Consider the following 115343-nt stretch of genomic DNA (forward strand, 5'->3'; position numbering starts at 1 on the left):
ACATGTCCATGTTCTGACCAAAGATCTAGAAACGATTGATACTGACTTCAAAGTGAGAGTAGGCAGTCAATAAAATAAAGAAGAATACAGAGGAGAAAAGAAGATGGAAAAAAACCTGTTCATAGATTGAACAGGTTTTTTCATGTCTATTCAACATTAAGTACAAATGGAACAGTCAATATATGTCCATTGACATTAAATTGGCCCCAGACTTTGTAAACGCCCTTGGTGGGGAAATAGGTCATAAAAACAACCTTGGGACCTGTTCCTTTCGGATACAATGGGTGAATATGCATGAACTGATTAACATTCTTATCAATTGCGACTGCATGACCAACTGTACCTAGGTAGGGCTGTAAGTTCTTAATAGGTTTATTCGTAGCAGCATCAGCTAAAGTGAAGTTCATATCGATATTTTTCTTTGCTGCTAGTTTCTCATCAAAAGTAAGGGTTACTTTTGTTCCATCAATCACTTTTGTTCGTTCTTTTTGAGGTTCAATCGGTTTTGGTAGTGGTTTAGTTCCTTGTACCGTTAACCACTGATTTTCAATACTGTAATCACTGGCCCCAACAGGTGTCATTTCTGCAATGAGTTTATAGTCGCCGCTTGCAGGAAATTTAGTTGTAATCTCGAAACGGCCATTGCCCTTAAATGTGGGGTGAATGTGGGCAAAGTAAGAAAGGTCTTTGCTGACCACTACTAGGTGCATTTTTTTAGTGCTAACAGTTTCAAATTCTTTTATCGGCTTATTGTGTTTATCCTTGATAAGGATAGAGATAGTCACGGGCTTATTAGCGCTAATACCATCGGGTAGAGACCACTCTGAGCGTGTTTCTTCACCGTTAACTGGCTTCATATTCATCATTTGTTTTTGATTTGTGTGCATAGGGACCCTGGCTGCACCACAAGCAGTTAATAATAAAAAAATAAACAAGATCGGTACAATAACTATCTTCTTCAATGTTAGCCCCCTTTTTACTGTAAAAATTGTTTTAAAATAAACGTATAGATATAACATAACAGATTAGTTTATATTTTTCTTCCTAATAAAACACCTTGCTTATAAAAAAAGAGCCCGAAGGCTCCTTGAATCCATGTTAAAACCATTAGCTTTAATAGAAACGGCTTTTTCTATCAAACTCAAATTGTTTCTGTACAAATTAATAACCTCTCATAAAAGAAGATCCAACAATGATAAGGAGAATAAACAATACGACGATTAAAGCAAAACTATTTCTTAATCCATCCATGTAAAACACCTCCATTCCTTGCTAAAATAGGAAATGATTCAGACCAAAACAAACGGTGGTTATATTAAACCCAAGCGCTCAGAACGATGATTAACAGAATGAACAAAACAACGATTAATACAAAGCTGCTGCCGCCATAGCCGCCACCATAGCCGCCACCGTAGCCATAAGATCCCCACATATTACTTCACCACCTAGTTGATTTTTTTGAAGTATTATCTTCTATATATATATATTTCTTAAAATAAAGGATGATTGGACAAGCGTCATAATGTTAATTAGAAATCAACGATTTTCTTATACCATTTTTAAAAAAATAAAAAAAGCGTCTGCAATCAATGCAAACGCCTCATTTGGAGGTATTTAATGCTTGGTGGTATTGATAATATATGCATTTAGAAACAAATGGAATGGACAAGTGCTATCTAAAAGTAAATTAGCAAAGGGATATTTTTAACAATTCTGCACATGTGAACAAGTTTTTAACAAATTAAATAATCAATTTGATATAATGAATTTTTAATGATTATGATAAGAATAATAGAAAGCAGAGAAACCTGTCTAAAAATGTTTCTTTGCAAGCATATTACTGATTTATCGTCAAACGGAGGGGAAATTATGAGCAAAATAGAGGAATTAAAACAGGAATTACAGGTCTTGACCAGTCGGCGGGATCGGATGCAGAAGAACCTTTATGAAGTAGAAAAACGCATTAATGAGATTACAATTGAATTGAAAAAAAACAATAAAAAGTAGCTTTTCATTGTCCAGGGTTTTAATGAATCACGAATTAAAAATAAATAAGCCTTTAAAACAAAAAATTTTACTTTTTCGTTTATAAAGGCTTAATTTTATCTATTGTTAAACCATTCGAGTTCAAACAGTATTTCGATTCCATCTACTTTAATAAGTCAAACCTTTGTTTTCCCTTTTGTCTTTCTCTTTTATTAAAAACTTTCTAAAGTCTTCTTTTTTTATGCCTGATTTCATAGCTTCTTTTACCAGTTCAACCCATTCTTTGGGAAAATCAAGCTCGTTTGTTTGCATGGGAAACCTCCTTCTAATTTATTTACCACAGAAATGATTCAGTGAGGGTAACCTTTTATAAAATTCGAAACAATTGGAATGTTTATGAGGGCAGAATTATGAATTGCTGGAAGTGCCCCATTCACTTAAGGTCTAAATAAGCTTTTTAATAACAGAGTCAAATGATGACTTAAACTAGATAGGTAACTCGACCAAATGATAAGGAGGCGATAATATGAGTAAAGCTAAAGGAAAAGGTGGAACGGGAAGAGGAACAGGCAAGAAGGGTTGGAATCGTTGGCAAGCTAGCGCAAACAAAGCAAAGAGTGCAAAACCTTATACCAGTAAAGGTACCAAAAAAGCGGTTGATGACTAGGAGCCAACGATTGGAGGACGAAAGATTGATTAATTATAATCGACGAAAATTTGTTTCAGTTGAAAACACTGCAAACGGAGAAGTTTCTTCAAACACGATTTTTGAATACAACCAAGAAGAGAACATCCTGACAGCCACCTATAGTGGAGGAGAAATTGTAAAAGGGACACTAATTGGTATAGTAAAGGAGGATGGAAGTTTACAGTTTAGGTATAACCATGTGAACGTCAGAAATGAAATAAGAGGCGGTCAATGTTACTCTACTCCAGAAACACTGCCAGATGGAAGAATTAGATTACATGAGAAGTGGAAATGGACAGATACTGACCAAAGTGAGGGAGAATCCATAATTGAAGAAGTTATATAGTTTATCTCTCTACCCTCGTTAAGGACAAAAATGATCAAAATAAAACAGACCATCACTGTCCGTGAAACTCTGTTTTATTTTGGCTACCTATTCTCAATTTTTCTCAGTTTATAAAAACGAATGACATTTTTAAGGGTTACTTTAACTACAGAATAGAGTGGGATGGCAATAATAATTCCTACAAATCCATAAATAGCCCCTGAAATTAACAAAATGAAAATGACTGTTAACGGGTGAAGGTTCAGCTTTTTTCCCATAACTCTTGGTGTAACAAAATTTCCATCTATTTGCTGCGCAACAATTACAACAAATACGACTTTCAAGACCATAAACGGACCTTGTAAAAGTGCGACAATGATGGCCGGGACCATTCCAATCACAGGCCCAATAAAGGGTACAATCGTCATACACATGGCGAAAATGGCAAGCACTAGACTATTGTTCAGACCAATCATGCAAAAACCAATATACATCATGATTCCATCCGATAACGCGATGATGCATTGGCCGATGATATACGCGGATAAAGTCTTATCGATATCAACCAGAATCAAATTTCCTTCTTCCACGTGTTCAACGGGAAGATTTTTTAAGAGAGCGGGCCTCAATTTCTCGCCATCCCGTAAAAAATAAAAAACGATAAAGGGAACCACTGCAAGCACAGTTGCAATACTAGTGACAATGGATAGGATACTCGTGATATTTTGTTCGGCATGCAGTAAAAAGGAGTTTGAGAGGGAACTTGCTTTTTTTTCAAGCATTCTTAACGAACTGTTTCCCAAGCTATTATGCTTAACCATATTATGGGAGACATTCGAGATCTTATCAAACTTATTTGGAAATTGCTCCGAAAGCTGCTGGACTTGTTGTGCAATAGGAGTACCAGTAAAATGAATAAAAAGATATCCCGCCCCGCTGAATAGGAGATAAACAATCAATATACTTATATTTTTGCTGAGATATTTGGAAAAAAAGGTTACAAATGGCCTCATGATATAATAAATGATTCCGGAAATGAGGATCGGAAAAAATATCGTCGCAATTAATTTTTGAAAAGGCCATACAAAGTAATCAATTTTGCCAAATAAGAAAATGATTAATAAAATTAACAGGGTTCCTGTTGCATATTTAAAAAAAGGTCTCTTAATCCACATACCAACCCCCCTAGAATTTTTAATTAGGTCTCTATTTAACTAGCCTCTTTTTGTCCATCATAAACCTCTTAAGAAAAATCTCCTCACGAATGAATGTCAGGTCCATTTCTGAAGTTGTTAACTGGGAAGGGGCACAAGCAGCAGCAGAATTTAAAAAGAGGGTGCTAACATCCCTTTTTTTCTGATTTCTTTTTGTGGCATATCAACGAAGAATAGATGGCGGATTGAATTATTCTTATGGGAAATCTATAATTAAAGGAAATTGAACTTGGATTGCCCACTAATGATCCTATTAAAGGGCAGAAGACAAACGAGGATCTGATTAACTAGTTAAAGGAGACGAATACAATGGGAAAGGTTACACCATTTCTAATGTTTCAAGAGGGAAATGCAGAAGAAGCAATGAATTTTTATACGTCAATAATCGAAGATTCGCATATTACAAGCATCGTTCGATATGGAGCCAATGAGAGTGGGGATGAAGGAACTGTGATGAAGGCAGCTTTTTCCTTAAAAGGGCAGGAATTTATGTGCATTGACAGTAATGTTAAACATCAATTTTCCTTTACTCCTTCCTTCTCTATCTATATCACTTGCGATTCGGAAGAGGAAATTAATAACCTTTATCAAACACTTATAGATGGTGGACAAGCTCTTATGCCAATTGGGGCTTATGGTTTTAGCAAGAGGTTTGGCTGGTTAAATGATCGGTTCGGAATATCGTGGCAATTAAATCTGTCCTAGTGAAGTTAAACCAAATTTCTTAGTGAAACAGCAGGTAAAACATGAAGGTATATAAACTAAAGAAAAATTTTAATGGTCTGAAAAAAGGAACACAATTTTATCTGATTGCAGAATCTGAATTTATCGGTGTAAAAGAGTTTGTTTTACGAACAATGGATTTATCGGTAAGGATTTCAATAAATGAAAGTGAGTTCCATAAAAATTTTAGCTTGGTGAATTTTAAAAGCAGCATGATTCAGTAGAAAGAGGACCGTTGCCACGATCCTTTTTCTACTATTGTACGATTTTATTTAATTCTGTAATTTTCGGTTTTCATCTATCAATATGTCTTTTCAGGAGTAAAATGGCCAATGCCCTTTAATTCATAGTCAAAAAATTTAAGGATTAGTTTATTTTCAGTTTCAATACAGTAATATGGATCAATGTCGGCTTTTCCGCCTTGCAGTTGATCGGCAAGTAATGGAGAGAATAGTGGTAAATCGGTCAAGCTTAAATGTTTTGCCCCTTTAAAATGACTAGTATATGCTTCTTTAAATTGTTCATTATTGGCTTTGTTCGCTGCATAAATGGGCGTGCTGTCGAGCTGTCCCCAAACATCGTCAGAATAAAGATTAAGAAGCGGGGTGGTGTAGGCTTCACTGCTTGCAACAAAAGCATCATTGCCTTTCTTATAAACCAGCTCACTAAAGAACGGGGCATCAATATTTACAACTGCACCAATATCATCACGTTGTCTGCCAAGCCAAACACTTGCTGCGCCGCCCATTGAGTGCCCGAAGACACCAATTTTCTCTGTATTGATCTTTTGATAAATCGGATCAGGGTCATTTTTGGCTTTCTTAAGGATCGTATCAATGACAAAATTCATATCATCTGTTCGTAGCTTCATCCATTTTTGTATGAGTCCATAGAGTTCTTCATTTGTGTAAATACCATCTTTATTGAGATTGCTGACCTCCCGGTTATACTCTGCATTAATGGTTGCAACCGTTCCATCCTTTGAACGAGTAAAAAAAGAATGATATGGATGGTCGATTGAAACGACTACATAACCGTGGCTTGCAAGCTCAGTATAGGTAGAGGTATTGCTTGCCTTAATTCCGTATGCACCATGTGAGAATACCAATAGCGGGTATGTTCCATCTCCATTCTCGGGATACCAAAATTCCACATTAACCAATCGATTGTCTCCCTTGTCGGTAAATTCCTCGATACGATTTTGATCCACATAGGTGTAAGTGGCGGTTGCGACTGCATACTTACCTGTCACTTTTGGTGATTTATGCTGTGGAAAAACAATGGCTGGTGCAAGGGCAAATAAGAATGCTACGATCATCATCATGGATTTCCACACAATAGAAGAAGTTTTGTATTTTTTTGTATTCCTTTTGTTACGGACAAGTGAAACGGTTCCTTTTACCGCTAAGATGAAAAGTAGGATAGCAAGCAGGATCCAGCGGAAGCTCCACACAATTACCGAAGAAAGTGTGAGAATCACAAAGGTGAAAAATAGGGCAATTCGAATCCAATTTATTATTTTTTTATGGTTTTGTTTCGTTACCACACAGTAGATTGCAAAGGCAATCTCGAATATCAAAGCAATCAATAAAATTAAAGTTCCCATAACAGATACTCCTTTTCATTCAAATGATTTTTTATGTGTTCATCATAATAAATGGCGAAAAGGAAGTATATAGAAAAACAGTAAGTTGCTCCCACGGGCAAATAAGATGCAAAAAAAGCGGTAAGCTCTAAAGCTTACCGCTTAATTAATGGTGTCAGGCACCTGCTGATGGTAGATTTTATGGACTACTCCTAAACGTCTTGTTTTAAGGCTTTTAGTTTTTCGTTAATTTTTTCGGCGTCTTTTTTGTCATTTTTCCATGAAAGCAAACGAACAAGGAAATAAATGACAGCAATTTGCAGGGCTAAAATGATTCCATCTAATGCATTATTCACAATTGTAAATACGCTGGCCAGGGCAATCAATAGAATCTCCAACGTGATAAAATGAATGATAATTCTTAACCGCATTTTCTGCTCACTTAAATCCTTAGGTGAATATAAGATAAATCCAATTAATGCACTAATAAATGAAAATGCCATTATAATGTAAATGGACTTCAACTCAAAGGACATATGGGGATAATAAATTTGCCGCAAAATCGTAATAATAATGATGATGGATGCGAAGATGATCAGGAAATCCTTGATAATCTTTTGTAAAAATATAGTAAGCGTCATATGTATCCCTCCCATTACAATCCAAGCCTATCTTTAAGAACAGGTACATACTGCCTTGATACGACAGCACGTTCCCCGTTATCAAGCACCGCTTCAAATCGGCCGCTTATGGATGGATAAATCGAGGAAATTTTACCGATGTTCAAAATAGTTGATTTCGATGCACGAAAACAGTTCTTTTCTTTGCATAATTCCTCTAACTCATAAAGCTTTTGTTTCACCTCAAAAACGCTGTCCTTGCAGTAACTGAAAACCTTTCCGTCCACTGCCTCAAAATAATAGACATCACTAAGCTTAATACGGTGAACTCGATCATGTTGATATCCTAGTAAAATGAGGTCCTTCGTTTTCAGCTTGTTTACGATTTCGTATATTTCATCATCTACCTCATGACATCTAATAAGGATTTCTTCCCCCAGTTCTTTACTTATTTCTTCTATTGATATTTTCATATGATCACCCACGAACATGTTATTTATTTCAGGTCAACAGGGATTCTGTATGTCGCTGTTTTCAAATGGTTCCATTTTATAAAAATTATAACACATCTATATCGAATCCTTTTTTAGATTTTTCGATGTATAGTTAATAAAGGTATAATAAACTATAGCTTTATTGATCAGGTGCTGGTTTTGGGTTATTTAAAGGGAATGGTGTTTCGGCAGCCCTTTCTAGTGTCCCTTACTCTTACAAAACCTGGAATATATTAACATAAGGAGATGTTGTAATGGCACGTGTTTTATTTATAAATGGTGGATCAGAAGGGCATATCAATCCAACCATTGGCGTGGTGGAAGAACTTATTTCGCGTGGAGAAGAGGTAGTTTACTTTGCAATCGAAGATTTTCGAGAGCGTCTAGAGAAAACAGGGGCGACTGTACGAACATTTGATGGACAAAAATTTATAAAAGCCTTTATTTCAGGTGGAAGAAATTACTTACTCGAAAGAATCAACGGTCTTTTACGGACGGCAGATATCGTGATACCTAGTGTTCTAGAGCAAATCGAAGGAGAACATTTTGATTATATCATTCACGATTCCATGTTTGGATGTGGTTATTTACTTGCCAAAATCCTTAAACTTCCAGCCATTAATTCTTGTACTTCATTTGCCCAGTCAGAGGCTTCATTCGATAAAATGATGGAACAACATTTTAAAACCATTCCTACTGAAATCGTTCATGAATTTCAAGGCTTGACGGAAAAAATAAAGGAAAAATATGATGTGGAAATCGATTCTCCTTACGAAGTTTTTTGTAATCCTGCTCCATTGACAATCGTTTATACAACGAGGGAGTTTCAACCTTTTAGTGAGGCATTTGACCAAACATACAAATTTGTCGGTCCATCCATCTCCTCCCGATTAACGATAGAAGACTTCGATCTTTCTGAAATTAAGGGAACAAGCCTGCTATACATTTCACTAGGTACCGTCTTTAACCAAGCCATTAATTTCTATAAGCTTTGTTTTCAGGCATTCGGAAACACGGATCATACCATTGTCATGTCTATTGGCGAAAAAATTCAACTAGCTGATTTGGGGGAGATCCCTGCAAACTTCATTGTAAAACATTATGTTCCACAAACGGAAGTACTGAAATACACAAAATTATTTATCACACATGGTGGAATGAACAGTACCCACGAAGGCTTCTATTTCGGGGTTCCACTAATTGTCATACCGCAAAGTGCGGATCAGCCGATCATTGCTGAACAAGTAGCCCAGATTGGAGCTGGTATCAGATTAAAAATGGAAGGCTTGTCTGCAAATCAACTAAGTGAAGCTGTGGATTATGTGTTAAGTCATAATTCTGTTCATAAAGCTGTTGCATCTATTAGGGAATCTTTTCAAAAATCAGGTGGGTATCACCAGGCTGTTGATGAGATTTTTGAATTTAAACGTCAATATAATCTCTAACTATCACAACTGAGATCTAAAGCAAAGCAGTACACCTTTTATCACAAAAAAGTACCCAACAGGGTACGAGGGTGTTTCAATGAACTTTTATCATATAAGATTTTCGTATTTGTTAACAAATTTTTAATATTGAATGTTCTGGAAAATTAGAATCCAAATGGTCCCGGTGGACAGCAAGGATTGACTGGTACGCCGCACATAGTATGTGTCTCACAGCATTCATTTACACAAGATTCTGTGTGTGGGAAATAGTGTTGGTGGTTAACGTGTAATTTGTTAACTGTTGTGGTATGCGAAGGATGAATGTGTTGTACAACCTTGTTAAATAAGTTTGTTTTCACATATTGTTGTCCGGGTGAAACAAGTGGCGGATCATACTGAGCTGGGAACACTTGAGGTGGACAGTACTGTGGGCATGGTTGTGGCGGGCAATATTGGGCTGGTAATGATTGAATCGGTGCTACTTGATTTGGCATTGCATTTGGCAACATATTTGGCATCGCGTTTGGCATCAAATTTGGCATATTTGGCGGGAAACCACCAAATCCACTTTGTCTTTTCATCATTAAATGACCTCCATCTACATTTGTCTTGTTATATCATTAGTCTATGTGAGAATTTGTTAGTTCGGACTAGTTCGAATACCTAATTATGAAGGTATTTTACAGACCTTTCAGAATGAAAATAGGTATCAACCTACTTAAAATTAACTTGTGGAGCTCTATTTTCTGGACCCTTTAAGGAAGAAAAATCAATTCGTGAATAAGTTACCCCTTTTCTTATCAACTTAAAGAATATACAAACTAGAAGAAGGTGTATCATGGCGAAAAATCGTTATCGGTCATTCACCATTATTTCTTTAAGTATGGCCTTATTACTCCTATCATCATGTAGTCACTCACAATCACAAAAAAAAGAGGAATACAAGAAGCCTAAAACTCCTCGTGAAGTTTTAGGTTTCTACACAGAAAGGGAAGGGACGTATCCAGGGTCTCAACCTACTGTAGATTCGCATTTCAACAGCTTAAGCATTATTGCACCTTTTTGGTATAAGCTGGATGATAAACGTCCAGGCAGTCTTATCGATTCCGTTACAGCAGATCATAAGAAAAAGGTTATTCAGAGTGCTCATAATAAAAACCTAAAGGTATTCATGGTTGTACATAATCTCTTATATGAAACTTTGGAGAAAGGCAAGCAGGCTGCAAGTCATGTACTTGATAACGCTAAAAACCGTAATCTTTTCATTCAAAACTTATGCAATGAAATGAATCAGTTTCATTATGACGGTATTAATATTGACATGGAAAATTTGTATTTGACTGATCGAGATTCCTTTAGTCTGCTGATAAAGGAATTGTCTAATGCTCTGCATCGCGATGGGAAAGTAGTTACGGTTTCAGTCCCGGCAAACACGGGTGATTCCCGAGCTAATCCCTGGTCACCATGGTTTGATTACGAAAAGCTTGGTCAATACTCAGATGGGTTAATGATAATGACTTACGATGAGCACAACCCAAGAACAACACCCGGGGCGTCAGCATCAGTTAATTGGACAGAAGCCACGATTCGCTATGCTTTGAAACATCGAGTAGCATCATCAAAAATAATACTTGGTATCGCTGGTTATGGATGGGACTGGGATACAACAGCAGACAAAGCCTTGTATAGCTCTTATGCACTGTTAATGGATCAGAAAACAAAATATAAAGCCAAAGTCCAATGGGACTCTCGTTCACAAACACCTCATTTCCGTTATGTAGATAAAAACCATCATAGCCACCAAGTGTGGTTTGAGAATAGCAATAGTCTGAGGTTTAAGCTAAACCTTGTAGAAAAATATAACTTACGAGGAATTGGAATTTGGCGGCTCGGCTTAGAAGACCCAAAGTACTGGACGACGATCCCCGAGAAAATAAAAATAAAAAGGTGAATTTTAAAACTTGCTGCCTACTTCGGCGGCTTTTCTTATTGAACAAGTAGTTTCGTGGAAGAAGGATTAATTTTGACTAGTAGAGAATAAACGTTTATTAGGAATCATTTGGGGGTGGATTTGTGAGAAAAGCAGACGAACAAGATAAAAAACAAATAGAAGAGAATAAAATAAATCCAACGGGTAACTTAGGGGAATCGATAAACCGTTCAATAGTTGGTGACTTGGGAGCTTTATCACAAGGCGGCTGTCTTACCAAGATATCACCGTGGTAATTATTATTGGAGGAATACTCATCCTTTCGAGATGTACTAAATAAGATAGTCTTCAAAATGTATTCTAATCTGGGTATCAATTTATTGTTACTATTGTTTAAAAGTCTTGCTAACTGGGAATACAATATTGATTAATTCATCAAGGTGAGGTTGATTTTTAAATGGAATCAAGACAACAAGTTAGAAGAAGAAAGAGGTACCATGTAACAATGAAAGGGAATAATCAGGAAGAACAGGTTGTCATAATCGCTTATTCTCCTGAAGAGATGAAAAGTTTAATTCGAAAACTGTATAAGCATATTATTTTTGATGATAGAGGTTTACCATCAGGGGAAATATCATTTAAGGCAACAGATCTATTATAAATGGGACTGTGGCTTTTTTTTTGCCCTTAATTCATAATCCTATTTGGTTGAGGATTGATATAGTAATAATGAACAGTTACTGAAGTGTTCTCTTTTTTAAGGTATAATCTTACTATATGGAAAAGGAGGGTTATTCATATAAATGAAACTAGAAAATAAAATAGCTGCCTATTTCACAAAAAATGCATCCTCACTAGCAGTGCAAATTGTTGAAGGTGTTCTTCAAAGAATGAATTTAATCATTTCCAAAGAAGAAAAGCAGCATGCCATCGAAATGTATATAAAATTTTTTGAGTTTTTAGGACAGTCGATTTTGGAGGAAACAGAGGATATAGCTGAGGACATTTTATCATGGAGTAAAAAGAACGCCGAGCAACAAGTCACTTCTGGAGGAAAAATATCTGAGATTACAGTTAGGTATCCACCCACAAGAGAAGTATTTACTGACCTTATAACCAAACTCAGCGACGACTTTGGGATTTCATTACGTGAAAGTAAATCGATTATTAAAAAGGTTAACTCTATGCTCGACGTCAGCTTAAACGAGACCATTTTAGCATTTGAAATGCTAACGGAAAGATACGAGGAAAAGACAAGGAGAGAATTGGCGGAACTATCAGCACCCGTCGTTTTGATTCAGGAGGGTGTTGCGGTTCTTCCGTTAGTGGGTAAAATAGATTCTTATCGAGTTAGTTATATTTTAGATAGGGGTGTTCCTAAAATTGCAGAGTTGCAATTGCAATTTCTGATCATCGACTATTCAGGTATCATAGATCTCAATCAAGAACTGGTAAGCAGCTTGAAATCGGTCGGAGATATACTCGGCTTGTTAGGTATAGATGTGATTGTTACGGGGATGCGACCTGAGCTAGCCCTGACAGTTGTAAGAAGTGGAATGGACATGTTGTCCTTTAAAACATTTGCCCATGTCAAGCATGCGTTAGAATGGATCAATCAAAAAGTTGACATGACATAATGAACGTGTTTTTTTCTGTACCATCGAGCTGCCACTATAGGCGGCCTTTTTTATTAAATCATATTTGATTGGAGTTAAATCTTATTATTCGGCCGAATTGCGGATTGTAATGGGACACTGAATTGTTGAGGAGCTGATAGTCCAACTAATGTAGTTCCTACTGTAGTGTAACCAGCCGGAGGAGCTTGGTGAACTATACCACCACCACAACCAATTTGCAAAACTCCGCCATTGACCATCGAACCAATTTTTAAATAACGGACATCAAATATTTGTTCTAGATGTCTATCCATTCCTATCACCTCAGATTAATATATGATCAAGAGTTAGGTTTCATTCTGAAAATCAAAATAACGTTAAAGTAAACAAGAAATGACATTCCTGCTATCAAATAACCTATCTAATATTATTCGACTACTTAATTACTTTTTTGTTGCAAATACAACAAATTTACGTTAAATTCAATATATAGCATTTTTTATTGCGTTTGCAACAAAATCAAGAACTAAGGAGCTTTATTATGAAGGAAATTCTTCGAGAAATTGGAATGATTGCCAGGGCCTTAGATTCGATAAGCAATATAGAATTTAAAGAATATGACCTGACAAAGGGACAGTATTTGTACCTTGTGCGAATATGTGAAAACCCTGGTATCATTCAAGAAAAGGTAGCTGAGATGATTAAAGTTGATCGGACAACAGCAGCTCGTGCGATAAAAAAACTTGAAATGAATGGCTTTATTGAAAAGAAAGATGATGCTAATAACAAAAAAATAAAAAAACTCTTTCCAACAGAGAAAGGGAAAAATGTTTATCCTTTTATAAGACGAGAAAATGATTACTCAAATCACGTTGCATTAGCTGGATTATCCGAAACGGAAGTAGAAACCATTTTCAATCTTCTTCAAAGAGTTAGAGAAAATATTGAAATAGACTGGGAATGGGTGAAAAAAGGAAACAAGCGAAATTATTAAGGATACAAAAGGAGCAATTACAAAATGACTTTAACGATAAAAAAATGTAACCATGATGATTTACGTATGCTACAAGAAATTAGTTATGAAACATTTGATGAAACATTTAAGGAACAAAATTCACCCGAAAATATGAATGCCTATTTGGAAAAGGCATTTAACTTAAACCAATTGGAAAAGGAATTAGCGATTAGTTCGTCACAATTCTATTTTGTTTATGTTAATAGTGAAGTCGCTGGGTATCTAAAAGTCAATACCAATGAAGCTCAGTCTGAAGAGATGGGGGATGAATCACTTGAGATTGAGAGAATTTATATAAGGGACAAATTTCAAAAACATGGCCTTGGTAAATTTCTCTTTAATAAGGCGATGGAAATTGCGATGGAAAGCAATAAAAAGAAAATTTGGCTTGGCGTATGGGAAAAAAATGAAAATGCTATTGCTTTTTATAAGAAAATGGGGTTTGTTCAATCGGGTGCCCACTCTTTTTATATGGGGGATGAAGAACAAATTGACTTTATCATGATCAAGACTATCTTGTAACTTTTTTGAAAGGTGGGATTATTATGTATATTCCAAACTATTTTAAGGTCACGAATAGGGATGAAATTTGGGATTTTGTTCAAAAAAATGCCTTTGGCACGATTGTCACAACTGAACAAGGGAGGCCAATTGCCACCCATGTGCCTTTAGGGTTAAATAAACAAGGTGATGATTACTATATTACAGGGCATATGGCTTATGGAAATCCTCAGTGGCGAACATTTGAAACTTGTGAAGATGTGCTTGTAATGTTTCAGGGGCCGCATGCTTATATTTCTTCTTCGTGGTATTCACACGAAAATGTGCCGACTTGGAATTATCAGGCTATCCATCTTTACGGAAAAGCAACTATTTTAACGAGAGATGAGTTAATAGAAGAATTAACAGGAATGTTAGAGAAATATGAACATAATCGTGAAAATCCAGTTCTATGGGATAAACTTTCTTCAGAACTAGTAGAAAATCAGCTACAAGGTATTGTTGGTTTTAAGATTAAAGTGGAAGAGGTCCAGGCTGCTTATAAATTAAGTCAGAACCGAAATGAAACGGATTATACCACCATCATTGAAAGTTTACAAAACGAAGGAAATCCAAATTCGAAACAAATTGCCGAGCAGATGGAAAAGAGAGTAAAAAATCACCAATAACACCAATAAAGAACGGAAAAGGGGTTGTCCTATTGATGCTTCTCTTCTAATTGTAAAAGATGTAATGATCATAAAGAGTCTTTAGTGGACATTTGGGTTGCTGCGCAGCCCATTTTTTTATTGAACTAACAAGCTAGTTGAAGGATAAACGGCTTAGAACAGTATATGGTTTGTTGTTTTTTTATTTTCAGAGGGCATAATACCTTTGATAAGGTGGTGCAGTTAATTTTTATGTGGTTCTTAATCATTTCCGCTATTATATTTAGTATTTATTCTATTTTTATGCCAAAGAAATTAACCCCTATTGAAATCTTTTCCACGATCTTCTTTGCGATGACCTTACAAGATAATGTAGATATTTATCTTGATGGTAAATATAATCTGTATGGATATTTTACTAAAGGTATTCAATGGAGGACATTAATCGCAATCATTGGAATATACCCAGCAATAACCATCATTTTTCTAAATTATTATCCATTTCAAAGAAAATGGCGAAATAAAGTAGTGTACATTCTTGTTTGGAGTGGATTTGCTGTTTTGTACGAGTACATAGCGGTCAAATCTGGTTATTTTTATCATAATGGTTGGACTTATCTGTACTCCGCCTTTTCATATCCAGTTCTGTTCTGTATCCTTGTGATTGTTTTAAAAATTGTTCAAAAGCTAGTTAGAGAATCCCTTTAAAAATTGGCACTTAAAATAAGGGTGAAGAGATTTTGTCATCTTAAATAGTCAACCTGTAGAAATATTAGAATATAAGAGAGACTTAGACATTCAAGTATAAAAAAATTGGGTTAGGAAAATCTAGGGGAATAAGGGAGGTTGAATGAATATGTCTTTGAAAAATCAGCGGCTCATAAATATTACAATGATTTTACTTTCATGCCTACCCATCCCGTTTATTGGAAGAAGAAGTTTAAAAAGATTCCTTCCTGCAGCCATATTTATCATTATTTTTGAAGTATTGAACGTTCATATTGCAAGAAAACGAAAATGGTGGGTTACTTATAAGAAGTCAAACTCATTTCTACGTTTTGAATTTCCTATGATTGTTGGACCTTTTTTTGTAAGTACATTGTGGATATTAAAGTCAACTTATGGAAACTTTAAAAAGTTTATTTTGCTCAATGCAAGTATTAATACTTTTTTCGCTTTTGTTATAACAAAGGTAACCGAAAAGTTAAAATTAGCTAAATTAATTAGATTAAATCAATTTCAATTTTTCCTTTATTTATTTTATAAAGCTTTTATCTTATATGGATTCCAATACCTTATTGATAGGAAAAGGAGATATAAGTGGTAAATTATGGTGGGAAAAGTCCCCTATTAAAAGTCAATCTAATTAGATAAACGACCTAATCAACTTTTAATCGAATAATTTTTGTGTATTGTAACTTGGCGTGTGGTTTGAGTCCAATAAAATTCTGCAATAAAACTCTACTTACCTCATATATATGGGCTAAGGGGGGTTACAATGAAATCCATCAAATTCATCACACTAAATGTTACGTTCCGGTCGATTCTAATGGTCATATTTACGTTTTTAATGATTTCTCTGATTGTCATTTCCAACTTGAATATCTCCTCCCTAAAAATGAATAATTCCATTGGAATAGTAAATGGGGAAAAACTTTTTTTGCAATTTTTCAAATCTGAGAATCATACCTTTTTCCCTAATATGGCTAATCCTGATTTCACTATTTCCAAATTGACAAATTTAGCTTTTCAAATAGGAACCACGATTAAACCTACAGATACACGAACGTTTTTAGGCAATGAGATTCCTGGATTAAGAATGTATGACACTGAGATTGTCGTAGCTGGTGAAGGAACCAACATTACTAATCTACCATATGAATCTGCACCTCCAACTGAGGTTTTATTAAATGAGAGAAAAGCTTCAGAGGAATTAATCAATCAAACCACAGACGACAATAAACCTATAACGAATCCTGAACATAAAACAGTAATGATTTATCATACTCATAGCTGGGAGTCCTATCTGCCAGTTTTGAAGGATGCTAAGAACCCTGACGACGCAATAAGTTCTGACGAACGAGCAAATGTAATTGGGTTAGGAGACCGTTTAGCCAGGAATTTAATGAGAAAAGGCATTGGCGTTGACCATGATAAAACAAATATGACGCAGGAGTTACTAAAGAAACAATGGAAGCCAACACAAGCCTATACAGAATCGCGGGAAATCGTTGAAGCAGCAGCAGCCAAAAATAATGAACTACAATATTTTATTGATATTCACCGGGACTCGTCACGAAAACAAATTACGACAAAAACCATTAATGGTGTTTCCTACGCAAAGCTCTTATTTATAATAGGGAGAGAGAATAAGAATTATCTAGAAAACTTGGAATTCGCGAAAGCACTGAACGCAGAGCTGGAAAAAAAGTATCCTGGGCTTAGTCGAGGGGTTTTTCTTAAATCTTATAAGGATGGAAACGGAGTCTATAATCAAGATATATCCAATAAAGCCATGTTGTTAGAAATTGGTGGTGTAGATAATAATATGGACGAGCTCCATCATACCGTCGATGTATTTTCAGATATACTGGCCAATTATTATTGGAAATCAAATAAAGCAAAAGCGGTAAATGGAAATGGGTAATAAGCGCGATCCTTCAATAGCGAAGGATCTCTTTTTCATAAGCAGGTATGCAGGGGACGTTAAAAGCAGAAAAAGCCAATTTTTCATTTGAAAGACTGGCTTTTCTCTGATTGCTCCCTCAGGCGATTTAGATCTTCTCTTGGTGAATAACCAAACATACGGGAATATTCTCGACTGAATTGTGATTGACTTTCGTAGCCGACCCGAAAGGCAACATCAGCGATATCTGTTGAATCATTTAATAACATGCGTCTTGCTTCCTGGAGTCTCAATTGTTTCTGGAACTGGATGGGGCTCATAGCTGTAACCTCTTTAAAGTGCCGATGTAGAGAAGCAACACTCATATTCGCTATTTCTGCAAGCTGCTCAATTTTGAAAGAGCGGTCATAACTATTGATGATCTGTTCAATAACATCTCTGATTCGATCCCCGTTGCTGCCCTTTATTGCCATTTGTTTCAGAGATTCACCATGTGGACCTTGTAGAATCCAATAGAGAATTTCTTTTGTGAATAATGGAGCCAGCACCGGAATATGTTTTGAATTTTCCACCAACCGAGCTAACCTAATTACTGCATCCAACAGAGATGGTCCTGCTTTACTGACAAACATAGCGCGCTTGGCATTTTTTTTCTGTCCCAATCGAATGTCTGAATCAGTTAAAACTTCTAAAATTTGATTCGGTGTAAATTCAAGCTTGAGAGCTAAATACGGAGTGTCAGAAGAGGCGTTTACTACTTGCCCGGTAACCGGCAAGTCAACGGAAGCAACAATGTAATCACCAGGACCGTACCTAAAGCGCTCCTCCGCTAATAATACTTCCTTTTCTCCTTGGACGATTATGCAAAAGGATGTTTCGTTTATTCTAGCAATTGGTTCGGTAACGATAGATTCATGAATTAAAAATAAAGATGGAATAGCAGTCGGATGAACCCCGTCCTGGTTTGAATAACGTTTAATGAGTTTGGCAAGTTCCTGCTGCTGTTTGTATATTTCTTCAGACATATAGTTTCTCCCGCATCAATGATAGTCACATTCTATCTCATAGTTGTCGATTATGTAAATGCGTTTGATAGGATTAGGCAAAAACTTGATAGGAATGGGATAACGATTGTCCTTTATATTGTTGCATAATATAAATAGTCATAAGTAAATTTTCACCAATATGAGATTAATATTTCTAGAAAAATGAGGGTGATATAATATGGAATATGTAAAACTAGGGAACACAGGCTTAGATGTATCTCGATTATGCCTTGGCTGTATGAGTTTTGGGAAAGCAGAAAAGTGGATTCATCAATGGGTACTTAATGAAGAGCAAAGCCGCTCTATTATCAAAAAAGCATTGGATCTTGGAATAAACTTTTTTGATACGGCTAATGTTTATTCGATGGGAACAAGTGAGGAATTTCTTGGACGAGCTATAAAGGATTATGCGAATCGTGATGAAGTTGTAATCGCAACTAAAGTACACGGGCAAATGCATGAGGGTCCTAACGGATCTGGTCTTTCCCGAAAAGCAATTATGAGTGAAATCGATAAAAGTCTCAAGAGATTGGAAACGGATTATGTAGACCTTTATATCATCCACCGCTGGGATTACCATACTCCTATTGAGGAAACAATGGAAGCCTTGCATGATGTTGTCAAGGCAGGAAAGGCAAGATACATTGGTGCTTCTGCCATGTATGCTTGGCAATTCCAAAAGGCATTACACGTTGCTGAAAAAAACGGATGGACTAAGTTTGTATCCATGCAAAATCATTTAAATCTCATTTACCGTGAAGAGGAGCGGGAAATGCTGCCACTTTGTAGGGAGGAAGGAATTGGTGTAACACCGTATAGCCCGCTAGCATCGGGTAGATTGACGCGTGATTGGTCGGAAACAACGTATCGTTCAGAAACGGATCAGATACAAAAATCTAAATATGATGCGACCGCTGATGCTGATCGATTGGTTGTAGAACGAGTTGCCGCCATCGCAGAAAAATATGGTGTTCCACGTATCTATATCGCACTTGCCTGGTTGTTACAGAAAGAAGCAGTATCAGCTCCTATTATCGGAGCGACAAAAATATCTCATCTCGAAGATGCCGTAGGTGCTTTAAGCATTAAGTTAACAAATGAGGAAGTTGTATATTTAGAAGAGCCATATGTACCACACGCAATCGTTGGACATAATTAATTTCTTCTTTCAACCGAAATTGCCGTGAAACAGGATGACTTGGGCTTATATGTTGCAAAAACTTACCGTATCCCTACGAATCTTTTATGTTCCTTAATAACAAGCTGAATAAATTTTTCACGTTCGTCTGCACTACTTTTGAGGACTTTAATATTTTCAGTCTTTCGTAAGTAGTGCTTAACCCTTTTGTTATGCCAAATGATGTAAGAATATCGAACATCTTGATACAGGTTGGAGAACCATTCCTCTTTCTTTAATTCATCTATGTTTTTTTCTAGTTTTGACTTCGAAGTAGGGAAAATTGCCTCCACTAGACCACCAAACAAATCACCGATCAAATCAGCTAAAAAATCACTAATGATTATCATAACTTTACCTTCCACTTAAAAGAGATTTTACCTATCAATTTTAATAGAAAATGGTTGAATCTATTTTCCATCAAGTGTAATTATATAATAATTTAAAATGTCCAGCCTCATGAGGATGGACATTTTAGTTTTTATTCTTCTTTTGCTAGTTCATTTCTATTAGGAGCAAGTGGTGGCTGTTCTAACCACTTATTTTCCACCATCATATCGAACCAGTTTTTTGTCATTGCTAATGTTTTTAAGATTGTCTTTTCGTAAACTACTGCTAGGTCTGTTCGCATGGCTCCTGCTAGTCCTGTACCGTAATAAACTTGTGCAGTTTGAGCCAGGAAACCCATATGATACAACATTAATTTATCTGAAAAAGGAGAGTCCGTTGACGTTGTAACCTCTGATTCCCACGACATTGGAACTGGTAAATTATCCTTGTGCAAAACACTTGAAAGGGCTAGTATGTTTTCATCTGCCTTGTTTCCAATTTTCCCAAAAAACGATCTTATTTCTTTCGATTTAGCGACTTGACTGAACCCGATTGAAAGCGTTTTTGCCATAATGCTCTTTTTAATGTTTAGAGAAATACTGATTATTTCTGTAGCAGATAAGAGTCTCCCTTTTCCGAAGAATCCATCAGTAAAATCTTGGGTAGAAATTAATTCAGGTCTCTCTGTAGGATAGAAATAGGGGTCTTTTTGGAATTTTCCTTTTTCTAGCAATAACTCTATGGTTAAATCGTACATTTTTTTTGCATCATTATCACATAAATTGTAAAATTCACGTAAGTCCTTTCTGACAGAAACACTTAAAGAAGTTGTATGGCCCAGCAGACCATGTATAGTCATAATATGTAAATAATTTAAGCAGAATGTATCAGAAAACAATCTCTCTGCACCTTTATTCAAGTCTGACTCAGTAAATCCAATTGGAACGGGAAATCCATCATTTTCAATGAAGGATATAATCTCCTTCTTTTGCTTTTCCCATGTCTCAATGGCTATTTCAAAAACCTTTTTTATTGATTCGTCTTCCAAAATAGAAATCATATACCTATTAACGATCTCGGTCATTGTTCCGTTAACATATTCTCCCCATAGTGTTCCTATTTCGGAAGATGTAAGTTTTAAATGATTATTTTCCATTTTTTCACCTCTTCCATATTTTTTGCTAACTCAGAAATAGCTATGCATCTCTTTGGACGTTGTGGACAACTTCCGCCATATATGGCTTATCTTTCTTTAAATGGTTTGAGGAATCGATTGGAGAAACTGCCAAAGGACGATACGATTTATGTCAGTTGTCAAGTAGGTTTAAGGGGTTATATAGCAAGCCAGCTTTCTCTACTTTTTAAAAAATTCAACCAGAGAGGAGACTTAGGTGGAGACAAATAACATTCTTGCCAAGAAAATCCTTACGGAGGCAAAAGGGTATTTGGATGTGGGATTTACCCATTCATTGAATCCCTATAGTGGCTGTGCATTTTCATGCCGGTATTGTTATGTGAGAGAAATGCCAATTCAACGGTTTAAAGACATCCCTTGGGGAGAATGGCTGGACATAAAAACAAACGCAGCGGAAAATTACGAAAATGAAATCTTGAAACTGCGGAAGAAAAATAAGCCTGTAAATATTTTTATGTCTTCGGCCACAGACCCCTACCAACCGATAGAACGCTCAACAAAGATAACGCGTGGAATAGTTGAAGCGATGATTGAAAATCCGCCAGATTTTCTGCAGATTCAAACACGAAGCCCACTGATCACTAGGGATCTTGATTTGATCGTGAAATTGAAGGGAAAATGTAAAGTTTTAGTGTCGATGACAATTGAAACGGACAGGGAAGACATAAAAAAAATTTTTTCTCCAGTTGCTCCCGGAATAAAATTACGGTTAAAAGCTTTGCAAGCAATGCATGATGCAGGAATCGCCACCCAAGCTTCCATTTCACCTGTTTTGCCCTTTACCCCTGATTTCCCTAAACAATTAGTAGGAAGTGCCGACCACATTTGGATTGATACGTTAAGGATCGGCGATGGTTTAATGGGGAAACGGTCTGAGAAGCTAGGCATGCCTGCATTATTTGAGAAGCATGGTTTAGCGGAATGGTATCGACAAGATATACATGAGAGGGTGGAGAAATACTTTAAAAAATATTTCCCTCATGATAGAATCCGTGTTTCTAAACACGAAGCCTTCCTCAAATAAAAGGCTTGTTTCTCATGAAAAATACAAAAAATCAAAAGAAGCAGTCCAATTCGTAACTGAATTAGACTGCTTCTTCTCTTTTTATCGCTCCACGTGATCCTTAACGGGAAAATGACCCATAAAGATACAGGATGCAAAAGTCATGTCAATCGTAACAGCCGAATATACATTTGAAGAGGTATTCCGTTTAAATCTAAAAAAATATAAACTTTCTTATTATTTCACAATATCTTTGTTAGATAATCTTCCGATAAACTTGATAAGAAGATTTTTTAGTTTACTATTTAATTAAAGAGAATTTAAGACTGCCTATTTATCCTCGTGTACCCAACCAACTAACAACCATAATTAGCCACCATACCTGAAATACATCCATTTAGTGTTCCGCTCTGATTGTAATGCTCCAACTAGGATCAATCTCGTTTTTCTACAGCTATATGATTGTTTAAAAACTTTTAGAAAAGGGAAGTTAAATACTATAGAGAAAAATTTTTGGAAGGAGAAACATTATGAATAAAAAACAATGTATAGCGATGCTCTTAGCTGGGGGAAGAGGGACACGTTTAAAAGACCTGACCAAATCGATGGCAAAACCAGCCGTACCATTCGGTGGTAAATACCGGATCATTGATTTTACCTTAAGCAATTGCAGCAATTCCGGGATTGATACCGTTGGTGTTTTAACCCAGTACCAGCCTCATACATTGCAAAATTATCTTGGAGACGGCAAGCATTGGGATTTAGACCGGAAAAATGGCGGTCTCACGATCCTTCCCCCGTATCAAAGTGAGGAGGGGGATCGGTGGTATGAAGGGACGGCCCATGCTGTTTACCAAAATCTGGAGTATGTTGAAAGTCATAATCCTGAGTATGTCCTTGTCATATCGGGTGACCACATTTATAAAATGGATTATCGGAAAATGCTCCAACAACACATTGAAACCAAAGCTGAAGCGACTATTTCTGTGATTAATGTTCCATGGAGAGACGCTCATCGGTTTGGGATTATGAATATGGATTCCAGCTCCAAAAAAATCCTAGATTTTGAAGAAAAGCCTAAACAACCGAAATCAAATCTAGCTTCAATGGGGATTTATATTTTTAATTGGAGCGTGTTAAAAAAATATGTGGAAAAAGAGGAGAAAAAACGATTCTCATCCAAGGATTTTGGTAAGGATATTATCCCAGCAATGATTCATGATAATCGTCAAGTGTACGCTTATCGTTTTAATGGTTACTGGAAAGATGTCGGAACCGTTCAAAGCCTGTGGGAAGCGAATATGGATCTACTTTCCTATGAAACGAATCCTATTATCCAGCATGAAGAGTGGGGGATTTATACCCGTGAAACGTCTCATCAGCCTTTCTATTTGGACGGAAAAGCGGCCTTACGTCAATCATTAGTTTCTGAGGGCTGTAAAGTGTTTGGTAAAGTTGAAAATTCGCTTCTTTATCATGGCGTGACGGTGAGCAAGGGGGCCGTCATAAAGGATTCAGTGATTATGCCAGGTACATTTATAGGTGAAAATGCGGTGATTAATCGAGCAATCGTCGGTAGTGAATCGTTTATTTACTCGAATGTGCATGTGGGAGATCCTAATCCTTTTAGTGAGATTACCTTAATAGGAAACAATCAAATTATTAAGAAAAGCAAATCTGAAAAAATAAAAGGTAATGCAGTTTGAAGTAACAGTAAAATTATTATGTAAACAAAAAACCCACCAACTGGATGGGTTTTTTTAAACTTTTTATGAACATAATAAAAGTGCTTGTACATATTGAAAGAGTTATTTATGACCATAAGAATAGTAATAAATTGTTGTTTTTATCGGAGAATCGGCTGAATTAAACATCTTGGTCGTAATTATGATCACTATTCTCTTCGTCAGGTTCTTCTCCAATATTTAGTTCTGCTTCAAACATCTCCTTTTTTATCTTATCAACAAATTGTTCATTTTCTGATTGGGCTAATACATCATAATGAAATGTATCAGTTATCGCTTCTTCCTCAATCGTCGCTAAAATATCATGGATATCATTATTGTCACCGGAGATGGAACCAAACCCTTGGTTTTGTTTTTTATAATTGACAAAACCACTCGGAAGATTGTTTCCGAGATTGACACATGAAGCACCTTCAACCGTTCCAATCGAAATCGAACCAATAAAAAAAGAGGGGGAAAAACGTTTCAATTCCAACATCCTTTCCCTATTTGATGGTGTAAGGCACTTGTTTTCCATTTATTTTAACTTCAATATCTTGCGTTTTGCCTTTTTGTTTATCTTCCTTTTTCGTTTGATTCTCTTCAGCAGCACGCTTTTTCGGCATGGGTTTGCGGTGGACGACGGGAGAGAAAGTATTTCCAAGGTTTAACATTCCACTTAATTCTTTAATATCCAGTTTATCAAGGTGAAAGGCAAGTTCCTCAAGTTTTAATTCCTGTAAATGAAGGTCCTTGACGTCCATTTTTACAATAATAGGTGGAGTGCTTTTTTCTTGGAGGGATTTCTCAAGATGGTTAATTTTTTCGAACAATTCCTCGATTTTTCCTAGAATATTTGTTTGGTCCATCAAACCCCATTCCTTTTTAAGAGCGTTTCTCTACCATTCCAGTATTAGATTTGACTCTATTTTTTCCTTTAATCGTGCCAAATCCTTCATTGATCACTATTTCGTTTTTTCGTCCTTTTTGAAGGTTTGTTCCCACAAATAATCCAGAAGAATTACTTATGTTAGCAATCGTTAACGAACCATATTTAATCGATGTCATGAGTGTTCTCCTTACTATTTTTAAATGGGATGGTTATCAATAAAATTCCTTTTTCAAAAACAGACTGAAGCTGTTCGAGCTCACATTTTTCAGGAATGGAAATCTCCCTTTTAAAAGTTCCGTAAAAACGTTCCCGCCTAATCACTTTAATGCTTTCCCCAGGATGAGGATGGTTAATGGTTCCTTCAATCATGATGGTATGATTCTGCCATTTTACAGAGAGATCCTGCTTACTGGCTCCCGCTAAATCAACGGAAAGCACATAGTTCCGATTTGCTTCATATATGTCGATCCTTGGTTCAACAAAGGGGGAGAGTTCCTGCAATAATTCGGAAAAATCTGATCCTAACATCTGCTTGACCTGGGAGTGAAAAAGAGGTTTTACCACATGCAAACTCTCCTTATCGAACTACTAATCTATAGTTAACCATATGTACTTTTTTTAAAGGTAATGCTAAAAAGGTGAAAATAACTTGGTATGAATAGATAAAAACAGGCTCTTAAAGTATAAACTTAAAGAGCCTGAGTCTGAACTCCAGGAATAATATCTGGATCGATCATTTGCGCATCAGCTAGGTCATTGTCAAGGATAATCGTGTAATTTAAAGAATTTGCAAAAATTCCTACTTGAATACCAACTCCATTGTTCGTCTTCCGATGCGAAGACCAGCCAGACAGTTGATTTTCTCCCACGGATACGGTAGCGTTTGTATTTAATGAATTTACGTTGATTGCCCCGATGGCTAAAGGAATGGCCAAAGAAATCACCCCTATTATAGTGAAGTATATTAAACTTTTAGATTATCGTAAATTTGACAGTCCATTAAATCATTATCAATCACGATACTGGTGTTGGATTTATTCTGAGTAATACCTGTCGATCTGCCGGTTCCATCATTCCTTTTTCCATGTGAACTCCATCCATTTAACAGATTATCGCCAATGGAAACGGCTGCGTTAGAATCCAATGAGTTGACATTTATTTCAGTTACTTCAATGTTGTTGATATCCTGCCTGCCATCCATGTAAGTCACAGCATTATTTTCGATTGGGGTGTCAATGACATCATTATCAATAACTAAGCTAAAATTTGTAGAGACCAAGGAATTAGAAACAGAGCCAAAACCATGATTATTTTTTCGACAGGAAGACCAGTTATTAACATTATTGATTCCCACAAAAATCCCCGAAGACGTATCAATCGAATTTACAGCAATTCCATTGATCACCAAATTATTAATAATTCTTTTTTGCATCATTAGCCTCCACCAAGTGATGAATAAAAATCATGGAAAACGAAAAAGAGTAACCACTACTAACAGAGTATGTTTTGTTAGAAGTTCTGGTGCCTTTAAACCCTGGGGAAGCATGGGGACGGTTCTGTTGCTTCTAAAGGTGAGTCCATGCTCCCTTTTTCCCACCTTGGTATGGGTAAGTACTTGAATTTAATCAATGCTTTACGATCGAAATTGATTTAATCTTTCATACGTTTCAAGCAGGAAATCATAAAACAACTCCTCCGTCGGGAGCAGTTTCCGTTGGGTTGGGTAGATTACACCAACAGTCCGGGTCAGATTTGCATCGGATAGGGGGACAATGACAGTCGACCTCGGCGTGTTATCGACCAAAGTCATCTCGGGCATTAATGCCACACCTAAGCCTGCTGAGACGAGCCCTTTTAAGGCATCGATATCTTTGCCTTCAAAGGCGATTTGTGGATTAAAACCAGCATCATGACATGCTCGGACCACTTGTTCGCGAAAGACAAAACCCTCCGGAAGGACACAAAACGGGTCCTCATGTAAATCCCGTAACCTAATCGATTTCCGATCAGCTAATCGATGATGGAGAGGGATGAGGGCCACAATATTTTCTGTGAACAGTGTCGCTCCTTTAATTTTTGGTTCTTTTTCCTGATTGGGCATCGGGGCCATCATGGCCAAATTAAATTCACCATTTATCACACCGTCAATTAAATCATAATAAAGAGCATTGCTCATTTGAAATTTAGCTTCAGGGTATCGAGTCCGGAAAGCATAAATTATTGAAGGCAAGGTATGAGCGGCCATACTAATCGGGAAAGCGATTCGAACGGTCCCTTTCTCAGGGTCTAAGTATTCTTCTACTTCACGCTTGGCATCCTCCATCATGTTCCACACTTGTTTCATCCGTTCATAGAAAATTCTCCCTAACGGGGTTAACTTGACCCTTCTTCCCTCACGTATAAAAAGTTCGACCCCTAATTCGTCTTCTAAATTGAAAATTTGCCGGCTAACGGAAGACTGGGCAACATGCAGAGCATCAGCGGCTTCGGTTACATGCTCTCTTTTTGCGACTTCTAGGAAATAGTGAATTTGCCGCGTCTCCAATTGTAATCCCTCCTCATTCATGCGTTTTATGCATTGGTTTAATCGGAAATTCATATTGAAACTATCAATTATAAAATTATAAAATGAAAACACATTTAAGAAAAGGGAATTTTCTCAATTTTAACTACATTAGGGGCTGAACAAAATGAAAATGCTGGATAAAGTGGAAGAGAATCAAACAGAAATTGTGAAAGAGTATGTAAATCGTTTATATAAAAGTGTTCAACAACGGAATCCAAATGAAGGGGAGTTCCAACAGGCGGTAAAAGAAGTACTTGATTCTTTAGTACCTGTCCTTGTCAAAAAACCAATCTATATGAAACAAGCCATTCTAGAAAGGCTAATTGAACCAGAGCGATTGATTTCCTTTCGGGTTCCTTGGGTGGATGATCAAGGGAAGGTAAACGTAAATCGTGGGTATCGTGTTCAGTTTAGTAATGCGATTGGACCATACAAGGGCGGACTAAGATTTCACCCTTCCGTTAACAGCAGCATTATTAAATTTCTCGGGTTTGAACAAATTCTGAAAAACTCTTTAACAGGTCAGCCAATAGGCGGTGGCAAAGGCGGATCGGATTTTGATCCAAAAGGGAAATCGGATTTTGAAATCATGCGTTTTTGTCAAAGCTTTATGACCGAACTCAGCCGGTATATCGGGCCAGATATCGATGTTCCTGCAGGAGATATTGGAGTAGGGGCTAGAGAGATTGGTTATATGTTTGGCCAATATAAAAAATTAAAAGGTGCCTATGAAGCGGGTGTACTGACTGGAAAGGGCATTGGTTACGGAGGAAGCTTGGGCCGGAAAGAAGCAACAGGATATGGAACAGTTTACTTTGTAGAAGAAATGCTGAAAAGTCAGGGATTAAGCTTTAACGGAAGCACAGTGGTGGTTTCTGGTTCAGGCAATGTGTCGATTTATGCGATTGAAAAAGCTAGGCAATTTGGTGCAAAAGTGGTCGCCTGCAGCGATTCCGGCGGCTATGTGTTTGATCCAAACGGAATAAACCTAGATACCGTCAAACGATTAAAAGAAGTGGAGAATAAAAGAATTTCTGAATATGTTTCCCTCCATCCGGAAGCTATTTATCAAGAAGGATGTTCAGGAATCTGGGCCATCCCATGCGATATTGCTTTGCCATGTGCAACACAAAATGAGTTAAACAAGGAAGCAGCAAAAATGTTAGTTTCGAATGGAGTAAAGGCCGTTGGCGAAGGGGCAAACATGCCTTCAACGCAAGAGGCTGTCGATATTTTTATGGAGCATCATGTTTTATTTGCGCCCGCTAAAGCTGCTAATGCCGGAGGGGTGGCAGTCTCCGCGTTAGAAATGGCCCAAAATAGTGCAAGGCTTGCTTGGACACTAGAAGAAGTGGATGCCAAATTACAAGACATTATGAAAGAGATCTATTATAAGAGTTTGAAAGCATCACAAGATTATGATGCCCCAGGAAATCTTGTGGTTGGTGCCAATATAGCTGGCTTTGTAAAAGTAGCGGATGCCATGATTGAGCAGGGCGTAATCTAAGAAATCGATTTATTTTAGGAGTAAAAGGAAGTACTAAACAACAACGAAAGGTCACTGTGTGGTGGCCTTTTTGTGATTGGAAGAGTAAATATATTGTTTTTAAACACTTGTCCATTCACACGCAGCCTTTTTGCATACGATAATTCTATAACATTAAAATGCAAAGAAGGTGTTTTCTTGAGCGAAAAAAACCATTCAGAGTCATCATCAAACAACCATTCAGACTGCTGTTTTAAACCATTTATCAGCTCCAATCCGATTACTTCTTTTAATCCCGTTCCGCGTTTTCCTACTATTGATAAAACAGCCTTTATTAGTCAATTTTCCAGTGTAATAGGGGACGTTACGATTAAAAATAATGTATATGTTGCCCCAAACGTTAGTATACGTGCTGATGAAGGAACCCCATTTTATATAGGGTCCAATACCAATCTCCAAGATGGAGTCATTTTACATGGTTTATTAAATCGAAAAATTTCGGTCGGACCGAAAAGCTTTTCGATCTTCATTGGGAATCAAGTGAGCATTGCCCACCGAGCTCTTGTTCATGGCCCTTGTTTTATTGGGGACAAGGTATTTGTTGGCTTTAATGCCATTGTTTATAATGCCATTGTCGGGAAAGGCTCGTTTATTTCCTATAATGCGGTCGTAACAAATGGTGTTCGCATTCCACCGAATCGTTTCGTTCCACCTGGAGCTAATATTGACACCCAAGCAAAAGCGGATGCTCTTTCGCCAGTACCAGAGGATAGCAGGGAATTTGCTATGGAAGTCCAAAGAGTCAATCAGGAATTTCCGGCATCCTATCACGTTTTACTTGGGAAAAATCGTTGTTCCTGTGGACTTGCTTATCACTAACAGGAAAGAAGCTGCCAAGCAATGGCAGCTTTTATTCGTTCAGGAATAACTGAGTTTTTAATCCATACAAAAAATGGGTTTATATCCCTTATTTAATGCACAAATTACCTATAACATGATTAAGAGAAGACTATTTTGAAAGGAGGAAACGGATCTATGCAATCTCAAAAATGGCAATTAACCCTGCAAACGTTAAGTCTTGTGGTCGGGTTTATGTGCTGGGTAATTCTTTCATCCCTGATGACAAAAATTAAATCGGATATTCCACTTACTGCTAACCAAGTGGCTTTGGTAACAGCGATACCGGTTATTTTAGGCTCAATTTTACGCGTCTTTTTAGGCTATTGGACCAACCGATTTGGTGCAAGAAGTATGTTTTTTATTAGCTTTCTCATTTTAATTTTTCCAGTCTTCTATTTAAGTTTGGCCGATTCATTCACAGATTTAATCATTGGCGGTTTAGTTCTCGGTATGGGTGGGGCCGTCTTTTCCATCGGTGTGACGTCACTGCCAAAGTATTATCCAAAAGAACGGCATGGATTTGTCAACGGGATTTATGGGGCAGGGAATATCGGCACGGCCGTAACCTCCTTTAGTGCACCGGTCATTGCCAATGCGATGGGCTGGCATAGTGCGGTCCGATTATTTCTCGTACCAGTGATTTTGTTTGCAGTGCTCAACTTCTTATTTGGTGACCGGAAAGAGCAAAAGGTTCATAACCCCCTTACAGGACAAATCAAAAGTGTGTATAAAAATGAAAAACTTTGGTTTTTAAGCTTGTTCTATTTTATCACCTTTGGTTCCTTTGTTGCCTTTACGGTCTATCTTCCAAACTTTTTAGTCACAAACTTTAACTTAACAACGGTGGATGCCGGTCTTAGGACAGCTGGTTTTATTACCCTAGCAACCGTTCTTCGCCCAATCGGCGGCTGGTTAGGAGATAAATATAATCCATTTAAAATTTTATTATTCGTCTTTGGCGGACTAACCTTAGCAGGAGTTCTACTATCCTTTTCACCAACAATTAGTATCTATACGATTGGCTGCTTACTGGTTGCCATTTGTGCGGGGGTTGGAAATGGAACCATCTTTAAGCTGGTGCCGTACTACTTTTCAAAACAAGCGGGAATTACAAACGGAATTGTTTCGGCAATGGGCGGATTAGGTGGATTTTTTCCACCGCTCGTATTGTCGTTGGTATTTGGAATGACGGGACAGTATGCGATCGGTTTTATGTCGCTCGCCATGTTTTCGCTCGCCAGTTTTGTGATTGTGGTGTGGATGTATTACCTTGAAAAATTAAATATGGAAACAAAAATATTAGAGAATGTCGGTCAAAGCATGATGGTCACAAACACGAAGGGAATGATCGAGAAAGTCAATCATGCCTTTACAAGGGTAACCGGCTACAAAGCGGAAGAGGCAGTCGGACATAATCCCAATATCCTGCAATCCGGGAAACATGACGAGAATTTTTATCAAAAAATGTGGAATTCCCTCCGTGAACAGGGTTATTGGCAAGGGGAAATCTGGAATAAACGGAAAAATGGTGAAGTCTATTTAGAATGGCTGACCATAAGTGAAGTTAAAAATGATGCAGGGGAAGTAAAATATTATATTGGTTTATTTAGCGATATAAGTGAACAAAAGGGCTGAAGATCATTTCAGCTCTTCTTTTTTTGGGTATAGAGGATTATAGGTTGGTAAAACTTACTAATAATGTAACCAACCATGAAATAGAAAGGATGAATCGGAATGTCAGGACCAAGTTTAAGAAAACAAGATGCCCATACCTCTATCCATGAATCGGCGTTAAACGAAGCGATTGATTTACGAATGTTGTTACAAAAATGCCTTACAGAAGATCAAAAGGAAAAGGCCATAAAAGTAGCGGAGGTAACAATTGAACATTGGGAATCTAGAACTCTGCAACATGCTGCTTCTGAGGAAGAAGGATTATATAAGGAAATGGTGGCAGAGCATCCCTCTTTACACCCGATTGTCCTCCAGCTTACCCGTGACCACGATCTGATGCGAAGAATGGTGGAACAAATGAAGAACCTGCTGATCCATGATGAGATTGATGAACGAATGGTTTCCTTACTCGATTCTCTTATTATCGTCGATTCCATCCATAACGAAGATGAAATGAATAAACTCCTCTCATATAACGAAAGCTATACAATGGAAATATTGGAAAAAGGTGAAGATATTGCTTAAAGAAAGACTATTACGTTTTGCGGTTCCAGCCCTATACAACCGAATGATAGAAATCTTTGCAGCCTATCATATTCATCCCCATGATGTTCAAGCGACCGTGTTAAAAAACGAGAATGGATATGAAATTCTAGTACGGTTTACAAGTGATTTTTCTCAATTGGTTACAAAACAGTTTAGCTTTGAACAAGGGGAAGTACCGGATGAAGAAGTGACTCGCTTTTTTGAAGAAGCGGCAGAATCATGTAAATCCTTCCTAATTGCAGATTACTATAAAATGATGAAACGATAAAAGGAGCTGAAAGAGTTTGTTCTCATTTGAATCAGATGCCCTACTTGTGGATGATCGAGAAGATTTAATCGCCTTACTTCAGATTAGATTTGGAGCGATTCCCGGTGAAATGATTGAGGACATATATGCCATCGATGATATGAATGCCTTGCAGCGCCTAATCTTATCTGCTGCCAATGCTGCCAGTTGGCCTGTTTTTTTGGAGGAATTTCATTCCGACCGTAAAGCGTATCGCCTAGTGGGAGACAATTTCAATCCGCTCCGGGACATAGTGAAAGGAAGAGATGGATTCAATGGAAAAGAACAAGAATAATTTGCTCCACTCCCTTAAACATCTCGTCCGGGGAGAGCGCATTAATGATGGCTGGACGGAGGAAAGTCCGCGACCGCATGATTGGGAATCCTCTTATCGGAATCGTTGGGGGCACGATAAAGTGGTCCGTTCCACACATGGTGTGAATTGTACGGGTTCCTGCAGTTGGAAAATCCATGTCAAAGACGGCATCATCACATGGGAAACGCAGCAAACCGATTATCCTTCAACAGGGGATGACTTTCCGGAATATGAACCAAGAGGCTGTCCGCGTGGGGCTAGCTTTTCTTGGTATACCTACAGTCCTACTCGAGTGAAATATCCTTATGTTCGCGGGGACCTTTATGCGTTATGGAAAGAGGAAATGGCCAAAGCGGACAATCCGGTCCTAGCATGGGAAAATATCGTGACCACCCCGGAAAAGCGTGAACGATATGTGAAGGCAAGAGGGAAAGGCGGCTTTGTTCGGGGAACCTGGAAAGACATTTGCGAAATGATTGGCGCAGCCAGCATTTATACGATCAAAAAGTACGGTCCAGATCGAATCGTCGGCTTTAGTCCGATTCCAGCGATGTCGATGGTCAGCTACTCTGGCGGGACAAGGTTTCTGTCGCTGATCGGCGGTACAATCTTAAGCTTTTATGATTGGTATGCAGACCTTCCGCCTGCCTCGCCGCAGGTATGGGGCGATCAAACCGATGTACCGGAAAGCGGTGATTGGTACAACTCAAAATACTTTATCATTTGGGGGACCAACATTCCCCAAACAAGAACCCCGGATGCCCATTTTATGGTCGAGGCCAGGTATAACGGAACCAAAGTCGTCGGCGTAAGCCCGGATTATGCAGAATATGAGAAGTTTGCGGACCTATGGCTTCCGGCTAAAGCAGGAACAGACGGGGCGATGGCGATGGCGATGACACATGTGATTTTAAAAGAATTTTATGTTGATAAAGAAACGCCCTATTTCCTGGAGTATGCCAAACAATATACCGATCTGCCTTTTTTAATCACACTAAGTAAAAAAGAGGAAACCTATCGTTCTGACCGTTTCTTGCGAGCTTCCGACCTTTCTGACCAAACGGAACTAGGCGAATGGAAAACGGTTGTTTGGGATGAAACAACCGATGATTTTGCGATTCCAAATGGCAGCGAGGGCTTCCGCTGGGACAATGGAAAAGAGTGGAATCTTGATTTATATCAAATCAATCCGAAAATGAGTTTTTTAGATGATTCGGATGAAACCGCTATGGTCGAATTTCCGTACTTTGGCGAGAAAGACGGCGGGATCGTAAAACGGGAAGTACCAATAAAAAAAATAAAAGACAAATCAGGTCAGGAATTAATCATTACCACCGTCTTTGATCTCATGCTTGCGCATACGGGGATTAGCAGAGGGTTAAAAGGTGATTATCCAACTGATTATCAAGATGAACAAAGTCCTTATACGCCTGCCTGGCAGGAAAGTATCACTGGCGTAAATCGATCCCATGTGATCCAAGTGGCAAAAGAATTTGCCGAAAATGCGGCCCTTACCAAAGGGAAATCAATGATTGCCATGGGTGGCGGCACGAATCACTGGTACCATAGTGATCAAATTTACCGGTCGATCCTAAATCTTGTCTTATTAACAGGATCCCAAGGGGTCAATGGCGGAGGCTGGGCCCACTATGTTGGCCAAGAAAAAGTACGTCCTTTAGAAGGTTTCTCCCAAATTGCCTTTGCAAATGATTGGGTGAAAGCGCCAAGATTTATGAACGGAACGTCATTCTTTTATTTTGCAACCGAACAGTTTCGATATGAATATGAAAAAAGAGAAGAAGAAACCGAATGGGGCAGTCAGTATTCCACTATGCACCCGGCGGACTTTAATGCGCTTTCAGCCCGTTTAGGATGGCTGCCAAGTTTTCCGCAGCTATCGCAAAATTCCCTGGATGTGGTGAAAGAGGCGCGAGCCCGGAATAAGGATGACCAAGCCGTCATCAAAGACATTACCACACAACTGGTCGATGGAAAATTGGATTTTGCGATTGAAAATCCAAACGATCCCCGCAATTTCCCACGTGTCTTTTTCAATTGGCGCTCGAATCTTTTAGGGGATAGCGGCAAGGGGCATGAGTATTTCGTTAAGCATTTAATTGGGTCACAGGATTCCGTATTAGGGGATCCGGAAAATTCTTGGCAGCCGGAGCAAATCAATCTTTCTGAAAAGCCGCCAGAAGGAAAAACAGACCTGTTTGTCAGCATGGACTTCAGGATGACCAGTTCAGGCCTCTTTTCTGATATCATCCTGCCAGCTGCTACCTGGTACGAAAAACACGATATTAGCAGTACGGATTTGCATCCATTTGTCCATCCCTTCAATGCAGCGATCTCTCCTCCGTGGGAGACAAGAAGTGACTGGGATGCGTTCAGAGAAATTGCCAAAAGTTTTTCAGATTTGGCAAAAGTACATCTTCCAGCACAAGAGGACCTTGTGTTATCACCACTGGCACATGACACGGTAAATGAAATTGCTCAGCCATTTGGAAAAGTGAAAGACTGGCGCAAAGGCGAAGTGGAAGCTATCCCAGGTAAAACACTGCCAAACTTTAATTTTGTCAAGCGGGATTATCCCAATGTTTATGACATGTGGATCACCGTCGGACCGAATATCAAGAATGGCTATGGAACAAAAGGGGTGAAGATCCCGGGTGATCGAGTATACAAAGAATTACTCGACCGATTAGGGCCGTCCAAACACACCGGCATCGGAAAAGGGTATCCTGATCTTTATTCGGATAAAAAGGCTATTAACGCAATTCTGTTAATGTCGGGCGCCACCAATGGAAAACGAGCGGTGGAAGGCTGGAAATCAATGGAGGAAAAGACAGGCAAAAAGCTCTCGCATGTTTCTGAAGGGCGCGAAGAAGAGGATTATACCTTAGATGCCTTAACCATCCAGCCAAGACCTGCCATCTCTACACCGGTTTGGAGCGGAATGGAAAACGATAATCGCCGTTATTCTCCCTTCACCGTCAACAAAGAATTTAATATCCCTTGGCATACGCTTACGGGAAGACAGAGCTTTTATCTCGACCATGAAGTTATTCTTGATTTTGGGGAAGGACTTCCCTTATACATCCCACCGATTACCAAAGGGGCTTTTGTCAAAGGCGAACAAGAAGTTGAAAACAACGGAAAATCGATCACACTTAGGTATATGACTCCTCACCAAAAATGGGGCATTCACACAATGTTTACTGATACGAATAATATGTCCCAGTTGTTCCGCGGCTGGCAAGTCGTTTGGATGAACGAAGAAGATGCCGCTTCCATTGGTATAAAGGACAATGATTGGATTGAAATGTATAACCGGAATGGCGTGGTGGTCGCAAGAGCGGTGTTAACGTACCGGATGCCAAGAGGGGCCGTTTATATGTATCACGCGCAGGACCGCCATATGGGCGTACCAGGGAATACAATCAACAAAGTTCGTGGCGGTACGCATAATAGTGTCACGAGAATCTATCCAAAAGCCACCCATATGATTGGCGGCTATTCTCAATTAAGCTATGGATTTAATTATTATGGACCAACCGGAAGTCAACGGGACACCATGACGATTGTCCGGCCATTGAAGGAGGTCGATTGGCTTGAGGATTAAAGCACAAGTGGCCATGGTCATGCATTTAGATAAGTGTATTGGCTGCCACACTTGTTCTGTCACTTGTAAAAATGTCTGGACCAACCGGCCAGGAATGGAGTACGTATGGTTCAATAATGTCGAAACCAGACCAGGTGTGGGGTATCCAAAAGAATGGGAAAACACCGACCGCTACAAGGGAGGCTGGGTTCTCCGTAATGGAAAGTTGCATCTAAGAGCGGGCGGACCGCTCTCAAAACTAGCCAATATTTTTTATAACCCCAACATGGCCGACCTAAACGAATTCTATGAGCCGTGGACATATGATTTTCAGCATCTCCATAAACGGGAGAAAGGGGAAAGTATACCTGTTGCACGACCGCGCTCGATGATTACGGGGAAGTATATCGATAAACCGGAATGGGGCCCCAATTGGGATGACGATTTAGCCGGCGGAAGCGAGTCTGTTCCAAATGACCCGAACGTTCGCAAACTTCAGGAACACATCAAAACCGAATATGAGAAAACGTTTATGATGTACCTGCCGAGGATCTGTGAGCATTGCTTAAATCCATCCTGTGTCGCTTCCTGCCCATCAGGTGCATTATATAAACGGGATGAAGACGGGATTGTGTTGGTGGACCAGGATGCCTGCCGCGGCTGGCGCTTTTGTACCAACGGGTGCCCGTATCATAAGGTCTACTATAACTGGAATACCCATAAAGCGGAAAAATGTAATTTCTGTTATCCACGGACAGAAGCAGGCTTGCCGACCATTTGTTCAGAAACCTGTGTTGGCAGGATTCGCTATATCGGGGTGGTGTTATATGATGCCGATAAAGTAAAGGCAGCTGCATCAGTGGAAGATCCGAAAGATTTATATGAATCACAGTTGTCTGTCTTTCTAGATCCGTTTGACCCAGAAGTGATTGAAAAAGCACAGGAACAAGGCATTAATCACAGCTGGATTCAAAGTGCACAAGAATCACCAGTCTATAAAATGGCGATTAAGTGGAAAATTGCTTTGCCGCTTCATCCGGAGTACCGAACCTTGCCAATGGTTTGGTATGTACCGCCATTAAGTCCGATTATGAATCATATCACCAATGAGCAAGAATTAAGCGCAGAAGGCTATATTCCAGCAGTCGATCAAATGAGAATCCCGATGGAATATTTGGCATCCCTTTTAACCGCTGATGATACAACCGTCATTCGTAAGGTTTTATTAAAAATGGCTGCGATGAGAGTCTATATGCGGTCAAAAACGGTCGGTGGAATCGATGCGCAAAACATGGCTAAATTAATGGATGAAGCGAGTACCACGGGTGAAGAACTTGAAGAGATGGCCCGATTGCTGGCGGTTGCCAAATACAACGAGAGGTTTGTGATTCCAACAGGCCGCCGTGAAATGAAAGATGACCTCTATTACAAACAAGGGGCTTGCAGCATTGAAGATTTAGCACCACCTGAAGGGATGACTACGTACCCATTTGAAAGAAGTGAAAATGCATGACGAATGAACAAAAAGCTCTTTTAGCAATCTTGTCACGGTTAATGGATTATCCAGATGAATCGTTTTTCGTTGAACAAGCGTCCATCCACTCGTTTATTGATGAATCGATTGCTTCAGACGAAATAAAAACGGAACTGCTAGGGAGAATGAATCCCCTTTACGAGCTGCCCTTAAAGGATTTGCAAGAGTTATACGTCAATACCTTTGATTACAAGGAACAAGCCAATCTATACTTAACGGCTCAAGAATTAGGAGACAGCAGAAAACGAGGGTTTGCTCTGATTCAATTGCAAAAACTTATTTCTGAACAAGGGTTTGAATTGGCAGGGAATGATTTGGCGGACTATATCCCGATGTTATTAGAATTTCTGGCCGTTGCAGACGAAGATGAAAGATATGACAACCTTTCCCGAAGACTAGCCTGCGCCATCCAACGGATCCATACCCAGCTGAGTGATGAAAATCCTTACAAAAAGGCGGTCGAAATCTTAATGATGTTTGTTTTTGAGGCTCCAAATGGGGAAGAAATGTCGGCACTTGAACAACTCCGGGAACAAGCAGATTTAGATGAACTGCCATATCCGTTGATGTATCGCTAAAAAGGAGGGCCAATGATGGAGGTATTATTTTGGTGGACGATTTTCCCTTATATTTGCGGAACCATTCTGATTGTAGCAACCTTTTATCGATTTGTTTTTCGAGGAAAAAGTTGGACCGCCCCTTCAACTGAAATATTTGAGAAAAGGTGGCTGCGAGTGGCATCGGTTGTCTTTCATTATGGGATTATCTTTGCCTTTGTTGGACATGTAATGGGTGTATTAATTCCTATCGGAGTGTATAATGCGCTCGGTGTAGAAGATGAAATGTACCATTTCTTTGCGATAGTAGGTGGCGGGGTGGCTGGCCTGATGGTCGTCCTCGGATTGATTCTGATGCTAATTCGTAAATTTGTCTCTCCTAGAGTTCGTGCCCACACCACGGGCGGCTCCTATTTTACGATCATTTGGCTGTTAGTGGTAGCGGGTTTAGGAACGTACATGACCCTCATTTTTAATACAACTGTAGGGGAATATGAATATCGTTTATCAATCGCCCCATGGTTTAGAAGTTTGTTTACCTTTCATCCAAAATCAGCGCTTATGTTGGGGGTGCCGACTCTATTCAAGGTTCACGTCATCTGTTCGTTTATCTTATTTGCAGCGATACCCTTTACGAAACTTGTTCATATGTTTAGCTTTCCATTGCGGTATCCTGCCCGAGCTCCGCAACAATACCGGTCAAGAAATGGTTATAATAAATAAAAGCGATCATAAACGTAAAAAAGCAGAGTTTATTCAAAAAATGAATCACTCTGCTTTTTTTAGTTTAAAGATGGTTTTATCCTTGCAAAAACGGGTATTCCATCAGAGAACCGGCTGTGTCTATTTCTGTCCAGCTTGTTTCTGTAAGCGTCCGATAAGAGGAACGACAATGATCCCAGCGAGGGTGACTTGCAAAAAGTTGCCAGGGATGGAGCCGAGTGGCTGAATCCAGTTTCCATAAAGGATGACCTCAGCAAAATAGTAGCCGACGATTTTGATAATCAGGGCAACAACAACGGCAAGTGAAAAGACAAGCGCTCTTTTCCCTGGTACCTTTTCAGCAATAAGGCCGGCGACAAAGCCCATTGCCCCTACAATGATAAAGGTAAACGGTGCCCAAGCTCCCCAGCCAGAGATGAGGTCGAATAAGCCCATTCCAAAAGCACCTGCGATGGCTCCTGTTTTTTTACCATAAACCAAAGCGGCTATAAAAAGAGGTACGTTACCTAGATGGATTAGGCCTCCGTTACTCATGATTGGGAGCTTTACGTTGATAAACATGGTCGCAACTAGGGTTAATGCGATGAAAAGTGCATTCATGACTAGAGCTTTTGTTTTCGTTGATGCTGTTGGCGAGTATGTTGTATTCGTATTCATTTGATAACCCCTTTCTTTTTTTAAATAATATCATAATTTACTATAAGCTCAATACTATTAATTTGCACAGTTAAAGATTCTGGTAACAACTATGGAAAGTATTTCCTGCCTGAACCAGTTTCCTTGCCCTTTCGAATTTTATAGCAATGTCGAAATTTCTGTTATATTATTTTGTAACATTTGAAATAAATGTAATATAATTTACTATTAGTTAAAACTTTTAATAGATAAAGGCAAACCATTCGAAAGATTGGGACGCAAAGCTACAGGTCTAAGGTTTCACACTATGATGGCTGAGCTGCCTAAAATAGAATATATTTTAGGAGGCTTATATTTTGATTGCTCTTACTTGGGAAAAGGAACTGGAGTTAGAATGGGAGAAAGCTAGTGACGAAAATATAGTAGAGGCATATGTAGTAAGCATATTGAATAAGTGGGACCAAAACCTAAGAAGTTTAGAACAGGAATTAATGAAAAGAAAATTATTTTTAGTTGCTTTAGAGCTCTATGATCGGAAAAAACGCAGGACCCTATTAAACCTGTAGTCAATAAGAATAAAACTAGATAAATGACCATTAACGCAGGAGTTCCTAGTTCTTTAGGACTCCTACTTTTTTATTCTGAGTCTTATGAAGAAAGAATAGGAAACATAAATAGAAAATAAGACGGAAAAGAGGGATTTTACTATGACAACAGGAACAGATAATGAATTATCTGAACGTTTTGAAGTGGCTTTTAACAAAATCCATACTTGGCTGCAAAAAAATATTAAACATGCAAAAACAACCAAATACACGGAATTACTTAGAATCGGTTTTCCGATCCATGCCATCATTAGAAAACATTATGATGATTTAAAAATATACGGCCGGCTTAGAAACTCCATTGTTCATGACAAAGTGGAACCAGGGTTTTATATCGCGGAACCACATATGAGCGTAGTCGAACAAATTGAACTGATCGCTTCCAAGATTAATGAACCAAGGACGGCCCTTTCGATTGCTACCAAACCCGTATTTTATTATCAAGAAGATGCAAAATTAAAGGATATTCTTAAGGTCATTGACCGTAAAAGGTATTCTCTTTATCCAATATACAATCAAAGTGGATATAAATGGTTGTTAACAGCTGAAGGAATCATTCAATGGTTTTCTCAAAATTTGTTGGAAAGCACAGTTTATTTAGATGAAGTAAGGGTACAAGATCTATATTCTTTCAATCGGCCCCTTGCGGTTGAGTTTGTAGGAAAGGATACAGATATGTTTGTTGTGGAAGAAATATTTGAAGAGTATCATCAGAAAAATAAAAAATTAGAAGCGGTCATCCTAACGGAAACAGGGGACCAGAGCGAAAAGCCCCTAGGGATCATTACCTCTTGGGATTTAGTTGAAATTAATGCACTTGAATAAGGAAACAAAGGGTAGTCAATCATCTAGGTAAGGATAGTTGGGAAAATTTTAAAAGTTTAACTTTTCTTAAGATTCACCTAACATGAGTGTGGTATTTTAGGGAGGACAACCTATACGAGGAGTGATGGAATGAAACGTCAAAGCTTTCCCATTTTCGCATTGGTCCTTCTGCTCTTGACTTCAACTCTTTATCTGCCAACGCTTGCTTCAGCAGAAAATGCGCTCGATCCTGCCCCACAACTACAGCCTGTCGGGACAGACAATGGCAAGAAAATTTTATTTGATAATACCCATGGACAAACAGCCGGTGCAGCAGACTGGGTGTTGGATGGAGGTTTCTCGGATTTTGCCAATGCTTTAGCCAATAAAGGCTATTACGCAAAAGAGCTGCGAAAAACCACGCCGATTACCTATCAAGATTTACAAGGCTACAATGTGTTGGTCATCGGGGAAGCGAATATCCCCTACAAAACTTCAGAGCAAGCAGCAATGATCCAATATGTACAAAATGGCGGGAGCATCTTTTTCATTGGCGATCATTATAATGCGGATCGCAACAAAAACCGCTGGGATGCTTCGGAGGTCTTTAATGGCTATCGTCGCGGTGCCTATGCCAATCCGACCAAAGGAATGACATCAGAAGAGGCTTCGTCTGCCGCCATGCAGGGGGTCACCGGCTCTGACTGGCTGTCAGCCAACTTCGGAATCCGCTTCCGCTACAATGCGATTGGGGATGTAACAGCCAATGATATCGTCACACCGAGTCAAGCCTTCGGAATAACAACAGGGGTCTCTACAGTTGCCATGCATGCCGGAGCCACCTTAGCGATTACGGATCCAGCCAAGGCGAAAGGGATTGTCTATCTTCCAAAAACAACACTAGCTTGGGGTAATGCAGTCGATCAGGGCGTCTATAATGGCGGAGGCAGAGCAGAGGGGCCTTATGCGGCCGTTTCCAAACTTGGGTTAGGAAAAGCAGCGTTTATCGGTGATTCCTCGGCTGTTGAAGATGCGACTCCCAAATATTTGCGTGAGGAAACAGGCGCAAAGAAGACAACCTATGACGGTTTTAAAGAACAAAATGATGGTACATTACTTGTGAATATCATCGATTGGTTAGCAAAACAGGAAAGTTATACCTCCTTAACCCAGGTTAGCGGGTTGCAGCTAGATCAGCCAACCGCCTTGCTATCGATGGAAAATCCACAAACCTCAACTGAGCCGCAAGTAGAACCATGGGCTGCACCAGATCCAGGTTATAAATGGTATGATTCTAGCACGTTTAAATCCGGTTCCTATGGATATGGTTCAAGCGGATCTAGTGGAACAACGACAACCTTGAATGAAAAGTTTGAATCCGGTTCTAAAACAGCGTACACTTCAGGAAATGTCACGCTTTCGAGCGGTTCTTGGTATTTTGATAATGCGCTTATCGGCAATCTATCTACCGATAAAAAAACCGGCTTGCAGTCGGCACGTGTACGAGCAGCTGGAGCACTTACGATGAATTTCAATGTCAGCGGGGCCAAGAGTATTCAGATTTCTCATGCCAATTTCGGGACAGACAGCGGTGCTAATTGGCAGCTGCAACTATCGACGAATAGCGGTTCGACCTGGACAAACGTGGGGAGTACGAATACTAGTTCATCCACTTTAACCGTTAAAACGTTCACCCTTACCCAAACGGCTCCAGTCCGCTTCCGAATGGTCGTTTCTGGTACATCGGGGAGTAGAATCAATTTTGATGATATTGTGATAAATAATTAACTACAAGACGAGCTATCCCAAATTAGTGGGATAGTTTTTTTTTTGCAAAGATTTGAAACAAGTCTAACCTTTTTGCCTCTTTTTCTATATTTAAACGATGAAAGGCGGATGACCGATGGGAAGGGAGTCTTGGCCAATCAAAAAGACATTCCTCGGGAGGGATTTTTTTATGCGAAAAAGAGTAGCCGGATGCGCCTTGATCGCTGCCACGTCGATTCTAGCTTTTCATCCAATTGGCACACAGAACAAAGAGGATACCGGAAATGAACAGATCATTCAAAATGAGGCTCGAATAGGCGATTCCATCGTAGAAGAGGCAGGCAGTGGGGTACCTGTAACATGGGTTGCCACGATTGATGGGGATACCATTAAAGTAAGGGTGGAAGGCAACATTGAAACGGTTCGATATTTATTGATCGATACACCGGAATCGAAGAAGCCAGGCATGTGTGTTCAGCCTTTTGCGATGGAAGCCTTTCAACGAAATGAGGAACTAGTGAGAGCAGGAGAGATCACACTTGAAGTGGAGAAAGGGAATGACAGGGATTCTTATGGACGCCTGCTCGCCTATGTGTTTGTAAATGGAAACTCGGTTCAAGAAACTCTGCTGAAAGAAGGATTGGCTCGAGTCGCCTATATCATCCATCCACCTTATCGGTACCTAGAGCGTTATCTGGAGGACGAAAATCTAGCAAAAATAGAAAAACGAAACATCTGGGGCAAAGCGAATTATGTAACTCAATGGGGCTTTAGTGGCTGTGGTAGCGAATTTTGATAATAAGTGAACAGACGATAAAACATACAGGCGAACGGGTCAGAAAAAAGGTAATTGTGCCCGTTTGGTTAGGAACTACAGTTGATCGGTCACAAAAATCGATAATTGTGCCCGTTGGGATAGGGAATACAGCTGAGCGGTCACAAAAAAAGATAATTGTGCCCGTTGGGTTAGGGAATACAGTTGATCGGTCAAAAAAAAGATAATTTGCCCGTTGGGACGGGAGATACAGTCGAAAAGGTCACAAAAAAAGATAATCGTGCCCGTTGGGACGGGAAACTCAGCCGAGTGTCAACCGTCACGACAATCGCTTAATGTAACTATCGATTACGACAAAATATGAAACCTTCATAGGACTTTTTGATTAAAATTCATGAAAAATGTGGATTTTTGTAAGAAATAGCAGGATTTTTACCCTTATTAAAGGAATATTTAGAATATAAAACGAAAGCCATTTTTTTCATTCATTCTATCAAAGTATGAAAGAAGGTATACGATGTGATGGAAGATTTCTTTGCGGACTATAAGAGGTATATTGTTGAACCAGAAGATGAAAAGCGAGTGGAGAATAAAGTATTTGATCCCAAAAATTTTGCGGCCTATTATATCCTAACCTTGTCCATTTTTGATTCACGTTTAATGACATGGAACGATGCAAGTAAATTTGGCATAGATGTTGAAAAAAGCATCAAAACCATAGTAGGGGATTTCAATCAAAAACAAAGTGAAAAGTACCATCTGCAATTACTTGAATTAGATCCGTTAAAAAACTATTTTATCTTAGCTCTTTCTTCTAAAACGAAATTTAATCCAGGGGAAGAGAAGGACGGTATCGCTTATATCATTGATAGATTTTTGACTAATCCTTTTTATGTTGGACAAGGCTGGTTCAACTTAATTGGAGAAAAAGGAAGAGTGGCCCGGAAACTCTTTTGCTGCTCTTTTAAGGAATATGTTTGGGAAGGTCCCAACCAAAGGGAAGAAAAATTTGAAAATATCAGTGAACTAATCCCTAAAAATGGAGAGATTAAGCTGGTTAAAAGCTCTCCGAAGCGAGATATTCGCTAATCTATATCATCATCATTTAATGAATGATAGAAAAAAATATCCCCAATATACTAGTGAACTAGTTAATGGGGATATTTTTTTCTCACCGAAACCCAACATTTACCCTTCTCAGCATGGTTATAATGATCCAAAGTATTCCTCCTGTTAGCAGAGATGCCCACCACGTGAAGTCTAACGTTGGACCAAAGCGTGGAAGGAACATACCTACAGTAATAACAATTCCCATCAATAACGCTCCGATACCACCAACCATGACCATATTTTTCTTTTCATTTTTAGCTTGATGAAACAAGGATTGTTGGATGATCCGAAAGATAAACCATACTCCGAATGCAACGGATGCCAAAATAACAGCAAAAATAATAAAAGAAGAGAACAGATAGACAGTACTTTCTACTTCCCTAAATGATGAGGTTACTAGTATGCCGACACCTCGAAGAATCAACATCCAACTAATCAGATGTAAAACGATTCCCAAAAGAAAAGGAATCACTTCCCGTTTCTTTTCTTTTGGAAGGTTGTGAATAATGTCATCGGCATAACGTTTTGGGTCATCACCAAAAATATCGTAAGCTGTTTTTCCTTCCTTCTGACCGTCAATTAAGTGATCGAGCATTTCCAGCAAAACTTCCTCGGATTGTTGTTCAGATAGAGAGAGATTTAGACGGATGTAAATCAACATGTCACTATAATAGTGGTTGTTCTCTGGGTTGAGAAGCTCACGCTTTCGATTATTTTCCTCAATTAATTGTTTAGCCTTCACGAAAAATTCCTCCCCTTGAATAATAAATGAACAGGATTTACAATTTGCATCCACTCTGTAGTGATCGTATCTAGTGATTCTTTGCCTTGTTCGGTTAAATAATAATATTTCCGATTTGGACCAGACTCCGATGGCTGCATTTGCCCAGAAATAAGACCGTTTTTTTGTAATCGTAACAAAACAGGATAGATCGTACCCTCACTGACTTCCCCTAATCCCACTTCTTGCAGTTTCTTTGACAATTCATAGCCATACACTGGTTCCTTTTCAATTACGGATAAGACACAACCATCCAATATTCCTTTTAATAATTGACTTCTTAAGGACATGGTAAAGCTTCCTTTCTTTTTTAGATGTCCCTAACTATATTGTATAGCAAGGTAGTAAATGAAAAAATCACTACTTTGTTATACATAGTAGTGATTTTATTTTATCCTTTTTTATCCAAACCTGTCAATACTAAGTTAAATTTCCAATTTTTTAGTCTGTAATTACTTCCTAGTTTCTTTCCGTACAACGGGAGCAACTTCTGTTGCCAACCGTTCAATGTTCTCGGCGACTTTTTTAAAGGGCATTCCACCAATATCGATTTGGGCTAAAAATCGTTGGTGTCCAAACAACTCGTAGTGGCGCAGGATTTTTTCGATAATTTCCTGTGAACTTCCGACAAATAGGGCTTTTTCTTTGCTGCACATCTGCTCAAATTCTGCCTTCGGCAAAGTCTTATTGACCCCATGATGACGATTGAGCTGGTGCCAATAATTGGAATGATACGGGTAATATTCATCGATTGCCTGCTGATTCGTTTTGGAAATATAGGCATGCCCGGTAACAGCAACCTTCATGTCTTCCAAAGCATGGCCGGCTAAAGCTGCCGATTCTCGGTACCGCTCGACGAACGGCTGAAAGAAACTGGGATCTCCGCCAAGAATCACTAACGCTAATCCAGTCCCTAATCTGCCAGCTCGTTCCGCACTTTTCACTGTCCCTCCAACACCTACCCATATGGGAATCTTCCGTTGTATAGGACGGGGAGAGATGGCAGCATCCTTTAAGGAGGAACGATAACGGCCATTCCAGGTGACTATTTCCTGCTCATTTAGCTTAAGAAAAAGCTCCAAGTGTTCTTCAAACAATTCATCATAATTCGTTAGATCATATCCGAAAAGGGGGAAGGAGTCTAAAAAAGCCCCGCGTCCCGCAATAATTTCAGCCCGCCCATCGGATAAAAGATCCAGTGTGGCAAAATCCTCAAATAATCGAACAGGATCTACCGTATTTAGCACGGTTGTAGCACTAGTAAGTTTAATTCGCTTAGTGACTTGGGAAATCGCTGACAGGACCACTGACGGGGAGGACACGGCATAATCTAAACGGTGATGTTCTCCCACGCCAAATACATCCAGCCCTGCTTCATCCGCTAACTTGGCCGCTTTGATGATTTCCTCCATCCGCTGCTTTGCGCTGATGGTTTTCCCTGTTAGCGGGTCTGGGTATAATTCCGCTAATGAATAAATTCCAATCTCCATACCGATTTGATTTGCAGCCTTCAAATTCCTCTCCTCCACAATGGTGTAAAATCACTTTTACTTAATACTATTCAATCTTTTAAAAAAAGAATTAACTAAATAAACATCAGGAAGTTAAGCGAGTATGTATGCAAATAAGTTACCGGACAACAATGAGGGGGTTGGCCACACAAGTGGTCACCATACAATAGTTGTTAGAGTTAAATTTCCTTGTGTGACAGAGGTAAAAATGGCTTTATCCCACGTTTATTAAATGGCAGGATTTTTAAATCAGCGATCAGATGACTGATGTAAGCCCCACAACAGGTATAGAACACACCACGGATCCCCAGTGAAGCCTCTAAATTGGAAGCGATTACTCCAAAGAAAACAACTCCTATGATGGAATGGGTATAGCTGCGGTGAGAAGAAAAGGACGCAATGATAAGGTAGATTCCGAGCAGAATTAACCATCGTTCGTCTATCGAGAATCCCCCCGTCATGACCGCTATCCCGGTAATCGTTAACATGTGTTTCTGCTTAATGAAGGAGGCAACGACGATAATTAACACGCCGATGCCAACCCCCAGCCAGCGCTCTAAAACCGCTTTCTCTACGAAACTATAGACAATCATCATCAATCCAATGATCAGGGCTGATAGCCGAATCACCTCATGCGGCAGAGTAATTTTTCCGCGCAGTTTACCATCAATATCTAAATCTGGCATTAATCCTGAGACACCTCCTAGTCCGACAAACAAGAGTGTCTCAGCCGGAGGGGCATGATAGGTATGAGCCACAATAAATCCTGTTGCTGATCCAATGACTGCATGTGCGGTACCATTCAATGTATTTCCACCTTTCATCCTATTAATCTCATAAAACAAAAACAGACAATCACTATTGTACAGCAAAACGTCTGTTCTGTTTAGCAGTCTGATAAACTTTTGGGTTGAAAGAGTGAAAGCCTATTATTATTTTTAAATTTATTAATTGTGGTTGACAGTTAATGGTAAATCAATTATTATCATTATTAATAATGATAATAAACAGTGGTTTCTATAGGGGGAGAATAATGGTTAGTACAGCAACGATTATTTCAATGTTTGTTCCAATTGTGTTTTCATTTGCATTATTTATTGGGTTGATTTTATTTTTTCGTAAGAGGTCAGGGATTGCAGTAAAGCCAGTCATCGTAGGGGCGATTGGTTTTGTGGTGATGTCACAGGTTTTGGAAAAAGCGCTCCATCTAGCGGTCATCACGGCTTTTCCCCACTATGCTGACCACCCTTGGGCTTTTGGGGTGTATGGAGGGATGGCAGCGGGCATATTCGAAGAACTGGGCCGCTTTCTTTTATATACTTGGCTGCTAAAAAAATTCCATGACTACAAAGGCGGGATTTCTTTTGGCGTCGGCTGGGGCGGCATTGAGGCAGTGGTGCTAATGTTAACGATAATCGTGCCAAACATTTTGTTTGCCTTTATGATTAATGCAGGAACACTAGAAAAATCGTTGGGAGGACAAATCTCAACAGACCAGCTTGCCATTATTAAAGATTCCCTATTAAACAATGGTATTTCCTATTATTTATTAGCCTCTGTCGAACGGTTTTTCGCCGTCTTCATGCAGATCGCCTTTAGTTTATGGGTATTGATAGCCGTTGTAAAAAAGAAGTTTGTTTACGTAATATATGCCATTCTGATTCATGCAGCGATTGATTTCCCGCTCATATTCGTACAGACGGGTCGTTTTACAAATTTATGGGTGGTGGAATTATATTTAGCCATTGTTGCGATGATTTCGTTTTGGATGATAAATAAGGCTAGGGCATATTTACCATAACGATAAAGGGACCTTTACGCTTGCGTAAGGGTTTTTTAATTTTAAAAATCTGAATTTCAGCTAATTCCCCAAAACAAGAACATTTGTTCTGTTATAATGGTATTGAGGTGATGAAGATGTCTTATCATATCATGCTAACAAGGAAAATTTCAGACATAAAAGGGCATACACAGATTCAAGTCCAAGTCATGGATCCAGCTGCTGCACAAATTATTTACTTTACACTTGATGAACTTGAAAAAGATGAATTGCCGGAGAACCTAAAGGAATATATAAGAGGAATCCTACCCGAGATTGAGGAGGGAAGATGGCATTATAGTGGGAAAAAGAAATAAAGTGTATACTAACTAAATGAATTCAATTGCATGCAAAGGGGGAAATTTAGGTGGAGGTAACACCAAAAGCGATATTTTTAGACATGGATGGAACGATATTAAACCATCAAAACCAGGTAAGTATACATACAAAAGAAATCATTGATGAACTTAGAAACCGCGGGATCAACGTTTTCATCGCTACAGGCAGAGCATTTGAAGAAATTGAAGGCATTGTTCCGCCTGGTTTTCAAGTAGATGGGATTGTAGCCTCGAATGGGATGGTTGGATATGCAGGCCATGAAGTAATTTTTAAACATTCACTTTCTCGTGAGCTAGTGGAAACCGTTATTAAAATGGCAAGGGAAAACAAGGTGTATTATGAACTGTTTCCATATGGCTCTCCCCGAATCACATTAAAGCAGGACAGGGACTACGTAGAAAATGAAATAAGAGACCCCAAGCCGGAGGGTGTAGGAATAAATGAGTGGAGTTCTCGTAAGGATGCGATTAAAGAAAAAATTAACTGGGCGGATGAAATAAGGGGGAATGAATTCTCCAAATTCTATTTCTTTGCCAGAACAAAGGAACAGATCAATCACTGGAAAGAAAAACTGGAGCTATTAAAGAAAGAAATAGATTTTACCACTTCCATTTCAACAGAGTATAACGTCGAATTGATGGTGGCGAACGTCAACAAAGCAACCGGAATCCAACAAATGTTAAAGCACTTTAATTTGTCCGAGAGGGAAACAATGGCCATCGGTGATAGCGACAATGACTTACCGATGCTGCGTCTCGTGAATTATGCAGTGGCTATGAAAAATGCACCTGATAGTATAAAAGAAGTTACAGATGATGTAACAGAGTTTACTTGTGATGAAGATGGGGTTTACCATTACCTAAAATCCAAGTTAATCTTATAAAATATTCAAAATTGAAAAAATAAATTTGACACCTTTGCTCGAATCATGATATAACCCCTTTAATAATAGCAAATAATATGGCGAAAGAGTAAATAACAGGGGGAGTTACAATTATGGCACATAGCAGCAAAATATTAGACTGTACGATTCGTGATGGGGGATTAGTAAACAATTGGGATTTCAGTGTCGAATTTGTTCAGGACTTATATAATGGACTAAGTGAAGCTGGTGTGGAATATATGGAAATTGGCTACAAAAATTCCGCAAAGCTTTTGAACGCGAAGGAGCATAATCCATGGAGATTTCTGGATGATGAGTTCCTAAAAGAAGTCATTCCTGAGAAAAAGTTCACGAAGTTATCAGCTCTTGTTGATATTGGCCGTGTCGATCCAAATGACATTCTGCCCCGTGAGCAAAGCGTATTGGATATGATTCGGGTGGCATGCTATGTCCGTGAAGTGGACAAAGGTTTAGAACTTGTCCAAATGTTCCATGATTTAGGGTACGAGACATCCCTTAACATTATGGCCTTATCCAGCGTGCCAGAGCATCAGCTGATTGAAGCAATGGAAATGGTAAAAGAAAGCCCTGTAGATGTGGTGTATGTCGTTGATTCCTTTGGAAGCTTAGATCCTGCTGGAATTGCCCATCAGGTGAAAAAGTTTCAGTCGATGCTCCCTAACAAACAGCTTGGGATTCATACCCATAATAATATGCAGCTAGCATTCGCTAACACCTTAACGGCCTACCAAAATGGAGCAATCTTCCTAGATTCATCTGTTTATGGCATGGGACGTGCGGCAGGTAACTGCAACACAGAGCTTCTCGTTAGCTATATTCAAAAATCAAGCTATGAGCTGAGACCGTTACTGGGTGTAATTGAAAAGCACATGGTAGAAATGAGAAATAAGTGGGAGTGGGGCTATATCATTCCTTACATGATTTCTGGTGTGCTTAATGAACATCCTCGGGTCGCCATGGCGTACCGTAATAGCAACGAACGTGACCAGTTCGTGAATTTTTATGATCAGGTAACCACTCCGGAAGCAACGTTAGCGACCGTTTCGAAGTAGAGGAATGATTTAAAAGAAAAGGTGTTTTCCTTTAAGGAAAGCACCTTTTTCTCATCTGTCACGAAAAATGATCCATGACCAGTGATACCAATAATCCGAGAGCAGCAATCAAACCAGTAACGGTTCCGCTTTCTTCATACGCTTCGGGCATCATGGTTGAAGTAATCATAGCAATGATCCCGCCCCCTGCGAAAGCGGCGATTCCTGCCAAAAGATAGTCAGGTGCGTTTGATAGGAAAAAGTATCCTCCCCAGGCACTAACGGTAGCAATCACCAAAACGGATACCCACAAAAGAAAAATCTTGCTTTTATGATACCCGCTGTTTTTTAAACCAACGGTACTGGAAAGTCCTTCGGGTATATTACTAAGGAAAATCGCTGCAACTAACAACCAGCTGACAGACTGCTTTTCCAAAAGACTGGCTCCTACCATGATGGATTCGGGGATAGCATCCATCACTGTCCCGATAAAAATGGCAAGCCCTGAACCTTTTACTTGCTGATTTGATCTTTTTCGTTGATGCGCCCCTTTTTTCGAAATGAAATAATTTAGGATTGTAAAAATAAGAGCACCCAAAATAAATCCAATCGCTGTTGCTTTTAAACCTCCATCGTGGAGGGAATCTTCAAGCAATTCATAGGAAGCTGCTCCAATCAATATTCCTGTACCAAAAGCCATGATGTCTCCAATGATCCTTTGCTTTACGGGTAGAAACATCGCCGCAAGGGCACCTAGGAAAACCGCCGAACCGGAAATGGCTCCCCACATGGCTGCATACCACATCGTTACTCCTCCCTCCAAAATAGGTATCACTTATGTATAAACGTAATCATTAATGCTTAAACCTTGAAGTTTAATTAGGGCTTTTGATTCAAGCGTTTAAGGAAAAGATACCAATGCTTATATAATGGAGGTCACAATAAAAGAGAATAGTGCCCGTGGACTCCGAAAAAGGGGTGGACCGGTCACAATAAAAGAGAATAGTGCCCGTGGACTCCAAAAAAGAGGTGGACCGGTCACAATAAAAGAGAATAGTGCCCGTGGAAGCTGAAAAAGAGGGAAGCCGGTAACAATAAAAGAAATTTGTGCCCGTGGACTCCGAAAAAGAGGTGGACCGGTCACAATAAAAGAAATTTGTGCCCATGGAAGCTGAAAAAGAGAGTGGAAGGGGATTCCCGGGAATTTATCGAATAATAAAATTCTAATTCAAGAATAAATCCCTTCTCAACTGGGAAGGGATTTCAGACTAATCTTATTTAATTAGTGATTCTTCTAGCCTTTTGATATTCTGGTGATAAACCTCTGGCGAAGTCCAATCTCTATAAATAGTAGGAATTTCGGCTTTATCGGCTTTGTTGTTTTCTATAATGATGGACATCAAATACTTTATATAGGTAATTATTTTTGTAATGTCTTCTTTTGTGCCAATAGAACCGTGCCCTGGTATTGCTGCTTCGATTTCCAGGTTCTTAACCTGGTGTAAAATTTCAATCCATTTTTTAGGATTCGACTCTTCAAAAAACGTTGGGTGACAGTTAACAAATAGCAGGTCTCCCATAAAAATTACTTTGTTTTCGGGAATATAAAGCATCGCATCACAGTATGAATGCCCTCCTCCTAACGTAAAGAGCTTTGCATTTCGCGTTGTTCCCTGAATATTCAGTTCGTTCATGAATGTTTGGCTTGGTAATACTAATTCCAGGGTCGGCAACGAATTTTTTATCTCACTTAAAAAATTAATTTGATTTTGTAACTCCGAGTTATTGGATTTATCTAATTGATTTTTTAGGGAATCAATATAATTTGATAGTCCCTGTATATCATCTTTTTGTTTCTTAATTCTTAACGGATGAAGCTCTTTTATCTTTGAAAGAGTAGTTTGGCTAGAAATGATGTTACTATCCTTAAAGGTTTGGTTACCTCGAATGTGGTCGCCATGCCAATGACTATTAACAACTAAAGTGACTTTCTGGTTAGTTATCATTTCAGCAGCATATTTTAGATCTTGTGATGCTTGTTGCGTGTTAAAAGTATCAAAAACGATCACTTTGTCTCCTAAATCCACAAAGCCTGCATTTGCTACAGCACCTCCACCTGTTTTTGCTAGAGCCGCATATACACCATCACTAACCTTTTCAAGTGTAAAGTGTTTACTGTAAAATTCCCTATTCATTTGCATCACCTCTGGGTTTTGATATATTCTATTAAACTTTTATTTTTACAGAATATTACTTATATATATTTTACCATAAATTAGAAGATGTTATTTTTTATCCAAAGATTGGCTTAATCCCTGATCAGGGGGAATGATTCACAAGAAAACGACATTTGGGGAGTGGTTGTTATGGTTCGTTTTTGATTTGGGTTCAATGATGGGAAGGGAAGGGCTTGAAAGGGGAACAAATAAAAAAACTTGATCTCACTTTTATTTAACGGGAGAAGTAGGAGACTGGTTTAGGTAAAACAGAGACTTTACTTAGTCTCTGTTCAGATTGTAGACAAAAGGCATCCGGATGTGCCAATCTGGGTGTCTTTTTGTTGTTTTTTTGCTCGTAAGAGCAAAAGTTAGGCCTATCCTATGCTTATTGCTACGCCATTTCTGGACTTATCCAAGTCCAATTGGCCATCTTTTTTAAATTCATGGCTGCAAAAGTAAGCATCGCTTGCATGGACAATTTTTTTAGGCCTCTTAAGGTTGTCCAACGCATACCATGCTTTTCCTTGGCATCTGCAAAAACACGTTCAATGGTTTCTTTGCGTTTTGCGTAAATGCTTTTATTCTCTTGTGTCGAACGAAGATATTCGGCTTCTTCTATATGGTGTTCCCAGACATGACGCTGAATGAGTTTTTTATGTTCCTTACTCTGCGTGCATTTTGAAAGTAAGGGACATTTTTCACATTCAATCGGATTAGAGAAGTATTGACGGTAGCCTTCCTTCGTCGTAGTTGCATACTTCAATACTTGTCCTTGCGGACAGATATAACAATCGTAGTATTCATCATAAACATATTCATATTTTTTCATGTACCCCTCTTTCGTACGAGGGCGAGTATAAGGTAAAGCAGGTGTCATATCATTTTCAAATATGTATTGGGCAATAGCAGGTGTTTTATATCCAGCATCAGCAGCAACAGCAGAAGGTTTTCCTTGTTTCTCGATTACCTTTTCCAATAGTGGTTCGAAAATGACACTATCATGGACATTCCCAGGAGTTACAATTGCCCCTAATACAAAACCATTTCGATCAGCGGCCGCATGGAATGAGTATGCGAACTGTTTCGTACGCTCGTCTTTTACGTAATAACCACTCTCAGGGTCAGTAGTACTTTTTTTTATTTCCTTAAATTCCTCTTTCTCAAACTTATCTGGTGGAAATGGCTTTTTATCATGTTCTTCACGGTCTTTATTAATCTCTTCTTGTAGTCTTGCTTCGTATGCTTTCGTTTCTTTTCTAACTAATTTCTTCTCGAATTTATGTTTATTTGCACTTGCTTTTACATGGGTTGAATCTATAAATACATGCTCGCTACTAATCAATTTCTTATCAGAGGCTTCCTTCAAAATACGATAGAAGATCTGTTCAAATAAATCTGTATCTTTAAAACGTCGTTCGTAATTTTTACCGAAGGTAGAGAAGTGAGGCACTTTATCATAAAATCCAAAGCCTAAGAACCAACGATAAGCCAAATTTGTTTCGATTTCTTCAATAGTTCTTCGCATAGATCGAATACCGAAGGTGTATTGGATGAATGCCATCTTAATTAATATCACAGGATCAATGCTTGGGCGTCCTCTTTCAGTAGAATACATTTCTTGAACCAGGGGATAGATAAATGAAAAATCAATAGAAGCTTCTAACTTGCGTACTAAATGGTTGGCCGGCACAAGTTGTTCTAAAGCTATCATTTCTAATTGGTCACGATTTATCTGTGTATTCTTACTTAACATCTTATCCACCTCAAAAAAATTATCTATATCCCAATTATACAAAAAAGACTGCCTACAAACCCTTAATTTTTTCGGATTTGTCGACAGTCTGAACAGAGACTTTACTTAGTCTCTGTTTTCTTCTCATCTAATTTATCCTCTAGATAACTATCTTTCCATTTATACGGAATATCTCCAATTTTGGAGTCAATCCCTTCACGATCTAGCAGTTCCTCGTACTCTTTCATCTTTTTGGAAGGCAGAACGGTTTTTTGCTGACCCGTTAGGTCTGTTGCAGCATAAGTTTCGTAATCCTCCGCATAGGAATCTTCATTTTTACCACGGTTATAAAGTTCATTATAGTTCGTATAATCTCCAACGAGGTCAGCAGGAGTTTCCGAGGTTCCAAACTTGGCCACTTCCTGAAAACTATCTTGGGTATCGATTACACCTTCTTTTGGTTCATGCCTGAAGGAATTAATCTTAGGTGGTTCTATAATGTCTTCCTCGACTGGACGATAATCTCCTCCAGATGTTTCAGGGGAGTGATTGACACAATACAAGGTAGAAGGAAGAACTTCGAGCCGCTCGTAAGGAATATCGTTTTCGCAAACCAGGCATTTTCCATAGGTCCCATTTTCAATGGCCTCCAGTGCCGTGTTGATCTTTCTAAGTTCTTCATCCTGGTGTTGCTTTAAGGCAAGATCTCGTTCACGATCAAATAATTCTGTCCCCAGATCAGCAGGGTGATTGTCATAGGTTGATAATTCATCGACTGTTTCCCTCAAGCTTGTATTCAATTGACGATTAACATCTATTTGACCTTCAATGGCCTGTTTATCCTCTTCAAGACTATTTTTTAAATGATCAAGCTGGTTTGTAGATAGCATTATCAGTCACATCCCTTTTGTTAGTTGCTAGTAATCTCTAAACATATACCCTTTTTGTGGTATTAAAAACCTAACCATAGGATGAATAACGGCTGCCGGATTGTTTAGCGTAAGGTTTAGTTTCCGTTTTTATTGAATGAATAAATTTCTGTTTCTTCTATTCAAAAAACGGGTATTTTACTAGAAAGACAAAGTGACAAGGGCTGAAGCGATGGAGATTTATTCAAAGGATGAAAATCCTTTTATCAGAGCGGTTTGTCACGTTGCCAATGCTTATGTCTTAACCAAAGGGACCTCTAACCATTTCGAATGGGAGTAAAAACCAAGAAGGAAATCTTTCTATCTTCAACTCATAAGGAGGAGATCGCTATGTTCAATTTTTTTATTGGGTTCATCCGAGGAATCGCGATGATGGCACCGTTTTGGTTTATGATTTATGTTGGTTTATCAGGGAAAAATGGGAGCGCATAATCAAGATTCTACATGGAGCTTTTAACGAATAATGATGTTTTATCAGTAGGGACATAAAAGATCAGGAGGATATCCTGATTTTTTTTTATGTTTTTTATTATGTTGTCCACACCTTGTTACAAATCCAATCATATTTTATCTAAAAGAGGATGAAGGGAAGAAGAGTGAGATCATTGGGGGAAGAGAAAAGAGTTAGAAGGGAACCTAATGGAGAATTTGATCGGTTTTCGAGTTTAATGTTTGGAGCCAATCGGCGAAGAGAAGGAAACAAAAAGGACGAAGGTGATTTACAAGAAATTCCGAACCGAGCATTTATGTTTGGCGATAATCAACACAGAGAAGGACGTAAAAAGAATGAAAGTAGTTCACAAGAAATTCCGGACCGTAAATTAATGTTTGGAGGCCATCAACACAGAGAAGGACGTAAAAAGAATGAAAGTGGTTCACAAGAAATTCCGGACCGTAAATTAATGTTTGGAGGCCATCAACACAGAGAAGAACGTACAAAGTATGAAAGCAGTTCACAAGAATTTCTGGGCCAAAAAGAGGTACCGCCTTCTAATCGTAAATCCAATCAGTTTGATAATTGGTTTTTTGCCTCCAGGAGAAATGAAGAGGAGGACAGTCCGCCCACTCCTCAAAGTCAACTAGAACAACAAATTGGTAATCTTCTTAATAAAGTGGATGTCGAATTGCTGATGGAAACGGTTGATATGCTGGTCGAAACAACTAAACAATATAAACCATTGCTGAAAGAAATTTCTCCTATGTTTACTAAATTTATAAAAAAGTTCAAATCCAAATAAACGATCGAGCTTCATTGAGGAATGTGGAGGCATATGGAGGATTATTTTTCAAAGGAAAAGGGGGCATCGAGGATGTGCTCTTTTTTGCTTTAAAATAAGCGGAGGTTTTCCGACTAAGAAAATATAAATTGCCCATTTTCATTTTTTTTGAGGCAATAGTCGGAAATTCTCCGTCTATTCAAGCCATTTTCAGAACAAAATCCTAATTAAGAGATATTTCTCCGCTTATTTATCAAACTCGCTTTAAAGGCTAATGAACTTATACATCTTACGGGTGCTCTAGTAAAAAAATTCAAGAAAGGCTTAGAGATATTTGTATCTCTAAGCCTCAGATTGTAGACAAAAGGCATCCGGATGTGCCAATCTGGGTGTCTTTTTGTTGTTTTTTTGCTCGTAAGAGCAAAAGTTAGGCCTATCCTATGCTTATTGCTACGCCATTTCTGGACTTATCCAAGTCCAATTGGCCATCTTTTTTAAATTCATGGCAGCAAAAGTAAGCATCGCTTGCATGGACAATTTTTTTAGGCCTCTTAAGGTTGTCCAACGCATACCATGCTTTTCCTTGGCATCTGCAAAAACACGTTCAATGGTTTCTTTGCGTTTTGCGTAAATGCTTTTATTCTCTTGTGTCGAACGAAGATATTCGGCTTCTTCTATATGGTGTTCCCAGACATGACGCTGAATGAGTTTTTTATGTTCCTTACTCTGCGTGCATTTTGAAAGTAAGGGACATTTTTCACATTCAATCGGATTAGAGAAGTATTGACGGTAGCCTTCCTTCGTCGTAGTTGCATACTTCAATACTTGTCCTTGCGGACAGATATAACAATCGTAGTATTCATCATAAACATATTCATATTTTTTCATGTACCCCTCTTTCGTACGAGGGCGAGTATAAGGTAAAGCAGGTGTCATATCATTTTCAAATATGTATTGGGCAATAGCAGGTGTTTTATATCCAGCATCAGCAGCAACAGCAGAAGGTTTTCCTTGTTTCTCGATTACCTTTTCCAATAGTGGTTCGAAAATGACACTATCATGGACATTCCCAGGAGTTACAATTGCCCCTAATACAAAACCATTTCGATCAGCGGCCGCATGGAATGAGTATGCGAACTGTTTCGTACGCTCGTCTTTTACGTAATAACCACTCTCAGGGTCAGTAGTACTTTTTTTTATTTCCTTAAATTCCTCTTTCTCAAACTTATCTGGTGGAAATGGCTTTTTATCATGTTCTTCACGGTCTTTATTAATCTCTTCTTGTAGTCTTGCTTCGTATGCTTTCGTTTCTTTTCTAACTAATTTCTTCTCGAATTTATGTTTATTTGCACTTGCTTTTACATGGGTTGAATCTATAAATACATGCTCGCTACTAATCAATTTCTTATCAGAGGCTTCCTTCAAAATACGATAGAAGATCTGTTCAAATAAATCTGTATCTTTAAAACGTCGTTCGTAATTTTTACCGAAGGTAGAGAAGTGAGGCACTTTATCATAAAATCCAAAGCCTAAGAACCAACGATAAGCCAAATTTGTTTCGATTTCTTCAATAGTTCTTCGCATAGATCGAATACCGAAGGTGTATTGGATGAATGCCATCTTAATTAATATCACAGGATCAATGCTTGGGCGTCCTCTTTCAGTAGAATACATTTCTTGAACCAGGGGATAGATAAATGAAAAATCAATAGAAGCTTCTAACTTGCGTACTAAATGGTTGGCCGGCACAAGTTGTTCTAAAGCTATCATTTCTAATTGGTCACGATTTATCTGTGTATTCTTACTTAACATCTTATCCACCTCAAAAAAATTATCTATATCCCAATTATACAAAAAAGACTGCCTACAAACCCTTAATTTTTTCGGATTTGTCGACAGTCTGAGGCTTAGAGATATTTGTATCTCTAAGCCTTTTTGAGAATGAAATATACTATGAACTTAAAGTGGTTTGGTTTACTATTTACCATTTTGCACCTCACAAGTAAACTTGTTATGAATAGTTGGTTGCGTTTTTGAATAAAATTACGAATCATTATAATAAAAGTGATAATTAATGTTCGTGTTTTGAATAAAGAAACCACTTGAAGGAAGTGTAAATATAGGTTACGATAATCAAAAGACAAACAATGAGGGGTTGTATGAAATGATTGGTACCCAGACAAAGAAAGTGTTGCTGCTCGGTTCTGGTGAGCTTGGTAAAGAGACGATCATCGAGGCACAGCGATTAGGACTTGAGACCATAGCTGTAGACAGATATGAAAACGCTCCTGCCATGCAGGTGGCCCACCGTTCCTATGTGGTGGATATGCTGGATGGAGAAGAACTTCGCAGAGTGATAGAACAAGAGAAGCCGGATTTCGTGATTCCTGAAATTGAGGCAATTGCAACAAAAACGTTAATCGACCTTGAAAACGAAGGATTCTGGATTGTACCGACTGCTAAAGCAGTGAACTTGACCATGGATCGCGAAGGAATTCGCCGATTGGCAAGTGAAGAACTAGAAATTCCTACAGCAAAATATGCTTTTGCAAACACACTAGAGGAATTAAAGGATGCTGTAAAAGAAATTGGGATTCCCTGTGTGATTAAACCAATCATGAGTTCATCTGGAAAAGGGCAAACCGTTTGCCGTTCAATCGAGGATGTAGAATGGTCTTGGCAAGAGGCTATTTCAGGTGGAAGAGGCAAAAAAACTCGAGTAATTGTAGAGGAATTTATCCATTTTGAATCAGAAATTACCCTGCTAACCGTTCGTTCCACTTCGGGAACAACCTACTGTGCTCCAATCGGACATGTTCAAAAAGATGGTGATTATATTGAATCCTGGCAGCCGCATGACATGTCAATCGAACAAATCACTGAAGCGCAAGATATGGCCAAAAAAATCACCGATGCTCTTGGCGGATACGGCCTGTTTGGAGTGGAATTATTTCTTTCTCCACAAGGTGTTTATTTTAGTGAAGTATCACCACGGCCACATGATACTGGAATGGTGACAATGGTAACCCAGGACCTGTCCGAATTTGCTTTACATATACGAGCGATTTTAGGCTACCCGATTCCTTCCGTTCAGCTAATGAGACCTGGTGCAAGCCATACGATAAAAGCAACGAAGGAGAGCAAGAACTACCAAATAACTGGAGTTTCTGAAAGCTTATCCACTCCTGACACACAGGTTAGGGTGTTTGGAAAACCGGAGACAAAAGTGGGAAGACGGATGGGCGTTGTGTTGAGTAACGGAGAATCAGTCGAAGAGGCAAGGAAGCGTGCCGCATTAGCAGCTTCTAAGATGATAATTACTCATGACGAATAAACATAACTAACAAAAAATCGGGTGGCTGATCGCTCTCTCGGCTATTGGCATTCCTATTTCTATTGGATCAGTCTACGCTTGGAGTGTTTTTAATTTGACATTAAACAAGGGACCACACCAGTATATGTACAAATGGTGTGGTCCCTTCTACATATGGTACCAATTGATGAAACAGAAAATCATGCTTTCTAACCTCTATAAACGGAGTCACATGTTCCAGCTTTTGGTTCATAATAACAATGATTTTTAAATTGACCAGATTGTGGTTGACCGTACCAGGTGGGAGGACATGGAGCATGTGGATTAAAATACCAAAGGGCATATTTCCCTGGGTGTTGTCGCCAATAATCCAAATTTTGTTTGGCTAATCTTCTTTCAGACGTTCTAGCTCTTTGATAAAATACATTTCCTTTTTGAACAGCTTCAAAGGAAAAATTTCCTCCTTGTACTTGGAAAATAACTTGGTTAATCGAACGTAAATCTTTAAAGTCTAAACAATTAGCTACAAGGCGATTTACTATTACATTTCCAACATATAACATCCCTAATTTTCCTTCACCTTCGGCTTCAGCTCTCATCATCCTTGCCATTAAGGCAACGTCCGATGTACGATAGTTTACTCTTGGCATTTTTTCACCTCCAAAATATAAGTATGAAAAAAAACCTAGATAGATGTAGATTATTTATAAAATAAAATTACTTTTCATGCTACGCCCAAAAGAACAAAAAAACAAGATGAACTCGGAAAGAGATCATCTTGTTAAATAACTCTTATTTCGCTGGTAATTTAGTGAGATCTAAGTCGTGATGTAATTTTTCAGAGGGGATACTTGGATTAGGTACTTGTCCTTTGGCGATTGGCTCTTTAATAAACACAAAGTCCCCCGACCCATCGGGTGCACTTCCAGTGGCCCAAAGTCCCTCAGAGGATTCACTGCCTTCGGAGAGATTCCAAAATTCATAGGCCTGGGGTTGAGATTCCTGTTCAGCTACAGCAGGGAAGGAAGCGGGTACGACCACACCGTTTTTCTCTTCAAGCTCTGCAATGGCCGCCATCCATTGGTATTGGTGATAACGGTCACGGGCAAGCATTTTGCGGAAGGTTGCACGGACACCTTCATCGGTTGTCATATGGTACAGACGGGCTACTTGAAGTCTACCCTGGCTTTCAGCATGTAAATTAGAACGCATATCTGCTAATAGATTTCCACTTGCAACAATGTATGCACCGTTCCAAGGTACTCCATTGGCATTAGTTGGCAGCCCGCCAAGACCGCTAACGAGTAAATGCTGAGGATTGATTCCACCCATAATGGCAGCAATAGCAGGGTCTTTTGCAGCTTCAGCCTGATCTTCTGGAGAAGCTCCATCCAGCAATTGACTGATTAGAGAGCACAACATTTCAACATGTCCTATTTCCTCTGTGCCAATATCCATCAACATGTCTTTATACTTTTCTTCACCACGACAATTAAACCCTTGAAATAGATACTGCATCATGACGGTCATTTCTCCAAATTGACCACCAAGTACTTCCTGTACTTGTCGGGCGAGCATTGGATCTGGTCGGTCTACTTTTACCTCAAACTGTAATTGCTTTTGGTGACGAAACATAAAATCCTCCTTTGTTCATTAAAATTCTATACTTTAGTACCCGTCAACTTTTACGATTAATCATTTTATTACATAATGGAAACGGTGAAATTTCCTTTTGTATTATTTCATTAACAAATGATATGTCGTCGCATTTACCTTTTTATGTATAAACGCAATGGTCTTGGTTAGTTTAATATAGTAGGCTTCACCCTACGGCGAATCGTTTAGCAAAAGAATGTATGTTTTAATAGAAGCTGCCTGTTATAGGGATATAGGTGACTTTTCACTGTATAGGCAGGAGGCGTTAGCATGTCAGGGAAACAGTACTGGGATGAAATAAACAGGGCGAGTGAGAAGGTTACATCGTTAATGCATTCTTATTGGCATAAGTATTCAGACTGGGGAAACTGGCAGTTTTGGGTGATACTGCTCTTCTTGCTAGCACCATTGATTGTGCTTTTGATGAAGCTTGACCGAATAAGAACTTTTGAAATTCTTTTCTTTGGCTACACAGTACATATGTTATGGACCTATACAGATCTCTCGCTTATAAGACAAGGTTTTTTAGACCATAACAACTTCCTATTGCCTTTCTTGCCACAAGGCTTGGCAATAACAGCATCCCTTATACCTATTTCATTAATGCTTGTATATCAATATTGCCTCAAACCTGATAAGAATTTTTTTGTATGGGCAGCGGGAATAAGTGCTATATTGGCTTTTGGTTTTGCACCCATGGAGAAGGGGATGGGACTCATTTCCTTAAAAAACGGATTTACCATTGTTCATCTTTTTTTTATCGATTTAATCATTTCAATAGTTGCTTATGGATTGACGAAGTTTTTTATAAAATTTTATACGGCAAGGCAATAAGCTTGGGGAACTCTCCAAGTATTTTTATTTATAACGTTTTTTAACGATCCTGCCAGTTAGCTCACAAGAAAAAGCCACCAATATGGCAGCTGCAAAATGGCAATCAAATTGATAGCTTTTTTTTATACATTTTTATTGGTTGTGTTAGGAAACTTACCTGTATGACTTTGGTTTTGTCCCATAGGGCGGGTCTATTAGACAATAAGGATGACTTTAAGTAGATTTTGTCCTATAGAGCGGGTCTATTAGACAATAAGGATGACTTTAGGTTGATTTTGTCCTATAGGGCGGGTCTATTAGACAATATGGATGAATTTTGGTTTGGTTTTGTCCTATAGGGCGGGTCTAATGGACAATATGGACGACTTTGATTTGGTTTTGTCCTATAGGATGGGTCTATTAGACAATAAGGATGACTTTAGGTTGGTTTTGTCCTATAGGACGGGTCTAAATGAAAAGTACCGGTAATTTTGTCATAGGAATTCATTATAAACAACTCTAAATAGCATATGATTCATATGATTTAAGCAGATAACGTTCGATAAACTCAGCTAATCCATCATTTTCATGGTGTCCTGTAACAAAATTAGCTGCTGCTTTAACCTTTTCGCTAGCGTTCCCCATTGCCACACCTGTACCGGCATGACGAAGCATCTCTATATCATTTGGTCCATCTCCAATAGTGACGATATCCTTTGGGCTAATTCGATATTCGGTAAGCAGGCTTTTTATAGCAGACCATTTGGAAACATTAGGAGCAATCAACTCAAACCCGTCTTCCCAATCGATGACTTCTGCTTCTTCCTTAAACAATGCAGATAATTCAGGACTTGGTGCACCAGTGCGAACACTATATTTAAGAACATCCTGATAATTTGCCAGTCTTAAATCTCCAAAATATCGTGGCGGAATTTGCCCAACTTTTGTCCAATAATCGATTTCTTCATTTGTTTCCTTACAATATAGCCCACTCGCTGTATGGATCATAACATTACAAGGTTTTTCAGCGGTTAGATGGTGGAATCGTTCTTCATTCAGTTGGACGGTTTTCATTTGTATCGCTCTGCCTGTCTCGGCATCGTGAATAGCAGCACCATTCAAACAGATCATGGGAGTGGATAATCTAAGTTCTTTGTGGTAGGGAACGGTTACTTCATAATGTCGTCCTGTAGCTAGAAAAACCTTAATCCCCTGATTTATAAGACTATTTATAGCTTCCCTATTACGATCGGAAATGTTGTTTGAGGCTTTTAACAGTGTACCATCCATATCAATAAATATTGCACGCACATTCATTTATTCTGCCTCCTCATTTGTGGGTAAACCCATCATATCATGTTAATATTAAGCTCGTGTAAACTCTGTGTACAGACAAAATAAAGTTTATTGGAATGCATGGGGACGGTTTTATACTGGAGATGCTACCCTTTTTCATATTTTGAGAGCCCTACCAATTGGGTTCGCTTGCATTATTTGGTATCATACTATATGAAAAACTGTAATTTAAATAAGAGGAAGAAGGGGTGGTGTAGGATGGAAAAACAGCTTCCGCCAGGCCAATTTGAAACAGAAAAATGGCCAATACTTCATAAAGGGGACGTTCCCGAGTTCAATAAAACCACTTGGAATTTCAGACTTTTTGGTGAGGTAAAAGAAGAAAAGATTTTATCCTATAAGGAATTTATGGAGCTTCCGAAGACGATTTCTACCGTTAATATGCATTGTGTAACCACCTGGTCTAAATTTGATACAACCTTTGAAGGAATTGCACTCAGAGAGTTAGTAAAGCTTGTTGATTTAAAGGAAGAGGTAAAATACATCAAAATTAATGGTTACTATAATCGGGAGAGATTTGGATATTCTGCCAACCTGCCGCTCGAGCCTTTATTAGGGGACGATTCTTTGTTTGTTTACCGCTGGAAGGATCAAAATCATGATTGGCAGGATATTGATCCAAAACATGGTTATCCACTAAGGTTTATTCCACCAGAAGTATTTTACCTTTGGAAAGGCACCAAGTGGGTGTCAGGAATTGAGTTTATGACAGAAGATCAAGCAGGATTTTGGGAAGAGTTCGGCTATTCGATGACTGCAAATCCATTTAAAGAAGAGCGGTACCGTTAACACCGATTCAGCTGGGAACTCGAGGTATAAAAATCAAAGGGAATTCGTCATATCTTTATAGAAGTCAAAAAATAGGACGTTAAACCCGTGATAAGCTTAAACCAAGCCTATTTAGGAATACGAATAAGAGAACCCAATTGTGTAATTTAACACACTAAGGTTCTCTTATTATTTTTGTTGTACTTTTTCAACTTTGCTGTTAGGTTATTAAATCTTTTATATTTTTATCCTCTAAATCGAGTTACTCGTCTTTCTTAAATAACATGCAAGCTGCAATTTCAGAATGTCTTCTGTATCCGTCAGAGAAATATCAAGGATTTCTTCAATTTTTTTAAGCCTTTTATATAAAGTATTAACGTGAACGTGTAAAAATTGTGCAGTCTTTCCCGGTGCTCGGTCATGTTCCATATAGACAAGCAGTGTTTGTTCGAGCATTAAGCTTTTATCCTTTTCTGATTGAAGTGGAAGGAAGACCTCATTAATAAATGCGTTTAATTCTTCGTTCGGATGATTAATAAAAAGCCGATTAATTCCAATTTCGTCATAGTTCATGATACCCGTCAGTCTTTTGGAAACCAGGTACGTTATGGCCTTTTCAGCTTCTGTATAACTTTTTTGTATAGATTCAAGCTCTTGATAAGTGGAACCTACCCCGATTTTTAAGTCTCCTTTATATAAGTACTTCCAACTCGTTTGAATTGTTTTAAGATTATTTAATAAATAATTTTTCTCGCTTTGACTTGAAAATTGACAAAGTATCGTGATTTTGTTCCGATATCCGAAAACAATAGGGGTATATGAATGAAAATGTTGTTTGATTAGTGAGATAAGTTTATGAATTTGGATATTGGTCAATTGGATATCCAAGTGAGTTGGAATATTAATCAGTATAACTATATTATTAGTTGTAACATCAATTCCTAGTTCAACAGCTTTTTGTGTTAGTAAATAATTATCTTTACATTCAAGGAAATCATGGAATAAATCATGATTTTTTTGATAAAACGATTCAGTGAGTGTGTGTTTTCTTATCATTTCTAATGCAATGATTGAGCTAGCTTGTTCTAAAATCATTTTATCTAAGGGCAACAGAATACCATCATTCATTTCTACTATGATTAGACCAAAAGGTACATCGATAGCTAGAATGGGATAAATGAATAAAAGCTTTTCCTCTTGTCCTAGAACTTGTATAGAATGAAAAGATGGTTCTTGACAGTAGGTAATGAGTTTCTTTAATTCGTTAGGAAACTCCGATAACCATTCGCCAGGACTTGAAAACACGTGGTCCTCGGAAAAATCAAAGATGATTAATGGCTTTTGGATTAGTTTATTTAATTCGTTTACGATGAATTTCAACCCTTTACTTTGAAGGGATATTTTAATAAAGGTGTCGTGAATTTCATCACGTTGTATCAGTAAATGATTATGTAATTTGAGATCGTTAAATAATTTTGAATTTTTTAGAGCAATGGAAACTTGGTCAGAGAAACTTGTTAGCAATCGCTGGTCCTCTTTTGTTAAAAGGGACGTGTGACCATTCTGATAAACAATTAATACACATAAGGTATTTTCCTCTACCTTTATTGGCACCGAAATAATCGATTGCAATGTTTCAAATTGAAAGGAATTAAGTAGGTGCTGGGTATTTTCAGATGACATCGTTGCTGATTCTCTAAGAATATCATCCATCGAAGTCAATCTAATTGATTGATTGGTCTGAAATGTTTTACCGATGATGCCTTCCCCAATGTTCATTTTCATATTTTTAATTTCTTCACTAGGCCCTCCTGTCCATGCCTTTGGAATTAGTTTTCCTATGTCATCGTCATACATCCAAAGGACCCCCATATCCGCACTAGGAATAACTGATAGAGCATTTTCAAGGATTTTTGTTAGCAGGAAGTCTAAATCTTCTAAAACAGATATATCTCGTATACTCTCTATTAACTTGTTCCGAATATGTTTCTCTCTATCTAACATCAATTGTAAATAATGAAGATCCACAAGTAAGGTAAGGTGTTCCTGATCATAGATTTCCAACCTTTTCGATCTTGGTGTTCTTAGGACAATGGTCGAGTGGCTTGGGTAATAGAAATGGAACTCAGTATATTCCGAATAAGCCAAGACGATTTTTTTTCCCAGAGTCTTTGGAGGAGGGGTCTTATCATGAAATTGATGAGAGGAAACAAGAGAAAAATCCATTCCATTGATACTCTCCCATAACTGATAACTAGGAAGGCGACATTGCTCTGTCAAATAGTGATCGATTTTTATTAGTGTGTTCATAAGGATCCCTCCTATTTAGAGTGTATATAACTACACTAATTTTACCTGAAAGGTGTACAGTTAAACATTGTAGAAATAGTCAGAATTTTTTATATTTAGGATAACATCACATTACTAATTTGATAGGGGGTAGGTATATGGTAACGAGAGTACAGCAAAATTGGAAGTATATTATTATCACCATGCTTTTTCTAGGATGGTCATTAGGGAATTTTGATCGCTTTATTATGAATTATGCGGTTTTAGGTATTTCAAAAGATTTACACTTTAGTGCATCCGAGACAGGAATTGTATTAAGTAGTTTCTTTGCTGGATATGCCATCATGCAGATTCCAGGTGGATGGCTAGCCGATCGATTCGGTTTCCGGAAAATCATTATTACCGCCTTACTGGCATGGTCCATCTTTACCGTCTTAACAGGCTTCGCATGGTCCTTGTTATCGATGATTCTCATCCGCTTTCTGTTTGGAATTGGGGAAGGAAGTTTCTTTCCATCAGCTTCAAAAGGAATAGCCGGTTGGTTTCCAATCAATGAACGGAGTCGCGCTATGTCTATTATGCTCTCTTCGGGAACCATCATGGGGGTTTTGACCCCGATTGTTGGAACGCATCTTATACAAGGCATTGGGTGGAGAAGTATATTTCACTCCGTTGGTGTAATTGGAATTGTAATTACCCTATTGTTTGTATTTCTTCTTAAGGAACAAACAAGGACTAATGTAGACGGAGAGAAAACCTCTAGTAAAAAGAAACAACCGTTAAAAGAAGTATTAAAGACACCGATGATCTGGAATTTGTTTATTGCTTATTTTAGTATTTATGCAGTGAACTGGGGATTAACTTCATGGATGCCAACATACTTAGTGAAGGTAAAAGGGCTCGATTTAACTTCTGTTGGGTACGTATCTGCTATTCCTCCGCTCGCAGGTGTTTTAGCGATGTTTTTAAGTGGATATGTCTTAGATAAATTACCTGAGGGGAAGGACAAGCTTTTGGCAGCAGTTTTTGCGATAATTTCAGCGGGTTCACTCCTTCTAATGGCTTTTGCGCCTAACATTACTATGTTTGTAATCTACCAAAGTATCATTACAGTCTTATTCTCATTTAATATTATTTTGATTACCACTGTCCCTTTGAAGATTCTTCCAGAAGATGTGGTGGGGACGGCAAATGGTTTTATTAATACAGGTGCACAGTTTGCAGGTGTCCTAACACCTATGTTGATTGGGTTTTTAGTGGATGCCTTTAATGGTTCATACAATGCAGCATTTATTATGCTGGTTATGTTTGCTCTTTTATGTGCAGGTTCATTATTTACAATTCGGCCAAAAAAACAAATTGAGTTAACTAGTCAACATGTAGGATAGGAGATGAACAAGTTGAATTTAACAGAAAAAATAGCAAAAATAATTGAGAGTAAACGTTCTCTGTTTACAAATGTAAGTGATCAAATCTGGGAATTTGCAGAAACACGGTTTGAAGAATTTCACTCGGCGGATTTGCTTTGTCAAACATTAACAAATGAAGGATTCTCAGTAACTAGGGGAGTGGCGGGGTTGGAAACCGGCTTTATTGGTTCATTTGGCAAGGGGCACCCAATCATTGCGGTACTTGGTGAATTTGATGCGTTAGCGGGGCTTAGTCAGCAAGCAGGCAGTATAAATTTTAACCCTGTATCGGTGAATGGAAATGGACATGGATGTGGGCATAATCTATTGGGGGTTGGTGCACTTTCCGCAGCAATGGCCATTAAAGAATATATGGATGAGAATCGAATGGAAGGAACTGTAAGATATTATGGGTGTCCAGCAGAAGAAAGCGGCTATGGCAAAACGTTTATGGCAAGGGACGGGCTGTTTAAGGATGTTGATGTGGCTTTCTCTTGGCATCCGGCAACAATGAACGCTGTAATGCATTCAACCTCAAACGCCGTCATTCATGTGGATTTTAAATTTTCAGGCAGAAGTGCCCATGCTGGTGCGGCTCCACACCTGGGCAGAAGTGCCCTCGATGCCGTTGAACTAATGAATGTGGGTGTCAATTATATGAGAGAACATATGGTTGACGAGGCCCGCATCCATTATGCCGTAACCAATACAGGCGGGTTAGCACCGAATGTGGTGCAATCTGAGGCAGAGGTGACCTATTTAATTCGAGCACCCAAGCCCAATCAGGTAAGAGATTTATTTGATCGAGTGGTAGATTGCGCACGTGGTGCAGCACTGATGACACAAACAGCAATGGAGCACAGTATACAGGGATCCTGCCATAATTTAATTCCAAACCTTACACTTGAAAAAGTAATGCATCAGCATATGCAAGAATTAGGTTTTCCAAGTGTAACAGATTCGAGTATCGATTTTGCACACGAGATGTATGCCACTTTGACAGATGAAGAGAAACAAAGTGCTGCAGCCACTGTCGGTAAAGACATGGCAAGAAGGCTCGCTGAACGACCTATTGCCGATTTTGTTGTTCCTTTTTCCGAAAAGGTCAGTTTTATGAGTGGTTCGACGGATGTAGCTGACGTCAGCTGGAATGTTCCCACTGCACAATGTGTCACGTCAACTTGGGCGTTTGGTACCCCGTTTCATACGTGGCAAGTTGTCGCACAAGGCAAAGAAGAGTATGCACACGATGCCATGCTACTCGCAGGAAAAGCGATCGCTTGTACAGCTATTTCTGCACTCAAGAATCCCGAATTAATTGAAAACGCCAAAAGAGAATTAAATGAAACGCTTGATGGTCAAACGTATGAATCACTGATTCCTTCAGGTTTGATGCCTCCGAAATTGATGGTAGCAAGCAAATAATAATTTCGTATAAAAGATGAATTCCATTACTTTTGCCCTTCTACTATAAGGTGGAAGGGCAAAAGTATTTATAAGGAATAATATGAGTGACTACAAGGAAAGGAGTACGTTATATGTCCTTTACTTCTTTAAAAGAATTAATCGAACTGGCAGAAAAGGGGAACACAACCATCGCTCAGATCATGTTAAAAACAGAAGAAGAACAAAAGGGGATTCCTAAGCATCAATTATTGGAGAAAATGTTGGAGCAATTAGGTGTAATGGAGGAAGCGGTACGAAAAGGGACAGAAAGTCCTGTGAAGTCTCGGACCGGTTTGACAGGCGGGGATGGATATCGTATGAAACTCTATGCTCGAAAAGGGATGTCGTATATCGCCCCCAAAACATTAGATACCCTTTCCTACGCGCTGAGCGTGTCTGAAGTCAATGCAGCCATGGGGCGGATTGCTGCAACACCTACAGCAGGTGCAGCTGGCATATTACCGGCTGTTCTTATTCATGCTATCGAAAGTGGAAGATTTAAACGTGATGAGATTGTTCTTTCTATGTTCACAGCTTCTGCACTTGGATTAGTTATTGCGAATAAAGCATCCATTTCTGGAGCCGCTGGCGGATGTCAGGCAGAAGTGGGATCGGCAACAGCGATGGCAGCAGGTACGTTGGTTGAATTAGCAGGGGGAACACCATCCCAAGTCGGAAATGCGGTGGGGATCGCATTAAAGAATTCCCTAGGGCTGGTTTGCGATCCAGTGGCCGGACTAGTAGAAATTCCTTGCATTATCAGAAATGGGCTTCATGCCATCACGGCGCAAGCGGCAGCCGATATGGCGTTAGCAGGCGTCAATAGTGTGATCCCACCCGATGAAGTGATTTATGTGATGCACGAAGTAGGACAACAAATGCCGGAATCATTAAGGGAAACGGGAATAGGAGGTCTGGCAGGAACTCCAACTGGCAAGAAACTAATGGGAAAAGTGTTTAATAAGAAAACAGTAAGTCAGCCGGCAAAATATCAGAGTGCGTATGAAATTATTGGCCCGATTATGGTCGGTCCCTCTAGTTCCCATACCGCCGGCGCCGTTCGCATCGGCAGAATTGCCAATCAGTTATTAAATGAAAAACCTGTTCATGTGAAGTTCCCCTTTATGGGCTCATTTGCGGAAACTTATGAAGGCCATGGGACAGATGTAGCTTTATTAGCAGGGGTACTCGGGTTGGCAACAAGTGATGAAAAAGTACCCCATGCAAAACAGTTGGCAGAGCAAAATGATTTATCTTATGAATTTACCAAAAGAATATTAGGAAGTTATCATCCTAATACGGTTCTCATTGAATTGGAAGGAGAAACTAGAAGGATCAAAATATTGGCAAGTTCATTAGGTGGTGGAAAAGTGGAGGTTCAAGAATTGGATGATTACCCGTTAAAATTCTCGGGTGAGCGGCCGACACTTGTGATCCGTCATATTGACAAAAAAGGATTTCTTGCGGAATTATCGAATATTCTTAATAAGCATGGGTTTAACATCGCCCGTTTGGGACTAGAACGGGCTAAAAAAGGCGGTTCAGCTGTTACCATTTGTGAGGTGGATGAAAGATCCGTTACCACTATCGTTCCAATTTTGAAAAAAGAACTTGCAATCTTAGAAGATATTCTACTCGTGCATTTACCATAATAAGAAAAAGGTCCATTCATTGAGGTTTAAGCTGCCATTGGCAGCTTTTTGTTTTGAATAAAGGATATTTTCGCATAAATTGTTGTTTTTCGTAAAAGTTTATCAGCCCGTGATATTAAATGCTTCGTGGCATCTCCTGTAAGATAAGAACGTTTGCGAAAATTGCCCTGGAACATAGTAGATGGTCCTTAATAAGGTCCAAAAGCAACAAAGCTTAAATTGTTTCAGAGCTAATTGTAGGTATTCTTTCTAATTTTTGTATAAAATAACAATAGTAAATAAAAAGAAAAGGTGAGAACATGAGTCAATTATCCGAGGTATTAGCCGAAAATCATCAACAAAATGTCGAAGAATTAAAAGAATTGCTCAGGATTCCCAGCGTAAGTTCCTTATCTGAGCATAAAGAGGACATCCAAAAAGCAGCTTCATGGATTGCCAATAAATTAGAAAGCATTGGAATGGAATATGTTGAAATCATTCAGACAAAAGGCCATCCGATTATCTATGGAGACTGGCTTCATCAGGAAAATGCGCCAACAGTCTTAGTGTACGGTCATTATGACGTACAGCCAGTTGATCCCGTTCATTTATGGGAAACTCCTCCGTTTGAACCAACGGTCCGTGATGAGAAGATCTATGCGAGAGGGGCAACCGACGACAAAGGGCAGACATTCTTACATATCAAAGCAGTCGAAACGCTATTGAAAGTAGAAGGTAAATTACCTGTAAACGTTAAATTTTGCATCGAAGGAGAAGAAGAAATCGGAAGTCCGCATCTTCCGCCATTTTTATCCGATAATAAAGAAAAATTAGCATGTGATGTGGTGATTATATCTGATTCTGATATGTGGGACAGAGGAGTTCCAGCTATCACCTATTCTTTACGAGGTCTATGTGCCTTGGAATTTTCCCTTAAAACCGCTAATTCTGATTTACATTCGGGTATGTTTGGCGGGGGAGTTCAGAACGCTAACCATCTACTGGTACAGCTTCTTTCTACCCTTCACGATGGAAACGGGAAAGTAAATGTAGAGCACTTCTATGATGATGTCGTCGAACTAACAGATTTTGAAAAGGAACAAATTAAAGCACTGGGCTTCGATGAAGAAAAGCTAAAAAAATCGTTAGGGTTAACCGATTTAACCGGAGGGGAACACAACTTTCCTTATCCTGAAAGAATTAGTTCCCGTCCAACCTTAGAAGTCAACGGCCTATGGGGCGGATTTCAGGGGGAAGGAACCAAAACTGTTATCCCGAATGAGGCACATGCCAAAATCACTTGCCGTTTAGTCCATAATCAAAACCCTGAAAAGATTCAACAATTAATCAAAAAGCATTTGGAAGAACAAGCACCAAACGGATGCACGGTGGAAGTTACCTTACAAGATACGGGTAATCCATTTTTAACGCCGATTGATAGCCCGATGATTCAAAAAGCGGCCGAAGCATATGAAAATGTCTATGGAAAAGCACCAGTTTATAAAAGAGAAGGCGGTTCGATTCCGATTGTATCTGACTTTAACCAATCTCTAAATGTGCCTGTGGTCTTAATGGGATTCGGTTTACCGGATGAAAACCTTCATGCACCAAACGAACACTTTAACTTGGAAAACTTTGATAAAGGGATCCTAACCATTTGTTCCTTTTTCGAGCTTCTTAATAAGTAAAATGGTGCCTGTCACCACCTGCGGTGGTGACAGGCACTTTTATGAGAAAAAATCGGATAGACAAGGAGTGATTACATGAACGAAACGATTCAACTATTAAAAAACCACCGTTCAGTCAGGGAATTCGACACTGAAAAAGAGGTAAGTGAAGCCCAGGTTGAAACGATTATGGAGGCAGCTATGGCTGCGCCTAATTGGATTAATGGTCAGCAAGTAACTGTGATTGAAGTAAGAGAGCCTGACAGAAAAGCAGCATTGTCGAAAGCGGCAGGCAACCAGAGATGGATCGAGGAAGCTCCCGTGTTTCTCGTGTTTTGCATGGATTTTTATCGGGCGAAGCTGGCAGCTGAAAAAAATGGGACTGATTTTAAAATCGTCGAGGATTTAGAAGCGATTTTGGTTGGATCCACTGATGTCGGGATCGCACTCGGAAGCGCGGTAATCGCTGCGGAATCGATGGGACTCGGAATCGTTCCAATCGGAGGATTAAGGAGAAATCCTCAAGTCTTTGTGGATCTTTTGAATCTTCCGGAATATGTTTTTCCGATTTCAGGTCTGGTGGTTGGACATCCACGAAACGTACCTGGTCAAAAACCAAGGCTGCCACTGCAGGCTACCCTTCAGAAAGAACAGTACGATGCTAAGATACAAAAGGAAATCATTGACCAATATGATCAGACCATTTCATCCTATCTGTCCGAACGGACAAACGGACAGGATTCTAGTGACTGGTCAATTAAAATTGCACAGTTTTATGAAAACGGATTTGAACAATACAGAAAAAACTCCAGTCCTACGGTTAGAAATCAAGGATTTCAATACAAGTAGAAAAAGTGGTTGACCGACAGATTGGGTGTACCTATCAATACATTTGGCAAATTTTCTTTGAATTAAACGAAACATCCCATGCTCAGAGTGTTCGATCTCTGAGCTTTTTTATGTGAGTAAACCCAGTTCTAGAAAGGTAAAAAGTTCGCCTAACTTGTCCTCAATAGGCAGGTAACCTACTTGGAAAACCGATGGTTCCGGATCAATAGTAAATCTAAAAATGCCGCAATGAGGATCCCAACGGTATAGCGAACAAGATCTGCTGTTAGGAACCCCTTGCCTAACACCAGAGCACCGAGCCACATACTGCGGATTTGATTGATCCACTCTGCTTGATAAAGTTGCGAGAATTCAATCATAAAGCTAAACAACAAACTGCAAAAGATGCTGATTTGCACGTTCTTTCTGGCCAGCAGGAAGCGAAAGCCAAAATAGACCATCATGGCCCACAGCGCATCGCCGGCATTCTCGGCTAGAAATAAAGGCAGATATGGGCCGTATTTTCGAGAAGCAAGCCCCAAAAAAATCACAACCACTGCAGAAAAGAAATAGGTTTTCCTCAAGTTATGGGAAGTTTTGTTAGTAGATGATCGTTCTCTTGCCAACTGAATCACTCTTTTAAAAAAATTATTTTAACAATCATTATATCAGATAAAATAATACCTCACACTTATCATTATGCATGATAGGTAAAGGCCCATGTGTGCATAGGCCTTATGTACATAACGAAGTTTTCTCTATTAAAATAAATAAAATGATAAAAATATGTAGTAAGAAATTAAATATATTCTATTTTTCCAGTATAATAGGAAGTAAGAATTTAGTAAAAGGAGAATACATAGTCGATTTTGAAAGGGGATACATATTCGTGAATGCAAAATATCTGGATTTATTAGCTCAAAAATATGATAGTGCTGAAAAAGTAGTAACAGAAATTATTAATCTCGAATCCATCCTAAATCTGCCAAAAGGGACTGAACACTTTGTCAGTGATTTACATGGCGAGTACCAAGCCTTCCAGCATGTATTAAGAAATGGTTCTGGTAAGGTAAAAGAGAAAATCAATGACCTGTTTCAATATATCTTATCGGAAAACCAACGGAATGAATTTGCAACCTTAATTTATTACCCTGAAGAAAAACTTCAGCTCATAAAAAATCATTTTTATAATGAATTAGAGTTAAATAAATGGTATACAGAAATTATTGTGCGAATGATTAAGCTTATTTCGTATGCCTCTTCTAAATACACACGCTCTAAGTTACGCAAAGCTTTACCAAATCAGTTTGTCTACATGATTGAAGAGTTGCTTTACAAAAAAAATGATTCCACCAATAAGGATGATTATTATTCGAAAATTGTCCAGCAAATCATTTCTTTAGGACAGGCCGAAAAGCTGATCATAGGTCTTGCTTATACGACACAGAGATTAGTAGTTGACCATCTACATGTAGTGGGGGATATTTATGATCGTGGACCTGAGCCCGATAAAATTATCGAAACGCTGATCGGTTACCATTCGGTCGATATTCAGTGGGGAAACCATGATGTCCTATGGCTGGGGGCTTTTTCAGGGTCAAAGGTATGCCTCGCGAATATTATTCGTATTTGTGCTAGATACGATAATTTGGATATTATTGAGGACGTATATGGAATCAATCTAAGACCATTACTTAATTTAGCGGAAAAGTATTACGAAGATAATCCAGCATTTAGACCGAAAGTCCATTCCGAAAAAAAATTATCTGACTATGAACAACTGCAAATTACAAAAATTCATCAAGCCATCGCCATGATTCAATTCAAGCTGGAAATCCCAATCATCAAGCGGCGCCCGAATTTTAATATGTCAGAAAGGCAATTACTTGAGAAAATTGATTATGAAAAGAACGAAATAACGATCAACGGGAAAACCTACCCGCTAGAAAATAGCTGCTTTGCAACGGTTAATCCAAATCAGCCATATCAATTATTAGATGAAGAACAACAAGTGATCGACAAGTTGCTATTTTCCGTTCAGCATTCTGAAAAGCTGGCTAGACATATGAATTTTCTAATGAAGAAAGGCAGCCTTTATTTGAAATATAACGGTAACTTGTTAATTCATGGTTGTATTCCTTTAGATGATGAAGGAAATATGGAAAAAATGACGATTGAAAATAAAACATATGCAGGCCGTGAATTACTTGATACGTTTGAATATTATTTGCGATATGCTTTTAAACACCCGGAAATGACAGATGACTTGGCAACAGATATGGTATGGTATTTATGGACCGGAGAATACTCATCCCTGTTTGGAAAAAGAGCAATGACCACCTTTGAAAGATACTTTATTAAGGAAAAGGAAACACATAAGGAGAAAAAGAACCCTTATTATTACTTACGAGAAAACGAAGATATTTGTAAAAAGTTACTGGCTGAATTTGATCTCGACCCTGAGCAGGGGCATATTATCAACGGACATACGCCCGTAAAAGAAATTGAGGGAGAAAATCCGATCAAAGCGAATGGAAGAATGATTGTCATCGATGGCGGTTTTTCCAAACCCTATCAATCTGTAACAGGTATTGCAGGATATACACTGCTTTATAATTCCTACGGTATGCAATTAGTTGCCCATAAACAGTTTCATTCCAAAGAAGATGTCTTATGTGACGGCACGGATGTCTTATCAGTAAAAAGAGTAGTCGATAAAGAACTGGTACGAAAAAAGGTTAGAGAAACAAATACAGGTAAAGAACTATTACAGGAGATTTCTATTTTAAATCAACTGAGGGAATATCGATATATGAATTAACGAAAAGGTAATAATAAAGCACAAAAAAAATCCATCCTTTCGATTGAAAAGGATGGATTTAACCATGTGGAAAACTTGACGGAAGAAAAGACTTCGTTTACTCTTATTATCCCAAGATTTCAAAATGGTATGGAGAGGTGAGGTGTAAAAAGGATGAGTGCCAAAGATCAAGTGTCAGCCCGAGACCATAAAGACTACCAAGCAGAAGTAGAGCGCTTAGAGTTTACGAAGGAATATATACGAACCGTTTTAGACATATCGAAAGAAAATAAAGAGTTTGCTGTTGAAAGTATGAAACAATCGTTTGCCGAGCTGAATTCTAACGATAGCAGTACCAGTTACACTGATCTCCTCGCGAATGCCAATTTTCTTGAATTGGCTGAAAGTGAACTGAAAAGGTTAGAAAGTGTCATCGGTAAACCTTATTTTTCAAGGATTGACTTTACGAGCACTAGCACGAATACAGAAGAAGTTTTGTACATAGGTAAAGTGTCATTGTTTGACCGTGTCTCGCAGCAGCCCATTATCGTCGATTGGAGATCACCGATTGCCAATGTCTATTATGACGGCCGGCTGGGAGAGGTTTCCTATGAAGCATACGGGGAAACACAAACCGGTTACTTAGCCTTAAAAAGGCAGTATGAGATCATCGATGGATTATTAAAAGACATCAGAGACATCGATTTAACCACCCACGATGAACTGTTGCAGAAATCGTTGTCAGGAAAAGCTGACAATCGCTTAACAGAAATCGTTGCGACGATTCAAAATGAACAAAATGAAGTGATCCGGGCTTCTTTAACGCACCCGATTATCGTCCAAGGGGCGGCCGGAAGCGGGAAAACAACGATTGCACTCCATAGAATCTCCTACTTTCTCTATTCCTTTGGGTTTCGATTTCCTCCAGAAAAATTAATGATACTGGCACCTAACCGACTATTTATTGAGTATATCTCGGCCGTCTTACCGGAATTAGGGGTCAACAAGATTAATCAAACCACCTATATAGACTTTATGAGAAGCTGCTTGGATTCTAAACTCAAACTATTTTCGCCAAATTCTAAGCTGATCAAGCTTTTAGAAGCGAACCGAACCACCAAATCGATGCAATGGATTTCAAGCTTCAAGGGCTCACTCGAATTTAAGGAACTAATCCAGCGATATATCAATGAATTGGAAGAGAATCTTGCCCCACATGAAGATTTTGTCGTTGAAAAATCCGTTCTGATGAAGGGCCTAAAATTGAAAAAACTATTTTTAAAAGAATACACGTATCTGCCCATCTACAAAAGGCTTGGAAAAATAAAAAACCTGTTAGAAGATGATCTAAAAAAGAAAAAGGCGATTATGTTAACGAATCTGAACAAAAAATACGAGGAAGCACTGGAGAAAGCCCTTTATAACACGAAAATGAAATCAGAAAAAAGGCAGCAACTTGTTGTTTCCTTAATGGAACGAAAGGAAGAGAGAAAAAAGAGGGTAGAACAAGAGGCAAAGACCGCTGTAAAAAAATATATGGATGCCTTTGTCATGAAGGATATTTTCACCCTTTACAGAGAACTTATGTCTTCTCCTGCATTACTAAAAAAGCATTCCTCTACTCTTTCAGATAAAGAATGTAAGGTCCTTAGTAAGTACTGTGTGAGGATCTTTGAACGTGGTGCGTATGAATTGGAGGATTTGGCGCCGATCTTTTTCATGAAATCAAAGCTGGAAGGCATCGATGATAAATATAAAATGCGCAGTATATTCATTGATGAAGCGCAGGATTATAGCTATTTTCAATTTGCGGCTTTAAAGGAAGGCTTTGAGACGGACTTGTTTACAATTGTCGGAGATTTAGCCCAAGGAATTCATTCCTATCGTGGTTTAAATAGCTGGACACCAGTATTGAAAGAGATCTTCCCGAATGCAAATTATCAAGCCTTACAAAAAAGCTATCGAACGACGGTCGAAGTCATGAATTTAGCGAATGAAATCCTGATGTTCATGGACCAAGAATTGCCTAAGGTCGAACCTGTTATTCGTCATGGGCAAAAACCACTGTTTAAAACGATAGACCCTTCGGAGTATGAACAGGTCAGGCTACTGCTCGAACAAGATATTACTTCACTCAAAGAGGAAGAACTGCACTCGATCGCCATAATTGGACGGACGGATAAAGAAAGCGAAAGAATTTACCAGCTCTTCGAAAATAGTCATCTGCCGATTCAGTTGTTAGAGGAAAAAGAAGAAATGAAGAAGGGGCATGTCGTGATTTTACCTTCTTATTTATCAAAAGGCCTTGAGTTTGATTCTGTTTTGCTCGTATGCTTGGAGGAGGCGTATTCACTAGCAGACCTGGACATTAAATTGTTGTATGTAGCGATGACAAGGCCGATGCATCGTTTGTATTTATACGGAAAAGAGCCGGCCGACTTTTTATTAAATCGGACCGACGATTCTAAATTTGATATATAAATAGAGGAAAGTAACTTCATGAAAAAGCAGGCTTTTTCTGTATCTAGCGTTTATTAGCCGAGAAGGTGTGATTGCTAATGCTCAAACGGGAAGATATGGTATTAAAGGTATCATCTTCGAAGTAGATGATGCCTTTTATATGAAAAAGTATTAGATTTTTGATATAAAGTGGAACTGGGATTCAACAAGCATTTTGAACAGTTTGTTGACTTGGAAGCATAATTTCACAATAATTTTTTGAAGAATGCGACTTTTTCTATAGCGAAAATCTCTATTTGTATGTTATATCTAGAATACAATGAAAAATAGGAAGGTGGTCTAGAATGAAAGTTACGGCAAAAATGATCGCGAAAGAATTAGGAATATCTACGGCCACCGTAGATCGAGTATTGAATAACAGAAGCGGAGTAAGTGAAAAGACAATCAGAAGAGTGAAAGAAAAAGCAGCCGAATTAGGCTACAGACCAAATGCAGCAGCCAAATTTTTGGCTACACAAAAAAGTATGAATGTCGCCTTCATTTTACCTGTTATTCCACGCTATTTTTGGGACGAATTAGAACGAGAAATTATCAACTCAGCAAAGTTATATGAAGATTTTGGATTGAACGTACAAATTTTTCGAGTAGATACAATCCCAAAAGAGATTCAAATCGGATTTATCAAAGACTTGCTCGAACAGAATGTTTTTGATGCATTCGTCATTTCTCCTCACGATGCTGATCCTTATGTCGGAATAATAAATGATGGTGTCCGAAAGGGTATCCCAATATTCACATTAAATAACGATGTACCCAAAAGCAACAGAATCTCGTTTGTAGGAACAGATTACTATTCCGCTGGATATTTAGCTGCGGAGCTAATTCAATCATTTACAAAGGAATTGCAAAATGTTGTCATCATTAGAGAAGATGAAAATACCTATCAAATGATTAATAAGGAAAAAGGATTTAGGGATTATTTTGCGAAGCAAAAGGGGCAAATGAATATACAAACAATTCCAGTCATGAGCGATAATATCCAACTTTCTGAGGAATGGAAAAGCAATATGCTGCTTTCAAGTGATGCGATTTATGTAGCGAATGGCGTGCTGGGTGAAATTGCCGATTATATTGATCATAAAAACTATAAGAATAACAAAATCGTGATTGGTCATGATATGAGTGAAAAAATTCATCTTTACCTTCAAAATAATGTAATTAAATCAGTCATTTGTCAAGATCCCTCTAGTCAAGCAAGGTGGATGGTACAAAAGGTATTTGAGTATGTGGTTCTAGAAGATAGAAGGGATCAAAGTGATACCATTATAAAGTTAGAAATTGTGACAAAGGCAAATGCAAAGTACTATATTAACTATTAATTTATAAAAAATGATTGACGTACATCATAAAAGCCTTTAAGATAGGATTATAAATCACCTAATTTTCAGAATTAATTGATTTGTGTGATGTTTATCTTCACGAAATGAGTTGGGGGGTGAATTCAATGCGCTAATTTAAGAATCATAAGTTTTTCCTTCGAGTAAATTTCTCCTATCATACCAATAATAGAGAACTCAATTCTCATCATTTCATCTAGGTTTACATAATTGGAAGAGAACTTTTATTTATTTTAAAATGAAAGTGTTTCATTATGGCGGCCTTTCCCTACTTCTCCTTCTAGAAAATACATAAGTAATACAATACCTATTCTCCCTATGATTGCACACAAAAGACACTTTATTTTTGAATAAAATGATGAACGTACATCATTTGAATGCTAAGGATTTATTATACAAATTTAACTATTTGGGTTACCTGAAAGTAAATCATTAAGCATCACTTAATTAGATTTTCATCCTTTGGCACAAAATGATGTACGTTACTCAAATAACAGAAAATTATAACAAAGGAGACGGACAATGGATAAATTAAAGGCGATACAAGTTGGAACAGGGGGATTCGGATCCTCTTGGCTTGAAATATTGGATAAGTTTCAAGAAATCGAATTAGTTGCAGTAGTTGATGTCAATCCAGAAAATCTTGAAAATGCGAAGCAGTTTATTCAAAATAATTCCCCCCAATACTACACGGACCACATAGAAGCTTTTGCTAAAAGTAAGGCAGACATCGCTGTGATTGTCACCCCGCCGCAGACGCATAAGAAGCTGGCGCTTGATGCATTAGCCTATGACTTATATGTCTTTATGGAAAAACCAATCGCTCAAAAATTTGAAGACGCTAAAGAACTGCTAGAAAAGTCCGGCACATACAAGAAATTCATTATGATTAGCCAAAATTATCGCTGGAGACCAGAAATACAAGCTGTAAAAAAGGCACTAGATGAAAATGTTATTGGAAAAGTAGAATATGTGGAATGGAACTTTCGCCGGGCAACCAAGTTCGGAGGCTGGCGAGATCAGTATTCCGAAATTTTAATTGAGGATATGAGCATTCATCACTTTGACTTAATGAGATACCTGCTCGGTGTAAATCCTTCCACTGTATTTGCTAAAAGCTTAAAACCATCCTGGAGTTGGTTTAACGGCAATAGTGCTGCAAGTCTAATCTTGAGCTTTGAGGATATTCTGATCAATTACTTCGGAAGTTGGGTAACAAGAGGGAAAGAGACACCTTGGAATGGAGATTTTAAATTGGTTGGAGAAAGAGGTGTTATTGAATTGAATGATAATTGTCCCACGATAACGCTTGAAAACAGCGAAACCAAACAACTAGAGCTAGAGGAAATGGAATTTGAGGACCGAGCGTACTCCATTTTCGAAATGGTACAAGCCATTAAACAAGGCAGAATCCCATCAACGGTTCTATCAGATAATATTCAAAGCTTCGCTTTAGTGGGTGCAGCCTTACAATCCATCCAACAAAATAAAGAAATCGATGTTCAAGAGATGCTAGGGATAAGGAGTGTGATTTCCTAGATGAAAAATAAAATTCTGATTTTCGCAAGTATTCTGATGCTTATTTTATTAGCGGCTTGTAGCAATTCTTCCATTTCTTCCACGGAAGCCACAACGAAAGATGGGAAAGTAATCATCAAAATATGGGATTATCTAGCACCCGATTCCTCATCAGCGCGTGAGCAGGTAGCATTGATTAATAAATATGAAAAAGAAAATCCAAATATCAAGTTAGAGAGAACGTATATACCTTTTGCCGATTTGAAAACAAAGTTACTTCAAGGTGTAGCAGGCAATGAACTGCCTGATATCGTGGTCATTGATAACCCGGATCATCAGGCCTTTGCTGAAGCGGGTGTGTTTGCCGATATAACGAAGGAAGTCGAAGCATGGGGCCAGGCGGATAAATATTTTCAAGGACCTATGGATTCGGCCAAACTGAATGGCAAGTATTATGGGATTCCAAATAACAGCAACGCCTTGGCTATCTATTACAACAAGGACTTATTTAAGCAAGCCGGTATAACGGAGTTACCTAAAACATGGGATCAGTTTGCAGAAACGGCTAAGCAGTTAACAAAAGGGGATGTCAAAGGGTTTGCGATGGCTGGAAAGAAAAGCGAAGAAGGGACATTCCAGTTCTTGCCTTGGTTATGGTCAGCCGGCGCTGATATTAACACCTTTGATAGTCCAGAAGCCCAAAAGTCAATGGGCTATATTCAAGGCCTTGTGAAGGATGGTTCATTATCAAAGAATATGATCAACTGGGATCAGTCGGATGTATTGGTGCAGTTCCAAACCCAAAAGGCGGCAATGATGGAAAATGGACCTTGGCAGATTCCTATATTAAAGGAAAAATCAAAGGACATTAATTGGGGTGTGTTCCTGATGCCAAGCGATAAGCAATCCGCTTCCGTCCTTGGAGGGGAAAACTGGGCAATCACTGCCAATTCTCAGCACAAAAAAGCAGCATGGGATTTCCTCAAGTGGACGCAGAAGCCGGAGGTCCTAGGACCAATGCATGAACTTGGCGGAAGATTACCAAGCAGGGAAGATGTCGCGTCTGATACTCAATATGAATGGGCGAAGGACGAGAACGTGAAGAGTTATATGGAGCAATTGAAAACCGCCAAACCACGTGCGTACGGAACAAAGTATCCTGAAATTTCTACCTCCATCCAAGAAGCCATCCAACGTTCCATCACAGGGGAAAATGTGAAAAAAGTTATGGGTTCTACGGCAGATAAAATTAAGCCACTATTACCTAAGTAATAAATGGGAGAGTTTTTTTCTCTCCCGTTTAAGGGGGTTCAGTATGTACAGTTCAACTAAAACCAATACCAATACCATCAACAGAACAGAGGCCGGCAATAGCGTGGTAAAGTTTTCTGTGTTGAAGCAAAGCTTACCACTCTATCTTTTTATCCTCCCTGCAGTATTATTCATCATCTGCTTTATGGTGTACCCAATCATCTATAACATTATTGTCAGTTTTCAAAATCTAACCATACTTAATTTAAAAACTGGCGGTACTTTTATAGGCTTGGAAAATTACCTCGAAGTAATCAAATCAGAAAAGTTTGGGATTGCGTTAAAAAATACATTTATTTACACAGGTGTGTGTATCGTTTTCCAAGTAGTGTTTGGATACTTATTAGCTGTTTTTTTCAATCAGCAATTTCCATTCCGAAATTTCTTTCGTTCTATTTTTCTACTAGCTTGGATGACTCCATTAGTCATCACTGGAACTCTATTTAAATGGTTATTCGATGTTGACTATGGTGTCATCAATGAACTTCTCATGAATTTTCATTTCATTGATAAGCCGGTCAATTGGCTGGGACAAGAAAGTACAGCGTTAGCTGCAGTGATCGTGACAAACATTTGGATAGGGATTCCTTTTAATATGATCCTGATATTATCTGCGCTACAAGCGCTTCCACTCGATGTATATGAAGCAGCAAAAATAGATGGGGCAAATAGATTCCAGACATTCCGCAAAATCACATTGCCACTTTTAAAGCCAACACTTTTCGTCATCCTAGTATTAGGTATTATTTATACTTTTAAAGTGTTTGACATTATTTTAGTCATGACGGGCGGTGGACCGGTAAACGCAACCCAGGTGCTGCCATTCTTTGGCTATGAGCAGGCGTTTGTGAACTTTAACTTTGGTGCAAGCGGTGCCGTTGCGACAATTATTCTCGTCATATTGATGTGTTTTTCACTCGTTTACTTATATTTGGTTAAGAAGGAGGAGTCAGCGTGAAGAAGTATACGGTCAAGCAGTATTTATTACTTCTTGCTGCCATCCTGATAACCATCATCTTTTTATTTCCGATTTACTGGATGGTGACAACATCGGTCAAGCCCATTCAGGATGTTTTTGCCACACCACCGATGATCATTCCGGAAACGATTCGATTCGATGCCTATGTAAAGAATTTAATCGAAGACCAAAGTCTTCTGCCTTACCTAAGGAACTCCTTTATTGTCGCGATTGGTACGGCAGCTTTGACGTTACTTATTAGCTTGCCATGTGCCTATGCCATCGCACGTTTTCGGTTAAAGGGAGCATCGATTTTACTATTAATTTTACTAGTTACACAGATGATCCCAGGCATTATGACCGCCATGCCTCTATTCATCTTGTTTACGAAGCTTGGTCTATTAAATAGTTATATGGCTTTGATTATCGGAAACACAACCACCGCACTTCCATTTGCGATTGTGGTCATGAGGCCCTTCTTTTTATCAATTCCAAAGGGGTTGGAGGATGCTGCGGTAGTGGATGGCTGTAATCGATTTACAGCATTTTTGCGGATTATTTTGCCTTTAACGAAACCTTCTGTTCTAACTGTAGGGACATTTAGCTTTTTGTTTGCTTGGGGTGACCTCATATTCGCGTTAACTCTAGCAACAGATGAAAAAATCAGACCACTGACCATGGGGTTAACGAAGTTTATCGGTCAGTATGGAACGCAATGGGATAATTTGATGGCGGTTTCTACTATTGCAGCAGCACCAATCATTCTCTTATTCTTGCTGTTGCAAAAGTATATAGTAAGTGGAATCACAGCAGGTTCCGAAAAATAATTGATAGGAGTGGAGAAGAATGAAACTAGGTGTATTTGCGGTATTATTTTCTAAAATGTCATTAGGCGAAATGTTGGATCACGTAAAGGAAAGCGGGTTGGACACAGTCGAAATTGGTACAGGAGGCTATATCGGAAATGCCCATTGTAACCCGAAGGAATTACTTGGAGATCGAACCAAATTGGCGCAATTTAAACAAGCATTCGAATCAAGAGGGATCAAAATCAGTGCATTAAGCTGTCATGGAAATCCGCTGCATCCAAATACAGAGATCGCCTATGAACACCATGACGTATTTGTTGATACCGTTAAGCTTGCATCTGTTTTGGGTGTAGAAAGTGTGGTTACTTTCGCGGGATGTCCAGGTGAATCGGACTTTTCACAACACCCAGTATGGATCACAAATCCTTGGCCAGATGACTTTTCCCAGGTGGTTCAGTGGCAGTGGGAAAAGAAAGTCATCCCATATTGGAAGAGACAGGTGGAACTGTTAGAGGAGTGTAATGTTCGCGTGGCCATCGAACCACACCCAGGCTTCGTGGTCTATAATACGGAATCGGCTTTGCGCTTACGCAAGGAGTGCGGCGAGCGAATCGGCATTAACTTTGATCCAAGCCACTACTTCTGGCAAGGAATGGATCCGGTCGCCAGTATAAAGGCATTAGGAGAGGCAATCGTCCATTTCCACGCGAAAGACACGAAGATCGATAACCAAAACTGTCTTTTGAATGGGGTTCTTGATACCAAATCCTACCGCGATATCGCAAACCGATCCTGGGTATTTAGAACCGTCGGATATGGTCATGGAGAAGAGGTATGGAGGGAGATCATTAGTACTCTTCAAGTCGTCGGATACCAAGGGGCTATTAGCATTGAACATGAAGACGGGCTTATGAGTGTAGAAGAAGGGTTTAGTAAAGCGGTTACATTCCTCAAGGATATGGTGATTCAAGAGGGGGCTAAGGAATTATGGTGGGCATAAGGAAAGAAGTCAGAATCGGGCTGGTCGGCTATAAATTCATGGGAAAGGCTCATTCGCATGCCTATCAAGGTCTATCCACTTTCTTTCAATTGGGAGTCAAACCAATAAAACAAGCCATTTGTGGAAGAAATGAAGCGGGAGTCCGGGAAGCGGCAGAGCAATACGGCTGGAATAGTAATGAAACCGATTGGAGGGAATTGATCGCCAGGGATGATATCGACTTGATTGATATTGTGACTCCGAATAACAGTCATGCAGAAATCGCGATTGCTGCGGCCGAAGCGGGTAAGCATGTCTTTTGCGAGAAACCGCTTTCGCTGACGCTGGACGAATCGAAGAGAATGCTCGAAGCAGTAAGGAAAAATAAGGTCGTTCATATGGTGAATTATAATTATCGGTTTGCTCCTGCAGTTCAGTTTGCGAAAAAACTAATTGATGAAGGGAAACTAGGCAAGATTTATCATATCCGGGCTAATTATCTTCAAGATTGGATCATGGACCCGAACTTCCCTTTGGTTTGGAGACTGGAGAAATCGGTTTGCGGTTCCGGGTCACACGGCGATTTAGCCGCCCATTTAATCGATCTGGCGCGTTTCCTAGTGGGAGAGTTCGAAGAGGTTTCTGGTGTGCTGGAAACTTTCATTAAAGAACGTCCGGCAGTGGCGGACAGTTCAGGCTTAAGTGGTATCGCTTCTACGACCGAATTCAAAAAAGTGGAAGTGGATGATGCCAGTATTTTTGTGGCCAGATTCAAGAATGGAGCCCTGGGCACATTCGAGGCCACTCGATTTGCAGCAGGCAATAAAAATGCCAATAAATTTGAGATCAATGGGGAGAAGGGCTCGATTAAATGGAATGCCGAAAATTTAAACGAGTTAGAAGTTTATCTCGCCTCTGATGAACCCGGATTACAAGGGTTCCGGAAAATCAATTGTACCGAGGAGCCGCATCCATTTGCGGGAGTCTATTGGCCTGCCGGGCATATTATTGGATACGAGCATACCTTCATTAATTTGATCGCTACTTTGATGAATGGAATTGAAAAAGGGGAAACGCCTTCTCCAAATTTTATGGATGGCTACATTACTCAAGCTATTATGGAGGCTGTTGAGAAGTCATCCAAACATAGGAGTTGGGAACAAATCGATCAATACATCAAACAGGAAGTATTGGAGAAAGAGAAGGTAACGCTTGTTTAGAGCAATTTTCAGATAGTAAAAATAATAGATGAAGTTATAATAATGAGAAAAAAGTCGAATGTGAGAGAACTCCAGACGACTATACATTCGAAACTTAAAGGCAGGCAAGTACCATAGTTATATAAAGAGGATGTATTTTTTTTGAAATGGTAAGTTATATTTTTAAAAAAATTTTTTCCGAATGTAAAAACAAAAAAATTCGTAAAATGTTCACAAATGTACTTTTCCATGATAATATTAGATAGATTTATAGAGTATGGCAAGTTCATAGATGCCAGTTAATAAAAAATTGACTGCAGCATCCTGTCTTGACATAGTGTCTATGGCGGGAAAGATTGCTAGTATGATAAAATGCTCAGCTATCAGCCCACTATAAAACGGTACATGCATTAGCATGAAAACCGGTTTATGGTGGGCTTTTTTGCGTTTTTGAAACAAGGGGAAGCATGGGGACGGTTCTCCTGCTTCTAAAGGAGCAAGAGAACCGCCCCATGCTTCTAGAATTAACTAACGGGAGGAAAAGAATATGGCGTTTCATAGTTCCAAGCGGATTGTAGAATTAGCAGTTGAGGCTGGTGCCAAAAAGGCATCAATGAGGCTTGGACATACACTTTTATTAGGATTTTTAGGTGGAGCCTTTATTGCATTTGGATTCCTCTTAGATATTCGAGTAACGGCAAATTTACCAGAGGAATGGGGTTCCTTCAGCTCACTAATAGGTGCTGCGGTTTTCCCAATAGGACTAATATTAATCGTAATTGCAGGGGGAGAATTGGTAACAGGAAATATGATGGCACTTCCGATTGCCGTTCTAGCAAAGCGTGCGACGATCGTACAGTTAATGAAAAATTGGCTCTTACTATTAATAAGTAATTTTATTGGAGCAATCTTTGTTGCCTACTTCTTTGGTCACATAGTCGGGTTAACGGAAACAGGTCCTTTCCTAAACAAAACCGTTGCAATCGCAGAAGAGAAAATACACCAAACCTTTATTCAAAGCTTCATTTCCGCCGTTGGATGTAACTGGCTCGTTTGCTTAGCTGTTTGGATGGCTTTTGGTTCAAATGATATTGTTGGAAAAATGTGTGCCATTTGGTTGCCGATTATGGGGTTTGTAGCGATCGGCTTTCAGCAAGTTGTAGCTAACATGTTCGTAATCCCGGCAGCTATCTTCTCAGGGCACTTTACATGGGGAAATTATTTTATTAATTTTGTCCCAGTATTAATGGGAAATTCTATTGGAGGTGCGGTTTTTGTTGCCTTCATCTATTGGATAATTCATAAAGAATCTTTTCAAACACTAGCAATAGCAAAGCCAAGTATCAAAAAAGCTAGTTAACGACTAGTATTTGTTTTTGTACATTATGCATATTAATAGTTTTATAGAAAAAGAAGGACTAGTTTTAGGTAAGAGAGAATACCTGATACATTGTCATTAAATGTGATCTTATTGGTTGTTAAATAGATATTCTTTGCTTGCTTTGAACGTAGGAGGACGTACAGTGAAAGAAAAGGTAAATGTGTTTATTAATGGAACAGAACATGAGGTAGAAAAAGGAACGCGTATTTTAGATTATTTACTACAACAGGAAATGGAGCATCCACACATCTGCTATTCGGATGTCTTGGGTCCGGTTCAGAGCTGCGATACATGTATGTGTGAAGTAAATGGCAGCATTATGCGCGCATGTTCAACGGTGCTGGAAGATGGCATGGACATTATGACCTCATCGGAGATTGCAAAGAAAGCCCAAGAGGAAGCAATGGACCGTATTCTGGAGAACCATCTATTATATTGCACAGTTTGTGACAATAACAATGGCAATTGTCGTGTTCATAATACAGCAGAAATGATGGGAATAGAACATCAAACACGACCGCATCGCTCAAAGGGCTATGAAGTAGATATGTCTCACCCGTTTTATCGCTACGATCCTGATCAATGCATTTTGTGTGGCCGTTGTGTGGAAACATGTCAAGATCTTCAAGTGAATGAAACGCTAACCATCAACTGGGAAACCGGGCAGCCGCGTGTCTTATGGGACGGAGGAAAAAGCATTAATGAATCCTCTTGCGTATCCTGTGGTCAATGTGTGTCCGTTTGTCCTTGTAACGCATTAATGGAAAAATCGATGCTGGGAAATGCTGGATTTATGACCGGAATTTCTGACGACTTACTTACACCCATGATCGACATTGTCAAAGCGGTAGAGCCTGATTATCAAACAATCATGGCAGTTTCAGAAGTAGAAGCAGCCATGCGTGAAACTCGTATTGAGAAAACAAAAACCGTTTGTACGTTCTGCGGGGTAGGCTGCTCATTTGAAGTTTGGACAAAAGACCGTGAAATTCTCAAAATTGAACCATCTGAAAATGCCCCTGTAAACAGTGTTTCGACCTGTGTAAAAGGTAAATTTGGATGGGATTTTGTCAATTCACAAGAACGGATCACCGCACCTTTAATCCGCAAAGGTGATGTATTTGTGGAAGCAAGTTGGGATGAGGCTCTTTCTCTCGTTGCGAATAAGCTTGGCCGTATAAAAGAAAAGTATGGTAGCGATGCGATTGGTTTTATTTCGTCATCTAAAATTACGAACGAGGAAAACTACCTCATCCAAAAGCTGTCTCGTCAAGTGTTTGGAACCAATAATGTGGACAATTGCTCCCGTTATTGCCAATCACCTGCTTCATGGGGATTACAGCAAACGGGAGGCATCGGAGGCGACTCTGGATCGATTCAGGATATCGCGGGTGCAGGGCTTGTCATCCTTGTGGGATGCGCGCCTGCAGAAGGACATCCTGTACTTGCCACACGTATTAAACGGGCGCAAAAACTTCACGGACAAAAATTAATTACCGTTGACGTGCGCAGACATGAAATGGGAGACCGTGCGGATTTGTTTGTTCGTCCAAAACAAGGAACGGACTATGTTTGGCTTTCCGCTATTACGAAGTATATCATTGACCAAGGCTGGCATGATGTGAAATTTATCACAGAACATGTCAATCACTATGACGAGTTTTTAAAAATGATGGAGCCATATAGTCTTGAAGAGGCAGAAAAGATTACAGGTATTGCAAAAGAAACATTAATTCAAATGGCAGAAATGGTCCGTGATGCGGATGGAACAACGATTTGCTGGGGAATGGGTGTAACGCAAAATATCGCAGGTTCACACACATCCGTTGCGATTGCCAACCTGCTTCTTGCAACAGGCAACATGATGCGTCCAAACGCTGGTGCTTACCCATTACGCGGGCATAATAATGTGCAAGGCGCAGCTGATATGGGAACAATGCCAAATATCTTCCCAGGATATCAATCAGTTACAAATGTCGAAATTCGTGAGAAATTTGAAAAGGCTTATGGGGTTGAAATCCCTGTAAATCCAGGTCTAGACAATATTGAAATGCTCGGGGCTGTTGATAAAGGCGAGATGAAAGCGATGTTCATTGCTGGGGAGGATATGGCATGGGTTGATGCTGACTCGAATCATACACAGGCTATGCTTGCAAAGTTAGATTTCCTTGTCGTACAAGAGATCTTCTTAACAACAACCGCCCAATTTGCAGATGTTATTTTACCAGGGACTCCTTCTCTTGAAAAAGATGGAACCTTTACAAATACCGAGCGTCGCGTGCAGCGCTTGTACCAAGCATTACAGCCTCTAGGCGATAGTAAACCGGACTGGTGGATTCTTACACAGCTCGCTAAAAAGATGGGCTTTGATTGGAATTATAATCATCCAAGTGAGATCTTTGCCGAAATGGCAAGCTTAACCCCATTCTTCAGCCAGTGTAACTATGATGTTCTCGAAGGGTGGAACAGTTTCCACTGGGGATCTCTTGATGGATCGAACACACCGCTGCTTTTCCAAGACGGCTTTGTTTTCCCAGATAAAAAAGCACGGTTCGGTTTGTTCAATTATGTACCGCCTATGGAGTTTCCGAAAGAATTCGATCTTTCATTAGATAATGGACGTCTGTTGGAGCACTTCCATGAAGGTAACTTAACACAGAAATCAGAGGGACTTAACTATAAATTCCCGAAAGTTTTCGTTGAAGTATCACCGGAACTTGCGAAAGAACGCGGTGTAAAGGACGGTTCACTTGTACGTCTATTATCACCGTACGGAGCTATTAAGCTACCAGTTCTTGTAACAGATCGTGTGACAGGAAAAACCGTATATGTACCAATGCATTCCTCAAGTCACGAAAGTGCGGTTAACCTTCTTACTGGTGGGGCAGTTGATGTCGTGACACATACACCGGCTTACAAACAAGTGAAAGTGCGGATGGAAGTCCTTGAACTGGACGGAGAAAATCCGCTTCCAAGGTACAATCCGCGTAATGCGACTCGTATACCGCAAATGGGCCTTGAAATCTATCGCAAGTGGGAACGCGGTGATTATGTTCCAATTGCCAGTGTCAACGAACATATTAAGCCTGGATTCTATGACAGGAGGAATGCGTAATGGCAAAACCGATTAAAATTATTCAAAAGACAGAACTGACTGAAGAACAAAAGAAAATGCATTCCCTGGAGAATCTCCTCTCTGGGGTTGCACAAAATAAGGATTCATTGCTAGAGACATTGAATCTGATACAGGAATTACACGATAGCGGTATTATGGACGCTTTAGGAAGTCTTCTAAAAGCGAAAGAGAAAGCAACAAAAATTGCGGTTGGTCAACTTACACGCCAACCTGTCACAAACATGATTAATAATGCGATGGCTGCAGGAGGAATTCTGACTGAGCTGGACCCGGAAACAACAAATAAGCTAGCCAAAAGCTTGACGGCTGGATTGAAAAAGGCGGAACAAGGATTAAAAGCCGATTCCAAGCTAGGACTCTTTGATTTAATGAAGGTCTTAAAGGATCCTGATATTAACCGGGCGTTAGGATTTGGATTTAACCTGTTAAAAGGGATGGGTGAAGGTTTAAAAGAGTAACAAGAGATACAAAACGGAAACCCATTCGTTTTATTAATAAATGGGTTTCCTCCATAGAATCAAATTAACTTGTATGGAAAAGAAGGGACAGTAATGGGAAAGAATCTGGAGCATCAATTTAGTATGCTTGTTCGCGAAATTAGGAAAGAACATGTAGGAAATGGTCCGAAGGAAATCACCACAAAATTTATCGGTTCTTGGGCGATCAGTGAAATGAAAGGGAACCTGACAAATATAGAGAAGTTTATGCTTCATTCAGAAAATGGCGAAAAGATGGTACATCAAACGAGAACGACATTTGTGAAGAATATATATAAAAAGCCAGAGGTCCTTTTAAGATTTGAAAACTTGATGGGGGCAAAAGTAATACGGTTATTTTCCGATATTAATGTTGATGAAGATATTGCTATGACTGTATTCGTATTTGACCAAACGATTGAGGGGAAGTAATTAGGAGTGAAAAGTATGGATCAGCCAATGAAAATGGAAACCATTATATGGCGGTATGAGGATGGGGCCATACTCAGAGTAACGGATACGATCGTCACTGAATATCCGATCACCATTGTTCTAAATGATCAGGAATTTGCTACACTTGTTTGTAGCCCAGAGCACTTAGAAGAATTAGTAGTTGGCTTTTTGGCGTCAGAAGGAATCATCAGAAGTCATACAGAAATTAAAGAGCTTACGATTATAGAAGCAACTGGCCGTGCAATTGTAAATACGTATAGGGTCAACAAACTAAATGAATTGTTCCATTCTAAACGAGTAGTAACATCTTGCTGTGGGAAAAGCCGTCAAAGCTTTTATTTTTATAATGATGCTAGAACCGTTAAACCACTGGATAACGTTGATGTGACGGTTTCTATTGACCAATGCTTTCATTTGATGCGACTTATGCAGGAGTCGTCTGCTATCTTTCAGGATACAGGCGGAGTCCACAATGCAGCCCTTTGTGACCGTAACGGTATCATTGTCGACAGAACGGACATAGGACGACACAATGCCCTAGATAAAATTTATGGTCATTGCTTACAGCATTCAATAACCCTTTCAGACAAGGTCATTGTATTTAGTGGTCGACTATCTTCGGAAGTACTACTAAAAGTAGCCAAAATAGGATGCGGCATTGTTCTGTCAAAATCAGCTCCGACCGAATTGGCTCTCAGGCTGGCGGAAGAGCTACAAATTACGACCGTTGGTTTTCTCCGCAATCATTCTTTAAACATCTATACAAGAACCGATCGTATTGAGATACATCCATCTATATAGCTTGGGGAATTTTAGCCATTGCTATTATTTTTAGGTGAATCTATATGAGTGATCATTAAGGCATCATCTTCAAATTAGATGATGCCTTTTTATATGAACAAAAATTAGATTTTTGGATATAGATAAATGAACTTTTTTATTTACCAATAAAATCCTGTGCCCAATAATTTCCTTGAGCCACATAACCAACGCCTATGTAGTTGAAGTTCGGGCTGAGAATGTTTTTGCGGTGACCCTCACTATTCATCCATGCATTGACAACTTCCTGAGGAGTTTGCTGTCCCATGGCGATATTCTCACCAGCATAGTTATAGGTAATGCCATATTTCTTCATCATATCAAAAGGAGACCCATAAGTAGGACTAGTGTGGCTAAAATAGTTGTTTGCCGACATGTCACGTGCTTTTTCGTGTGCCATTTTGCTCAACGTTGTATCCACTTTAAGGGCTGGTAAGCCATTTTTAGCTCGCTCTTGATTTGTTAGATCAACCACTTTTTGTTCAAAAGCACTTAATGTGCCGGTTGTTTGAGTTGTAGTGGTTGTTCTCGCTGTTGACGGCTGTACTGGCTGTGTGTTGACGGTTTGCACTGGCTGAGCTTGAGTTGGCTGTTGGCCCGTTTGAGCAGGCTGAGTCTGGGCCGGCTGCTTTTGGGAAACAGAAGTTTGTGAGTTGCTTTCCATTTTACTTAAATATACTTCTATCATTCTGTTAATCTCATCTGAATTTACATTGGTTCCTTGAATCGAATAAATTTTCTGCTGTACAGGTGTGGTTGATGAATGATCTTGATGTAATGTAGGATTTGCCCCAAACAAGGCACCCGATGCTGCTAAAGTTAGAATTGTTTTACTCAATAACATGTTAAGATCCTCCTGTATGAAAGTTTACTAGTTAACATATAATTATCCTAACATATGTTTTTTGTCATATTTCTGGGACGATTTTACAGTCAAAGCAATTCAGGCGAATTTTATTTAGATAAAACAACTTTAGAACCCTTATCTATTAAGACTTTCGGGAAACTTTTTTAGAAAGTACTAATTAGGTCTAATAGTGTGATAAAATAGTTAAATTTTCACTGAAATTGAGGGTTGACAACCTTAAGCAAACTGGAGTTATTTTACATATATTTCAGAAGAGTATCAAAGCTTACAGGAAAGTATACAAGTTAAAGTGGCAGCAGTTGAAGATTGTGTTTAACTTTTGTTCAATAGTTCCATTAAGTGGACCAACGGTTTTGGGCTAAGTTCGCCCTGCGCATAAGTACATTCCCACAAAATTGTCATAAGATAATTAGAATAAATTTGTGAAGGGATTGGATAAGATGTACTATACCCCTTGGATGCAGCCATACCCATATCAACCATATGGTAATTATGGCAATGTCCCAAATTATAATCATTATATAAGACAACCCGATTACTGGAATATTTATGATGACGCACGAAATAGGGTAAAAGATTATGGGCGGAAACCATTTGTAGTTAATATTAATGAGGCTGCCAAGCAGAACAATACGTATCGCACCGCTTTGTGGACAGGAAATCATTTGCAAGTTACCTTGATGAGTATTAATGTTGGTGATGACATCGGTTTAGAAATTCACCCTAACGTTGATCAATTCTTAAGGATTGAACAAGGTCAAGGGATTGTGCAAATGGGCAAGAGAAAAGATCATTTAAGCTTTGTTCAAAAGGTATCTGATGATTTTGCCATTATGATACCGGCTGGCACCTGGCATAATGTAACCAATACAGGTAATACCCCGTTAAAACTTTACTCGATCTATGCTCCTCCACAACATCCATTTGGTACGGTTCATTTAACTAAAGCACAGGCTTTTGCGGCTGAATAATCGAGATCTAATTAATTCCTTTTGTTGTTACGAACGGAGGCTTTACTTCAAAGAGAAGTAAAGCCTTTTTCATTACATAAAATTTGACATTTGCATATACAAATTACTATTAAATGCCGTTAAGGTCAACTAAATCATAGTTCATGTTTCCAATCTGGTTAATGATATGGATAATCTGGTCATTTTTGTATAGGTTAAGAATTATAAAGGGAAATATAGCTCAGTCACGTTAATTAAGCAAGAGATAAGCCGAGAATTTTGTTCCCCCGATCATCTTTTATAAGTCAAACAAACACAAAAATGGGAGAATTAAATGACTATTTTAGTTTACATTTTCTTTATTATTCTTATCTTGGTTTCATATTTTGTACATAAAAACTTAACAAAATCAGAGTTATACACAACTTCACTCTTTTCTGTACTTTACGGCTTTATTACTGACGAGGTTTTAGACCTGCATTTAAACCTTTACGGTTACTTCAAACATGGGTTTCAATGGCAAGGGTTCTTTAGTTGCTTTATGTATTTCATTCCAGTAAATATTTTATTTCTAAACTACTTTCCAATAAGAGAGAGCTTCTGGAGTAAATTAAGATACATTATGATTTGGTCCATTTTTTCAACTCTATTTGAGTGGTTAATCGTACAAACAGATTATCTGTACTATAATGGGTGGAAATTGTGGTATTCTGCTTGTCTTTATCCTCTAATATTTTTTGTCTTATATACGAATTTAAGGGTTTTTAGAAAGTGGAATAAAAGCTGAAATCACCTTGGCCGCATTGTAAAAAATATGCCACCAAAGTTATAAGGGAATTGTGAAAGGTATACATAGTTTAACGGGTGCATTACTGGAAAACGGTAATGCTTTTTTTGACGTGGTACAAGGTCAACGAGGAGTAAAAGCGGCAACTATTATCTCCAATTCTCCTAATTACCTTTGAATAAAAAAAGGGAATCCCCAAATTTATTTTTGGATTCCCTAGCACTTTGTTTTCTGCCCATCAAAGAATGCCGTTTATTTTTTTAATCGGAAGGGTACGGTTGAAACAATCACATTTTTTTGATAAATGAGGTAGAGCCGTAATAACAAGCTTGATTGGTTATGCAAGAAATCGTGCCATCTTTTCTTTGTAATAAATTGAGGAATTAATACGGTTATTGTGTACTTTTGTTCATTCGCCTTTTCCTCAACGATTTCGATAAAGCGTGCAATTGGTCGTAATAAACTTCTGTAGGATGTATACAAAGTCACAAGACGAATATCTGGCTGCCATTCCATCCACGTATCCTCCATTTGTTTCTCACTCTCACGGTCAAAAGCTACATAAACGGCAATAACGGAGTCACCAATTATCTTCGCATAGTTTAATGAGTTTTCGACAACCTTAGAAATCCCCGCAACCGGGACAATAACAATGTTACCCTCTAACGGTAGAGCTTCATCACCCGCAGTAATCCTAAGTTGTTCACCAACGGCATCATAATGCCTTTTAATCCGATGGCACACAAAGACAATAATCGGTAAGAAGATGAGAATATACCAGACTTGAGAAAATTTTGTGATAAAGAAAATGATCACAACCGTGAAAGTAATCAGTGCGCCAATTAGATTTATGGTCATTTTCCATTGCCAGCCAGAAGGTCTCTCTCGAATCCATTTCACAATCATACCCGTTTGTGACAGGGTGAAAGGGATAAATACACCTACTGCGTAAAGGGGAATAAGTTGTTCTGTCGCTCCTTCAAAGATGATAATCAATAGAATGGATGCCACACTTAGCGTAAGGATTCCATTTGAATAGCCTAGTCGATCCCCGCGGTTTAGGAACATTCTCGGTATATACTTGTCGGTCGCGAAGTTAACCGCTAACATAGGGAAAGTAGAAAATCCTGTATTTGCAGCAAGTACCAAAATAAGAGCTGTAGTTCCCTGGATAAAGTAATATAGGAAATTTCTTCCGAAAATTTTAGATGCCATCTGGGAAACAACGGTTTCATCTGCTTTGGGAGAAATCCCAAGCCAATAGGCTAAAAACATCGTGCCCGTGAAAAGAACCGCTAAAATGCCCCCCATGATCATTAACGTATGAACGGCATTTTTAGCTTCAGGTTCCTTGAAATTTGGAACAGCATTTGAAACAGCCTCTACTCCTGTAAGTGCCGAGCAGCCTGATGAAAAGGCGCGCAACAGGAAAAATAAACTAATCCCAGGAACAGCCGTCCCGATTGGTGTATGTAAATGGGATGGAATATGACCGCTAACAATTTGCCACAGTCCAACTCCAATCAAAAGGACTAACGCCAGGACAAAGATATAGACGGGATAGGCGAGAACAGATGCAGATTCCGTAATACCTCTGAGGTTTAAAATCGTAATCAAAATAACTAAGAAGGAAGCGATAACCACATTATAGGGATGTAATAGTGGAAATGCCGATGTTATGGCATCGGTTCCGGCTGAAACACTTACGGCGACTGTTAAGATGTAATCGACTAATAATGAACTGCCTGCTACAAGGCCTGCATTTTTCCCCAAGTTACTTTTCGAGACAACATAGGCACCCCCGCCATGAGGATATGCGTAGATGATTTGACGATAGGATAAAATGAGTGCAGCTAAAAGGACGAGGACACCTACTCCAATCGGAACCGAATACCAGAGGGCAATAAGACCTAAAGTGGATAGCACAATGATGATTTGTTCTGGACCGTATGCCACTGAGGACAAGGCATCTGATGACAGGATGGCAAGTGCTTTTAATTTACCTAATCGTTGTTCGCCTAACTCACTCGTTTTCAGCGGTTTCCCAATTAAGGCTCGTTTAAACATTGAATAACGCATAAGGTCCCCCGATGTGTAAGCATTTGAACTGCAATAAACTAACTTATAGAATTATGTTACCCGCTAAGATCTTTTAAAAATCATTTATGTCATGCAAACGAGAAAAAGAACACTAAGCTTTTAATTACGGCCCCAAAATTACAACACTGTGGAAAATAAAAGCCACCAAATTGGCGGCTTAAAACCTAATGTTGAACTTGCTTTTGATGCTCCATGACTTTCTTGTGTGAAGGAAGGAAGAAAGTCGCAATGAGGTTCGCGACCCCAATAAAAAACACGAGAATAAACACTAAGTGCATTCCATGAGCGAGCCCTTCATGGATCATTGTAATGACATTAGCAGGCAGCTTATTAATCGTTTCGGAGCTTAAGACATTACTAATATTGCCTCCGCCGCTCCAACCTCCGCCTGCATGTTCTTTCCCATAAGTAATCAAGGAGTTGTTAAAAATCGTTCCAAAGACAGCCACCCCAACCGTTTGGCCAATCGACCTAGTAAACGTGTTGGATGCAGTTGCCGCACCACGCATTTGCCAGCCTACCGCTGATTGAACGAGAACGGTGGTTGGAGTGGTCGCGTAACCCATTCCAAGACCAATCACAATCATAATTCCTACAAAATACCAATACGGGGAGTCCAGCTCCACCGCAAGCAGCCATGTGCCACCGAGGGCAATCAATACAGCACCAAGGATAGCTGTAAACTTAGAGCCAATTTTATACATATATCGGCCGGCAAAAGTAGCACCCAATGGCCATGCGATCGACATTGGCATAAGCGTAAGTCCTGAGCTCGTTGCACTGTGGCCAAGAATCGTCTGGATCCACATTGGTAAATAAACATTTACCCCAATCAGGACAGAAGCTGCTAGAAATCCAATAAGATTGGAAACGAGGATCACGGGAATCTTGAATAAGGATGGAGGAAGCATCGGTTCCTTCACCTTGGTTTCAATATAGCCAAACAGCACAATAAAGATCACCGCAACAGCAAACAGGATATAAATAGCTGTCGAATTCCATGCATATTTCTGTCCTGGGCCAGCATTTAGTAGAGCATATAATAGAGTCGAAATCCCAATTGTAAACGTAATCGCTCCAAGATAGTCAATTTTTCGGTCTTTTTTCAATTCAACGGTTTCATGGAAGAAGACAGAGATTAACACAAGTGAAACTAACCCAACCGGCAAATTTATATAGAAAATCCAACGCCAGCTGATTTGGTCTACAAAGAAGCCGCCTACCAGTGGGCCCAGAAGACCGGCAATTCCCCAGACTGCACTAAATACTCCCTGCATTTTGGCTCGTTGTTCCCCAGGGTAGAGGTCACCAATAATCGTAAAGGTTAATGGCATAACCGCACCTGCGCCAATTCCTTGAAAGGCTCTGAACCAAATTAATTGAGTCATCGTGTGTGCAGCACCTGACAACATGGAGCCTGCTACAAACAAAATAACCCCTGTGATAAAGATTTTTTTTCGGCCGAATAAATCAGATAACTTTCCGTAAATAGGGGTCGTTACCGAAGTGGTCAGGGTATAGATGGCAAATACCCAGCTGATTAATTTTAACCCGCTGAGGTCACTGACAATCCGCGGCATGGCGGTACTGACAACCGTGACATCAATCGCGACTAATAAAATCGCAACCAGCATCGCAACGGTTACCATTTTACGATTCGTTGTTGTTTTTGGCATGTTTTGTCTCCTTTATTTTTAAAAAATTAGATATAAGTCCTTCTTTTGTCAAGTTATTGACTAAACTAGTTTAAGTTATCCTTGTAACTTAGTCAACTACTTGACTAAGTTTTTTCACTGCATTAAGATAGTGATAATTTAAAGATGCGGAGGTATGTATGGAAGAAGTAAAAACAAACATAACGTTAGATTTCTTTAGGATATCCAATCTCTTAAATAGATATGGTGCAAAAATGGTTTCCGAGGTTGGACTGACTAGTATACAGCAATGGGTCATTCTTAGAACCATCATAAATAGAGTAGACATTTCTATCGGGGAACTAAAAGAAGAAATGCTTGTCACGAAACAAAATATGACCGGGATGATCAATCGTTTGCAGCAGTTAAATTTAGTTACCCTATTTCAAGACCCTGAAGATAAAAGACGAACGCGGGTGAAAATAACAGAGGAAGGAATCCATGTTTATGAGCAATTGAAATCGTTACGAAACGATTTTAATGCCCAGACTTATCATATTTACAATGATCAAGAAATAATGGTTTTAAGTGATTTACTTGGCCGGTTCGTGGAGCATTTGAAAGTAGAGTAGTCTATCAAATCACTGAAAATCATTCAAAAACTAAAACCCAGATAGCCATTAGAGCGTATTGACGTTTGACCAACCCAAAATAAGGAAACGGAGTAGTCAATAGAGCTATTAACGATCGACCATCCTACAAGCTCGTAAAAAGTGAAATTTGTGAAAATCCATAGTCCAAACCCTGATACTACAGTAAATGATAGTTTTCGATATATAATTATTACGAGGAGGTTGATAACATGAAAGCCATTCAAGTTACAGAATTTGGGGGACCAGAGAAATTAGTCTTTACTAATGTAGAGGAAGTAGCAGCAGGAAAGGGAGAGGTATGTGTTCGTTTATATGCCGCCGGCGTCAATCCGAGTGACACTTACACCTTAACAGGTACATATGCGTTTAGTATACCTCAGCTGCCCTATACCCCAGGCTTAGACGGCGCTGGGATTGTCGAGGCGATTGGGGAAGAGGTTACGAATGTTCGTGTTGGTGATCGTGTCTTTATTGCGTCCTTAATGGGAGGAAAGAGTACAGGTACATTTGCTCAAAAAGTAGTATGTGATGCAGCCTCGGTTCATCCATTACCAGAACAGGTAACCTTTGAACAAGGGGCAGCATTAGGAGTGCCTGCATTAACCGCTTATCGTGCACTATTTCAACGAGCTTTTCTGAAGCCAGGGCAAACCGTTCTGATTCATGGAGCCAGTGGCGGGGTTGGATTACAGGCTGTGCAAATGGCGAAATCCCACGGTGCTAACGTAATTGGAACGGCAAGCAGAGATGAAGGTAAAAAATTGGTGCAGCAAGCGGGTGCCGATTTTGTTATTGATCATGTGACAGAAGCAACGATTGAAGAGGTGCGAGCCTTAACAGGTGGAAAAGGACCAGATGTCATTATTGAGTTTTTAGCCAATAAGAATTTAGAAACCGATTTAAAGCTGATTGCATCATTCGGTAAAATTGTCATTATTGGAAATCGCGGCTCCATCGAAATCAATCCACGTCTTGCCATGCAAAAGGAATGTGATATTTTAGCAACCGCTCTTTGGAATGCACCAAAAGAGGAATATGAACAAAGCATTCATGGTGTCATTGGTATGCTAACGAGTGGTGCACTTCGTCCAATGATTGGGACAACTTTGCCGCTCGAGCAAGCGTCGCAGGGATTTGAACAGCTACAAAAAGGGATAGGAAATGGGAAACTTGTTTTGACAATTGACTAAGTAGTATTTAAACGAAAAAAATAAAGGGAAAGCCACTGACTTTCCCTTTATCCATCATTCTAGTCTATTATTAAACTATTGTACTTTCTTGAACCTCAATGGAGCTGTTCATGAACATTTCCAAGTCGGCTTTTGTATTGGAAATGCCGCCTACACCAAAATTCTCAATTAAGAAGTTCGTAACGTTTGGTGACAAGAAAGCAGGTAAGGTTGGACCAACGTGAATATTTTTCACACCTAGGTAAAGTAAAGATAAGAAAACAATCACCGCTTTTTGTTCGTACCATGCGATATTGTAAGATAACGGTAATTCATTTACACTTTCTAATCCAAATGCTTCTTTCAGTTTCAATGCCGTCATAACTAGAGAGTAGGAATCGTTACATTGACCGGCATCAAGGACCCTTGGAATTCCGTTGATATCACCTAAATCTAGCTTATTGTATCGATATTTTGCACAACCGGCTGTTAAAATAATTGTATCCTTTGGAAGCTCTTCAGCAAATTCTTTGTAATACGTTCTGCTCTTATGACGGCCATCACAGCCAGCCATCACAAAGAATCGTTTAATATCACCGTTTTTCACCGCATCTACCACTTGATCCGCTACTTGAGCCACTTGGTTATGCGCAAATCCTCCAACAATTTCACCTGTTTCAATTTCAACTGGCGGCTGGCATTGCTTTGCATGCTCAATTATAACGGAGAAATCTTTTGTACCATCTTCATTTTTCGGAATATAAGTTACACCGTCAACAGCAGTTGCCCCAGTTGTATACATTCTTCCTTTATAAGATGCTTTTGGTGGTACAATACAGTTGGTTGTCATTAAAATTGGACCGTTAAAGCTCTCGAATTCACGAGTTTGTTCCCACCAGGCATTTCCATAGTTACCGACAAAGTGGTCATATTTTTTGAATGCTGGGTAATAGTGTGCTGGAAGCATTTCGCTGTGTGTATACAAATCTACCCCCGTGCCTTCCGTTTGTTTTAATAACTGTTCCATATCCTTCAAGTCATGACCGCTAATTAAAATACCCGGATTTTGACGGACACCAATGTTTACCTTCGTCATTTCTGGATGGCCATAAGTGGATGTATTGGCTGTATCTAAAAGCTCCATGGCATGAACGCCGTATTTTCCGCATTCCATGGAAAGGTCAATCAATTGTTCCATACTTACAGAATCATCTGTAATCATGGCAAGTGCTTTTTGCATAAACGCATTTAGCTCTTCATTTTCATAGCAAAGGTTTGCCGCATGCTCTAAATAAGCAGCCATTCCTTTTAAACCGTAAGTCACTAACTCTCTTAATGAACGAATATCTTCATCTGTTGTCGCTAAAATACTAACTTCTTGAGAAGCAGATTTCATTTCAAGCTCATGATTGGTTTCACCATTCCAAGTGACAAAGTCGCTAGTGTTGTCTACAGTGTAGCCTGTATTTATGACGGCTGCTTTAATTTCTTCCCGGAGCTTTAATCCTTCTCTTACAGTATTAAAAAATTCATTTTTATCCCAATTTGCATTGGTGATCGTCATAAAAAGGCCATTTACGACAAACTCATCAGTTTCCCTTTGATTAATCCCAATTTGACGAGCGATTGTATTCACAATCGATACTCCTTTAATCGTGTAGATCAATAAATCTTGCATATTGGCTAAATCATCTTTTTTTCCACAGACTCCAACAACTGTACAACCTGTTCCTTTTGAGGTTTCTTGGCATTGAAAACAAAACATACTCATTGATAAATTCCTCCAGTGAATGAAATTCGATTTCTAATTCTTCTCCATTGAACACATTTTTTAAATTGAATAATTGAATAAGGATCAAAAGCGATTAACAATATAATCAGCTTATTTACATTGTCATTATAGAATCATTGATTTTAAAATTGGAGGTCTTTAGTAATCTGTTCATAAACAAGTCAAAAAGATTTGAACACTTCGTGACAAAAGGATAAGTGGGTGCGAATGTAGTTGATGAAGAATACTAAGCAAATTTGTGTTTTCATAGGATTGTTACCTTTTTGCTTATTGAACAGCTGAACATGCCTGAAGTTTAATTAATAGAAATACAATAGCCTATAAAGGTATTTAGGAATTAAATATGGAATATATAGTATGGTAAATTTTACCCAAATAAATATATCTATAAGAGGGTTCGTGAAAAATGACTAGTTTTATAAATGTAGAAGGCTTGTATAAATCATTTGGCCAGCAAACAGTATTAGAAAATGTAAACTTTCAGGTGGAAAAAGGGGAAATCATTGGGTTATTGGGCCCAAATGGCGCAGGGAAAACGACCTTTATCCGAATATTGAATGGCGTCATCAAACCCGATAAAGGGTCAATTTCATTAAACGGAATGGATTCTGCCTCAGAGGGAGATGAAATTAGAAAAATATCTGGCATTGTGACGGAAAGTGCCGGGCTGTATCACCAGATGAGCGGAAAAGAGAATCTGGAATTATTCAAGGAATTATATGGGGTAACAGATAAGAAAAGAGTAGCAGAGCTGCTCGACCTGTTTGATTTGGAAGAACATCAGGATAAACCAGTGGGAAAGTATAGTACCGGAATGAAAAAGCGGCTGGCATTGGCGAAAGCCCTGCTGCATAAACCGGACATTCTGTTTTTGGATGAACCGACAAATGGATTAGATCCTGATGGAATTCAAATGGTCATATCTTATCTAAAAAAATATAATCAGGAAACAGGGACTACGATTATCATTTGTTCACATGTCTTGCATCAGTTAGAAACAATCTGCGATTCGTTCGCTTTCATCGATAATGGGACGATCGTTGAACAAGGAACTTTACCAGAGCTAGAGGATAAATATGTTCAAAACGTCACCGTAAAAGTGGGTACGACATTTAAGCCGCAAGAAAAGCATTTTTTAGGGTTTTCATGCAAAGTGGTGGGAGCAGACATGGTAGCTTTTGATCTGCCTTCTAAAAAGGATATCCCTCAGTTGCTAAGTAACTTACTGAAGAGGGATCCTGTCTATTCGGTCATAATCATGAACAATGATTTAGAATCAATTTATTTCAGGGTTAGGGGGGATAAATAATGGGTACGTATATTAGCAAAGCTTTGATTAGAAAAGATCTTAAAGTCATCCTTAGAAGTAAAACATTGCTGGTGACCATGATTATCATCCCCATTCTATTTTCTGTCATTTTCCCATCCATTGTGTTAGGCGGTGCCTTAATTTTTGATGCCGAAAAAATGGCAGGAGAAGATGGGCGAAAACTGATTGATGCTTTTCTCTCCAGTACGGCAGGGGAAAAGGTAAATTCTTATACACTTGAGCAGCAGATTGTCTATGTTTTCATTAATTTTATGCTTCCTAACCTTTTTTTACTGGTTCCAATCATTACGGCTATGACGGTGGCCGCTAACAGCTTTGTTGGCGAGAAGGAAAATCGAACATTGGAGAGTTTATTGTTTTCTCCAATTTCTATAAAAAAATTATTTTTGAGCAAGATCGTAGCTTCCTTTATCCCGCCATTGTTTGTTTCCATCATCAGTTTTGTCATTAGCGGCATTATCATCAATTCGTTGGGATATCCTTTTTTTGGCAAGCTGATCTTCCCATCGGGTAACTGGGTGGTGTTAATTACCTGTCTTTCCCCAATGGTTATTTTGCTAACGGTGCTGCTGAATATCTTGATATCAGCGAGGGTGAAGACCTATCAGGAAGCCCAGAACCTTGGCGGTGTTATCGTGCTGCCTGTAATTGCCATGATGATTGGCCAGGTTAGTGGACTGTTTTTTCTAGGAGTTCAGTTAATCCTTCTGATATCAGTAGGAATTTTAATGGTGAATCTCGTATTATGGAGTATCATTTCAAAAAATAATGACAGGTATGTGTTATTTGAAAAGCAAATTCATTAACAGATAAAGACTCCTTTTATATTAAGAAAGGAGTTTTCTTGTTGTCCTAGGAAAGGCTCATATAACAGACAACAATATTATTATTATAGGTACAGTAATGATAAAATAAGTAAAAAACCGAAAAACTACGAACAAAACGACAAGATGAAAATACAGAAGAAGATAAAGGGGATTTTTCCAGGTTATGCTGCAAAACAAATCTACCATAAACTCATTTCGTTTGTTTTTTTTAGTATATATAGTGAGTATCATTACATTTTCAATTCTTTTGTTGTTACCCATTTCTCATAAGCAGAAGTTAGGGATACTGGATGCAATCTTTATTTCGACGAGTGCCTTGAGCGGTTCGGGGATGTCAACGATCGATATTTTAGGGGAATTTACTTGGACAGGGAAGATCATTTTAGCTGTGGAGATGCAAGCTGGAGGAATTGGGATTCTTGTTCTGATCAGTTACTTGTTTATGATGATGGGGAAAAGATTAACAATGGGAAATATGCTGCTCGTGTCTCGAGATCAAAATCAAGGCAATTTCAAATTGATTCGATCTTTAAGTTTATCGGTTTTGGTGATCTCGTTATTAGTGGAGGGTATCGGGTGTTTATTAATGTACAACGATATTCACCAAATGATTCAAAGTACAAAGGAAGCGATCTTTGTAACGATATTTCACAGTATATCGAGCTTTACCGGTAATGGTTTCGACCTATTCGGTACCGGTTTCATCTCGTTTCAGCATGATTCCCAGTTCTTATTAGTCACAGCTGCGCTTATTTTTATAGGAGGATTAGGTTATCCAACGATCGTGGAGTATTTATTTTATTTTAATAAGAGAAAGAGTTTGTTCTCTCGGATTAATTTAAAAATGCACAGTTCTTTACTAGTAATTGGTGCGGTCCTCTTTTTGGCTTTGGAATACAATCATGGATTCTCTCACATATCTTGGATAGACAAGCTATCGAATGCCATCTTTTTCTCAGCTTCTTCTCGAAGTGCGGGATTTGTATCGGTAGACCTTAGTCAAATGACGATGGCTTCTTTATTAGTTTTAATGGTTTTAATGTACATAGGGGGAGCTTCGTCCAGTCCTTCCGGGGGAATTCGCTTAACCACATTTGCAGTTCTGTTAGCTAAAATGAAAGCTATTATTAAGTCAGAAGAGGACACCGTGATTGGGAAAAAGGCCATTTCAGAAGAGGCAGTGAACAATTCAATATTAATAGCCATAGGCTTTATGACTTTGATTGTGGTATCGACTATTTTTCTCGCGTTAACTCAAACCGAAAGCTTAGAAATTATCTTATTAGAGGTTGTTTCGGCTGTTACTACAACCGGAATCTCATTAGGATTAACTTCCCATTTAACGGTGTTGTCCAAAATCGTCTTAATTATTTTGATGTTAGTCGGAAGGATCGGTATTTTTACATTGATTTATTTCGTATTTAACTTTGAAAAAACAAAATCTAGATATTTGAAAGAAGATTTACCAGTTGGGTAATAGGGGGGAATTTAGATGAAACAATATTTAGTGATTGGTGCTGGTAGATTTGGCAGTGGGATTGTTAAGGAACTTTACACTCATAAATGCGAAGTGGTAGTAGTCGACCAAAATGAAAAGATTCTCGATGATATTGAACCATTTACAACGCACGCGATTGTGGGGGATTTGAGAGAAAATGATGTATTGGATGAACTAGTGATCAGCGATTTTGATGCTGTGTTTGTAGCAGTTGGTACGGACGCTTTTTCGGCGATTTTAATTACAAAGAAGCTTACAGAGCGGAATGCGAAAAAAATTATTGCAAAAGCGAACAATAAAGAAATAGGCGAAATTTTAATGAGTTTAGGTGCTGATCGTGTCATTTATCCTGAAGAAGAAGCGGGGATCAAAATAGCACGTCAAGAATTGATGGCGGGTTTAAAAGAATATCTGGAAATATCAAAAAATGTTACTGCGATCGAGATAGAGGTACCAGAACAAATGATTGGATATTCATTGAGCAGTTTGGACTTTTCTAGAAAATATGGACTTACAGTCTCCTTTCTTATTCGAGATGGAGAGCCTGTATTCTCTCACTTTGCAGAAATTCCTTTTCAAAATGGAGATTATTTCTTTATCATTGGAGAAAACACGAACATAAACAAATTTAAAAAGAAATTTTTATAGACCTAACAAGGGCAAAGTATTCATAGAATTCCTCTTCGTTCATTTCAGATTGGCGTTCCTAACACTTAACCATTACAACACTTCTGTTGCTATTAGAAATACATTTCTGAAGCTTGCTAGGTACAGTCCGTAACAAATGGGCAGTTATTAACTTTCGAATAAGCTTCACAAAAGAACAGTACAACATACTAATACTTTAGAGATCTATTTAAGATTAGGTGGTGTTCTTTTAAATGTATAATCAGACAGTAAATTCCTATATAACTTATGATCAGCAAATGGAACGTCAATTTCCTAGTTTACCAATGCCCTCTTTACCAGGACTACCGGGTTTACCAGGTTTACCTGGTCCTGGTTTATCGGGACCACCAGGTTTTCCAGGTGTACCCGGATCACAAATGCCACAAGCTCCAACTGCTCCTCCTCCACCATTTATTCCGCAACAAGCAGTTGCTTCACCATTTGCGGTTGATCCAGGAGCAATTAGGTTGTGCCAGTTCCGTAATACTTTTATTTGGCTGAACAATGGTGAAGCGTTTTGGTTTTATCCTATTTTTGTAGGTCCAAGATCGGTTGCTGGTTTTAGATGGAATGGGTGGTCCTGGATGATTTTTGGTATTGATACAAGGAGAATTATGTCGTTTACGTGTTTTTAAATACAATAATTTTCGAGGGCGATTCCTGCAAGGGGAATTGCCTTTTATTTTTTGTGAAATTTTTACTAATAGCTTCTATTCTTTTCGTGCATTTTGATAAAAATCTGGATGTATAAAAGTATACTTGCTGATTAAATTTCAGAAGATAAATAAATCAGTATTTCACAAGCGTATGGTTTGAATGTTACTCAATTATAAATTAAACTTAAATTAAGTAACATTGAAGGAGTAATGATAAGTTGGAAACAGTTGATGCACTTAGAGACCTAGAACAAATCAATTCCATGAAAGAACACCTAAAAAAACAATCCTACCGGGATTATTTATTGTTTGTGGTTGGAATTAATACAGGTCTAAAAATATCTGAACTGCTGTTGATTAAGGTACAGGAACTTTTTAATAGTGAAGGAGAAATCAAGGATTTCTATCATTACTCAGAAATGGAGAGTGAAAGGAGGAAAACCGTATTTTTAAATAACAAAGTGAAGGAAGCTGTAGTCTCATACTTAAATCAAGTCAACAGAGAAGAACAGATGTATTTATTCCAATCACGTAAGTTTAAACAACCGATAACGCGGCAACAGGCCTATCGAATTATTCATGAAGCTGCAGTAAAAGTAGGCATAGAAGAGAAAATTGGGACGAATTCACTGGCAAAGACGTTTGGATTTCATGCGTTCAAACAAGGTGTCTCGATTGCCCTTTTACAAAAACACTTTAACCATTCTACACCAGCAGAGACTCTGAAGTTTTTAGGGATCACGAAAGAAGACGTGATTACCACTCAAATCGATGTAAATTTATAAGTTCTAAAACACAATGGAAGAGAGGAATTTGATGGAGACAAACAAAATACATAAACCAAATAAACTAAAATTGATCCTGCGAGGATTAATGGTCATTATCGGGGGATTTATCGCTGCCTATGGACTAGAAACGGTCCTGATTCCAAACAACGTATCGGATGGGGGAGTGACGGGTCTTAGTATCGTTGGTTCAGAACTATTTGATTTACCATTAGGCGTTCTAATTGCCATTATAAACGTTCCTTTTATCTGGTTAGGGTATCAACAAATTGGAAAAAGCTTTGCCCTATTTTCAATCATCGGAATTGCTTCACTAGCGGTTGGTACACTCCTCTTTCACCATACTCCAGCTATTATTGATGGGGATACATTGTTAATTACCGTTGTTGGCGGGATTATCCTTGGAGTTGGGATGGGCTTAGCTTTGCGTAATGGCGGTGCATTAGATGGTATTGATATGCTTGCCGTACTTCTATCTCGGAAATTACCGTTTGGTACCAGTGATCTGATTCTTTTCTTAAACATATTTGTGTTTATTTTCGTTGCAATTGTATTTGGTCTGCAAGGAGCGATTCTTTCGGCCATCGCTTACTTTATTGCTTCGAAAGTCATTCACATTGTCGAAGAAGGTCTAAGTGGTTCGAAAGGCTTTCAAATTATCACCACTCAACCCGAAATACTGGTAGAGACTATCCGGGATCGGTTAGGTCGAAGTGCAACGTATAAAGAAGCTTATGGCGGTTTCTCCCATGAAAAATTTAAAGAAATTACCTGTGTCATTAACCGATTAGAGGAAACTAAACTAAAGGAAATCATCAATGAAATAGACCCAAGAGCCTTTGTTACCGTTTATGATGTAGCAGAAGTGAAGGGCGGTAATTTTAGAAAGCATAATATTCATTGAACTAGCTGCCATAAATTTGGCGGTTTTTTTTTATCTAACTAACGGTTGAACGTAATTTATCACCTAACTTTTACTTTCCTTCACCCATAAACTAAACCGAAGAAGAATATTTCCGATACTTGCCTGTGTATTTATCACACACCTGCATGAGGGGGCAAATCATATGATACATTAGGCTTTGAATTCATAGTGATTCAATTACTGCAATTGGGAGAGATGCTTTTTTCATAAAAGGAACCTCAGGAGATATTTAACAGTGACTTAAAACACATACAAATTTCTTCAAAAGTAATAAAATTAAAATATGGAAAAAATATACAAACCGATAGAGTGTGCGTCTATAGTGGGCGTAAGTGTCATTACCCTTCACCGATGGGCTAATGAAGGTAAATTGGTCGCCTATCGAAACCCTAAAGGAAGAAGGTACTATACCGAAACGCAGGATCTTGAATACAGGGGGATTCCAAAGGAAAATAAAGTAGGTAAGACGATCATTTATGCGAGAGTATCCAACCGCAATCAGAAAAAAGATTTAGAAAACCAAATTGAATTTTTAAGGAATTTTGCCAATTCCAAGGGATGGATTGTGGATGAGATCCTGAACGATATTGGGAGTGGACTAAATTATAAGCGAAAGAAATGGAATGAATTGCTCGACTGGGTTCAAAAGCGAGAAATCAAAACTGTTCTTATCTCTCATAAAGATCGGTTTGTACGTTTCGGATTTGAATGGTTTGAAGGTCTTTTGCAAAAATGTGGAGTGGAAATGGTTATTGTGAACAATGAAACCGACTCTCCCAAAAGAAGAACCCGTTTAGGACTTAATTTCAATTATTCATGTTCTTTCTTGTCGTATTTGTGTTTAAGAAAATACAAAAAGAAATTGAAAGAAGTTAATGAGTTATGAAAAGGGCCTATAAAACTGAAATTGAATTGACTTCCAATCAAGCAGAGAAAGTGACCCAAACGATAGGGGTTTGCCGCTATGTTTACAACTTATATCTGGAAAGAAATCATGAGCTTTACGAAAAAGAACAGAAATTTATAAGTGGATTTGATTTTTCTAAATGGCTTAATAATATCTATACCAAAGAAAACGACCCTTGGATCAAGAAAGTATCTAGTAAAGCAGTAAAACAAGCGATTATGAATGGCGAAAAAGCATTTAGAAACTTTTTTGAAGGGAAAGCAAAATTTCCACGATTCAAAAAGAAAAAGAATCAAGATGTGAAAGCTTATTTTCCAAAGAACAATAAAACAGATTGGACAATCGAACGCCATCGGGTTAAGATTCCTACCCTGGGGTGGATTAAGCTGAAGGAATTCGGTTATATTCCAACAAATTTCAAAGTTATAAGCGGAACGGTTTCGCAAAAAGCAGGACGATATTATGTATCGGTTTTATGTGAAGTGGTGCCTAAAGAAAAGACAATCAACAACAATGATGGAATTGGAATCGATGTAGGCATAAAGAATTTTGCAGTTTGCAGTAATGCGGATATATATAGGAATATAAACCTTTCACCCAGAAATACGAAGCTAGAAAAAGGCTTAAAACGTCAGCAGCGAAAGCTTAGCCGGAAATATGAAAACAAAAAGAAAGGTGGTGAATCCTGCTATAAAAACATTGAAAAACAAGTAAAGGTGATTCAAAAAATACATGCTAGATTAACCCATATTCGAAAAGAATATGTCCGTGATGTCGTAACCCGAGTGGTGAAAGCCAAACCCTCATACATTACGATTGAAGATTTGAACATCAAAGGCATGTTAAAGAACAAACATCTTGCCGATCGCGTTAGAAAACAAAATTTCTATTATTTCCGCACATGCTTGGAACAAAAATGCAAGCAGAATGGGATTGAATTGCGACTCGTAGGTCGATTCTTTCCATCTTCTAAACTTTGTTCTTGCTGTGGGCACAAGAAAGTGAGCCTGTCCTTATCTGAGAGGATTTTCATTTGTGACCAATGTGGAATCGAAATAGAAAGAGATTTTAATGCGAGTTTAAATCTGAGATATGCCATGGACTATACCATTATCACTTAACGGTAATGTATAGATATAGGGTGGGCTACATCCGAATTAACGCCTGTGGAGAGCCGTGCAGACGATAGTAGCGAGCAAGTGGCGAGATCGGGTTCTAAGAAGCAGGAAATAATCTAGCATAAATAAATGATGGTATTTGTTTATGTTTTTAGTAGCAGGGAGATTTTGAAGACATTATTATTGGAGAACATTTTAACTGCCATGAACATTCAGCCTACTAGAAAGCAAAAAGGGATACGGATTAAGACGGTCACGGATGACAGATCTGAAATTAGTAGTCATACGCTGTATTTTCGCTATAACAACAAAGAAGTACCTGTTGAAAAGATAAAAAGGTACAAGAATGTATTTATCGTTACAGATAAACCATTTTCAGATATGGATCGATTACATTCAGAGCAAATCATTATGGTAAAAGATCTGAAAGACAGTTTCTATAAATTCACCTCATATTACAGACATCTGTTTAACATTCCTGTAGTTGCCATTACAGGTACATGCGGAAAGTCAACTACGAAGGAAATGTTAAAACATATTTTAGAAGATAAACACAATGTCCAAGCAACAATATCGAGCAAAAATGCTGATTATTACAATCTTTCTTATTTACTGGGAATTGATGAAGATACGGATGTGGCCGTGTTTGAGACAGCTGTATCTAAAATAGGGGATATGACACAATCCTGTAAGTATTTTTACCCAACGATTGGGATTTTGACAATGATTGATGTGGATCATACGGATCAAATTCGATCATTCGATGATTATGTAGCAGAAAAAGTAAAAATTATGGAAGGAATGAACAATGAGGGAACGCTTATTCTAAATAAGGACGACCCATATCTCTCCACCATAGATACTTCAAAGTTTAAAGGGAAGATTATAACATTCGGAAAAAACAAGAATGCTATTTTTAGAATAAAAAGGATTCAATATAATACATCCGGCATGACTTATTGGGTTGAATATAAGCAAAATGATTACAAAGGATATATACCAGGTCTAGGGGAGCATAATGTCTATAATGCAGCCGCTTCATTAGCTGCAGCTGCGAGCTTAGGTGTGGATCTTAACTATGCGTTAAAAAGATTATCCACTTATCATCACATGGGATCCCATTTTCAAATTATTAAACTGCGAAATCAAATTACATTGGTGGATGATACTTGGAAGTCCAATCCTGCTTCCTTAAGAACAGGATTAGAAACATTATGTAAGATCGCATCGGCAGCTCAAAGAAAAATTGTTGTTTTGGGAAGAATGCAAGCACTTGGAAAATATGCAGATGAAGAATACGAAAAGGCAGGTCATCTGGTAGGTGACTTGGGGATTGATGTTCTTATTACGAAAGGATCGATTGCAAAAGATTTTGCAAAGCCAGCAATAGAGGCGGGAGTAAAATCGCATTATCATTTTACAGAAGTAGATGAAATAAAGAATTTTTTTGATTTGTTTTTACTCCCAAATGATATTGTTTATTTCAAAACGGCCGGTAATGGCTATGACTTCGATGAGATCATCGATTATCTAAGGGGAGAAAATTAGGAAGTTTTAGAACAGCTCTCATTATGGAATGTTCTTTATACTATTACTGCAGTTAACCCACAACACGGTTCCATTTATCTTACTTTTGAAGAGCGATTTGCACCTATTGCAGCCGCTCTTTTTATTTTTATCTTTATTAAATTTCGGTCTTAAGAATTAGTATGATTGTCCAAACCAAACTTGTCATAAGACAATATATTAAAAAGGAAAGCGTTTGTACTTTACTCTTCCACATTGCTGTTAAAGCTAAATCTTCTTACATAAAACCATAAAGGTAGGATGATGAACGTATGCAAACTATTGTATTTATTGAAACGAACAAATCTGGGTCAAGCAGAGAAGCAATCAAAGCCGCAGAACGACTCGGCTATTATACGGTGTTATTTACCAATAAACAAAAATACATTCAACAAAGAACAGAATTCCCTGATGTCCATCAAATGATTTTAGTGGATCTATCTAATTATGATGAATTAAAAAACAACCTTAGCAAACTACAAAAACAGGGTAAACAAATAAAAGGGATACTTAGTTTTGTAGATCCTTTTGTCCATGTAGCAGCAACTTTATCAGAAGAATATTGTTCAAGTATAGTCTCTACTGAAGCCATATTAAAAATGGAAAATAAAGTTTTAACCCGTGAACTTCTCAAAGACCATCCACTATCTTCCCTCTATGAAATTTATACACCAGATTATCCATTAGAGAATTTTATTGAACAAGCTAAAGATCATTTACCACTTATTGTAAAGTCTCCCACATCTGCCGGCTCAAGAGATGTTCTTTTGGCCAATAACGTGAACCAGTTAAAGCAGGCAATGCAAAAATTACTTGAAAATAATAAACAGATTTTACTAGAGGAATATCTAGAAGGACCTCAATATTTAATTGAAGTTCTTGTCCACAATGGAAAAGTTCATATTGTGGCAATAATCGAACAACAGATTGCCTTTTCACAACGATTTATCGTAAACGGATATTGTTTACTACCATATATCAATCCGCGTTTATACAATAGTATCTATGAGACCGTAAGTTCCATTTTAAAGGCTTTTCAAATGAAAAATGGTGCCTGTCACTTAGAAATGCGCATGGTAAATGGGTTGTGGAAATTAATCGA

General features: G+C 38.8%; 116 protein-coding genes, 1 pseudogene and 1 riboswitch (2 of these 118 only partly in view). Of the genes and pseudogenes, 78 read left to right on the plus strand and 39 right to left on the minus strand.

Going from position 1 to position 115343, the window contains the following annotated elements:
- A protein-coding gene (locus L1999_RS12410) for a copper resistance CopC/CopD family protein (RefSeq protein ID WP_235743821.1) crosses the window boundary here: on the plus strand, positions 1–73 show its final stretch. Its footprint begins 1607 nt before the window's first position; the window shows 73 of its 1680 coding nt (coding positions 1608–1680); the start codon falls outside the window, past its left edge; the stop codon is at positions 71–73.
- A 73-nt stretch (positions 74–146) separates the two neighbouring features.
- On the opposite strand, the gene L1999_RS12415 is transcribed toward L1999_RS12410, so the two are convergent.
- The 3 genes from L1999_RS12415 to L1999_RS12425 form a co-directional block, all read right to left on the minus strand.
- Positions 147–962 carry a hypothetical protein gene (locus L1999_RS12415; protein WP_235743822.1) on the minus strand — a complete coding sequence of 272 codons (816 nt, stop codon included), beginning with the start codon at positions 960–962 and terminating at the stop codon, positions 147–149.
- A gap of 199 nt (positions 963–1161) precedes the next feature.
- Complete coding sequence (locus tag L1999_RS12420) at positions 1162–1251, minus strand: YjcZ family sporulation protein (protein ID WP_235743823.1); 90 nt, start codon at positions 1249–1251, stop codon at positions 1162–1164.
- 64 nt (positions 1252–1315) lie between these two features.
- The gene (locus L1999_RS12425; RefSeq protein ID WP_215047527.1) at positions 1316–1432 is read right to left on the minus strand and encodes a YjcZ family sporulation protein; all 117 of its coding nucleotides are present in this window, start codon (positions 1430–1432) and stop codon (positions 1316–1318) included.
- Positions 1433–1869: 437 nt separating this feature from the next.
- Between L1999_RS12425 and L1999_RS12430 the strand changes: the two genes are divergently transcribed.
- Positions 1870–2007, plus strand: coding sequence for a hypothetical protein (locus L1999_RS12430; protein ID WP_215047526.1), 138 nt, complete (start codon positions 1870–1872; stop codon positions 2005–2007).
- 147 nt (positions 2008–2154) lie between these two features.
- Here the strand turns inward: L1999_RS12430 and L1999_RS12435 are convergent, their stop codons facing one another.
- Entirely contained in the window at positions 2155–2298 is a 144-nt protein-coding gene (locus tag L1999_RS12435; RefSeq protein ID WP_235743824.1) for an anti-repressor SinI family protein, read from the minus strand.
- A gap of 214 nt (positions 2299–2512) precedes the next feature.
- On the opposite strand from L1999_RS12435, the gene L1999_RS12440 reads away from it, so the two are divergent.
- Positions 2513–2653, plus strand: coding sequence for a DUF3934 family protein (locus L1999_RS12440; protein WP_235743825.1), 141 nt, complete (start codon positions 2513–2515; stop codon positions 2651–2653).
- Positions 2654–2678: 25 nt separating this feature from the next.
- The gene (locus L1999_RS12445) at positions 2679–3020 is read left to right on the plus strand and encodes an avidin-fold protein (protein ID WP_235744332.1); all 342 of its coding nucleotides are present in this window, start codon (positions 2679–2681) and stop codon (positions 3018–3020) included.
- A gap of 83 nt (positions 3021–3103) precedes the next feature.
- Here the strand turns inward: L1999_RS12445 and L1999_RS12450 are convergent, their stop codons facing one another.
- A complete protein-coding gene (locus L1999_RS12450; protein WP_235743826.1) occupies positions 3104–4174 on the minus strand; it encodes an AI-2E family transporter in 1071 nt (356 codons plus the stop codon).
- A gap of 348 nt (positions 4175–4522) precedes the next feature.
- Here L1999_RS12450 and L1999_RS12455 point away from each other — a divergent pair, with 348 nt between their 5' ends.
- Together L1999_RS12455 and L1999_RS12460 are read left to right on the plus strand one after the other, a co-directional pair.
- Positions 4523–4918 (plus strand): VOC family protein, encoded by a 396-nt coding sequence (locus L1999_RS12455; RefSeq protein ID WP_235743827.1) that lies wholly within the window; start codon positions 4523–4525, stop codon positions 4916–4918.
- A 41-nt stretch (positions 4919–4959) separates the two neighbouring features.
- Positions 4960–5160 carry a hypothetical protein gene (locus L1999_RS12460; RefSeq protein WP_235743828.1) on the plus strand — a complete coding sequence of 67 codons (201 nt, stop codon included), beginning with the start codon at positions 4960–4962 and terminating at the stop codon, positions 5158–5160.
- Between the two features lie 77 nt (positions 5161–5237).
- Here L1999_RS12460 and L1999_RS12465 read toward each other — a convergent pair whose 3' ends face one another.
- The 3 genes from L1999_RS12465 to L1999_RS12475 form a co-directional block, all read right to left on the minus strand.
- Positions 5238–6542, minus strand: coding sequence for an alpha/beta hydrolase family protein (locus L1999_RS12465; RefSeq protein WP_235743829.1), 1305 nt, complete (start codon positions 6540–6542; stop codon positions 5238–5240).
- A 191-nt stretch (positions 6543–6733) separates the two neighbouring features.
- Positions 6734–7162, minus strand: a complete 429-nt coding sequence (locus tag L1999_RS12470) for a DUF3021 family protein (RefSeq protein ID WP_235743830.1) — start codon at positions 7160–7162, stop codon at positions 6734–6736.
- A 14-nt stretch (positions 7163–7176) separates the two neighbouring features.
- Positions 7177–7614 (minus strand): LytTR family DNA-binding domain-containing protein, encoded by a 438-nt coding sequence (locus L1999_RS12475; RefSeq protein WP_235743831.1) that lies wholly within the window; start codon positions 7612–7614, stop codon positions 7177–7179.
- Between the two features lie 275 nt (positions 7615–7889).
- Here L1999_RS12475 and L1999_RS12480 point away from each other — a divergent pair, with 275 nt between their 5' ends.
- Entirely contained in the window at positions 7890–9080 is a 1191-nt protein-coding gene (locus L1999_RS12480; RefSeq protein WP_235743832.1) for a macrolide family glycosyltransferase, read from the plus strand.
- 146 nt (positions 9081–9226) lie between these two features.
- Here the strand turns inward: L1999_RS12480 and L1999_RS12485 are convergent, their stop codons facing one another.
- Entirely contained in the window at positions 9227–9643 is a 417-nt protein-coding gene (locus L1999_RS12485; RefSeq protein ID WP_430540014.1) for a CotD family spore coat protein, read from the minus strand.
- Positions 9644–9900: 257 nt separating this feature from the next.
- Between L1999_RS12485 and L1999_RS12490 the strand changes: the two genes are divergently transcribed.
- The 4 genes from L1999_RS12490 to L1999_RS12505 all read left to right on the plus strand — a co-directional run bounded on the left by L1999_RS12490 (position 9901) and on the right by L1999_RS12505 (position 12629).
- The gene (locus tag L1999_RS12490) at positions 9901–11013 is read left to right on the plus strand and encodes a glycosyl hydrolase family 18 protein (protein WP_235743833.1); all 1113 of its coding nucleotides are present in this window, start codon (positions 9901–9903) and stop codon (positions 11011–11013) included.
- 122 nt (positions 11014–11135) lie between these two features.
- Positions 11136–11288 carry a hypothetical protein gene (locus tag L1999_RS12495; protein WP_235743834.1) on the plus strand — a complete coding sequence of 51 codons (153 nt, stop codon included), beginning with the start codon at positions 11136–11138 and terminating at the stop codon, positions 11286–11288.
- A 161-nt stretch (positions 11289–11449) separates the two neighbouring features.
- Positions 11450–11653, plus strand: a complete 204-nt coding sequence (locus L1999_RS12500; protein ID WP_235743835.1) for a hypothetical protein — start codon at positions 11450–11452, stop codon at positions 11651–11653.
- A 142-nt stretch (positions 11654–11795) separates the two neighbouring features.
- Positions 11796–12629 (plus strand): STAS domain-containing protein, encoded by an 834-nt coding sequence (locus L1999_RS12505; protein ID WP_235743836.1) that lies wholly within the window; start codon positions 11796–11798, stop codon positions 12627–12629.
- Between the two features lie 74 nt (positions 12630–12703).
- Here the strand turns inward: L1999_RS12505 and L1999_RS12510 are convergent, their stop codons facing one another.
- Positions 12704–12922 (minus strand): hypothetical protein, encoded by a 219-nt coding sequence (locus L1999_RS12510; RefSeq protein ID WP_235743837.1) that lies wholly within the window; start codon positions 12920–12922, stop codon positions 12704–12706.
- Between the two features lie 227 nt (positions 12923–13149).
- On the opposite strand from L1999_RS12510, the gene L1999_RS12515 reads away from it, so the two are divergent.
- The 6 genes from L1999_RS12515 to spoIIP all read left to right on the plus strand — a co-directional run bounded on the left by L1999_RS12515 (position 13150) and on the right by spoIIP (position 17418).
- A complete protein-coding gene (locus tag L1999_RS12515) occupies positions 13150–13602 on the plus strand; it encodes a MarR family winged helix-turn-helix transcriptional regulator (protein ID WP_235743838.1) in 453 nt (150 codons plus the stop codon).
- A 24-nt stretch (positions 13603–13626) separates the two neighbouring features.
- Positions 13627–14145, plus strand: a complete 519-nt coding sequence (locus L1999_RS12520) for a spermidine/spermine N(1)-acetyltransferase (RefSeq protein WP_235743839.1) — start codon at positions 13627–13629, stop codon at positions 14143–14145.
- Positions 14146–14168: 23 nt separating this feature from the next.
- A complete protein-coding gene (locus L1999_RS12525; protein WP_235743840.1) occupies positions 14169–14792 on the plus strand; it encodes an FMN-binding negative transcriptional regulator in 624 nt (207 codons plus the stop codon).
- Between the two features lie 231 nt (positions 14793–15023).
- Positions 15024–15479, plus strand: coding sequence for a CBO0543 family protein (locus tag L1999_RS12530; RefSeq protein WP_235743841.1), 456 nt, complete (start codon positions 15024–15026; stop codon positions 15477–15479).
- Positions 15480–15627: 148 nt separating this feature from the next.
- Positions 15628–16098: a hypothetical protein gene (locus L1999_RS12535; RefSeq protein ID WP_235743842.1), complete on the plus strand. Its 471-nt coding sequence runs from the start codon at positions 15628–15630 to the stop codon at positions 16096–16098.
- A gap of 171 nt (positions 16099–16269) precedes the next feature.
- On the plus strand, positions 16270–17418 hold the full coding sequence (spoIIP, locus tag L1999_RS12540; RefSeq protein WP_235743843.1) for a stage II sporulation protein P: 1149 nt from the start codon (positions 16270–16272) through the stop codon (positions 17416–17418).
- 83 nt (positions 17419–17501) lie between these two features.
- On the opposite strand, the gene L1999_RS12545 is transcribed toward spoIIP, so the two are convergent.
- On the minus strand, positions 17502–18422 hold the full coding sequence (locus L1999_RS12545) for an AraC family transcriptional regulator (RefSeq protein ID WP_235743844.1): 921 nt from the start codon (positions 18420–18422) through the stop codon (positions 17502–17504).
- Positions 18423–18621: 199 nt separating this feature from the next.
- On the opposite strand from L1999_RS12545, the gene L1999_RS12550 reads away from it, so the two are divergent.
- On the plus strand, positions 18622–19602 hold the full coding sequence (locus L1999_RS12550) for an aldo/keto reductase (protein ID WP_235743845.1): 981 nt from the start codon (positions 18622–18624) through the stop codon (positions 19600–19602).
- 62 nt (positions 19603–19664) lie between these two features.
- On the opposite strand, the gene L1999_RS12555 is transcribed toward L1999_RS12550, so the two are convergent.
- Positions 19665–19970: a hypothetical protein gene (locus L1999_RS12555; protein WP_235743846.1), complete on the minus strand. Its 306-nt coding sequence runs from the start codon at positions 19968–19970 to the stop codon at positions 19665–19667.
- A gap of 131 nt (positions 19971–20101) precedes the next feature.
- Positions 20102–21106: a DUF3231 family protein gene (locus L1999_RS12560; RefSeq protein WP_235743847.1), complete on the minus strand. Its 1005-nt coding sequence runs from the start codon at positions 21104–21106 to the stop codon at positions 20102–20104.
- 235 nt (positions 21107–21341) lie between these two features.
- Between L1999_RS12560 and L1999_RS12565 the strand changes: the two genes are divergently transcribed.
- Positions 21342–22169 (plus strand): SPL family radical SAM protein, encoded by an 828-nt coding sequence (locus tag L1999_RS12565; protein ID WP_235743848.1) that lies wholly within the window; start codon positions 21342–21344, stop codon positions 22167–22169.
- Between the two features lie 509 nt (positions 22170–22678).
- Positions 22679–23854, plus strand: coding sequence for a glucose-1-phosphate adenylyltransferase (locus L1999_RS12570; protein WP_235743849.1), 1176 nt, complete (start codon positions 22679–22681; stop codon positions 23852–23854).
- A gap of 160 nt (positions 23855–24014) precedes the next feature.
- On the opposite strand, the gene L1999_RS12575 is transcribed toward L1999_RS12570, so the two are convergent.
- The 7 genes from L1999_RS12575 to L1999_RS12605 form a co-directional block, all read right to left on the minus strand.
- Entirely contained in the window at positions 24015–24362 is a 348-nt protein-coding gene (locus tag L1999_RS12575) for a hypothetical protein (RefSeq protein ID WP_235743850.1), read from the minus strand.
- Between the two features lie 16 nt (positions 24363–24378).
- The gene (locus tag L1999_RS12580; RefSeq protein WP_235743851.1) at positions 24379–24741 is read right to left on the minus strand and encodes a hypothetical protein; all 363 of its coding nucleotides are present in this window, start codon (positions 24739–24741) and stop codon (positions 24379–24381) included.
- Between the two features lie 16 nt (positions 24742–24757).
- A complete protein-coding gene (locus L1999_RS12585; protein ID WP_235743852.1) occupies positions 24758–24940 on the minus strand; it encodes a hypothetical protein in 183 nt (60 codons plus the stop codon).
- Positions 24927–25328: an Hsp20/alpha crystallin family protein gene (locus L1999_RS12590; protein WP_235743853.1), complete on the minus strand. Its 402-nt coding sequence runs from the start codon at positions 25326–25328 to the stop codon at positions 24927–24929. The genes L1999_RS12585 and L1999_RS12590 overlap by 14 nt, the downstream gene beginning before the upstream one ends.
- Before the next feature lie 125 nt (positions 25329–25453).
- Positions 25454–25699 (minus strand): spore germination protein, encoded by a 246-nt coding sequence (locus L1999_RS12595; protein ID WP_235743854.1) that lies wholly within the window; start codon positions 25697–25699, stop codon positions 25454–25456.
- Between the two features lie 29 nt (positions 25700–25728).
- Entirely contained in the window at positions 25729–26199 is a 471-nt protein-coding gene (locus tag L1999_RS12600) for a spore germination protein (RefSeq protein ID WP_235743855.1), read from the minus strand.
- A gap of 198 nt (positions 26200–26397) precedes the next feature.
- Positions 26398–27309 (minus strand): glutamate biosynthesis transcriptional regulator GltC, encoded by a 912-nt coding sequence (locus L1999_RS12605; RefSeq protein WP_235743856.1) that lies wholly within the window; start codon positions 27307–27309, stop codon positions 26398–26400.
- Positions 27310–27454: 145 nt separating this feature from the next.
- Here L1999_RS12605 and gdhA point away from each other — a divergent pair, with 145 nt between their 5' ends.
- The 10 genes from gdhA (at position 27455) to narI (ending at position 38956) form a co-directional block, all read left to right on the plus strand.
- The gene (gene gdhA, locus L1999_RS12610; RefSeq protein ID WP_235743857.1) at positions 27455–28837 is read left to right on the plus strand and encodes an NADP-specific glutamate dehydrogenase; all 1383 of its coding nucleotides are present in this window, start codon (positions 27455–27457) and stop codon (positions 28835–28837) included.
- 177 nt (positions 28838–29014) lie between these two features.
- Entirely contained in the window at positions 29015–29695 is a 681-nt protein-coding gene (locus tag L1999_RS12615; protein WP_235743858.1) for an LbetaH domain-containing protein, read from the plus strand.
- Between the two features lie 156 nt (positions 29696–29851).
- Positions 29852–31351 carry a nitrate/nitrite transporter gene (locus tag L1999_RS12620; RefSeq protein WP_235743859.1) on the plus strand — a complete coding sequence of 500 codons (1500 nt, stop codon included), beginning with the start codon at positions 29852–29854 and terminating at the stop codon, positions 31349–31351.
- Between the two features lie 99 nt (positions 31352–31450).
- Positions 31451–31915 carry a hemerythrin domain-containing protein gene (locus L1999_RS12625; RefSeq protein WP_235743860.1) on the plus strand — a complete coding sequence of 155 codons (465 nt, stop codon included), beginning with the start codon at positions 31451–31453 and terminating at the stop codon, positions 31913–31915.
- Complete coding sequence (locus L1999_RS12630) at positions 31908–32204, plus strand: hypothetical protein (RefSeq protein ID WP_430540015.1); 297 nt, start codon at positions 31908–31910, stop codon at positions 32202–32204. The genes L1999_RS12625 and L1999_RS12630 overlap by 8 nt, the downstream gene beginning before the upstream one ends.
- Positions 32205–32220: 16 nt before the next feature.
- Positions 32221–32517 carry a hypothetical protein gene (locus L1999_RS12635; protein ID WP_235743862.1) on the plus strand — a complete coding sequence of 99 codons (297 nt, stop codon included), beginning with the start codon at positions 32221–32223 and terminating at the stop codon, positions 32515–32517.
- Positions 32498–36163: a nitrate reductase subunit alpha gene (locus tag L1999_RS12640; RefSeq protein ID WP_235743863.1), complete on the plus strand. Its 3666-nt coding sequence runs from the start codon at positions 32498–32500 to the stop codon at positions 36161–36163. Before L1999_RS12635 ends, L1999_RS12640 begins: the two co-directional genes overlap by 20 nt.
- Positions 36153–37655, plus strand: coding sequence for a nitrate reductase subunit beta (gene narH, locus L1999_RS12645; RefSeq protein ID WP_235743864.1), 1503 nt, complete (start codon positions 36153–36155; stop codon positions 37653–37655). Before L1999_RS12640 ends, narH begins: the two co-directional genes overlap by 11 nt.
- Positions 37652–38254 (plus strand): nitrate reductase molybdenum cofactor assembly chaperone, encoded by a 603-nt coding sequence (gene narJ / locus L1999_RS12650; RefSeq protein ID WP_235743865.1) that lies wholly within the window; start codon positions 37652–37654, stop codon positions 38252–38254. Before narH ends, narJ begins: the two co-directional genes overlap by 4 nt.
- A 15-nt stretch (positions 38255–38269) precedes the next feature.
- Complete coding sequence (gene narI / locus L1999_RS12655) at positions 38270–38956, plus strand: respiratory nitrate reductase subunit gamma (protein WP_235744334.1); 687 nt, start codon at positions 38270–38272, stop codon at positions 38954–38956.
- A 120-nt stretch (positions 38957–39076) separates the two neighbouring features.
- Here narI and L1999_RS12660 read toward each other — a convergent pair whose 3' ends face one another.
- A complete protein-coding gene (locus L1999_RS12660) occupies positions 39077–39613 on the minus strand; it encodes an ECF transporter S component (RefSeq protein WP_235743866.1) in 537 nt (178 codons plus the stop codon).
- Between the two features lie 222 nt (positions 39614–39835).
- Positions 39836–39919, plus strand: a riboswitch (cyclic di-GMP riboswitch).
- A gap of 29 nt (positions 39920–39948) precedes the next feature.
- On the opposite strand from L1999_RS12660, the gene L1999_RS12665 reads away from it, so the two are divergent.
- From L1999_RS12665 to L1999_RS12685, 6 genes are all read left to right on the plus strand, one after another.
- Complete coding sequence (locus tag L1999_RS12665; RefSeq protein ID WP_235743867.1) at positions 39949–40158, plus strand: hypothetical protein; 210 nt, start codon at positions 39949–39951, stop codon at positions 40156–40158.
- 141 nt (positions 40159–40299) lie between these two features.
- A complete protein-coding gene (locus L1999_RS12670) occupies positions 40300–41022 on the plus strand; it encodes a hypothetical protein (RefSeq protein ID WP_235743868.1) in 723 nt (240 codons plus the stop codon).
- A 129-nt stretch (positions 41023–41151) separates the two neighbouring features.
- Complete coding sequence (locus L1999_RS12675) at positions 41152–42789, plus strand: Ig domain protein group 2 domain protein (RefSeq protein WP_235743869.1); 1638 nt, start codon at positions 41152–41154, stop codon at positions 42787–42789.
- 169 nt (positions 42790–42958) lie between these two features.
- Positions 42959–43564 (plus strand): thermonuclease family protein, encoded by a 606-nt coding sequence (locus L1999_RS12680; RefSeq protein ID WP_275677599.1) that lies wholly within the window; start codon positions 42959–42961, stop codon positions 43562–43564.
- A gap of 183 nt (positions 43565–43747) precedes the next feature.
- Positions 43748–43879, plus strand: coding sequence for a hypothetical protein (locus L1999_RS29595; protein WP_275677601.1), 132 nt, complete (start codon positions 43748–43750; stop codon positions 43877–43879).
- 183 nt (positions 43880–44062) lie between these two features.
- The gene (locus L1999_RS12685; protein ID WP_235743870.1) at positions 44063–44632 is read left to right on the plus strand and encodes a hypothetical protein; all 570 of its coding nucleotides are present in this window, start codon (positions 44063–44065) and stop codon (positions 44630–44632) included.
- A gap of 82 nt (positions 44633–44714) precedes the next feature.
- Here L1999_RS12685 and L1999_RS12690 read toward each other — a convergent pair whose 3' ends face one another.
- From L1999_RS12690 to L1999_RS12705, 4 genes are all read right to left on the minus strand, one after another.
- The gene (locus L1999_RS12690) at positions 44715–45395 is read right to left on the minus strand and encodes a DUF1129 family protein (RefSeq protein ID WP_235743871.1); all 681 of its coding nucleotides are present in this window, start codon (positions 45393–45395) and stop codon (positions 44715–44717) included.
- Positions 45392–45724 carry a PadR family transcriptional regulator gene (locus L1999_RS12695; RefSeq protein WP_235743872.1) on the minus strand — a complete coding sequence of 111 codons (333 nt, stop codon included), beginning with the start codon at positions 45722–45724 and terminating at the stop codon, positions 45392–45394. Before L1999_RS12695 ends, L1999_RS12690 begins: the two co-directional genes overlap by 4 nt.
- Positions 45725–45886: 162 nt before the next feature.
- Complete coding sequence (locus L1999_RS12700) at positions 45887–46924, minus strand: LLM class flavin-dependent oxidoreductase (protein WP_430540034.1); 1038 nt, start codon at positions 46922–46924, stop codon at positions 45887–45889.
- Between the two features lie 200 nt (positions 46925–47124).
- Entirely contained in the window at positions 47125–47751 is a 627-nt protein-coding gene (locus L1999_RS12705; protein ID WP_235743874.1) for a metal-dependent hydrolase, read from the minus strand.
- A 227-nt stretch (positions 47752–47978) separates the two neighbouring features.
- Between L1999_RS12705 and L1999_RS12710 the strand changes: the two genes are divergently transcribed.
- The 4 genes from L1999_RS12710 to L1999_RS12725 all read left to right on the plus strand — a co-directional run bounded on the left by L1999_RS12710 (position 47979) and on the right by L1999_RS12725 (position 51059).
- On the plus strand, positions 47979–48746 hold the full coding sequence (locus L1999_RS12710) for a YhfC family intramembrane metalloprotease (RefSeq protein ID WP_235743875.1): 768 nt from the start codon (positions 47979–47981) through the stop codon (positions 48744–48746).
- Between the two features lie 116 nt (positions 48747–48862).
- Positions 48863–49081: an SMI1/KNR4 family protein gene (locus tag L1999_RS12715; protein WP_235743876.1), complete on the plus strand. Its 219-nt coding sequence runs from the start codon at positions 48863–48865 to the stop codon at positions 49079–49081.
- A 50-nt stretch (positions 49082–49131) separates the two neighbouring features.
- Complete coding sequence (locus L1999_RS12720; protein WP_235743877.1) at positions 49132–49986, plus strand: HAD family hydrolase; 855 nt, start codon at positions 49132–49134, stop codon at positions 49984–49986.
- A gap of 113 nt (positions 49987–50099) precedes the next feature.
- Positions 50100–51059, plus strand: a complete 960-nt coding sequence (locus tag L1999_RS12725; protein WP_235743878.1) for an aldolase catalytic domain-containing protein — start codon at positions 50100–50102, stop codon at positions 51057–51059.
- Between the two features lie 58 nt (positions 51060–51117).
- Here L1999_RS12725 and L1999_RS12730 read toward each other — a convergent pair whose 3' ends face one another.
- The 4 genes from L1999_RS12730 to L1999_RS12745 form a co-directional block, all read right to left on the minus strand.
- Entirely contained in the window at positions 51118–51843 is a 726-nt protein-coding gene (locus L1999_RS12730) for a ZIP family metal transporter (protein WP_235743879.1), read from the minus strand.
- A 469-nt stretch (positions 51844–52312) separates the two neighbouring features.
- On the minus strand, positions 52313–53233 hold the full coding sequence (locus L1999_RS12735; RefSeq protein WP_235743880.1) for an MBL fold metallo-hydrolase: 921 nt from the start codon (positions 53231–53233) through the stop codon (positions 52313–52315).
- Between the two features lie 415 nt (positions 53234–53648).
- Positions 53649–55010, minus strand: a complete 1362-nt coding sequence (locus L1999_RS12740) for an IS1182 family transposase (RefSeq protein ID WP_235739642.1) — start codon at positions 55008–55010, stop codon at positions 53649–53651.
- Positions 55011–55111: 101 nt separating this feature from the next.
- Entirely contained in the window at positions 55112–55879 is a 768-nt protein-coding gene (locus tag L1999_RS12745) for a TraR/DksA C4-type zinc finger protein (RefSeq protein WP_235743881.1), read from the minus strand.
- A gap of 635 nt (positions 55880–56514) precedes the next feature.
- Here L1999_RS12745 and L1999_RS12750 point away from each other — a divergent pair.
- A complete protein-coding gene (locus L1999_RS12750; RefSeq protein WP_235743882.1) occupies positions 56515–57156 on the plus strand; it encodes a hypothetical protein in 642 nt (213 codons plus the stop codon).
- Positions 57157–57585: 429 nt separating this feature from the next.
- Here the strand turns inward: L1999_RS12750 and L1999_RS12755 are convergent, their stop codons facing one another.
- Positions 57586–58947 (minus strand): IS1182 family transposase, encoded by a 1362-nt coding sequence (locus L1999_RS12755; RefSeq protein WP_235739642.1) that lies wholly within the window; start codon positions 58945–58947, stop codon positions 57586–57588.
- 352 nt (positions 58948–59299) lie between these two features.
- Here L1999_RS12755 and purT point away from each other — a divergent pair, with 352 nt between their 5' ends.
- Positions 59300–60469: a formate-dependent phosphoribosylglycinamide formyltransferase gene (gene purT / locus L1999_RS12760; RefSeq protein WP_235743883.1), complete on the plus strand. Its 1170-nt coding sequence runs from the start codon at positions 59300–59302 to the stop codon at positions 60467–60469.
- Positions 60470–60657: 188 nt separating this feature from the next.
- Here purT and L1999_RS12765 read toward each other — a convergent pair whose 3' ends face one another.
- Together L1999_RS12765 and L1999_RS12770 are read right to left on the minus strand one after the other, a co-directional pair.
- Positions 60658–61098, minus strand: coding sequence for a cell wall hydrolase (locus L1999_RS12765; protein ID WP_235743884.1), 441 nt, complete (start codon positions 61096–61098; stop codon positions 60658–60660).
- A gap of 142 nt (positions 61099–61240) precedes the next feature.
- Positions 61241–62083: a manganese catalase gene (locus L1999_RS12770; RefSeq protein WP_235743885.1), complete on the minus strand. Its 843-nt coding sequence runs from the start codon at positions 62081–62083 to the stop codon at positions 61241–61243.
- 291 nt (positions 62084–62374) lie between these two features.
- Between L1999_RS12770 and L1999_RS12775 the strand changes: the two genes are divergently transcribed.
- Positions 62375–62938 carry a hypothetical protein gene (locus L1999_RS12775; protein WP_235743886.1) on the plus strand — a complete coding sequence of 188 codons (564 nt, stop codon included), beginning with the start codon at positions 62375–62377 and terminating at the stop codon, positions 62936–62938.
- 498 nt (positions 62939–63436) lie between these two features.
- On the opposite strand, the gene L1999_RS12780 is transcribed toward L1999_RS12775, so the two are convergent.
- Positions 63437–64234, minus strand: coding sequence for an HAD family hydrolase (locus L1999_RS12780; RefSeq protein WP_235743887.1), 798 nt, complete (start codon positions 64232–64234; stop codon positions 63437–63439).
- Positions 64235–64471: 237 nt separating this feature from the next.
- Between L1999_RS12780 and L1999_RS12785 the strand changes: the two genes are divergently transcribed.
- Positions 64472–65062 carry a molybdopterin-dependent oxidoreductase gene (locus tag L1999_RS12785; RefSeq protein WP_235743888.1) on the plus strand — a complete coding sequence of 197 codons (591 nt, stop codon included), beginning with the start codon at positions 64472–64474 and terminating at the stop codon, positions 65060–65062.
- A 231-nt stretch (positions 65063–65293) separates the two neighbouring features.
- On the opposite strand, the gene L1999_RS12790 is transcribed toward L1999_RS12785, so the two are convergent.
- On the minus strand, positions 65294–67351 hold the full coding sequence (locus tag L1999_RS12790; protein ID WP_235743889.1) for a helix-turn-helix domain-containing protein: 2058 nt from the start codon (positions 67349–67351) through the stop codon (positions 65294–65296).
- Between the two features lie 137 nt (positions 67352–67488).
- On the opposite strand from L1999_RS12790, the gene L1999_RS12795 reads away from it, so the two are divergent.
- The 5 genes from L1999_RS12795 (at position 67489) to L1999_RS12815 (ending at position 74332) form a co-directional block, all read left to right on the plus strand.
- A complete protein-coding gene (locus tag L1999_RS12795) occupies positions 67489–68718 on the plus strand; it encodes an MFS transporter (RefSeq protein ID WP_235743890.1) in 1230 nt (409 codons plus the stop codon).
- A gap of 12 nt (positions 68719–68730) precedes the next feature.
- Positions 68731–70164 (plus strand): M20 family metallopeptidase, encoded by a 1434-nt coding sequence (locus L1999_RS12800; RefSeq protein ID WP_235743891.1) that lies wholly within the window; start codon positions 68731–68733, stop codon positions 70162–70164.
- 113 nt (positions 70165–70277) lie between these two features.
- Positions 70278–71837, plus strand: coding sequence for an L-serine ammonia-lyase, iron-sulfur-dependent, subunit alpha (gene sdaAA / locus L1999_RS12805; protein WP_235743892.1), 1560 nt, complete (start codon positions 70278–70280; stop codon positions 71835–71837).
- Between the two features lie 299 nt (positions 71838–72136).
- Entirely contained in the window at positions 72137–73504 is a 1368-nt protein-coding gene (locus L1999_RS12810) for a dipeptidase (RefSeq protein WP_235743893.1), read from the plus strand.
- Between the two features lie 75 nt (positions 73505–73579).
- Positions 73580–74332, plus strand: coding sequence for an NADPH-dependent oxidoreductase (locus L1999_RS12815; RefSeq protein WP_235743894.1), 753 nt, complete (start codon positions 73580–73582; stop codon positions 74330–74332).
- 176 nt (positions 74333–74508) lie between these two features.
- Here the strand turns inward: L1999_RS12815 and L1999_RS12820 are convergent, their stop codons facing one another.
- Positions 74509–74937: a ribosomal maturation YjgA family protein gene (locus tag L1999_RS12820; protein WP_430540016.1), complete on the minus strand. Its 429-nt coding sequence runs from the start codon at positions 74935–74937 to the stop codon at positions 74509–74511.
- 263 nt (positions 74938–75200) lie between these two features.
- On the opposite strand from L1999_RS12820, the gene L1999_RS12825 reads away from it, so the two are divergent.
- The 14 genes from L1999_RS12825 to fdhD all read left to right on the plus strand — a co-directional run bounded on the left by L1999_RS12825 (position 75201) and on the right by fdhD (position 93989).
- A complete protein-coding gene (locus L1999_RS12825) occupies positions 75201–77132 on the plus strand; it encodes a fructose-1,6-bisphosphatase (RefSeq protein ID WP_235743895.1) in 1932 nt (643 codons plus the stop codon).
- A gap of 153 nt (positions 77133–77285) precedes the next feature.
- Positions 77286–79592, plus strand: coding sequence for an RNA polymerase recycling motor HelD (gene helD, locus L1999_RS12830; RefSeq protein ID WP_235743896.1), 2307 nt, complete (start codon positions 77286–77288; stop codon positions 79590–79592).
- A 323-nt stretch (positions 79593–79915) separates the two neighbouring features.
- Positions 79916–80950 (plus strand): LacI family DNA-binding transcriptional regulator, encoded by a 1035-nt coding sequence (locus L1999_RS12835; RefSeq protein ID WP_235743897.1) that lies wholly within the window; start codon positions 79916–79918, stop codon positions 80948–80950.
- A gap of 540 nt (positions 80951–81490) precedes the next feature.
- Complete coding sequence (locus L1999_RS12840) at positions 81491–82507, plus strand: Gfo/Idh/MocA family protein (RefSeq protein WP_235743898.1); 1017 nt, start codon at positions 81491–81493, stop codon at positions 82505–82507.
- The gene (locus L1999_RS12845; protein ID WP_235743899.1) at positions 82508–83758 is read left to right on the plus strand and encodes a sugar ABC transporter substrate-binding protein; all 1251 of its coding nucleotides are present in this window, start codon (positions 82508–82510) and stop codon (positions 83756–83758) included.
- A 43-nt stretch (positions 83759–83801) separates the two neighbouring features.
- Positions 83802–84755 (plus strand): carbohydrate ABC transporter permease, encoded by a 954-nt coding sequence (locus L1999_RS12850; RefSeq protein WP_235743900.1) that lies wholly within the window; start codon positions 83802–83804, stop codon positions 84753–84755.
- Positions 84752–85582 carry a carbohydrate ABC transporter permease gene (locus tag L1999_RS12855; protein WP_235743901.1) on the plus strand — a complete coding sequence of 277 codons (831 nt, stop codon included), beginning with the start codon at positions 84752–84754 and terminating at the stop codon, positions 85580–85582. The genes L1999_RS12850 and L1999_RS12855 overlap by 4 nt, the downstream gene beginning before the upstream one ends.
- A 19-nt stretch (positions 85583–85601) precedes the next feature.
- Positions 85602–86564: a sugar phosphate isomerase/epimerase family protein gene (locus L1999_RS12860; RefSeq protein ID WP_235743902.1), complete on the plus strand. Its 963-nt coding sequence runs from the start codon at positions 85602–85604 to the stop codon at positions 86562–86564.
- Positions 86552–87763, plus strand: a complete 1212-nt coding sequence (locus L1999_RS12865; RefSeq protein ID WP_235743903.1) for a Gfo/Idh/MocA family protein — start codon at positions 86552–86554, stop codon at positions 87761–87763. Before L1999_RS12860 ends, L1999_RS12865 begins: the two co-directional genes overlap by 13 nt.
- A gap of 526 nt (positions 87764–88289) precedes the next feature.
- Positions 88290–89102 carry a formate/nitrite transporter family protein gene (locus L1999_RS12870; protein WP_235743904.1) on the plus strand — a complete coding sequence of 271 codons (813 nt, stop codon included), beginning with the start codon at positions 88290–88292 and terminating at the stop codon, positions 89100–89102.
- A 163-nt stretch (positions 89103–89265) separates the two neighbouring features.
- Positions 89266–92238 carry a formate dehydrogenase subunit alpha gene (gene fdhF, locus L1999_RS12875; RefSeq protein WP_430540017.1) on the plus strand — a complete coding sequence of 991 codons (2973 nt, stop codon included), beginning with the start codon at positions 89266–89268 and terminating at the stop codon, positions 92236–92238.
- The gene (locus tag L1999_RS12880; RefSeq protein WP_235743905.1) at positions 92238–92717 is read left to right on the plus strand and encodes a helical membrane plugin domain-containing protein; all 480 of its coding nucleotides are present in this window, start codon (positions 92238–92240) and stop codon (positions 92715–92717) included. The genes fdhF and L1999_RS12880 overlap by 1 nt, the downstream gene beginning before the upstream one ends.
- A gap of 93 nt (positions 92718–92810) precedes the next feature.
- Positions 92811–93167 (plus strand): Na-translocating system protein MpsC family protein, encoded by a 357-nt coding sequence (locus L1999_RS12885; RefSeq protein WP_235743906.1) that lies wholly within the window; start codon positions 92811–92813, stop codon positions 93165–93167.
- A 15-nt stretch (positions 93168–93182) separates the two neighbouring features.
- Entirely contained in the window at positions 93183–93989 is an 807-nt protein-coding gene (fdhD, locus tag L1999_RS12890; protein ID WP_235743907.1) for a formate dehydrogenase accessory sulfurtransferase FdhD, read from the plus strand.
- Between the two features lie 136 nt (positions 93990–94125).
- On the opposite strand, the gene L1999_RS12895 is transcribed toward fdhD, so the two are convergent.
- Positions 94126–94851 (minus strand): CAP domain-containing protein, encoded by a 726-nt coding sequence (locus tag L1999_RS12895; protein WP_235743908.1) that lies wholly within the window; start codon positions 94849–94851, stop codon positions 94126–94128.
- 464 nt (positions 94852–95315) lie between these two features.
- Between L1999_RS12895 and L1999_RS12900 the strand changes: the two genes are divergently transcribed.
- A complete protein-coding gene (locus tag L1999_RS12900; protein ID WP_235743909.1) occupies positions 95316–95846 on the plus strand; it encodes a cupin domain-containing protein in 531 nt (176 codons plus the stop codon).
- 313 nt (positions 95847–96159) lie between these two features.
- Complete coding sequence (locus L1999_RS29845; RefSeq protein WP_430540018.1) at positions 96160–96612, plus strand: CBO0543 family protein; 453 nt, start codon at positions 96160–96162, stop codon at positions 96610–96612.
- 252 nt (positions 96613–96864) lie between these two features.
- Here the strand turns inward: L1999_RS29845 and L1999_RS12905 are convergent, their stop codons facing one another.
- Together L1999_RS12905 and L1999_RS12910 are read right to left on the minus strand one after the other, a co-directional pair.
- Entirely contained in the window at positions 96865–98691 is a 1827-nt protein-coding gene (locus tag L1999_RS12905; RefSeq protein ID WP_235743910.1) for an APC family permease, read from the minus strand.
- A gap of 185 nt (positions 98692–98876) precedes the next feature.
- A complete protein-coding gene (locus L1999_RS12910) occupies positions 98877–100388 on the minus strand; it encodes an MDR family MFS transporter (RefSeq protein ID WP_235743911.1) in 1512 nt (503 codons plus the stop codon).
- Positions 100389–100546: 158 nt separating this feature from the next.
- Here L1999_RS12910 and L1999_RS12915 point away from each other — a divergent pair, with 158 nt between their 5' ends.
- Together L1999_RS12915 and L1999_RS12920 are read left to right on the plus strand one after the other, a co-directional pair.
- Positions 100547–100978, plus strand: coding sequence for a MarR family winged helix-turn-helix transcriptional regulator (locus L1999_RS12915; protein ID WP_235743912.1), 432 nt, complete (start codon positions 100547–100549; stop codon positions 100976–100978).
- Positions 100979–101208: 230 nt separating this feature from the next.
- Positions 101209–102189 carry an NADPH:quinone reductase gene (locus L1999_RS12920; protein WP_235743913.1) on the plus strand — a complete coding sequence of 327 codons (981 nt, stop codon included), beginning with the start codon at positions 101209–101211 and terminating at the stop codon, positions 102187–102189.
- Between the two features lie 70 nt (positions 102190–102259).
- On the opposite strand, the gene hcp is transcribed toward L1999_RS12920, so the two are convergent.
- Positions 102260–103933 (minus strand): hydroxylamine reductase, encoded by a 1674-nt coding sequence (gene hcp, locus L1999_RS12925; RefSeq protein ID WP_235744337.1) that lies wholly within the window; start codon positions 103931–103933, stop codon positions 102260–102262.
- A 433-nt stretch (positions 103934–104366) separates the two neighbouring features.
- On the opposite strand from hcp, the gene ccmA reads away from it, so the two are divergent.
- The 11 genes and pseudogenes from ccmA to L1999_RS12980 form a co-directional block, all read left to right on the plus strand.
- Entirely contained in the window at positions 104367–105269 is a 903-nt protein-coding gene (gene ccmA / locus L1999_RS12930) for a heme ABC exporter ATP-binding protein CcmA (RefSeq protein WP_235743914.1), read from the plus strand.
- Positions 105269–106096 carry an ABC transporter permease subunit gene (locus L1999_RS12935; protein WP_235743915.1) on the plus strand — a complete coding sequence of 276 codons (828 nt, stop codon included), beginning with the start codon at positions 105269–105271 and terminating at the stop codon, positions 106094–106096. The genes ccmA and L1999_RS12935 overlap by 1 nt, the downstream gene beginning before the upstream one ends.
- A 184-nt stretch (positions 106097–106280) precedes the next feature.
- The gene (locus L1999_RS12940; RefSeq protein WP_235743916.1) at positions 106281–107594 is read left to right on the plus strand and encodes a TrkH family potassium uptake protein; all 1314 of its coding nucleotides are present in this window, start codon (positions 106281–106283) and stop codon (positions 107592–107594) included.
- 15 nt (positions 107595–107609) lie between these two features.
- Positions 107610–108263: a potassium channel family protein gene (locus L1999_RS12945; RefSeq protein ID WP_235743917.1), complete on the plus strand. Its 654-nt coding sequence runs from the start codon at positions 107610–107612 to the stop codon at positions 108261–108263.
- Between the two features lie 233 nt (positions 108264–108496).
- On the plus strand, positions 108497–108919 hold the full coding sequence (locus L1999_RS12950) for a collagen-like protein (protein WP_235743918.1): 423 nt from the start codon (positions 108497–108499) through the stop codon (positions 108917–108919).
- Between the two features lie 239 nt (positions 108920–109158).
- Positions 109159–109725, plus strand: coding sequence for a tyrosine-type recombinase/integrase (locus L1999_RS12955; RefSeq protein WP_235743919.1), 567 nt, complete (start codon positions 109159–109161; stop codon positions 109723–109725).
- Positions 109726–109756: 31 nt separating this feature from the next.
- Positions 109757–110629: a YitT family protein gene (locus L1999_RS12960; RefSeq protein WP_235743920.1), complete on the plus strand. Its 873-nt coding sequence runs from the start codon at positions 109757–109759 to the stop codon at positions 110627–110629.
- A gap of 304 nt (positions 110630–110933) precedes the next feature.
- Positions 110934–111536 (plus strand): annotated as a pseudogene (locus L1999_RS12965) (IS607 family transposase).
- Positions 111533–112678: an RNA-guided endonuclease InsQ/TnpB family protein gene (locus L1999_RS12970; RefSeq protein ID WP_235743921.1), complete on the plus strand. Its 1146-nt coding sequence runs from the start codon at positions 111533–111535 to the stop codon at positions 112676–112678. The pseudogene L1999_RS12965 and the gene L1999_RS12970 overlap by 4 nt, the downstream one beginning before the upstream one ends.
- A gap of 165 nt (positions 112679–112843) precedes the next feature.
- Positions 112844–114223, plus strand: a complete 1380-nt coding sequence (locus L1999_RS12975) for a Mur ligase family protein (protein WP_235743922.1) — start codon at positions 112844–112846, stop codon at positions 114221–114223.
- A gap of 290 nt (positions 114224–114513) precedes the next feature.
- Positions 114514–115343, plus strand: partial view of an ATP-grasp domain-containing protein gene (locus tag L1999_RS12980; protein WP_235743923.1) — the 5' portion only. It continues 385 nt past the right edge of the window; the window shows 830 of its 1215 coding nt (coding positions 1–830); its start codon is at positions 114514–114516; its stop codon lies beyond the right edge, outside the window.

The organism is Neobacillus drentensis, assembly GCF_021560175.1.
Taxonomy (GTDB): Bacteria; Bacillota; Bacilli; order Bacillales; family Cytobacillaceae; genus Neobacillus; species Neobacillus drentensis_A.

Excerpts from the sequence above, each read along its gene's own strand:
- L1999_RS12420 (WP_235743823.1), bottom strand. The coding sequence starts at position 1,251 with ATGGATGGATTAAGAAATAGTTTTGCTTTAATCGTCGTATTGTTTATT.
- L1999_RS12425 (WP_215047527.1), bottom strand. The coding sequence starts at position 1,432 with ATGTGGGGATCTTATGGCTACGGTGGCGGCTATGGTGGCGGCTATGGC.
- L1999_RS12430 (WP_215047526.1), top strand. The coding sequence starts at position 1,870 with ATGAGCAAAATAGAGGAATTAAAACAGGAATTACAGGTCTTGACCAGT.
- L1999_RS12435 (WP_235743824.1), bottom strand. The coding sequence starts at position 2,298 with ATGCAAACAAACGAGCTTGATTTTCCCAAAGAATGGGTTGAACTGGTA.
- L1999_RS12440 (WP_235743825.1), top strand. The coding sequence starts at position 2,513 with ATGAGTAAAGCTAAAGGAAAAGGTGGAACGGGAAGAGGAACAGGCAAG.
- L1999_RS12450 (WP_235743826.1), bottom strand. The coding sequence starts at position 4,174 with ATGTGGATTAAGAGACCTTTTTTTAAATATGCAACAGGAACCCTGTTA.
- L1999_RS12455 (WP_235743827.1), top strand. The coding sequence starts at position 4,523 with ATGGGAAAGGTTACACCATTTCTAATGTTTCAAGAGGGAAATGCAGAA.
- L1999_RS12460 (WP_235743828.1), top strand. The coding sequence starts at position 4,960 with ATGAAGGTATATAAACTAAAGAAAAATTTTAATGGTCTGAAAAAAGGA.
- L1999_RS12465 (WP_235743829.1), bottom strand. The coding sequence starts at position 6,542 with ATGGGAACTTTAATTTTATTGATTGCTTTGATATTCGAGATTGCCTTT.
- L1999_RS12470 (WP_235743830.1), bottom strand. The coding sequence starts at position 7,162 with ATGACGCTTACTATATTTTTACAAAAGATTATCAAGGATTTCCTGATC.
- L1999_RS12475 (WP_235743831.1), bottom strand. The coding sequence starts at position 7,614 with ATGAAAATATCAATAGAAGAAATAAGTAAAGAACTGGGGGAAGAAATC.
- L1999_RS12480 (WP_235743832.1), top strand. The coding sequence starts at position 7,890 with ATGGCACGTGTTTTATTTATAAATGGTGGATCAGAAGGGCATATCAAT.
- L1999_RS12485 (WP_430540014.1), bottom strand. The coding sequence starts at position 9,643 with ATGAAAAGACAAAGTGGATTTGGTGGTTTCCCGCCAAATATGCCAAAT.
- L1999_RS12490 (WP_235743833.1), top strand. The coding sequence starts at position 9,901 with ATGGCGAAAAATCGTTATCGGTCATTCACCATTATTTCTTTAAGTATG.
- L1999_RS12500 (WP_235743835.1), top strand. The coding sequence starts at position 11,450 with ATGGAATCAAGACAACAAGTTAGAAGAAGAAAGAGGTACCATGTAACA.
- L1999_RS12505 (WP_235743836.1), top strand. The coding sequence starts at position 11,796 with ATGAAACTAGAAAATAAAATAGCTGCCTATTTCACAAAAAATGCATCC.
- L1999_RS12510 (WP_235743837.1), bottom strand. The coding sequence starts at position 12,922 with ATGGATAGACATCTAGAACAAATATTTGATGTCCGTTATTTAAAAATT.
- L1999_RS12515 (WP_235743838.1), top strand. The coding sequence starts at position 13,150 with ATGAAGGAAATTCTTCGAGAAATTGGAATGATTGCCAGGGCCTTAGAT.
- L1999_RS12520 (WP_235743839.1), top strand. The coding sequence starts at position 13,627 with ATGACTTTAACGATAAAAAAATGTAACCATGATGATTTACGTATGCTA.
- L1999_RS12525 (WP_235743840.1), top strand. The coding sequence starts at position 14,169 with ATGTATATTCCAAACTATTTTAAGGTCACGAATAGGGATGAAATTTGG.
- L1999_RS12530 (WP_235743841.1), top strand. The coding sequence starts at position 15,024 with ATGTGGTTCTTAATCATTTCCGCTATTATATTTAGTATTTATTCTATT.
- L1999_RS12535 (WP_235743842.1), top strand. The coding sequence starts at position 15,628 with ATGTCTTTGAAAAATCAGCGGCTCATAAATATTACAATGATTTTACTT.
- spoIIP (WP_235743843.1), top strand. The coding sequence starts at position 16,270 with ATGAAATCCATCAAATTCATCACACTAAATGTTACGTTCCGGTCGATT.
- L1999_RS12545 (WP_235743844.1), bottom strand. The coding sequence starts at position 18,422 with ATGTCTGAAGAAATATACAAACAGCAGCAGGAACTTGCCAAACTCATT.
- L1999_RS12550 (WP_235743845.1), top strand. The coding sequence starts at position 18,622 with ATGGAATATGTAAAACTAGGGAACACAGGCTTAGATGTATCTCGATTA.
- L1999_RS12555 (WP_235743846.1), bottom strand. The coding sequence starts at position 19,970 with ATGATAATCATTAGTGATTTTTTAGCTGATTTGATCGGTGATTTGTTT.
- L1999_RS12560 (WP_235743847.1), bottom strand. The coding sequence starts at position 21,106 with ATGGAAAATAATCATTTAAAACTTACATCTTCCGAAATAGGAACACTA.
- L1999_RS12570 (WP_235743849.1), top strand. The coding sequence starts at position 22,679 with ATGAATAAAAAACAATGTATAGCGATGCTCTTAGCTGGGGGAAGAGGG.
- L1999_RS12580 (WP_235743851.1), bottom strand. The coding sequence starts at position 24,741 with ATGGACCAAACAAATATTCTAGGAAAAATCGAGGAATTGTTCGAAAAA.
- L1999_RS12585 (WP_235743852.1), bottom strand. The coding sequence starts at position 24,940 with ATGACATCGATTAAATATGGTTCGTTAACGATTGCTAACATAAGTAAT.
- L1999_RS12600 (WP_235743855.1), bottom strand. The coding sequence starts at position 26,199 with ATGATGCAAAAAAGAATTATTAATAATTTGGTGATCAATGGAATTGCT.
- gdhA (WP_235743857.1), top strand. The coding sequence starts at position 27,455 with ATGAAAATGCTGGATAAAGTGGAAGAGAATCAAACAGAAATTGTGAAA.
- L1999_RS12620 (WP_235743859.1), top strand. The coding sequence starts at position 29,852 with ATGCAATCTCAAAAATGGCAATTAACCCTGCAAACGTTAAGTCTTGTG.
- L1999_RS12625 (WP_235743860.1), top strand. The coding sequence starts at position 31,451 with ATGTCAGGACCAAGTTTAAGAAAACAAGATGCCCATACCTCTATCCAT.
- L1999_RS12640 (WP_235743863.1), top strand. The coding sequence starts at position 32,498 with ATGGAAAAGAACAAGAATAATTTGCTCCACTCCCTTAAACATCTCGTC.
- narJ (WP_235743865.1), top strand. The coding sequence starts at position 37,652 with ATGACGAATGAACAAAAAGCTCTTTTAGCAATCTTGTCACGGTTAATG.
- narI (WP_235744334.1), top strand. The coding sequence starts at position 38,270 with ATGGAGGTATTATTTTGGTGGACGATTTTCCCTTATATTTGCGGAACC.
- L1999_RS12660 (WP_235743866.1), bottom strand. The coding sequence starts at position 39,613 with ATGAATACGAATACAACATACTCGCCAACAGCATCAACGAAAACAAAA.
- L1999_RS12670 (WP_235743868.1), top strand. The coding sequence starts at position 40,300 with ATGACAACAGGAACAGATAATGAATTATCTGAACGTTTTGAAGTGGCT.
- L1999_RS12675 (WP_235743869.1), top strand. The coding sequence starts at position 41,152 with ATGAAACGTCAAAGCTTTCCCATTTTCGCATTGGTCCTTCTGCTCTTG.
- L1999_RS12680 (WP_275677599.1), top strand. The coding sequence starts at position 42,959 with ATGCGAAAAAGAGTAGCCGGATGCGCCTTGATCGCTGCCACGTCGATT.
- L1999_RS12695 (WP_235743872.1), bottom strand. The coding sequence starts at position 45,724 with ATGTCCTTAAGAAGTCAATTATTAAAAGGAATATTGGATGGTTGTGTC.
- L1999_RS12700 (WP_430540034.1), bottom strand. The coding sequence starts at position 46,924 with ATGGAGATTGGAATTTATTCATTAGCGGAATTATACCCAGACCCGCTA.
- L1999_RS12710 (WP_235743875.1), top strand. The coding sequence starts at position 47,979 with ATGGTTAGTACAGCAACGATTATTTCAATGTTTGTTCCAATTGTGTTT.
- L1999_RS12715 (WP_235743876.1), top strand. The coding sequence starts at position 48,863 with ATGTCTTATCATATCATGCTAACAAGGAAAATTTCAGACATAAAAGGG.
- L1999_RS12725 (WP_235743878.1), top strand. The coding sequence starts at position 50,100 with ATGGCACATAGCAGCAAAATATTAGACTGTACGATTCGTGATGGGGGA.
- L1999_RS12730 (WP_235743879.1), bottom strand. The coding sequence starts at position 51,843 with ATGTGGTATGCAGCCATGTGGGGAGCCATTTCCGGTTCGGCGGTTTTC.
- L1999_RS12735 (WP_235743880.1), bottom strand. The coding sequence starts at position 53,233 with ATGAATAGGGAATTTTACAGTAAACACTTTACACTTGAAAAGGTTAGT.
- L1999_RS12740 (WP_235739642.1), bottom strand. The coding sequence starts at position 55,010 with ATGTTAAGTAAGAATACACAGATAAATCGTGACCAATTAGAAATGATA.
- L1999_RS12745 (WP_235743881.1), bottom strand. The coding sequence starts at position 55,879 with ATGCTATCTACAAACCAGCTTGATCATTTAAAAAATAGTCTTGAAGAG.
- L1999_RS12755 (WP_235739642.1), bottom strand. The coding sequence starts at position 58,947 with ATGTTAAGTAAGAATACACAGATAAATCGTGACCAATTAGAAATGATA.
- purT (WP_235743883.1), top strand. The coding sequence starts at position 59,300 with ATGATTGGTACCCAGACAAAGAAAGTGTTGCTGCTCGGTTCTGGTGAG.
- L1999_RS12765 (WP_235743884.1), bottom strand. The coding sequence starts at position 61,098 with ATGCCAAGAGTAAACTATCGTACATCGGACGTTGCCTTAATGGCAAGG.
- L1999_RS12770 (WP_235743885.1), bottom strand. The coding sequence starts at position 62,083 with ATGTTTCGTCACCAAAAGCAATTACAGTTTGAGGTAAAAGTAGACCGA.
- L1999_RS12775 (WP_235743886.1), top strand. The coding sequence starts at position 62,375 with ATGTCAGGGAAACAGTACTGGGATGAAATAAACAGGGCGAGTGAGAAG.
- L1999_RS12780 (WP_235743887.1), bottom strand. The coding sequence starts at position 64,234 with ATGAATGTGCGTGCAATATTTATTGATATGGATGGTACACTGTTAAAA.
- L1999_RS12785 (WP_235743888.1), top strand. The coding sequence starts at position 64,472 with ATGGAAAAACAGCTTCCGCCAGGCCAATTTGAAACAGAAAAATGGCCA.
- L1999_RS12790 (WP_235743889.1), bottom strand. The coding sequence starts at position 67,351 with ATGAACACACTAATAAAAATCGATCACTATTTGACAGAGCAATGTCGC.
- L1999_RS12795 (WP_235743890.1), top strand. The coding sequence starts at position 67,489 with ATGGTAACGAGAGTACAGCAAAATTGGAAGTATATTATTATCACCATG.
- sdaAA (WP_235743892.1), top strand. The coding sequence starts at position 70,278 with ATGTCCTTTACTTCTTTAAAAGAATTAATCGAACTGGCAGAAAAGGGG.
- L1999_RS12810 (WP_235743893.1), top strand. The coding sequence starts at position 72,137 with ATGAGTCAATTATCCGAGGTATTAGCCGAAAATCATCAACAAAATGTC.
- L1999_RS12815 (WP_235743894.1), top strand. The coding sequence starts at position 73,580 with ATGAACGAAACGATTCAACTATTAAAAAACCACCGTTCAGTCAGGGAA.
- helD (WP_235743896.1), top strand. The coding sequence starts at position 77,286 with ATGAGTGCCAAAGATCAAGTGTCAGCCCGAGACCATAAAGACTACCAA.
- L1999_RS12835 (WP_235743897.1), top strand. The coding sequence starts at position 79,916 with ATGAAAGTTACGGCAAAAATGATCGCGAAAGAATTAGGAATATCTACG.
- L1999_RS12840 (WP_235743898.1), top strand. The coding sequence starts at position 81,491 with ATGGATAAATTAAAGGCGATACAAGTTGGAACAGGGGGATTCGGATCC.
- L1999_RS12845 (WP_235743899.1), top strand. The coding sequence starts at position 82,508 with ATGAAAAATAAAATTCTGATTTTCGCAAGTATTCTGATGCTTATTTTA.
- L1999_RS12850 (WP_235743900.1), top strand. The coding sequence starts at position 83,802 with ATGTACAGTTCAACTAAAACCAATACCAATACCATCAACAGAACAGAG.
- L1999_RS12860 (WP_235743902.1), top strand. The coding sequence starts at position 85,602 with ATGAAACTAGGTGTATTTGCGGTATTATTTTCTAAAATGTCATTAGGC.
- L1999_RS12865 (WP_235743903.1), top strand. The coding sequence starts at position 86,552 with ATGGTGGGCATAAGGAAAGAAGTCAGAATCGGGCTGGTCGGCTATAAA.
- L1999_RS12870 (WP_235743904.1), top strand. The coding sequence starts at position 88,290 with ATGGCGTTTCATAGTTCCAAGCGGATTGTAGAATTAGCAGTTGAGGCT.
- L1999_RS12880 (WP_235743905.1), top strand. The coding sequence starts at position 92,238 with ATGGCAAAACCGATTAAAATTATTCAAAAGACAGAACTGACTGAAGAA.
- L1999_RS12885 (WP_235743906.1), top strand. The coding sequence starts at position 92,811 with ATGGGAAAGAATCTGGAGCATCAATTTAGTATGCTTGTTCGCGAAATT.
- fdhD (WP_235743907.1), top strand. The coding sequence starts at position 93,183 with ATGGATCAGCCAATGAAAATGGAAACCATTATATGGCGGTATGAGGAT.
- L1999_RS12895 (WP_235743908.1), bottom strand. The coding sequence starts at position 94,851 with ATGTTATTGAGTAAAACAATTCTAACTTTAGCAGCATCGGGTGCCTTG.
- L1999_RS12900 (WP_235743909.1), top strand. The coding sequence starts at position 95,316 with ATGTACTATACCCCTTGGATGCAGCCATACCCATATCAACCATATGGT.
- L1999_RS29845 (WP_430540018.1), top strand. The coding sequence starts at position 96,160 with ATGACTATTTTAGTTTACATTTTCTTTATTATTCTTATCTTGGTTTCA.
- L1999_RS12905 (WP_235743910.1), bottom strand. The coding sequence starts at position 98,691 with ATGCGTTATTCAATGTTTAAACGAGCCTTAATTGGGAAACCGCTGAAA.
- L1999_RS12910 (WP_235743911.1), bottom strand. The coding sequence starts at position 100,388 with ATGCCAAAAACAACAACGAATCGTAAAATGGTAACCGTTGCGATGCTG.
- L1999_RS12915 (WP_235743912.1), top strand. The coding sequence starts at position 100,547 with ATGGAAGAAGTAAAAACAAACATAACGTTAGATTTCTTTAGGATATCC.
- L1999_RS12920 (WP_235743913.1), top strand. The coding sequence starts at position 101,209 with ATGAAAGCCATTCAAGTTACAGAATTTGGGGGACCAGAGAAATTAGTC.
- hcp (WP_235744337.1), bottom strand. The coding sequence starts at position 103,933 with ATGTTTTGTTTTCAATGCCAAGAAACCTCAAAAGGAACAGGTTGTACA.
- ccmA (WP_235743914.1), top strand. The coding sequence starts at position 104,367 with ATGACTAGTTTTATAAATGTAGAAGGCTTGTATAAATCATTTGGCCAG.
- L1999_RS12935 (WP_235743915.1), top strand. The coding sequence starts at position 105,269 with ATGGGTACGTATATTAGCAAAGCTTTGATTAGAAAAGATCTTAAAGTC.
- L1999_RS12940 (WP_235743916.1), top strand. The coding sequence starts at position 106,281 with ATGCTGCAAAACAAATCTACCATAAACTCATTTCGTTTGTTTTTTTTA.
- L1999_RS12945 (WP_235743917.1), top strand. The coding sequence starts at position 107,610 with ATGAAACAATATTTAGTGATTGGTGCTGGTAGATTTGGCAGTGGGATT.
- L1999_RS12950 (WP_235743918.1), top strand. The coding sequence starts at position 108,497 with ATGTATAATCAGACAGTAAATTCCTATATAACTTATGATCAGCAAATG.
- L1999_RS12960 (WP_235743920.1), top strand. The coding sequence starts at position 109,757 with ATGGAGACAAACAAAATACATAAACCAAATAAACTAAAATTGATCCTG.
- L1999_RS12970 (WP_235743921.1), top strand. The coding sequence starts at position 111,533 with ATGAAAAGGGCCTATAAAACTGAAATTGAATTGACTTCCAATCAAGCA.